This is a genomic window from Rhodococcus sp. Z6_132, assembly GCF_058133635.1.
The window spans coordinates 791939-903598 of record NZ_JBYUNP010000001.1 but is presented as its reverse complement, the minus strand read 5'-3'; the positions used below and the strand labels follow the sequence as shown (position 1 = coordinate 903598).

Below are 111660 nucleotides of genomic sequence, written 5' to 3'. Positions count from 1 at the left end.
CCGGGCGGTGGCCAGCGGCCCCAGGTTCACCCCGGCGGCGGTGCCCGGGCCCACGGTGAGCGCCCGGGCCGCGGCGGCGACCCGCTCGAGCAGCTCGTCGTGCACCGACTCGTGCACCAGCACGCGGCTGGTGCCGGTGCAGGCCTGACCGGCCAGGCCGAAGGCGCCCTTGACGATCAGGGCAGTGGCCCGGTCCAGGTCGGCGTCCTCGAGCACGACCACGGGGTTCTTGCCGCCCATCTCCAGCTGGGTGCGCCGGCTGGCGGGCACCGCGCGGTGGATGGCCTCGCCGACCGGGGTGGAGCCGGTGAAGGTCACCGCGCCCACCCGGTCGTCGGCCACCAGGGCCTGGCTGACCTCCGCGCCGCCGTGCAGCACGGCCAGCGCACCGCGGGGCACGCCGGCCTCCAGCAGCGCGTCCACCAGCCGCTGCCCGAGCAGCGGGGTGACCTCGCTGGGCTTGAACACCACGCCGTTGCCCGCGGCCAGGGCGGGACCGAGCTTGCGGGAGGGGATGTTCAGCGGGAAGTTCCACGGAGTGATCGCCGCGACCACGCCCAGCGGCGCGCGGGTGGTGAACACCCAGCTGCCTTCCGCCGAGGCCAGGGTGCGCCCGGAGGTGCGGACCGCCTCGCCGGCGTAAAAGCGCAGGTTCATCGGGGTGCGGCTGACCTCGAAGGCCGCCTCGGCCGCGGTCTTGCCCTCCTCGCGGACCAGGTCCTGCGCCAGGCTGTCGGCCTGTGCCTCGAGCAGGCCGGCGGCGCGCTCGAGCACCACCGCGCGGGCCTCGGGGGCGGTGTCGGCCCAGGTGCGCCAGCCGGCGGCGACGGCGCCCACGGCCGCGTCGGCGTCCTTGGCGCTGGACTCCGGGGCGGTGCTCACCAGCACCCGGGTGTCGGCGGGGTCGCGGCGCTCGAAGGACCGGCCGGTCACCGACTCCAGCCACTCGCCGTCGATCAGGTTGCGGACGGAGCTTGTCATCAGACCACCACTTCTTCGTCGTACATCGCGTCGGCCAGCGTCTCCACCAGCTCGTCCAGGTCGGTCGTGTCGTCGCGGAGCTGCTCGGGGTCCACCGGCGCGGCCAGGTCGATCAGCTCGCGGGCGGCCATCACGTCCTCGCCGCGGTCGATGGCGGCGGCGGCCACCACCACGCCGTGGCGGAGCCAGAACAGCGATCCGTCCAGGCCCGCCACGTCGCCGCGGGTGACCACGACGTCGCTGGGCCGGATGTCGCTGAGGCCCAGACCCTGCAGGTTGACGTCGTACTGGTCGGTCCAGAACCAGTGCGGGCCGTCGAAGGTGGTGGGTCGGCCGGCGATGGTGGCGGCGATGGCGGCGGCCTGCTGCTGGGCGACGTCGACGTGCTCCACCCGCACCCGGCCGTAGCGCGGGTGGTCGTGGGCGGCCACGTCGCCGGCGGCGAACACGGTGGGCAGGGAGGTGCGGCCCTGGGCGTCGACGTCGATGCCGTTGCTCACCCGCAGGCCCGAGCGCAGCGCCACCGCCATGTCCGGCTCGATGCCGATGCATACCACCAGGTCGTCGACCACCTCGGTGGTGGCGCCCACGCTCAGGTGCACGCCGTCGGGGCCGACGCGGACGTCCTGCACCGGCTGGCCCAGCGCCAGCTCCACGCCGTTGTCGCGGTGCAGGCCCATCACGGCGGCACCGATGTCGGCGCCGAGCACGCGGGAGAGCAGCACCGGGTCGCGGTCGACCACCACCACGTCGGCGTCCCGGCTGCGGGCGGCCGCGGCCACCTCGGTGCCCAGGAAGCCCCCGCCCAGGACACCGATGCGCCGGCCGGGCTGCAGTCGCTCGCGCAGCCGGTCGGTGTCGGCGAGGGTGCGCACGTGGTGCACCCGAGCACCGCCGACGCCGGGCAGCTGCCGGGCCTGGCCGCCGGTGGCCACCAGCACCAGGTCGGCGCGCACCGCGGAACCGTCGAACAGCAGCACCTCGCCGGTGTCGGCGGCGATCCGCTCCACCCGGCTGTCGGTGCGCACCTCGACGTCGTTGGCGGCGCACCACGGGGCGTCGAGCAGCCAGAGGCCGTCCTCGGTGGCCGACGTCAGGCGCTCCTTGGACAGCATCGGCCGCTGGTAGGGGCCGGTCGGCTCGTCACCGAGCACGATGACGCGCCCGTCGAAGCCACGGCGACGCAGCCCGCGGGCGGCGGCAGCGGCCACGTGCCCGGCACCGACGACGACCAGGGTGGGGCGTGCAGTCATGGGGACACCTCGCTCGCTTCGTGGGGGGCTTCGGGGACGGCGACGGTGCCCCGGGGAGTGCTCACCCGGGGCACCGGGTCTAGGAGGATGCGGCCGTCGTCGGTCACCTGGACGGCGAAGACGGGCTGGCACAGGGCCTGGTCCTCGGCCTGGCCGGTGCGGGGGTCGAACTTCCACTGGTGGCCGGGGCAGATCACCTGCCCGTCCAGCACGGTGCCCTTGACCAGCGAGCGCTGCTTGTGGCCGCAGACGTCGTCGATGGCGTGCACCTCGTCGTCGAGGAGGAACAGGGCGATCGCCCGGCCCTCCACGACCACCAGCTTCTTCTTGCGTCGACTGAGCTCGCGGAGCTCGGCCACGTGCACCCAGCTGGTCACGCTGACCTCCGGTGTTGGGGGGCGGTGAAGGGGCCGGGGCGCCAGGCAGCTGCCCAGCGCCCCGGTCGATCCCGGTTGAGCGGAGTGGCTCAGGCGGTGACGAGGTCGGGCGCCACGTAGCTGTCGAACAGCGACTTGGTGTAGGAGTAGCGCATCTCCGCGCCCCACCGGACGAACTGCAGGCAGCGCTGCTGCAGCTCCACCGTGTTGGCGTGCTCCAGCACGATCTGGAAGCCGCGCTCGCCGTGCACCACGTCGGAGGTGATGTGCAGCTCGAAGAACTCGATCTCGTCCTCGGTGAAGCCGTACACGCCGCGCAGCGGGACGATCTGCTTCTTGTAGATGTCGGGCACCTGCGACTCCAGGCCGACGACCAGGGCCGCGGTGGCGACGACGAAGTGCTCGCGCATGGCCACGGCGTAGCACCAGGCCTGCAGGCCGCGGGTGACGGCGTTGGCGTTGTTCGGGTCCTCGATGCGCTCCTTGGTGGTGCCGCAGACCTCGCCGAAGCGGATGAGCAGGTCGGTGTGCCGGATGTCGGCCAGCTCCTCCTCGTACATGTTCTGCAGCAGGAAGTCCTTGGCGTCCACGCAGGTGTCCGGGGTGTTGCAGTAGATGTAGCCCAGGTAGTCGGCGAAGGGGCCGACGTACTGGTAGTGGTTCTCCGCCCAGCGGGCGAAGTGGTGGCGCTGCAGCTCGCCGTCGGCCCAGGCCTTGCTGAAGGAGGCGTTCTTCGCCTCGCGGCCCTTGATCGCGTCCTTGAGGGCGGCCCGGAAGTCTTCCTGGTTGAGAAGCTCGGTCATGTCATGCCTTCCGTTCTCGGGTGGCTCGCGTGCTGATGGCAGTAGTCAAGCGGCCAGCGAGCAGCCCGAGGACGGTCAAGTGGCACAGGGGTTTGCCCTGTTCCTGTGCACGGTGCCCAAGCTAGAGGCGGGTCGCCGTCCGGACGAGGTCGGCGACTACCCGGGAGCGGCTGTGCGTCGGCCACGCGATGACGGTGGTGACCGCGGGTGCGTCGACCACCGGGACGGTGGTGTGGCCCTCGCGCAGCTGGGCGCGGACCGATTCCGGCAGGATCGCTGACGCCCGACCCAGGGCGATCATCTGCAGCACCTGGGTGTGGTCGTGGGCCTGCGGGCCAGGACCGTCGGGGTACGTGCCGTCGACGCGGGGCCAGCGGGGCAGCGGCAGTCCGGGCAGCGCGGACACCTCGGCGGTGGTGACGTGCTGGCGGCCGGAGAACGGGTGCCCGGCCGGCAGCACCGCCACCTGCCCCTCGGTGCACAGCTCCTCGGTGTCGAACCCGGCGGTGGCGTCGAAGGGCTGGTGCAGCAGGGCGACGTCGGCGCGGCCGTCGGCCAGCAGCTGCGCCTGCTCACCGATTCCACAGAGGACCACGTCGACCGTGGCCGAGCCGGGCTCGGCGGCGTAGGCGTGGAGCAGCTTGGCCAGCAGCTCGCTGGACGCGCCCGCCTTGGTGGCGAGCACGACGGCGGGCTCACCGGCTGCGGCCAGGGCGGTGCGGCGGGTGCGACGCTCGGCAGCCGCCACCGCGGCCAGCGCCGCTCGCCCCTCCTCCAGCAGCACCGACCCGGCCTCGGTGAGGGTGACCGCGCGGCGGCTGCGCTCCAGCAGCGTCGCGCCCAGGCGGCGCTCGAGCTGGCTGATGGCGCGCGACAACGGGGGCTGCGCCATCCCGAGCCGCTCTGCGGCCCGGCCGAAGTGCAGCTCCTCGGCGACGGCCACGAAGTACCTCAGCTCTCGGGTTTCCACCCCGCAACGATACCCAGACCCTCCCTGTATCGATACCCGTGCGGTATCACGGCTCACCCGATCGGTCTTGGACGCTGCCACCCTGGGCCGGGCACAGTTGCCGGCATGAGCGAACAGAGAACAGCGCTGGTGACCGGCGCGAACAAGGGCATCGGGTACGAGATCGCGGCCGGCCTCGGCCGCCTGGGGTGGAGCGTGGGGGTGGGCGCCCGGGACGACCAGCGCCGCGATGCCGCGGTGGCCACGCTGCGGGCGGACGGGATCGACGCGTTCGGGGTTCCGCTGGACGTCACCGACGACGCCAGCGTGGCGGCAGCAGCCGAGCTGCTCGCCGAGCGCGGCGGCCTGGACGTGCTGGTGAACAACGCCGGGATCACCGGCAGCGCGGAGCAGCGGCCCACCTTGGTCGACCCCGCCACGGTGCGCGCGGCCGTGGAGACCAACGTCATCGGCGTCATCCGGGTGACCAACGCGGTGCTGCCGCTGCTGCGCCGCTCGGCCGCGCCGCGCATCGTGAACATGTCCAGCAGCGTGGGGTCGCTGACCCTGCAGAGCGCTCCCGGCTCGGACACCGGTCCCATTTCGGCCGCGTACTCGCCGTCGAAGACGTTTCTCAACGGCATCACCGTGCAGTACGCCAAGGAGCTGCAGGACACGAACATCCTGATCAACGCCGCCTGCCCCGGCTTCGTCGCCACCGACCTCAACGGCTTCCGCGGCACCCGCACCCCGGAGCAGGGCGCTCAGGTGGCGCTGCAGCTGGCGACGTTGCCCGACGGCGGGCCCACCGGCGGGTACTTCAACGAGGATGGGCCGCTGCCCTGGTGACCGTCGCCGCCAGGTCGATCGCGCGGGCCGGCCACGCGCCCTCTTTGGGTGCGGCTAGCGCAGCGGGTCCAGCTGACTGAGCACGTCCGGCACCGGATGCCCGGTGATCGCGTCCGCCAGCAGCCGCCCGCTGGCTGGACCCAGCGCCACGCCCCACATGCCGTGCCCACCGGCCACGTGCACCCGGGGTGAGCGGGTGCGGCCCAGCAGCGGCAGCCCGTCGGTGGTGCACGGCCGCGAGCCCACCCACTCCTGGGTGCGGGCGGCCCAGTCCACCCCGCGCAGCATCGGCCGGGTCGCCGCCACGATCGCCTGCACCCGGCGCGGGTCCAGCGGGGCGTCCGGGCGGCGCAGCTCCATCATCCCGGCCACCCGCAGCTGATCCCCGCCCAGCGGCGTGCAGGCCACCCGCTGGGTGGGGAAGTACACCGGGTCGTCCACCGGCGCCTCGGTGCGCACGGTGAAGCTGTACCCGCGCCCGGCCTGCACCAGCGCCCGCACCCCGAACGGCCGGGCCAGGGTGTTCAGCCGGGCACCGGTGGCCAGCACCACCGCGTCGGTACTCACCTGCTCACCCGCCGGGCCGAGCACCTGCACCCCGCTCGCCGTCTCCCGCACCTGCCGCACCGGCCAGCCCGCCGACACCTCCCCGCCGCGGGCGCGCACCGAGTCGGCCAGCGCCGCGAGGAAGCGCGGAGGGTGCAGGAACCGCTGCCCGTGCAGCCGCAGCCCGGCCACCACGCCCTCGCCCAGCGGCAGCCCCAGCGCGTGCGTCTGCTCCCGGTCCAGCAGGTCGTAGGCCACCTTGCCGCCCAGCTCCTGCACCGCCTGCAGCTCACCCACCAGCACCTCCCGCTCCGCGACGTCGGCGAAGGCGGCCACGAAGGGATCGGCGACGTGGGTGGGCTCGGGCACCGGGTGCGGGCCCTCAGCCAGGGCGTCGTAGGCCTCCAGGGCCAGCGGGGTGAGCTGCTGGTACACCGCCAGCGCGCGGCGCCACCGGGACTCGGTGCAGTGTCGGGCGAAGCCCACCAGGAACCGCAGCAGCCGCGGGTCGGCGGTCAGCGGCACGTACACCGGCGAGGACGGCCGCAGCATCGCCCGCAGCCCGTAGCGCAGCACCGCCGGCTCGGGCAGCGGCAGGGTGAGCGCCGGCGTCAGCCAGCCCGCGTTGCCCCACGAGGCGTCCGCGGCCACCCCGGTCGCGTCCAGCACCGTGACCCGCACGCCGCGCTCCTGCAGGAACCATGCCGCGCTCAGCCCCACCATGCCGGCGCCCACCACGACGACGTGCTCCGGTCGCGCTCCTGCACTCGCCACGTGACGCCTCCCGCCGCTTCGCACCAGCCCGCGTCGACTCAGTGTGGACCGCGACGCACCGGCGCGACAGGGTGGCGCCGGTCACCCACCCCGGGCCGCCATACTGGCGCGGTGATCATGGTCAGCACGGACGGCTCCTGCCTGCGCAACCCCGGGGGAGCCATCGGCTGGGCCTGGGTGAACCACGAGGGCACGTCCGCCTCGGGCGGCGCGGCGGTGGGCACCAACCAGATCGCTGAGCTGCAGGCGGTGCTGGAGGCCATCCGTGCGCACCCGGGCAGCGACGAGCTCTACATCGAGTCCGACTCCCAGTACGCCATCAAGTGCGCCTCGGTGTGGGTGCAGGGCTGGAAGCGCAAGGGCTGGAAGACCGCCTCCGGTGGGCCGGTGAAGAACCTGGAGCTGGTCAAGGCCATCGAGGCGGCCATTGCCAGCCGCGCCGGCACGGTGCGCTTCCAGTGGGTGAAGGGCCACCAGGGCAACCACTTCAACGAGAAGGCCGACGTGCTCGCCGGCCAGGCCGCCCTGCTGGCCGCGGCCGGCAAGCTCCCCGTGGCCGCCGCCACGCCGGCACCGCCGGAAGACCTCTCGCTCTTCTAGCCCCGGGATGGTCCTGGCGGTGCGCCGGTGGCCCCGGGCGCCCCGCCGCGACGGGCGACCTCCTGGGCGGCGCGGTCGATCGAGCCGTGCTCCAGCGCCGCCAGCGCCGACTCCCCCTCCCACACCAGGCGTCCCCGGCGCTTCACCCGCACGCGCATCCGCCCGCCCAGGTGCTCGATGGCCCCGGGCACGTTGCGTCGCTCGGCCGGCAGCGGCACCGGCAGCACGTGCGCGGCGTGCAGCGGGGAGCTGGCGTCCACGTCGACGCTCCAGCCGAGGCTGCGCCCGTGCAGCAGCCACCGCTCGTCGCTCACCTCCGCCCGCACCGGGGAGACCACCGGGTCGCCCAGGCGCACCAGCGTGCCGTCGGGCAGCAGCACCACCAGCGCGGTCACCTCGGTGTGCAGCGGACCCGCGGTGACCTGCCCGCCGGCGAAGGCCACGCACACCTGCGGCTCGGTGAAGGCCTGCGCCTGCCCCCACCACCAGGAGTCGGGGAATCCCCCACGGCCCCAGTTCTTCTCCGCGTACACCTGCGCGCCGTCGAGGTCCCACCGCTCGCCGCCCAGCACGGCGCTGCCCTGCGCGCGACCGCCCAGCAGCCACGGGTGCCAGTACTGGTTCAGCGCCGGCACCGACTGGAACACGCTGGAGCCGCCCCAGCGCCGCCGCGGCCAGGGCACCGGGTTGGTGATCCGCACGTCCAGGCGCGCGTCCGGACCCAGGTCCACGGTCAGCCGGTCGCCCTCCCCGCGGAAGGCTGACCCGGCGTGGGCGCCGATGCCCACCGGGGCGGCCGCGCCCTCGCCGTGGACGGTGGTGCGCAGGAAGCCGTTGGGGTGGCTGGCCAGCCCGAGCGTGGCCCAGTGCCCGTCCTCGGCCCGGTTGACGCCGTTGAGGGCGAGCACCACCCGGCCGGTGTCGGGCTGGGTGAACCGCCAGAAGTAGCCCTCCATGGCCACGCCGTGCGCGTCGCGGGGGTCGCCGAAGGGCAGGTCGGCGCCGGTGGCCCGGTAGGCCTGCAGCAGCCGGCCCGGCAGGGTGCGTGCGGTGGCCGGCGTGGTGGGTGCGGTCATCGAGGGATCATCCCAGCAGCGGGAACGAGCGGTGCCCGGCCTGCAGGGTCATCGACTCCTGCAGCGCGTCGACCACCTCCTGGTACTTGGCCTGCACGAAGTCCGGGTCCTCGGCCATCTCCGGGTCGTCCCCGACGTCCACCACGGGCAGGAACTCGGTGCGGATCTTGGCCGGCAGCGGCACCTGCGGGATCACGCCCGGGGCCAGCCCGAACGGGAAGCCCAGGGCGATGGGGAACGACTTGGCCCGGGCCAGCTTGTCCAGGCGCAGCAGCCGGGCCAGGGTGCGGCCCTCGGTGAGCATGAACAAGGTGTCCGACCCGCCGACGCTGGCGACCGGCACGATGGGCACCCCCAGCCGGGTCGCGAGCTTCACGAAGCCCATCCGGTCGTCCAGGATGGCCTGGTCGCGCTGGGTCCACGGTCGCAGCGCGTCCACGTCACCGCCGGGCCACAGGATGACGTCGTGACCGGCCTCGAGCGCCTCGGTGATCGCTGACTTGCTGGCGGGGACGGTGCCGATCTTGCGGAGGAACTGGCCCCAGCCGGGCAGGGACATGAGCACGTCGTGCGCGGTCCCGTGCAGCGGACGGTCGGCACCAAATCGGCGATACCACTGAAAGCCAGTCAAGTACGCCTCCACCGGCAGCAAACCGCTGGCGTGCACTCCGATCAGCAGGGCGGGCGATTTCGGAAGTCGTTCCCACCCTTTGATTTCCATCCGAAAGTACCAATCAAGCACCGGCTGTGAAGCCCAGACGAGAAACTGCTGAAAACGTTCGCCGGCACTGTCCAGGGAGTACTCGTTTGCCCGACGATCGATCAATCCCCGAAGTCCCCCAGCGGATTTCTCGTCCGACATACCTCTCCTCCCGTGGTTGTGACACGGATCGTGGTGCCTGCCAGACTCTATGGGGTGGGTCCGCAGTTCGCTCGCCGACTTCGGTGGGCGGCTTTGCGCCTGGGTGGATTTGTGCTGGATAACGGCATGGGCGCAATACCGCATCGGGTCCGACGGAAATGGCGCGTCGTGCCCTACCCTCCGATGGTGGAGATGCGTTCAGCACTCCGACGGATGAAGGAGCCCAAAGACGTGCTCAGTGACCTGCCGTTGAGTGGTGTGCGCCGCCTCGTTCCGCTGCCCGAGCTGGTGGGTCGGCACGTCGGGCAGGTGGTCGACCTCCCCGGCCGCGGCCAGACCTACGTCACCGACATCGGCCGCCGTGAGGGGCCCACCCTGGTGATGCTGCACGCGCTCGCCTGCACCGCGATGCTCACCTGGTACCCGGTGCTGGAGGAGCTGAGCAAGCGCTACCGGGTGGTGCTGCTCGACCAGCGCTGGCACGGCCAGGGCATCCGGGCCGCGGGGTCCTCGCTGGACGACGCGGCGAGCGACGTGGTGGCGGTGGCCGACGCGCTCGGCATCGACCAGTTCGTCCCGGTGGGGTACTCGATGGGTTCGCTGGTGGCCCAGCTGACCTGGCGCCAGCACCCCTCGCGGGTGGCGGGCCTGGTGCTGTGTGCCACCAGCAGCTCCTTCAAGCGCAACAGCCGGGACCGCCTTGCCATGCGGTTGACCGAGATGGCGGTGTCCACCACGCGTCGTCGCGCCGAGCACCTGGCCACGCTGGCCCCGCACCCGTACCTGCCTGCGGAGGAGACCTACCGGTGGGTGCTGGGCGAGTTCCGTTCCACCAGCCCGCTGGCGCTGGGGCAGTCGGTGTCGGCGATCAGCCGGTTCAACTCCTCGGAGTGGATCGGTGACGTCGACGTCCCCACGTCGGTGGTGATCACCGGGCGTGACCGCATCATCCCGCCGGGGCGCCAGCGCTGGATCGCCAACCAGATCTACGGCTCCACCAGCTACGAGATCCCGGCGGGGCACGCCTCCTGCGTGTTGAACGCGGAGAAGTTCAAGCCAGCGCTACTGGCTGCCTGTGCCTCCGTCGCCGGTCGGTTGGCTCCCGCCTGACGCTGCGGAGCTGGTCGAGCCGGTAGCCGTGCTGGGACCGGTGGCCTTGGCCGCCGTCTTGCGCGGTGCGGTCTTGCGCGGTGCGGTCTTGCGTGGTGCCGCCGCCTTCTTCGTAGCGGTGGACTTGGCGGCGGTCGTCGCAGCTGCGGCCTTGCTGGCACTGGTCTTCGTGGCAGGGGTCTTGGTCGCTGTCGTCTTGGTCGCTGTCGTCTTGGTCGCTGCCGTCCTGGGTGCTGTCGTCTTGGTCGCTGTCGCCTTGCTTGCAGCCGCCTTGGTGGCGCCAGCTTTGGAGGCGGTCTTGGTGGCAGCGCTGGTGGCCTTCTTCGCCGGCGCCTTGCGCATCGCCTTCTTGGTGGAGACTGCCTTCTTGGCCGGGACCGCCTTCTTGGCCGGGGCTGCCTTGGGGGCAGTGGGGGCTGCCTTGGGAGCGGTGGGGGCCTCCTTGCCGGTGCGCTTGCGCGCCGCGGCCACCAGCAGCTCGATCTGGCGCGGGACCTCGTCGGCGATCGCCCACGGGTTGGGCACCTGCTCGAGGCACGCGATGATGCCCACGTCCAGCTTTCCGTTGTTGGACAGCACCGTGACATTGAGCCCCGCACCGTGGAACACCGGGCCCAGCGGGTACAGCCCCAGCACCTCAGCGCCCAGGAAGTACATCGGGATGGGTGGCCCGGGCACGTTGGAGATCACCAGGTTGTAGACCACGGGGTGCCGCTCGGCCAGGCGCAGGCTGGAGTACGCCCGCACGGCCAGCCCGAACGTGGTGGGTGCCGCAAACTCCGCCCAGTCCTGCAGCATGGCGGCACTGATCGTCTGGTGGTGCTCCTTGGTGACCGCGTTGTCCGTGGCGATCGTCTCCAGCCGCTTGACCGGGTCGGCGATGTCGGTGGGCAACGACGAGAACAGGCCGGAGACCTTGTTGCGACTGCTCCCGCTGGCGGCGTTCTCGTCCTCGCGCACCGAGACCGGCACCATCGCCAGCAGCGGGCTCTCGGGCAGCTCGCCCCGAGACTCCAGGTAGCTGCGCAGGGCGCCGGCGCACACGGCCAGCACCACGTCGTTCACCGTGGTGCCGAAGGCGCGCTTGATCTCCTTGACGTCGTCGAGGTTGGCAGCGGTGAAGGCCACGCTGCGGTGGCCGGTGATGGTGCCGTTGAACGAGGTGCGGGGCGCGGAGAACGGCGGCGGCATGGAGTCTCCGCGCTGGTGGCGGACTATCCAGTCGCCGGCCAGTGCCACCGTCTCCGGCAGCAGCTTCACGATGTCCAGGGGGCGCAGCGCCAGGTGGGTGATCCCGTCGATCGCCAGGCGCAGGGCACTGGGCTTGCGGGCCGGACGATAGCTGGGGTCGGGCTCCGGGCGCGGGGCGTCCGGCTCGATGCCGCAGAGCGCGCCCAGCAGGTTGGCCCCGCTCACGCCGTCCACGCTGGCGTGGTGCATCTTGGTCATCACGGCGATCTTGCCGTCGGCCAGCCCCTCGATCACCCAGAACTCCCAGAGGGGGCGCTGGCGGTCCATCGGTATCCCGGCGATGTGCGCGCAGGCCTCGGCCAGCTGCTCACGCCCGCCCGGGGCCGGGATCGCGGTGCGGTGCAGGTGCCGGTCGATGTCGAAGTCGGCGTCGTCGATCCACACCGGGTGGTCGACATTCAGCGGCGAATCGTAAAGCTTTCGTCGAAACGCCGGAATTGCGCGGGTGCGCAGAAAGATCTCATGCTTTAGCTTGTCAAACGAATATCCGTCGGGAACGGTCTCCGGGTCAAGCTCCAGCAGCCCGCACACGTGCAAGAGCTGGGTCGGGGTCTCTAGGTAGAGAAAGCTGGCGTCAAGGCCGCTGAGGCGTTCCATTCCCGGGATGGTAGCCGCAAGATAGAACCAGTTCTAGGCAAAAGATAGGATTGCGCAATGGGTCTCGGACATGTGGGTAGGCAGGCGCTCCAGCTGGCGGCGATCGGAAATGCCGTACGGCCGTACGGCAAGTCCTGGTCGGTGATTCCTGCCTTCTTCTCCGGGTGGCTCACCACCGAGCTGGCGCCGCACCTGCTGGCGCTCAACGCGGCCGGTGCAGCGCTGCACGTCCGCAGGCACGGCACCCGCGGGTGGGACGACCGGCTGGCGCTGGCGCTGCAGGCGGTGTCCGCCGCGGGCTACGTCAAGCTGATCCGTGACTCCCAGCTGGCCAAGGGCGAGATCGAGGACGCGCTGCGGGAGGCGCTCGGCGACGACTACGCCTCCGGCCTGGAGCGGGAGCCGGACGCCGACGACCTGGCCACCCCCTGGGGCCAGCTGGCGATGCCCTTCCGGATGGCCAACGACGAGGTGGTCCGCGAGTCCAACATCGCCTACGCCGAGGGCGGGAAGCGCTACCGGCTGGACGTCTACCACGGCCGGGAGCCCCAGCAGGGCCGGCCGGTGCTGCTGCAGGTGCACGGCGGCGGCTGGGTGATCGGCCACAAGGCGCAGCAGGGCGTGCCGCTGATGCAGCACATGGCCGAGCGAGGCTGGATCTGCGTGGCACCCAACTACCCGCTCAGCCCCAGGGCGAAGTGGCCCGAGCACGTGGTGGCCCTCAAGCGGGCCATCGCCTGGGTGCGGGAGAACATCGCCGACTACGGCGGAGATCCCTCCTTCCTCGCCGTCACCGGCGGGTCGGCCGGCGGGCACCTGGCCGCGCTCTTGGCGCTGACCTCCGACGACAAGAGCTGGCAGCCCGGCTTCGAGGACGCCGACACGTCGGTGCAGGCCTGCGTGCCGCACTACGGCGTGTACGACTTCGCCGGCCAGACCAACACGGCCGCCGCGGTGCAGCGGCGCGAGGAGGTGCTGGGCCGGGTGGTGATGCCCGCGCGCTACGAGGTGGACCCGCAGTCCTACCTGCAAGCCTCACCCCTGGAGCGGATCACCGAGGACGCACCGCCCTTCCTGGTCATCCACGGGCGGCTGGACTCGCTGGTGCCGGTGGCCGAGGCGCGGGAGTTCGTCCAGCGGCTGCGGGAGATCTCCCCCCACCCGGTGGCCTACGCCGAGATCAGCGGGGCACAGCACGCCTTCGACATCTTCCCGTCCATCCGCAGCGCCCACGTGGTGCGCGGCGCCGAGCGCTTCCTGAGCTGGACCTACCGGCAGGCCACGGCGCAGCAGCCGCCCACGCCGACCGACCCGGACGAGAGCGCACCGACGGAGGTCGCCGCGCCGCAGGGCTAGCCCCGAGCAAGCCGCGGCAGGGCCGCGGGTGCCGGGTTGCTAGTGCAGCGCCGGCTCGGGGACGTCGGCCAGCACGCACCGGGTGCCGGTGTAGATGGTGGGCATGCACTTGTTGCAGTGCACGCACAGGCCGGTGGTGCGGCCCTTGGACTGGTACTGGTTGATCAGGTCCGGCTCGCGCAGCAGGGCCCGGGCCATCGCCACGAACTGGAAGCCCTCGTCCAGGCCGAGCTGGATGGTGTCCAGCTCGTTGATGCCGCCGAGCAGGATCAGCGGCATGTCCAGCGCCGCCCGGAACTGGCGGGCGAAGGGCAGGAAGAACGCCTCCTCGAAGGGGTACTCCGGGAACAGCATCTTCTTGCCGAACGCGCGCAGGCCCCACCCGACCACCGTCGCCTGGGTGGCGGCGAGCTCGCGCAGCGGCACCTCGCCGCGGAAGAAGTACATGCCGTTGAGCAGCGAGCTGCCACCGGTGAGCTGCATCGCGTCGAGGTGCCCGTCGTCCTGCAGCAGCCGGGCGAACTGCAGGCTCTCCTCCAGCCACAGCCCCTGGGGGACGCCGTCGGCCATGTTCAGCTTGGCGGTGACGGCGACGCCGGAGCCCACCACCTCGCGCACGGCGGCAACCACCTCTCGCGGGAAGCGCGAGCGGTTCTCGATGCTGCCGCCCAGGTGGTCCTTGCGGCGGTTGAGGTTGGGACTGAGGAAGGAGCTGAGCAGGTAGTTGTGCCCGAGGTGGATCTCGATGGCGTCGAATCCGGTGTCCACCGCGACCTGCGCGGCTCGGCGGAAGTCGCCCAGCACCCGCTCGAGCTGGGCCGGGGTGGCCGCCTTGACCAGGCCCATGCCCGGCGCGCTGAGGCGGGTGGACGGCCCCATGCTGGGCATCCGGTTGGACCGCTGGTCAGCGACGTAGCCGGCGTGGCCCAGCTGGGCAGCGACCAGCGCGCCCTCGGCGTGCACCGCGTCCGTGAGCCGGCGCAGCTCGGCGTCCTGCTTGCCGTCCATCACCAGGGTGTTGCGGTGCACCCGCCCGTCCGCGGAGACCGCGCAGTAGGCCACGGTGGTGAGCGCTGCCCCACCACGGGCGACCCGGGCGTGGAAGTCGATGAGGTCCTGGGTGATCGTGCCGCGCGGCATGACGCCCTCGAAGGTCGCGGCCTTGATGATGCGGTTGCGCAGGGTCAGCGGTCCCAGCCTGGCCTGCTCGAAGGGCACGGCACCGGTGGGCGCTCCCACGCCGGGCGTGCCCAGCGAGGCGCGGGTGGTGCTGGGCGTGCCGGGCTCGGGCGTGGTCATTGCTGGTCCCTCTCGGTGGGGTTGGCGAGGGCGCCTGCCGGTGCGGTCTGGCGCATGGTGTCCATCAGGGCCTGCCGGATCGGGCGCCAGGTCAGGCCGAGCTCGGAGCGGGTGCGGGAGTCGTCCATGGGGGTGGCCGCGGTGAGCAGCCAGGCCGCCTCGTAGCTGATGCCTGCCGACATCGGCAGGAATCGTCCGACGAGGTCGCTGATCCGGCCCAGCGTCCGGATGGCGCCCTGGCTCATCGGGATGCGCCGGATCTTGCGTCCGGAGAACTCCTCCAGCAGGTCCACCATGGTCCCGAAGGGCACCATCTCGCCGCCGCAGACGTAGCGGCGCGGCCCGCGGCCTGGCTCCATCAGCGCCGTGTGGACGGCGGCCACGTCGCGCACGTCGATCATGGCCATGCCGCCGTCGAAGACGGGTGCCACGCCCAGCTGCAGCATGGCGGCCCAGCCCATCGCGGTGATGCCCCGCTGGGTGCCCGCGGCCGGGCCCACCACCGAGGAGGGATAGGTGATGACCACGGGAGCGCCGCCGGCCTGCAGCCCACGGGCGATGCGGTCGGCGGCGGACTTGGTGCGCCCGTACGCGCTGCGCCCGTCAGCGGTCTCGCTGTCCGGGCCGATCACCGGGTCCTTGCAGGGGAACAGCGCGCTGTAGCTGGCCACGTGCACGATCGGGTCGAGCCCCAGGCCGACCGCGCGGGTGAGCAGGGTGGCCGTCGCCTGGGTGTTGACCTGCCACATCAGCTTCTCGCGGCTGTCGTCCACCCCGACGATGCCCGCGGCGTGCAGCACCGCGTCGCAACCGATGAGCAGCTCGGTGATGACGTCACCGTCGCGGACGTCCCCGACCACGGTCTCCAGCGCGGTGACGTCCACGCCGAGTGCACCCAGGGAATCCTGCGGCGAGTCGTCGGGATGGATCAGCAGGCGCACCTGGTGGCCGGCGTCGAGCAGCGCCTTGGTGGTGTGGGCACCCAGGTACCCGGTTCCGCCGGTGACCGCGATCTTCATCCGTGTCCTCTGCTCGGAGTGCGCCCCCGCGGGCCAGCCACATCCTTGTTACGGTACCACTGGCCCCGAAAAAGGGGAATGGTTCTTCACCAGCTGTCGGGAGCTTTCATGAGTTCACCAGCCGCAGGACGTCCGCGCGACCCGCGCATCGACACCGCCGCGCTCGCCGCCACCCGGGAGCTCCTGCTGGAGGTGGGCTGGGAGGAGATGAGCATGCGCTCCATCGCCGCCCGCGCCGGGGTGGGCCGCTCGGCGCTGACCCGGCGGTGGCCGTCCAAGGCGCACCTGGTGCTGGACGCGCTGCTCGGCGAGGCGCCGGACCTCACCCCGTTCGCGGGCACCGACCGGCGCGGCTGGGTGCAGTGGGTCGTCGACGGCGCCAGCGAGCTGTTCTCCCGCCCGGAGGTGCGTGCTGCCGTGCCCGGGCTGCTGGCGGCGCTGCGCGACCGCGAGGACCTGCGCACCGAGCTGTGGCAGGGCTTCTCCGTCCCGGCCACCGCGATGTTCGCCGGTGCCGACGACGAGGGACAGGCCCTGCGGAGCGCCCGTGCCGCCCTGGTGCTCGCCGGCGGGGCCGCCCTCCTGCTCAGCCTGGTGGCCACGGAGGACGACACCCCGCAGGTGCACGAGGAGATCGTTCGGCTGCTGGCGCCGATCGCCGACTAGACCAGCCCCTGGGCGTGCATCGCCTTGGCGACCCGCAGGAACCCGGCGGCGTTGGCGCCGAGCACCAGGTTGCCGGGCTCGCCGTACTCCTCGGCCGTCTCGAAGCAGTCGGCGTGGATGCGCTGCATGATCTCGGCCAGCCGCTGCTCGGTGTAGGCGAAGCTCCAGCTGTCCCGCGAGGCGTTCTGCTGCATCTCCAGCGCCGAGGTGGCCACCCCGCCGGCGTTGGCCGCCTTGGCGGGGCCGAAGGCCACACCCGCGTCCTGCAGCACCGCGAGGGCGTCCGGGGTGGTCGGCATGTTGGCGCCCTCGGCCACGGCCACGCACCCGTTGCGCACCAGGCGGACCGCGGCGTCCTCGTCCAGCTCGTTCTCGGTCGCCGAGGGCAGCGCCACCGTGCACGGGACGTCCCACACCGACCCGTCCTTGACGAAGCTGGCGCCGGGCGTGCGGTCGGCGTAGTCGCTGATGCGGCCGCGCTCGACCTCCTTGATCTGCTTGAGCAGGTCGAGGTCGATGCCGTCCTCGTGCACCACGTAGCCACCGGAGTCGGAGCAGGCGATGACCTTGCCGCCCATCTGGTTGACCTTCTCGATGGCGTAGGTCGCCACGTTGCCCGAGCCGGACACCACCACGGTCTGGCCCTCCAGCGAGCTGCCGCGCGCGGTGAGCATCTCGGAGACGAAGAAGGCCAGGCCGTAGCCGGTGGCCTCGGTGCGCACGCGCGCCCCGCCCCAGCCCAGGCCCTTGCCGGTGAGCACGCCCGACTCGTGCCGGTTGGTGATGCGCTTGTACTGGCCGAACATGAAGCCGATCTCGCGCGCGCCCACGCCGATGTCGCCGGCGGGGACATCGGTGTACTCACCGATGTGGCGGTAGAGCTCGGTCATGAAGGACTGACAGAACCGCATGATCTCGCTGTCGGAGCGGCCCTTGGGGTCGAAGTCCGACCCGCCCTTGCCGCCGCCGATCGGCATGCCCGTCAGCGCGTTCTTGAACACCTGCTCGAAGCCCAGGAACTTCACGATGCCCAGGTACAGCGAGGGGTGGAAGCGCAGGCCGCCCTTGTAGGGGCCCAGCGCAGAGTTGAACTCCACCCGGAAGCCGCGGTTGATCTGCGGGTTGCCGGCGTCGTCCTGCCACGGCACCCGGAAGATGATCTGGCGCTCGGGCTCGCAGATGCGCTCGATCATGTTGAAGGTCGTGTACTCCGGGTGGCGCTCGAGCACCGGTGCCAGGGAGTCGACCACCTCGCGAACCGCCTGGTGGAACTCGCTCTCACCGGGATTTCGGCGCAGCACTCCCTCGTAGATGTGCTCGATCGTCGCTCGGATGTCCGACATGACGCCTGGGTCCTCTCCTCGGTGTCTGCGCGGCAGCGGGGGTGTGCACCGCGCACGGCGGACCGCGATGACCTGTCCGGGTCCGCGCGCTCCCCCTACAGGCTGGCACGAAGCCGGGAGCGGTCTTCGTCCACTACCGTCTTGCTGTGCTTCTCGCGGACCCCACCACCACCACCCGGGCGTGGCTGCGATCGCACCTGCGGGTGCTGCTGGGAGTGCTCGCCGGTCTGGTGCTGCTCGGTCTGGTGGAGGCACTCTGCGCGAGCCAGCAGCTCACCGGCCCGACCCTGGCGCTGCTCAGCGTGTACGTCACCGAGCAGCCCTCCGCGCCGGGCATCTACTGCGGCCTGCTCATCGCGCTGGTGCTCGCGCCCCGGCGGCTGTGGTGGCCCACGCTCGGCGCTGCGCTCGCGGTGGATGCGGTGCTGTCGCTGGCTCGGCTGGTGGTCAACGGCGAGGTTCGCTCGGTGGGCGCCGGCGCGCTGGTCGCCCTCACCGGCCTCGCGGTGCACGCCACGACTCGACTGCACGGCGCCGAGCGGCTCGCCGCCCTGCGGGGGCTGGGCTGTGGCGCGGCCCTGGTGGCGGCCACCGCGCTGGGCAACGTCTGGCTGGAGCTGACGGCGGCGCTGCGCCCGGAGGTGCTGGACGAGTACCTGGCGGTCGCCGACCACGCGCTGCTCTCCCCGGCGTGGCTGGTGGGCCGGCTCTTCGACCACCTGGGCGTGGTGGGCCACTACTTCTTCCTCACCGTGTACTCGATGCTGCCGCTGATGGCGGTGTTCGCCGCCGGGGTGCAGCTGTGGCGGGGCTGGCAGCGGCACAACATCATGCTGACCTTCGTGGCGGTGGGGCTGCTGGGACCGGCGCTCTACCTGTTGTTCCCGGTGGTGGGGCCGATGTTCGCCTTCGGTGCCGACGGTGGGGAGTTCGCCTACTCCACGCAGTGGCCTGACGTGGTACCCGTGGTCGCGGCACCCGAGCCCCTGCTGTTCAACGACTTCACCCCCCGCAACTGCATGCCCAGCCTGCACACCGCGTGGGCGGTGGTGATCTTCGTGCACACCCGGCCGATGGGGCGGGCGATGCGCGCGGTGGGCACGTTCTGGCTGGTCGGCACCCTGGCCGCCACCCTGGGCTTCGGCTACCACTACGGCGTGGACCTGGTGGTGGGCGCGGTCTTCGCCCTCACCATCGAGGCCGCCCTGCGCTCCCGCGTGCACGGCTGGTCGGCGGGACGGGTGTGGCTGGTGGCCGGTGGCAGCGCGGTGGTGGCCCTGCTGCTGCTCAGCTTTCGGTACGCCGCGTCGCTCTACGCCGACCGGCCGGCCGTGCTCGGAGTGCTGGTGCTGGCCGCGCTGGGGCTGGTCTGCGTCGGCTACGGCCGGCTGCCCGGACGCCAGATCGCGACGCCCCGCACGGGCCAGGCAGCAGGGGGCACGGCCCCGTCCAGCTGAGCTGGGACACCGCACCGGCTCTGGGTGCTCCGACCGGGGCAAATTTGCTGTTTGCGCGATCTTTCGATACGCGCCGCGGAGTGTCTACTGTGATCCCGCGCACCTATTTGGCGCTGCCGACGTTGAGTACTCGGGGTCGGTGGCCAGGTCCGTTACCAGGATTTGACACCGCAGAGCTGTAACGTGTTCTAGTTAGTATGGTTCTTGTCACACTCAGAACCCGGCGGGCGTCACGTCTGCCGGTCGGCGAGGCGGAGAGGGGGCGGGCGCGACGATGGCGGTTCCTGCGCTGATCGACACGCCGTTGCGCAACCTCGGCAGCTTCTTCGCGATGACCCTGGACGTGCTCCGGTTCTCGTGGCGCCGTCCCTACCAGTGGGGCGAGTTCGTCGACCAGTGCTGGTTCATCGCGCGGGTCTCCATGCTGCCCACCGTCCTGGTGGCGCTGCCGTTCACCGTGCTGGTCAGCTTCACCCTGAACATCCTGCTCAAGGAGATCGGCGCGGCCGACCTCAGCGGTGCCGGCGCCGCGCTCGGCGCGGTCACCCAGGTCGGCCCGATCGTCACCGTGCTCATCGTGGCCGGTGCCGGTGCCACCGCCATCTGCGCCGACCTGGGCGCCCGCACCATCCGCGAGGAGATCGACGCGATGGAGGTGCTGGGCATCGACCCCATCCGTCGCCTGGTGGTCCCGCGGGTGCTGGCCTCGACCTTCGTGGCGCTGCTGCTCAACGGGCTGGTGGTGTCCATCGGCCTGCTCGGCGGCTTCTTCTTCTCGGTCTTCCTGCAGGACGTCAACCCCGGGGCCTTCGTCTCCGGGCTCACCCTGCTCACCCACCTGCCCGAGGTCGTGATCTCCGAGGTCAAGGCGGGTCTGTTCGGCCTGATCGCCGGGCTCGTGGCCTGCTACCGCGGGCTGTCGGTCAAGGGCGGTCCCAAGAGCGTCGGTGACGCGGTCAACGAGACGGTGGTCTACTCCTTCATGGGTCTGTTCGTCATCAACGTGATCGTCACCGCGGTCGGCATCAAGGCAACGGCGGGCTGAGTCGATGGCTATCGCGATGACCGGAAAGTTCCCCCGCACGCGGCGCGTGGGCCAGCGCTTCTCCGGGTCCACGGACAGCTTCGGCGAGCAGGCTGTCTTCTACTGGACCGCGCTGCGCTGGTCCTGGCGGGCGGTCACCCACTACAAGAAGGAGACCCTGCGGCTGATCGCCGAGATCAGCATGGGCTCGGGAGCGCTCGCCGTGATCGGCGGCACCGTGGTCATCGTGGGGTTCCTGACGCTGGCCTCGGGCGCGACCATCGCGGTGCAGGGCTACAGCTCGCTGGGCAACATCGGCGTGGAGGCGCTCACCGGGTTCTTCGCCGCGTTCATCAACGTGCGCATCGCCTCGCCGGTCATCGCCGGAATCGGCCTGGCCGCCACCATCGGTGCCGGCTCCACCGCCCAGCTCGGCGCCATGCGGATCAGCGAGGAGATCGACGCCCTGGAGGTCATGGGCATCCCCTCCATGCCCTACCTGGTCACCACCCGAGTGGTGGCCGGGCTCATCGCCATCATCCCGCTGTACTCGCTGGCCGTGATCATGTCCTTCCTGGCCAGCCGGTTCGCCACGGTGGTGATCTACGGGCAGTCAGGCGGGGTCTACGACCACTACTTCACGACGTTCCTGATACCTACCGACATCTTGTGGTCGTTCCTGCAAGCCATCTTGATGGCCGTGGTCATCATGCTGATCCACACGTACTACGGCTACACCGCCAGCGGGGGTCCCGCCGGCGTGGGTGAGGCCGTCGGCAACGCGGTGCGCGCCTCGCTCATCGCCGTGGTGGTGGTGACCCTGCTCGTCTCCCTCGCCATCTACGGCGGCACCGGCAACTTCAACCTGTCGGGATGAGGGGCTAGCCATGGTGCGACACCACTACAAGCTCGCAGCGCTGGCACTGGTCGTCGCGCTGCTGGCCATCGTCGTCGTGGCGCTGGGGATGTTCCGGGGCAGCTTCACCAGCACGGTGCCGGTCACCATCTCCACCGCCCGCACCGGCCTGGTGATGGATCCCGGCGCCAAGGTGAAGGTGCGTGGCGTCGAGGTGGGCCGGGTGTCGGAGGTGCGCGTCAGCGGTGACGACGCCGAGATCACCCTCGCGCTGCAGCCGGACATGCTGCGGCTCATCCCCGCCAACTCCGGGGTGGACATCAAGTCCACCACGGTCTTCGGTGCCAAGTTCGTCAACTTCCTGCCACCCGAGCAGCCCTCCGCCACGCCCATCGCCGCGGGTGCCCGGATCGCCTCGCAGAACGTGACGGTGGAGTTCAACACCGTCTTCCAGAACCTCAACCGGCTCCTGGAGGCCACCCAGCCGCAGAAGCTCAACGCCACCCTGGGCGCGATCGCCGAGGCTCTGCGCGGCCGGGGCACCCAGCTCGGCGAGACGCTGGACCAGGCCAACAACGTCCTCACCCAGCTCAACCCCAGCATCCCGGCCCTGCAGAACGACCTGCAGAAGGGGGCCATCGTGGCCGACGTCTACGCCGACTCGGCCAACGGGCTGCTGCGCACGCTGGAGAACCTCACGACCACCAGCAACACCGTGGTGGACCAGCAGGGCAACCTCGACCAGCTGCTGCTGGGGCTCACCGGGCTGGGCACGGTGGGCACCCAGGTGCTCAACACCAACCAGGCAGGCCTGGCCGACGTGGTCAGCCTGCTGCGCCCGACCACCGCGCTGCTCTACGAGTACTCCCCGGAGTTCACCTGCTTCTTCAAGGGTCTGAACACCGCCCGCGGGCTCGGTGAGGAGATCGCCGGCGGCATCAACCCCTGGATCGGCGTGGACACCTCGTTCATCGCCGGCGGCGACATCTACCAGTACCCGCAGAGCCTGCCCGTGATCGGCGCCTCCGGCGGCCCGCGGTGCAACGGCCTGCCGAACCTGACCCTGGACCAGCTGCCGGGGAAGTACCTGGTCACCAACACCGGCAGCAACCCCAACAAGCCGGGCACCAACGTCCAGACCCCGCGGGTGCCCGACATCATCGACTACCTGCAGGGCGAGCAAGCCGGAGGAGGCTCATGACCTCGGCCCGTTCCACCCTGGTCAAGCTGGGTGTCTTCACCACCGTGATGGTGCTGATCCTGGCCGGGCTGGTGGTCATCTTCGGCCAGATCCGATTCACGCCGACCACCTCCTACCAGGCGTTGTTCACCAACGCCTCCGGCATCAAGACCGGCGAGCGGGTGCGCATCGCGGGCGTGCCGGTGGGCACCGTCAACGGGGTGAAGGTCACCGCGGACAACACGGCGCAGGTGGACTTCGAGGTGGACACCAAGTACCGCCTCGCCGCCAGCACCAAGGCCGTGGTCCGCTACGAGAACCTCACCGGCGACCGGTACCTGGAGCTGCTGGAGGGCTCGGGCAACCCGCTGCCGCTGGAGGACGGTGACTCGATCCCCGCCTCCCAGACCACGCCCGCCCTCGACCTCGACGAGCTGCTCAACGGGTTCAAGCCGCTGTTCCGCGCCCTCGACCCGGCCCAGGTCAACCAGCTGTCCTCGGAGATCATCATGGTGCTGCAGGGCCAGGGCGGCACCGTGCAGTCGGTGCTGGCCCGCACCGGCTCGCTGACCAACACCCTCGCCAACCGGGACCAGCTCATCGGTCAGGTGGTCACCAACCTCAACACCGTGCTCGACACCGTCGCCACCCGCAGCACCCAGTTCGACACCACGGTCACCCAGCTCCAGCAGCTGGTCAGCGGGCTCTCCGGAGACCGGGCGGTGATCGGTGACGCCCTGAACAGCGTCAACACCGGGACCAACCAGCTGACCTCGCTGCTGCTGGACGGCCGCGAGCCGCTGCAGGGCGCGATCAACCAGGGCAACCGGCTGGCCACCGTGCTGGACGAGGGCAAGGGCGAGATCGACAGCGTGGTGTCGCGGCTGCCCGAGACCTACGCGGCCCTGGTGCGCACCGGCGTCTACGGCAGCTTCTTCCAGTTCTACCTGTGCCAGATCGTGCTGAAGCTGACCGGCCCGGACGGCAAGCCCACCACGGTCACGCTGAACGACCAGAAGACGGGCAGGTGCGCGGCGTGAGGCGCTTTCGCGAGATGAACCCGGTGCCGATCGGGGCGGTCGGCATCGTGGTGACCGCGGGGCTGGTGATGACGGCGCTGAACTACGACAAGCTGCCGATCTTCGCCAGCGGCACGGAGTACCAGGCCCTGTTCCCCGAGGCTGCCGGGATCAACCCGGGCGACGACGTCCGCGTGGCCGGCGTGAACGTCGGCAAGGTCGAGAGCGTCAAGCTGAGCGGGCCGCAGGTGCTGGTGACCTTCACCGTCGGCGACAGCATCACCCTGGGGCAGGACACCGGCGTGGACATCGAGACCAGCACCATCCTGGGCCGCAAGGCGCTGGGGGTCCGGCCCGCCGGGCCGGGGGAGCTGCCGACCGACACCCCCATCCCCCAGGGCCGCAACACCTCCCCGTACTCCCTGACCGGTGCGCTGGGCGACCTCACCGACACGGTGGACGCCCTGGACACCAACCAGCTGAGCGAGTCGATGAAGACGCTGGCGGCCACCCTGCAGAACACCCCACCAGACCTGCGGAACGCGCTCACCGGGCTGACCAACCTCTCCGCCAGCATCAGCTCGCGCGACGCCCTGCTGCAGGACCTGCTGCGCAACGCGGAGAGCGTGACCACGGTGCTCTCCCAGCGCAGCACCCAGCTGAACACCCTGGTGCTGGACGGGAACACCCTGCTGGGTGAGCTGGACAACCGCAGGCGGGTGATCGGCGAGCTGTTCACCAACGTGCAGGCCGTCGCCAACCAGCTGCGTGGGCTGGTGGCTGACAACGAGGCCCAGCTCGGCCCCACCCTCACCCGGCTGAACTCGGTGCTGGACGTGCTGCAGAAGAACCGGGACAACCTCACCGCCGGCCTCGAGGGGTTGTCGAAGTACCAGATCACCCTGGGTGAGGCCGTCTCCAGCGGGCCGTTCTTCAACGCCTACGTGCAGAACCTGATCCCCGGCGACAACGTCAAGCCCCTGGTGGACGCTGCGCTGCAGCCCTACCTCAACCAGGCGCAGGCCGGCCAGCCACCGGCACCGGCTGCCCCTGCTGCCCCCGCACCGGGAGGTGGCCGATGAGCACCAGGTCGATGGTGGTCCGCGGCGCGATCATCGCGCTGGTCGTCGCGGTGCTCGCCGCCGCCACCTACGTGCTGCTGCCGGGCACCAAGCAGCACACCGTCGTCGCCTACTTCACCTCCACCACGAGCATCTACGAGGGCGACGACGTCCGCGTGCTCGGCGTGAAGGTGGGCACCATCGACTCCATCGAGCCGGAGGGCGACCGCGCCAAGGTGACGATGTCGGTGGATGCCGACCAGCCGGTGCCGGCGGACGCCAAGGCCCTCATCGTCGCCCAGAGCCTGGTCTCCTCCCGCTTCGTCCAGCTGGCCCCGGTCTACGACGGTGGGCCGGTGATGGCCGACAACGCGGTGCTCAACGAGGACCGCACCGCAGTGCCGGTGGAGTGGGACGAGATCAAGGACCAGCTGGGAACCCTGGCCACTGCGCTGGGCCCCAACGAGTTCAGCACCACCGGGGCGCTCGGGGAGACCGTGAACTCCGCCGCCGCCGCGCTGGACGGCAACGGGCAGTCGCTGCGGCAGACGCTGAACCAGCTCTCGCTGGCCATGAAGACGCTCTCCGACGGCCGGGACGACCTCTTCTCGATCGTGCGCAACCTGCAGGTCTTCGTCAGTGCGCTGGCGGCCAGCGACCGGCAGATCGTGGAGTTCGGCGGCCGCCTGGCCAGCGTCTCGGACGTGCTGGCCAAGAACACCACCGCACTGGGTGGGGCGCTGGCCGACCTGAACATCGCGGTCGGCGACGTGGAGCGCTTCGTGCGGAGCAACCGGACCGGGCTGTCCGAGGCGGTGAGCAGCCTCGCCGACGTCACCCAGGTGCTGGCCGACAAGCGCCCGGAGGTGGAGCGGATCCTGCACTCCGGACCCAACTCGCTGGCCAACTTCTTCAACATCTACCAGCCCGGGCACAACTCCCTGGTCGGCAACCTGGCCATCTCCAACTTCCAGAACCCGGTGAACTTCATCTGCGGTGGCATCGCTGGGCTCGCCACCGCCGCCGCGGACCAGAGCGCGAAGCTGTGCGTGCAGTACCTCGCGCCGTACCTGAACACGCTGAACTTCAACTACCCGGCGCTGGGCCTCAACCCGGTCAACGGCTACCGGGCCGAGCCGACCGACCTCCAGCTCAGCGAGCCCGGGCTGGACGTCGCCACCGGCACGCTGCCCGCGGCCGACAAGCCCGGCGCCCCCGGCTACACCGGGGTCAAGTGGCCGACCGTCGCCGAGCCCAAGGTCCCCGGCCTGACGGGTCTGCTGATGCCGGAGGGAGGACGTTGATGAGCAGGTCACGACGTGCGGCCGGGATCGGCGCGGCGGTGCTGGTCTCGTCGGTGGTGCTCGGCGGGTGTGAGTTCAAGGGACTGAACTCGCTGCCGCTGCCGGGCACGGAGGGCTCCGGGGGCGGAGCGTGGACGGTGCAGGTGGAGATGCCCAACGTCACCACCATCGACCAGAACTCCCCGGTGCGGGTGGACGACGTCATCGTCGGCAAGGTCAGCGGCATCGAGCTGGACGGCTGGCACGCCAAGGTCACGCTGTCGCTGAACGAGGACGTCCAGCTGCCCGCCAACGCCACCGCGATGATCGGCCAGACGTCGCTGCTGGGTTCCAACCACGTCGAGCTGAACCCGCCGGTCTCCGAGGCGCCGGTCGGCCAGCTGCAGCCCGGGGCCACCATCCCGCTCAGCCAGGCCGGTGCCTACCCGACGACGGAGCAGACGCTGTCGTCGCTGTCGGTGGTGCTCAACGGCGGCGGGCTGTCGCAGATCCAGGAGATCGCCTCCGAGCTGAACAACGCGCTCAAGGGCCGCGAGGACTCGGTGCGCAGCCTGTTCACCCAGCTGAACACCCTGCTGACCGGGCTGGACACCCAGAAGCAGGACATCATCCGGGCGATGGAGGGCCTCAACCGGCTCGCCGGCCAGGTGGCCCAGCAGAACCAGGTGCTCGGCGGGGCGCTGGACTCCATCCCGCCGGCGCTGGCCGTGCTCAACCAGCAGCGCGCCGACCTCACCACCACGCTCGCGTCCCTGGGCAACCTCGGGTACGCCGCCACCCGGGTGGTCACCAGCTCCAAGGACGACCTCATCGCCAACCTGCAGTACCTCTCACCCAGCCTCGCCGCGCTCGCCGACGCGGGCAAGGACCTCCCCGAGAGCCTCAGCGTGCTCGGCACGTTCCCGTTCCCGATGAACTCCTTCAAGAACGCCTTCCACGGCGACTACGCCAACCTGGGCATCACCATCGACCTGACCCTGGCCCGCACCGACAGCGCCCTGCTCAAGGGAACGCCGTTCTATGGGGTGCTCACCCAGCTGCAGAACGTGCTCCAGCAGAACGCCGGGCAGGGCACCACCGCGGCCGACCCGCTGCAGGCGCCGCTGAACACCCCGCCGCAGCAGCAACCACCCAGCCAGGCGCTGCCCGGCCAGCCAGCAGGAACGGGGACCGGCCAGTGATCCTCTCCCGCTTCGTCCGCATGCAGCTCGCCATCTTCGCGGTGCTCACCGTCGTCGGCGTGACGGTGATGGGGCTGTACTACATCCAGCTGCCCGCGCTGGTCGGTGTCGGCCGGCACACCGTGACGGTGCAGCTGCCCGCCGCCGGTGGTCTCTACCCGTTCGCGAACGTCACCTACCGCGGCAACACCATCGGCAAGGTCTCGGCCGTTCGGCTCACCGACACCGGGGTGGAGGCGGAGCTGTCCGTCGACTCCGGCGCCGAGGTGCCCAGCGACCTCGACGTGGCCGTGAAGAGCGTCTCGGCCATCGGTGAGCAGTACGTGGACCTGATGCCGCGCACCGCCAGCGGGCCGTTCCTGCAGGACGGCGACGTGGTGCCCCTCGGCCGGGCCACCGTGCCCTCGGAGGTGGGGCCGCTGCTCGACCAGGCCAACGCGCTGGTGGCGAGCATCCCGCCCGGCAACTTCCGCAAGGTGGTGGACGAGTCCTTCAACGCCTTCAGCGGCTCCGGCCCCGACCTGCAGCGCCTGCTGGACAGCACCCGGCTGTTCCTGCAGGAGGCGCAGAACAACATCGGGCCCACCCGGACGCTGCTCGAGGAGCTCGGCCCGCTGCTGGACACCCAGGTGGTCACCAGTGACGCCATCCGGGCGTGGACCAGCAACCTGGCCACGTTCACCGACCAGGTCCGCAGCAGCGACTCCGACGTGCGTGCGCTGCTGGTGAAGGGGCAGCCCTTCTCCCGCGAGGCGACGGCGCTGTTCCAGGACCTGCAGCCCACGCTGCCGATCCTGCTGGCCAACCTGACCAGCGTCGGGCAGGTGGCGGTCACCTACAACGCTGCGCTGGAACAGGTGCTGGTGATCTACCCACCGCTGGCCGCCGCGCTGGTGTCGGTGGTGCTCCCCTCGGCCGGCACCGGCCGAGCCAACCTGGACTTCGTCTACGCCCTCAACACGCCACCGCCGTGCACCACCGGCTACCTGCCCGCCTCGGAGCGGCGGCTGGCCACCGAGGTGGACGTGCCCTTCACCCCGGACGGGTTGTACTGCAAGATCCCGCAGGACGCGGCCAACGGGGTGGCTGTGCGCGGCGTGCGCAACCTGCCCTGCGCCGAGGTGCCCGGCAAGCGGGCGCCGACGCCCGAGCTGTGCCGCGACCCGGAGGGTTACGTCCCCGTGGGAACAAACCCCGGCGTGACGACGCCGTCGCAGCCGGTGACGGCCCAGTCGGCAGCGGCGCCGGAGGTGCAGCCCACGCCTCAATCCGTCACGGCCACGGCACCTTACGACCCCGTTACCGGCAAGTATGTTGGATCGGACGGCAAGACCTACGCCCAGGCCGACCTCGCCATGGGCAGCACGTACCGACCCGGCATGACCTGGCAGCAGCTGTTGACAGCACCGACGGGATCAGAGCAGTAGTGACACGAAGTGAGCTGGTAGTGCAGCAACGTTCACGCAGGAGAGCCACCAGGGCCCAGGGCCCGGCGGCCGGTGAAGTCGGCTCCACCGCCCCGCAGCAGACCGAGACGGCGGAGGAGCCGCAGTCCACGGCCGCACCGACTGCATCTCCGGCGCCGACCGCAGCACCGGCGCCGGCTCCCGTCGACGAGACCACGAAGATCGAGCGTCCGTCGCTGGTCAAGGCGGACACCGCCGCCACCGGGTCCACCGCCGCCACCGGGTCCACCACCGCTGACTCCACCACCGCTGACTCGGCCACGGCTGCCCCGGCCGGCGCAGGGCCCGACCTGCGCCCGTCGCGACCCCGGGTGCGCACCCTGGTGGGGGCGGCCGGTGCGCTGCTGCTGGTGCTCGCGCTGGCCGCGGCCACGGTGCTGCTGCTGCGTGCCACCACCTCCGCCGAGGACGACGCCCGGCGCGAGGCGTTCGTGCAGACCGCGCGGCAGGGCGTGCTCAACCTGACGAACATCCGGCACCAGACCGCGGCCGAGGACGTGCAGAACCTGCTGGACGGGTCCAGCGGGACCTTCGCCGAGGAGTTCGGCGCCGGCAAGGACTCCTACATCCAGGTGGTGCAGCAGGCGCAAGTCGACTCCGCCGGCACCATCGAGGCCTCCGCCCTGGAGCGGCTCGACGACAACACCGGGGTGGTGCTGGTCGCCTCCAGCGCCAAGGTCTCCAACTCGTCGTCCCCGCAGCCGGAGGACCGCAGCTACCGACTACGAGTGACCGTGGTCGACGATGGAGGCCGCATGACGGTCTCGAAGGTGGACTTCGTACCGTGAAGCTGATGCGCAGGGGCCGCGATGAGCAGCTGCCCAACACCGAGGACGGGGAGCCGGCCGAGACGTCGGAGACCGCGTCGGTCAGAACAGAGACGGCCAAGACCGAGACGGCCAAGACCGAGACGGCCAAGACCGAGACGGCCAAGACCGGGTCGGCTGAGGCCGAGGCTGCCGAGACCGGGTCGGCTGAGGCCGGGACCGAGACGGCCGCGACTGCCGGAGCCAAGACTGGGTCCGCGACGGCGAAGCCGGCCGCCACGAGGGGGGCCACCACCGCCTCGCCGCTGGCCGACGGTGTGCAGCGCCGGGCGCTGCTCGGCGCCGGTGCCGTGGTGGTCGTGGCCCTGGCGGTGGTGGTCGGAGTGCTCCTGACCCAGCGCACCACCGGCTGGCCGCTGCACCCGCAGCTGAAGACCACGGCGCTGGAGCAGGCGCGCACGGAGGCCGTGCAGGCTGCCTCGGACAGTGCCGTCGCGCTGCTGTCCTACGACCACACCACCGTGGACGACGAGCTGCGCAACGCAGCGGAGCGCACCACGGGCTCGTTCCGCGACGACTACACCAAGGTCACCACCGCCACGGTCGTTCCGGCGGCCAAGCAGAAGGCCGTGACCACCCGCGCCACCGTGGTGGGAGCGGCAGCCTCCACCGCGAGCCCGGACAAGGTGGACGCGCTGGTCTACCTCAACCAGTCCACCACCACCCAGGACGCGCCGGACCCGTCGATGTCGGGCAGCCGGCTGGTGCTGACCATGGAGAAGGTCGACGGCCGCTGGCTGGTCGCGGCCATGACCCCGGTCTAGCGCCCCTGGTCGTCCAGCTCCGCCAAGCGGTTCCACTCCTTCTTCTCCGCCCGCCACACCTCGTCGGTGCGGCCGCGCTTCCAGTAGCCCGACGCCGACAGCGCCGCCACCGGGATGCCCACCTCGGTGCGCAGGTAGCGCCGCACCGAGCGGACGGCGGCTGCCTCGCCGTGCACGAAGGCCTGTGCACCGGGGGACACGGTGAGCTCGCGCACGGCCGCCAGCAGCAGGTCGGGATCGGTGCTGTCACCACGGTGCAACCACCGCACCCGCACGTCGGCCGCGCTGGGCAGCTCCTGCTCGTCCGCGGGGCCGTCCACCTCCACCACCACCTGCGCGCGGGCACCTGCCGGCAGCTGCTCCAGCGCCACGGCGATGGCGGGCAGCGCGGTGGCGTCGCCCACCAGCAGCTGCTCCTCGGCGTCCGGGTCGATCGCGTAGCCACCACCGGGGCCCATCAGCGAGATCTGGTCGCCCGGCTGGGCGTGCAGCGCCCACGCACCGGCCAGCCCGGTGTCGCCGTGCACCACGAAGTCCAGGGTCAGCGTCGTGGCCGCGGGGTCGAAGGCGCGCACCGTGAACGTCCGGGTGCACGGCCACTGGTCCTTGGGCAGCTGCTCGCGCACCTGCTCCACGTCGAAGGGCATGCCATAGCTGGCGCCGGCGGGCGGGAACAGCAGCTTCACGTAGTGGTCGGTGCAGCTGCCCACCGGGAAGTCGCGCAAGCCCGGGCCGGTCAGCACCACGCGCACCATGTGCGGGCTCAGCCGCGTGCTGGAGAGCACCTCGGTGGCGATGGGCGCGCGCTTGGGCTTGGTGGCTGGCTGCGTCACCGCGGCCTCCTCAGGTTGGGTGGTCGGGCACGAGGGGAGAGGCATATGCTTGTTGGCAAGTAAGTGTAAGGGGAACCTGAGGTGAGCATGACACCGGTGAACACGGAGGACGTGGCGCGGCTGCGCTCGGCGCTGGGGCGCACCTCCCGGTGGCTGGACCGTAGCTCCCGGGGTGGTGACCTCAGCCGCTCGCAGATGTCCATCCTCGGCACGGTGGTCCGCCGGGGTCCGCTGGGCATCGGCGAGCTCGCCGACATCGAGGGGGTCAACCCCACGATGCTCTCCCGGGTGGTGGCCAAGCTGGACGAGCAGGGGCTGGTGGAGCGCCGGGTGCACCCGCAGGACCGCCGCGCGGCCACCGTGGAGGTGACCGAGCCCGGCCGCGAGCTGTTCCTGCGCATCCGGGCCGAGGGGACCCGGTTGCTGGCCGCGAGCCTGGAGGCGCTTCCCGAGGACCAGCGCGAGACGCTGCTCTCCTCGGCGGCAGCGCTGGAGACCCTCCTGGGCGTGGTCGAGGGCGGGCCCCGATGACCGGGGCCGCTCGCTCGCTCGGCCGGGAGACCTTCTCCTCGCTGGCCAACCCCAACTACCGCAGGTACTTCTTCGGCCAGGCCGTCTCGCTCATCGGCACCTGGATGCAGGTCGTCGCCCAGTCGTGGCTCGTGCTGGAGCTCACCGGCTCGGGCACGGCCCTGGGCACGGTGGTGGCGCTGCAGACGCTGCCCATCCTGCTGCTGGGGCCCTACGGCGGCGTCATCGCCGACCGGGTGGACAAGCGGCGGCTGATGATCGGCCTGCAGTCGATGATGGGCGTGCTGGCTCTGGTCCTGGGCCTGCTCATCTACACCGACACGGTGCAGCTGTGGCAGGTGTACGTCCTGGCCGCCCTGCTCGGGCTGAACAACACCTTCGAGAACCCGGCGCGCCAGGCGTTCGTGCTGGAGATGGTGGGCCCGGAGCACCTGCGCAACGCCATCAGCCTGAACTCGGTGCTGGTGAACTCCGCCCGGGCGATCGGGCCCGCGGCCGCCGGCCTCATCATCGCCACCGGCGGGCTGGCGGTTTGCTACTTCATCAACGCCGTCAGCTTCATCGCGGTGGTGCTCTCGCTGCTCGCCCTGGACGTGTCCCGGCTGCAGCCGTCCCCGCCGGCGACCCGGGGCAAGGGTCAGCTGCGCGAGGGCTTCGCCTACGTGCGGCGCACCCCGACGCTGGCCATCCCGCTGCTGATGATGGCCCTGGTGGGCTGCCTGGCCTACGAGTTCCAGGTGGTGCTGCCCATCCTGGCCGACACCACGTTCCACGGCGGACCGGAGGCCTACGGGTTCATGACCGGTGCGATGGGGCTGGGTGCGGTGGTGGGCGGCCTGTACGTGGCCGCCCGCGGGCGCACCGGGCTGGGCACGCTGGTGACCAGCACCGTGGTGTTTGGGCTGACCATCCTGCTGACGGCGCTGGCCCCCAACCTGGTGACGGCGCTGCTGTGCCTGGGCCTGGTCGGCGCCGCCAGCGTGGCGGTGATGTCGAAGGGCAACTCCACGCTGCAGCTGGAAGCCGCCCCGCACATGCGCGGGCGGGTGATGGCGCTGTGGACCGTGGCGTTCCTGGGCTCCACCCCCATCGGCGGGCCCATCGCCGGCTGGGTGAGCGAGGAGCTGGGCGGGCGGGCCGGGCTGCTGCTCGGCGCCACTGCCTGCCTGGTGGCGGCCGGGCTGGGTGCGATGGCGGTGCACCGCCTGGGGGAGGTCACCGTGCGCGAGCGGGTGGACGCCGTGCGAGCCGGCCTCAGCCGCCGGCTGGTTCGCGTCCGGTGATGCCCAGCAGCCGGTCGTGCAGCGGCGCACCGGCCGGCACCGGCACCTCGGGCCCCAGCACGCCGGCGGCGCGCCACTGCGCGACGCGGGGGCTGAGCGCCTCCCACAGCGCCCGCACCAGGCTGGGCGACAGGACGCTGTCCACGTCGATGACCCTGGCGACGTCGTGCGCCCGGATGCCCCGGAAGTAGCTGGTCTGCCAGAAGTACTCGCGCGCGGAGACGTCGCCGAAGCTGCAGTGCACCACCCGGTCGTAGTCGTCGACCGCACACGCCGCCGCGCAGGCCCGCTCCACCAGGGCCGCAAAGGCGCGCTGGGGGGAGTCGCCGAGCAGGTCCCCGTCGTAGCGGCCCGGGCCGACGTCCTTCATGGTGCGCCCGGCCAGCATGTCCGGCACCCAGGCGTCGTCGTAGGCGTGGTACCCGATCACCTGCCACAGGCTCAGCGGCGCGGCCGGCCGCGTGGTGAGCGCCGGCGGGAACGAGAGCGTCCAGTGCTCCTCCCGCAGCTGCTGCACCACGTCGTTGAGGGCGTTGTCGGCGAGCACGAACACGTCGGCGGCATCCATGGCCTGCCTCCCTTCGGTGACGTCGCCGCTCCCGGGCGACGGCGTCGGTGGGCCTCCCTCACCGACGGTAGGAGCAACCGGGACTGATTCCCACCACTGGCTGCGGTTGACACTTCGCAGGGCCTGCCGAAAGGTCACGACGGTGGATGCGAGCAGAGACATGAGCAGTGCCGGGGCCGGCAGCGTGACGACGGCGGGCCGCGGTACCACGGCAGAGCGACCGAAGCCCGGTCGCAGCACTCGCCGGGTGGTCTCCACCGACGGCGTCGGCCTGGCCGTGCACGTGCACGAGGTGCGGGACCCCGCGGGGCAGGGCACCGACCCGGACGTGCCCACGGTGGTCTGCGTGCACGGCTACCCGGACAACAGCTCGGTGTGGGACGGGGTGGTCGCCGAGCTGCGCCAGCGCTACCGGGTGGTCACCTACGACGTCCGCGGCGCCGGCGACTCCGACAAGCCCCGCGGCCGCAGCGCCTACCGGATGGAGCAGCTGGCCGCCGACCTGGCCGCCGTGGTGGACGCCGTCTCCCCGGAGCGACCGGTGCACCTGCTGGCCCACGACTGGGGCTCCATCCAGACCTGGCACTCGGTGACCGGGACGCGCCTGGCCGGGCGCATCGCCTCCTTCACCTCCGTCTCCGGGCCCAGCCTGGACCACGTGGGCGCCTGGATGCGCGACCAGCTGCGGCCCAGCCCGCGCGCACTGAAGGCACTGGTGCGCCAGGTGCTGCACTCCACCTACATCGGCTTCTTCCAGCTGCCGCTGCTGCCGGAGCTGGCGTGCCGCGCCGGTGTGCTCGACCAGATGGTGGAGCTCGACATCCGCAGGCACCAGAGCCCGGGCGGGCGGCACGTGCGCCCGCACCGGTCCACCGCGGACAAGATCAACGGGCTGCAGCTCTACCGCGCCAACATGGGCTCGCGCATCGGCGGGCCCACGGAGCAGCGCACCGACGTGCCGGTGCAGGTGCTCGCCCCCAGCGGGGACAGCTACGTCACTGCCGCGATGCAGACCGAGGCGCCCGCACCGTGGGTGTCCGACCTGCGCACCCGCACGATCGCCGGCGGGCACTGGGTGGTCAGCAGCCGCCCCGACGTCATCGCCCGCTGCACCAGCGAGCTGGTGGAGCACGTCGAGCACGGCACGCAGACTCGTGACCTGGCGGTGGCGCACGCGTCAGCGCTGGAGGGCCGGCGCTTCGCCGGTCAGCTGGTGGTGGTCACCGGCGGTGGCCGCGGCATGGGCCGGGAGACGGCGCTGACCTTCGCCCGCCAGGGCGCCGACGTGGTGGTGGCCGACCTCGACGACGACGCGGCCGCCGAGACCGTGGACCAGGCCCGTCGGCACGGGGTGAGTGCGGCGGCCTACCACCTGGACGTGGCTGACGGCGAGGCCTTCGCCAGCTTCGCCGAGCAGGTGCGCACCGAGCACGGTGTGCCGGACGTGGTGGTGAACAACGCGGGCATCGGCATGGCCGGCCCGTTCCTGGCCACCACCGACGCCGACTGGCAGCGCATCGTGGACATCAACCTGTGGGGCGTCATTCACGGGTCCCGGCTGTTCGGGGCGCAGATGGTGCAGCGCGGGCAGGGCGGACGCATCGTGAACATCGCGTCGGCGGCGGCCTACGCACCCTCGCGCACCTACCCTGCCTACGCCACCACCAAGGCCGCCGTGCTCATGCTCACCCAGTGCCTGCGGGCCGAGCTGGGCCCGGACGGGGTCGGGGCGGTGGCGATCTGCCCGGGTTTCATCGACACCGACATCTCCCGCAGCACCGAGCACGTGGGACTGAGCCCGGCCGCGCAGGAGAAGCGGCGCGAGCACGCGGTGCAGTCCTACGGCCGGCGCAACTACACCCCGGAGCGGGCGGCGCGGCACATCGTGGAGGCGACCTACCGCAACACCCCCGTCGCCACCATCACCGCGGAGTCCAAGGTGTTCCTGGCCATGTCGCGGCTCACCCCGGCGCTGGCGCGCCAGGTGGCCAAGGTCGACCTGAACAACCTCTAGGCCGTCAGGGGTGGGCGCCGTCCTCGTGGTCGGCGTGCCCGGCCGGCTCCAGCTGGAAGGTGGAGTGCTCCACGTCGAAGTGCCCGCGCAGGCAGGCCTGCAGCTGGTCCAGGATCTGTGGGCAGTGTCCGCTGTCGAAGCAGCCGTCGGCCACCACCACGTGCGCGCTCAGCGCGGGCAGGTCGGAGGTGACGCTCCAGGCGTGCAGGTCGTGCACGTCGGTGACGTGCTCGATCTCCAGCAGGTGGCTGCGCAGCGCGGGCAGGTCCACCTGCTCTGGTGCCGCCTCCAGCAGGATGCGCCCCGAGGCTCGCAGCAGGCTGTAGGCCGCCCGCAGCATCAGGGCCACCACCACCAGCGAGGCGATGGCGTCGGCGCGGGTGAAGCCGGTGGCCATGATGACCGCGGCGGCCACCGCGGTGGCGAGGAACGCGTAGAGGTCGGTCAGCACGTGCTGGAACGCGCCCTCCACGTTGAGGCTGGTGCGGTTGGCGCGGCCGAGCACCCAGGTGGCGGCCAGGTTCACCACGACGCCGACGATCGCCACCACCAGCACCAGGCCGCCCTCCACCTCCGGTGGGTGGATCAGCCGGTCCACCGACTCCACGGCCACCAGCAGCCCCACCACCAGCAAGGTGATGCCGTTGACGGCCGCGGAGAGGATCTCGGCGCGCTTGAAGCCGAACGTCCACACCCCACGGGCGGGCCTGGCGGCCAGGTTCAGCGCCCAGATGGACGCCGCGATCGCGCCGGCGTCGGTGAGCATGTGGCCGGCGTCGGCGAGCAGGGCCAGCGAGCCGGACACCAGCGCCACCACGACCTCGACGGCCATGAAGCCCAGCAGCAGCACCAGCGCGATGGCCAGGTACCGGCGGTCGGCGTTGGCCGCCACGCCGTGGCTGTGCCCCTGGTGACTGCGCCCCTCGTGCTTGCGGCCCCCGCGACGGGGCTCTGCGTGCGTCTCACCCATGGCTCGCCACGGTCCCCGCCGCGAGACCGGACTGGCAAGGTGATGCATTCATGCGCATGTATGCATACGCTACCGGGGCGTGACCGGGATGGGTAGCCCTCGTCGGCACCGCGGTGGGCGCGATGCTTGACGCTGTCGGTGCACCTCTGTGCAATGAGTGCTGTCGGTCACGACGACGTGGCCGACACGTCATCACCAGAGGAGCTCGTAATGGACGATTTTCAGGGTCGCGTGGCGCTCGTGACCGGAGCCGCCCGCGGGCAGGGCCGGGCCCACGCCCTGGCCTACGCCGAGCGCGGTGCCGACCTGGTCATCTGTGACCGCTGCGAGGACAGCCCTGCCGTCCGCTACCCCTTGGCCACCGAGGCCGAGCTCGCCGAGACCGAGAAGATGGTGACCGACCTGGGTCGCCGGTGCATCTCGCAGAAGCTGGACACCGCCGACCGGCCCGCGCTGGAGGCGCTGGTGGCCCGGGCGGAGTCCGAGCTGGGCAAGATCGACATCGCCGTGGCCAACGCCGGCGTCTCGGTGATGGGCGGGGTACAGACCCTCACCAGCGAGCAGTGGGACGAGGTGATCGGCTCCAACCTCACCGGCGTCTTCAACACCATCACCGCGGTGGCGCCGGGAATGATCGAGCGCGGCTACGGCCGGATCGTCACGGTCTCGTCCATGCTCGGCCGCCAGGGCGGACCCGGGATGATCGGCTACTCCGCATCCAAGTGGGGCGTCATCGGCATCACCAAGTCGGCCGCTCAGGACCTGGCCTACAACGGCATCACCGTGAACGCGGTGGCCCCGGGCAACATCTCCACCCCGATGATCCACAACGACACCATGTACCACCTCATGCGCGGTGACCTGGAGAACCCGACCTGGGACGACGTCGCGCCGGTGTTCGCGTCGTTGCACGTGCAGCCGGTCCCCGCGATCGAGTCCGAGGAGGTCAGCCGGGTGGTGCTGTTCCTCACCGCGGAGGCCAGTGCCCACCTCACCGGCATCGTGGTGCCGGTGGACGCCGGCGTCGCGGCGAGGGTGACCGCCTAGCTAGCGGACGCGGGCGAGGCGCTCCCGCCGGAGCTCGTCGATGTTCGGCATCGGCAGCGGCTCCAGCGGGGCGCCCACCGCCCACTCCAGCAGCCGGTCGGCCAGGTGTGGGTTGCGGGCCAGCACCGGCCCGTGCAGGTAGGTGGCGATGATGTGGCCGGCGCAGGCGCCCTCCACGGGCTCGCCGGCACCGTTGCCCACGCCGTGCACCACACGGCCCAGCGGGCGTGCGTCGGGCCCGATGGCGGTGGAGCCGCGGTGGTTCTCGAAGCCGGAGATCAGCTCGGTGGACCAGTCGCCGTCCGGGCGCACCGCGATCTCGCCGATGGTGCGGGTGGGCGCGGTGATGGTGGTGGTGACGTCCAGCAGGCCGAGGCCGCGGTAGCCGCCCTCCAGCTCGCCGACGTGGTGGCCCATCAGCTGCATGCCCGCGCACACCGCGAGCACCGGGCGACCCGCCTGCACCGCGCGGCTGAACGCCGGCTGCTGGGCCAGCAGGGCGGCGGCGGTGCGGCCGGGGCCGTCCTCGCCCCCGCCGAGCAGGTAGATGTCGGCACTCTCCGGGATGTCGGCGTCGAGGTCGACGTCGAGCACCCGGGCGCTGATGCCGCGCCACTCCAGCCGGCGCAGCAGCACCTGGGCGTTGCCGCGGTCACCGTAGGTGCTCAGCAGGCTCGGGTAGAGCATCGCGATGGTGATCTCGGAGTCAGGCACTGGGAGTCACCTCCGCGATCAGCTCTCGGAAGGCGGTGTAGTTCGCGAACACGTCCACGGTCCCCTCTGGTGCGTGCAGCAAGGCCTGCCGCGGCACCGGCACGGTCTCGTGCTGCACACCGGCGTAGCTCAGCCGCACGGACAGGTCCTGGCACCGCTCGCCGGTGGCGATCACGGTGCGGCCGGTGAGCTCCTCGAACGGCACGTCCCACAGCCACGAGAGGTCCCGGCCGTCGGCCTCGCGGCCGTTGATGGCGACCACCACGGGGGTGTCGGTGGCGCTGAGCATGTGCAGCGTCTCGGTGGCGCCCGCCGGGTTCTTGGACAGCAGGAACCGCAGCTCACGGCCCTGCAGGGTGACGGTGCTGTAGCGGCCGCTGACCGCGCCCATCTGCCCCATCAGCGCGACGGCGGCGTCCAGGTCGGCGCCCAGGGTGTTGGCCGCGGCGATGGCGGTGACCGCGTTGAACCGGTTGAACCGGCCCGGCAGCGACACCGACAGCGGCAGGACGGCGCCCCCGCGCAGCAGCTCGGTGTCGGTCACCGTCCAGCCGGCCTCGGGGCGGCGCAGCCCGCACTCGCAGGCCCAGTGCCGGCCGTCGCGCACGAGCACCCGGGCGCAGCGCGGGCAGGTGGTGGAGTCGTGCAGCCACAGCGCGTCGCCGCTGACCCACTCCGCCGGGTTGGCGCTGCCGGCGGAGGACACCACCACCGGGTCGTCGGCGTTGGCCACCACGGTGCAAGCGGGGTGGCGGCCCAGTGCCTCTCTCAGCCTGGCGTCGAGGTGGCTGACCTCGCCCACCCGGTCGAGCTGGTCCCGGCTGAAGTTCAGCAGCACCAGCACGGCGGGGTCGGTGGCGTCGATGACGGCGGGCACGTAGGGCTCGTCCACCTCCAGCACCGCGAACGGCGCGCGCGGGGCCGCGCACAGTGCGGCCACCAGCCCGTCGGGCATGTTCGCGCCGTCGTCGTTGGTGGCGACGTCGGCCAGCTGGCGCAGCACCGAGGCGGTCATGGCCGTGGTGGTGGTCTTGCCGTTGGTGCCGGTGACCAGCACGACCTGGCGCCCGGCCGTGAGCTTGCGCAGCGCGTCCGGCTCCAGGGCGAGGGTGACGCGCCCGCCGATGATGCGCCCGGCGCCGCGGCCGGTGCGGCGGGACAGCCAGGCGGTGGCCCGGCCTGCGCGCACCGCGAGCGCCGTGCGCAGGGGCAGGCGCGGTGCGCTGGGCGCAGCAGCGAGGGGCCCCACGGGCGGCTGCAGGGGGGCGTCGGGAAGCGGAGCAGTAGTCATCGCTACTCATTATGCGGGGCGGGCAGAGCGGATCTAGCCGGGGCAAAAGCGACACGCCACGGTGCGTGCGTCACAGGGGCGTGTCCGCACACCAGGACGCGAGGACGCGCAGTGGCCGGACTCACGGTAATCACAGGTGAACCACGAGATACTCAGGACTACTCCCTGTGCGGAAGGCATGCCATTGGACGATCGCCCGGCCCCGCAGCAGAGCGGCCGTCACCGCCTCCGGGCCGCCCGCCGCAGCCGGGCCGCGTCGCTGCTGCTGCAGTCGGTGGCCCTGCTCTGCTCGCTGGCGGTGGTGGCCTGCACCGGGGTGGGCTGGTACGTGCTGCGCGACGTCACGCAGGGCATGACCACCTCGGACGCGCTGGCTGGCGGGGTCAGCGGCGAGGGCGTGGCGCCGTCCACCGACGGAGCGGTGAACGTGCTGCTGATCGGGCTGGACTCCCGCAAGGACCAGAACGGCGAGCAGCTGCCTGCGGAGGTGCTCGAGCAGCTGCACGCCGGCGACGGCACCGAGGGCGGCTACAACACCAACACGCTCATCGTCATGCACATCCCCCGGGACGGGAGCACGGTCGCGGCGTTCTCCATCCCGCGCGACGACTACGTGCCGGTGCGCGGGATCCCCGGGCGCGACCACGTCAAGATCAAGGAGGCCTACGGCCGCGCCAAGGTCGCTGCCGAGGACGAGCTGGCCCGCACCGGCGTCTCCGACCGGCGCACCCTGGAGAGCGCCGGGCGCGAGGCAGGCAGGCGGTCCACCGTGCAGACCGTGCAGGACTTCCTGGGTGTCACCATCGACCACTTCGCCGAGGTGAACCTGGCTGGGTTCTACGACATGGCCACCGCCCTCAACGGGGTGGAGGTGTGCCTGAACAACCCGGTGCGCGACCTCTACTACTCCGGGGCGGACTTCGTGGCCGGGCGCCAGACGCTCAACGGTGCCCAGGCGCTGGCCTTCGTGCGGCAGCGCCACGGGCTGGCCAACGGCGACCTGGACCGCACCCGCCGCCAGCAGGCCTTCCTGGCCTCGGTCACCCACAAGCTGAGCAGGGCCGGGACCTTCACCAACTTCTCCCAGCTGCAGAGCCTGATCGAGGTGGTCAAGCAGGACGTGGTGCTCTCCGCCGGGTGGGACATCCCCACGTTCGTCCAGCAGGCCACCAACCTCACCGGGGGCAACGTCGAGTTCGCCACCCTGCCAGTGGAGCGCTTCGACACCGTGGACGGGCAGGCGGTGAACATCGTGGACTCCGCCGCCGTGCGCAAGCAGGTGCGCATCGCCTTCGGGATGCAGGACCCGGATCCGCCAGTGCCTGCCTTCGCCGGCCCGTACACGGTGGACGTGCACAGCGCCGCCGGCTCGGGGGCGGCCAGCACGGTGTCCAGGGCACTGGTGGCCGCCGGGATGCTGGCCGGCACCCAGGAGGTGACCGCCGCCGAGGCCACCGCGGTGACCTTCGGCGAGGGAGCGCGCGACACTGCCGACGTGGTGTCCGGGCTGCTGGGTGCCCAGGCGGCCACCCCCGACCCGGCACTGCCGATCGGCCGGGTGAAGGTGGTGCTGGGCAAGGGCTTCCGCGTCCCCACCGCACTGGCGCAGGACGCCAGGACCCGGCTGGCGCCCCCGTCGGCGCCGGCTGGTGAGGCGCCAGCCGGTGCGGCGCCGGCAGTCACCCCGAGCGGACCCCAGGCGCTGCCGGCGGACAGCTCCGGGATCCCCTGCGTGGACTGACCCCGCGGCACCTCGGTGCCGGTTCTGTCAGCCGGCGGGCTCGGCCTCCAGCAGCCGGCGCACCTCGGCGTTGAAGGCGTCCACGTTCTCCACGCTGGACATGTGCCCCACGCCGGGCAGCTGCACCAGCAGGTCGAGGTGGCCGTCGCGCTTGAGTGCCTCGGCCAGCCGCTTGGCGTGGCTGGGCGGGGTGAGCCGGTCGGCGGTGCCCACCAGCACGGTGGTGGGCACGGTGAGGTGGGTGAGCGACTCGCGCAGGTCCAGGCGGGCCAGCGCTGAGCCCCACTTGGCGCGGTCGCGGGTGCGGCTGCTGAGCACGATCTCCTCGCAGAAGGCCACCTGGGCCGGGCTGGCGCTGGGCGAGAGCGCGACGTACTTGACCGCGCGGTAGGCCAGCGGCGACGGCGGGCCGAAGGGCGTGGGGATGCCCACCGCGCCGCGGCCGATCGCCTCGGCGAGGCGGGGGAAGCGGCTGGGCAGGCGCACCACGGCGGTCTCGGTGAGCAGCGAGTCCAGCGCGGTGCTGGCCAGCAGCACCCGCCGGACGCGGCGGGAGACCTGGTCGGGCTGCTGCCCGGCCCACGCCACGATGCTCATCGCGCCCATGCTGTGCCCCACCAGCACCGCCTGCTCCTCCGGCGCCAGCACGTTCTCGAGCACGGCCTCGAGGTCGGCGGCCAGCAGCTCGGGGGTGAACCGGCCACGGCTGCTCCCGCTGGCACCGTGCCCGCGCTGGTCGTAGGTGACCACCCGGTAGGTGTCGGCGAGCGCTCGCACCTGGGGGATCCAGTACCGGGTGGAGCAGGTCCAGCCGTGGGCGAAGACCACCACCGGTGCGCCCTCCGGTCCGTGCAGCTCGACGTTGAGCCGGGTGCCGTCGGTGGAGGTGACCCAGCGCTGCTCCCCGGGCACGTCGAGGTCGTCGAGCAGCGGGGCCTGCGGGTCGGACCGCACCGCCTCGGCGTCGGCGTGGGCCTGGGTCCGCCACAGGCCGGCGCCGGCGGCCAGCGCGGCACCGGCAATCACCATCGTCTTGCGCAACACGGGCTCTCCTCGTCTCGACCGGCTCCGCGTCGCCGGGCGGGGGTGCGGAGCCCGCACCCATCCCCGGCGTGGCGCGGACGATGGTGACATCGTGCATGGTCACACTGGGTGTTGGGTGCCTCGGGTGGCCCGAGGACCTCGGGCGGCTCGATCGCGCGGCTCGAGACCCACCGACAAGCAGGAGGAGACGCAGATGCTGGGTGACGTGGGCGGGCTTGGCCACCTCAAGAGTGGGATCGACGAGATGAAGGGCGCGCTGAACCACACCAACGAGCTGCTCGAGGCCGTGCTGGTGGAGCTGCGGCAGCTCAACGGCGAGCGGATGGCCGGCATGGTGGACCAGCTGCAGGTGATGAACGACCAGCTGGGCGGGGCGGCGGAGCGCTCGACCGACTGACCCAGGGCTCAGTCGCTGCTGGGGGTCTCGCGCTCGTCCCGCTGCTCCTCGGCGGCGGGGCCCTCGGTGAGCCGGGAGGCGGCCGCGTCGAACGCGGCGGCGGTGGCCTCCTTCATCGCACGGCCGAAGGTGGCGTCCACGGCCTGCGCGGCGTGCGGGCGCAGCTGGTGGATGAGGGCCGCGATCTCGTTGAGCTGCTCGGTGCTGGAGGCCAGTGGCCGCCCGTCGTCGGGCAGCACGTGCCCAGCCAGCAGGTCGACGAAGCGCTCCGCCACGCGCGCCATGTCGTGCTGCAGCGCCTCGGCCAGGTCCAGCACCGCGTCGATGGGGATGCCGGCGGTGACCAGGTCCCGGCCGGCGGCGAGCAGCCGCGGGCTGTTGACCAGGTAGCCAGTGCCCTGCCGGGTGAGCAGGCCGATCTCGCAGCCCCGCTGCAGCACCGCGCGGGACGCCTCCTTGCCGAACATCCGCCGCAGCTCCAGGGCGGACATCCGTCGCGGCCGCTCGTCGGTCCAGGGCTCGGCCAGCTCCTGCTCGATGTCCAGCAGGTCCTCCACCCGCCACCCCTGGGCCACAGCCGTGAGCAGCTCGTTGATGGTGGCGAAGGTGTAGCCGCGGTCCAGCAGCCGGCCGATCAGCCGCAACCGAGCCAGGTGGGAGTCGGAGTACCAGCCGGTGCGCCCCTGCTTGCGCGGTGGCGGGAGCAGTCCGCGGTCCTGGTACACCCGCACGTTGCGCACTGTCGTGCCACCCAGGCGGGCCAGCTCGTCAATGCGGTGCTCGGTCACCTGGACGACTATATCGACCGCCGGCGCGCCGCTCGGCGAGCGCGAACGCTGCGGCGCTCGTCGTCGGGCACCTCATCGGCTAGGTTCCGAGTGTGCAACGTTCACCCGGCCGCGCCCGCAGTGCCGCGACCCGGGTGGTGGGGCACGTGCGGGAGCTCGACCGCCACCCCCGCGCCGTGGAGGTGCTCCGGCGCCTGCGGCACTCCATGCCGGGTGATCCTGGCCTCGGCGACCCGTTGTCGGTGGCCGGCACCAGCGGCATCTCCACCGTGGTGCGGGTGGCTGACCGGCTCTTCGACGAGAGTCCCCGCGCCTCCCGCGAGGCCGGCCTGGGCGTGCTGCAGCTGTACCAGTCGCTGGCGGAGCGCTTCGGCAAGGGCCAGGGCAGCAGCGAGGTGACGCTGCTGTTCACCGACCTGGTGGGCTTCTCCTCGTGGGCGCTGCGCGCCGGCGACGACGAGGCGCTGCGCGTGCTGCGCGCGGTCTCCGCGGCCATCGAGCCGCCGATGCTGCAGCGCCGTGGACAAGTGGTCAAGCGGCTGGGCGACGGCGTCATGGCGGTGTTCCCGTCCGCCCAGCTCGCCTTCGACGCGGCGGTCGCGGCCCGCGAGCAGCTGGCCGAGGTCGCCACCGACGGGTTCACGCTGCGGCTGCGTGCCGGGGTGCACACCGGTTGTCCCCGGGCCATCGGGGGCGACTACCTGGGGGTGGACGTCAACGTCGCGGCCCGGCTGGTGGAGAAGGCCTCGGCCGGAGAGATCCTGGTGTCGGAGCCCACGCTGGCCGGCCTGGACGCAGAGGCGATCAGCAGCCGGCCCAAGAAGACCTTCCGGTTCGCCAGGGTCAAGGGCGTCCCCGACGACCTCAAGGTCTACGTGGTCGAACCACAGGGCCGCTGATCTCGCACCCGCGGCAGGCCGCGACTGGCTGCCAAAGCCGCTGTGCAGCAACAAGGTCAGGGATCTCATGGGCCGCGGAAAACTAACCGTCCGCTAGGACTGTTTTCCGGGTAGGTTCGTGGCGGAGTAACCCACGCCACACTTGAGGGAGCCATGCCCACCCTGCCCCAGCGCGTCCTGCACGAGCTCAGCAAGGTCACCGACCCGGTGCACAACATCGCCGTGATGCAACGGGCCGGGCTGGTGAACCTGACGCGGCCCGACCACACCTTGGCCTCGATGGTGGCCTTCCGGCGGTTGGGGCCGGTGGCCGGCGCCGCCGTCGCGGCGGCCGCACGGGTGCCCGATGCGGTGGCGCTGGTGGACGAGCGACGCTCGCTGACCTACCGCGAGCTGGACCTGCGCACCAACGCCCTCGCCCGCGCGTGGGGCACCCAGGGGATCACCGCGGGATCGGTGGTCGCCGTGCTCTGCCGCGACCACGCAGGGCTGGTGGAGGCGATGATCGCGACGGCCAAGATTGGTGCGCGCCTGCTGCTGATGAACACCGGCTTCAGCGCCCCGCAGCTGGTGGACGTGGCCCAGCGCGAGGGGGTCACCGCGATCGTGTGCGACCAGGAGTTCGCCGGGTTGCTGGCGGAGCTGCCGGAGTCGGTGCTGCGCTTCCTGGCCTGGACCGACGAGGCGCACTCCGAGCTGTCCACGGTGGAGGAGCTGATCAGCTCCACCGACAGCGGACCGGTGCCGCGCCCCGCGCAGGTCGGTGGGCTGGTGCTGCTGACCAGCGGCACCACCGGCACCCCGAAGGGCGCTCCCCGGCAGGTGCGCTCCCCGCTGGCGTCGGCGCACTTCCTCGAGCGCATCCCGCTGCGCCGCGGCGAGGCCACCTTTCTGGCCGCCCCGATCTTCCACGGGACCGGCCTGTCGCAGTTCCTCATCATGATGGGGCTGGGCTCCACCACCGTCGTGCGCCGGCGCTTTGATGCCGAGGCCACCCTGGCCGCCGTGGCCCGGCACCGCTGCACCGCGCTGGTCCTGGTGCCCACCATGCTGCAGCGCATCCTCGACCTCGGCCCGGAGGTGCTGGCCCGTCACGACACCTCCTGCCTGCGCATCATCTTCACCGCCGGCTCCGCGCTGTCGCCGGCGCTGGGCGAGCGCGCCACGGCGGAGTTCGGCGAGGTGATCCACAACCTCTACGGCTCCACCGAGGTGGCCGTGGCGACCGTGGCCACGCCGGCGGACTGGCGGGCAGCGCCGGGCACCGTGGGCAGGCCGCCGCACGGCTGCACGGTCAAGCTGTTCGACGCGGAGGGTCACGAGGTGACTGCCCCGCACACCCAGGGCCGGATCTTCGCCGGCAGCGGGCTCGCCTTCGGCGGCTACACCGGTGGCGGGCACAAGGAGCTGATCGACGGCCTGCTCTCCAGCGGCGACGTCGGGCACTTCGACGAGGAGGGCCGGCTGTTCGTGGACGGCCGCGACGACGACATGATCGTCTCCGGCGGGGAGAACGTCTTCCCCCTGGAGATCGAGAACCTGCTGGTCCAGCTGCCCGGCGTGGTCGATGCCGCCGTGGTGGCGGTGGGCGACGTGGAGTTCGGTCAGCGGTTGCGGGCGTTCGTGGTCCGGGCAGAGGACAGCAGCCTGGACGAGGACCAGGTGCGCGCCCACGTGAAGAGCAACCTGGCTCGCTACAAGGTGCCCCGCGACGTGGTGTTCCTTGACGAGCTGCCCCGCAACCCCACCGGGAAGCTGCTGCGGCGCGCGCTGGCCGAGATGCCCGCCTAGACCAGGTGGGCGCGCTGCAGCAGCACCCGTGAGGGGCCGCCGACCAGCCCCACGTCGTCCAGGAAGGACAGCGTCCGGGACGCGCCGTGCCGCAGCTGGGCGTGGTAGTGCTGGTTGTTCCGCACGGCCCGGCGCGCCTCCCGCACGTCCAGCCCCGCAGCCGCGTAGACGTCCGGGTGCACCAGGCTCTCCACCACGGTGAGGGCGGTGGCGGCCAGCACGACACGCACCCGGGCCCGCTGCAGGGGGGTGATGTCCTGCACGCGGCGGACGATCTCCTCCCGGGCGAAGCGGATGTGGCGGGCCTCCTCCAGCACGTGGATCTTGCTGATGGTGCGGCTGATCGGCTGCACCCGCTCGTCCTTCATGAAGTCGCGCTGCATCACGTCCAGCAGCTCCTCGACGAACAGCGTGCCGCCGTAGGCGACGGCACCGGTGGCGGTGGCGGCGAAGCCGCGTCCCAGCTCGAGGACCAGGCGCTGGGGTCGGTAGGAGGGGCAGCCGAAGGCGGCAGCACCGCGGGCGAACATCACCGAGTGGCGGCACTCGTCGGCGATCTCGGTGAGGGCGAACTGGAAGTGCGGCTCGGTGGCGTCGCGGCCGTACATGTCCCGCACCAGCATCTGCATGAGGATCATCTCGAACCAGATTCCGGCCCCGCTGATGCTGGCGACCTCGTGCTTGGTGAGCGTGACCCGTTGCTGGTGGGTCATCCGGTCCCACAGCGACGTCCCGTACAGCGACGACCACTCCGGGCTCAGGCCGTAGAGGTCGTCCGGCACCTCAGCGGCCCAGTCCACGTCCACGGCAGGGTCGTAGGACTTCTTGGCCGAGGAGGCGAGCAGCCGGGTGGCGGTCTGCCCGCGGTCGGTGACCGGCCAGGCTCGGCTCCTGGTGCTGGCCGCGGATCTGGCGGCGGAGGTGGTCGAGGTGCTCATGGTCGCTCCCGGTGAGGCGGCTGCTGTGGCCTGAGTCACCACCTTAACGTGACAATGCTCATTGGGACAATGCCGAACGTGCGCGCAGGTCGAGGTCAGCGGCCCGGTGACCAGCAGGGTTGCCGACATATCTGTCAATCAATAGGGTCAGCGGCCGCGGTGCATCCGGTTCGTACCGCTCCGGGTGGGCCCGTTCGGGTCTGTCCGACATTGACAAAGGAGAGTCATGATCACCCTTGGCGTCATCCTTCTGGTTATCGGCCTGCTGGTCAGCGTGCCTGTTCTCACCACCATCGGTGCCGTGCTCCTGGTCGTCGGCATCGTGCTCTTCGCCCTCGGTGCCGCGGGCCGCGCGGTCGGTGGCCGCAAGCACTACTACTGACCTGACTCAGACGCAGAACGGCCCCCGTCCACGGACGGGGGCCGTTCTGCGTACTTCGCCGACGGCTCAGTCCTTGAAGACGTCCTTGACCTTCTCGCCGGCCTGCTTCAGGTTGCCCTTGGCCTGGTCGCCCTTGCCCTCGGCCTGCAGGTCCTTGTCGTCGGTCGCCTTGCCGGCGCCCTCCTTGGCCTTGCCGCCGAGCTCCTCGGCCTTGTTCTGTGCCTTGTCCGCAAGTCCCATGACAGGTCTCCTTCACGTCGCTGTGCCGGAAGCGCGCCCGATGTGCCGGACGTGCAGTACGTCCCACCGTAGCCCGCCAGCTGTTGTCCTGCAGCAGTGCTGGCCACGGGTGGCACCACGCGTCAGCCGCGCTCGCGGATCCCGTCGGTCGCCATGCTCAGGTCCCCGCAGGTGACGCCACTGGCGGTGTCGGCCGCGCCGGATCCCGGCAGGGCCGCCACGGTGTCGCTGGCTCCGTTGCGGGCCGAGGTGCCCTCGATCAACACCTGGGTACGGGTGACGTCCACCGACTGCCCGGAGTCGTCCAGGCGCTGGTTGAGCCCCACCAGGGTGCGGCCGCTGCTGCCCTGCACCTGCGAGCAGCCCACCCCGGTGCCGTTGCCACGCAGGCCCAGGTCGAACCGGTAGGTCTCGCCCTGGGCGTTGTGGGCGGGGAACAGCCCGCAGTTGCGCACCACGAACAGCTCCACGGTCCGGCCGTCACTGACCAGGGCCGCGATGGTGCTGCCGCGGCCGTCGGGGTCGGCCACCAGCGCAGAGCGGGACCCGCCACCGGCCAGGTCGACGGGCAGGCTGAAGGTGGCCCCGGAGGCGGTGGTGATGCCGAGGGTGGTGCCGCGGTCGAGCCACCCGGTGTCGCGACGGCCGTCCCCGTCCACGTCGATCACCTCACGGGTGCTGGCGGTGACGGGTGCGCCGCCGCCGGTCGGGGCGCAGCCGGAGGCGGCCGGCTTCACCGGGGTGGCGGAGGTGGAGCCGGTGGTGACCGGTGGTGGCGCGGGCGTGGTCGCCGAGGGGGTGCTGCTGGGCGCCCCCACAGTGCTGGTTGCCGCGGCCGAGGGCACGGCGGCGCTGCTGGGCGCCGGCGCGGGGGAGGCGGAGGTGTCGTCGCTGGAGGAGCAGGCGCTGAGCGCCAGTCCGCCCGCCAGCACCAGGGCTGTGGTCGCGCTCCGTGCTCTCATCGCGTTCTCCATCCGTGCAGCGCTCGAGAAGTGCTCCGAATGGCGATCATACGACTACTGAAAGTGATGTCAGATCACTATTCGATCGCATCCTCCGGCCGCACGGACGGCTGGACCCGATGCAGCACAGGCGATTCGCGGAGGGTGGCGACGCAGCTCGGCCAGAGTCCGATCAGGACCGCAGCGTCGCCTGCACCCGGCCGCCCACCACCTGGGTGTCGAACACCGGCTGGTCTGCCGTCGCCGGCCCGCGCCGCACGGCACCGTCGGCGAGGGCGAAGACGCTGCCGTGCCACGGGCACTCCACGCACAGCTCGCCCGCGGCGTCACGGCTCACGGTGCCCTGGTGCAGCGGCCCGTCGGCGTGCGAGCACTGGTCGGCCAGCACGTGCACGGCGTCGTCCTGGCGCAGCACCATCACCGGCACCGGGCCGATCATCCGGCGGACCGCCTCGCCCTCGGGCAGCTCGGTGAGCGGACCCAGGTCGGTGCTGCCGCTGGGCACGACGTCCGGCACGCCCTCCGCCCGGTTGGCGCCCATGGCCATGCTGAAGCTCAGGTGCCCTCCCAGCGAGGCGGCGATCCCGGACACCGCGAAGCCCGCCAGCGCGGTCAGCCGACCCGCGGTGCGACGTCCTCGACGACGCTGCGCCAGCGAGCCCAGGTACAGCAGGCTGGCGACGCCGTTGGCGGCGGCGTGCACCAGGCCCACCCGCTGCTGGTCGGGCTGGCCCTGGCTGTAGTCGGCGGCGCCGGTCACCGCGGCGGGGACGCTGGCCAGCAGCCCCACCGCGAGCAGGGTGTCGGCGTCGCGTCGGTCGCCAGGCAGCCAGTCCAGGATCACGGCGCTGGCGAACGCGCCGACCGGGAGCTGTACCAGTGCTGGGTGCAGCGGGTGCCCCAGCCACACCCCGTGCAGCGCGTCGCGCACCGGTCCGCGGGGCAGCAGCTTCTCGATGGCGGCCGCGTAGAGCCCCGCCGGCTGGTCCAGGCTGGCCTGCTTCTCCAGCGCGTGCGCCGGCTCGTCCACCCGCAGCCTCATGCCGTGACCTCGTGAACGCCCTCGGCGAACTCCTCGATGATCTTCGCGCAGAACGCGTCCAGGTCACCGGGGTTGCGACTGGTGACCAGGCCGTTGTCGGTGACCACCTCCTCGTCCACCACGGTGGCGCCCGCGTTGCGCAGGTCGGTGCGCAGGCTCGGGTAGGAGGTCAGCGTGCGGCCCTGAGCCACCCCGGCGTCGATCAGCGTCCACGGCCCGTGGCAGATGGCGCCGATGGGCTTGCCGGCCGCGGCCATGTCGCGCACCAGGCGGACCGCGTCCTCGTCCATGCGCAGCTTGTCGGGGTTGACCGTGCCGCCGGGCAGGATCAGGCCGTCGAAATCCTCGGCGGAGACGTCCGCGGTGACCGCGCCCACCGCGAAGCTGTCCGCAGGGTGGATGTCGGAGTTCATCGCCTGGATCTTGCCTGCGCTGGGAGAGACCAGCGTGACCTGGGCTCCGGCGGCCGCCACGGCGTCGCGCGGCTGCACCAGCTCCACCTGCTCGACACCGTCGGCGGCCAGGATGGCGATCCGCTTTCCGTCCAGCTCGTTGCTCATCGGCTCTCCTGTCGTCCTCGCGTGGGTGGGGGCGCCCGGTTGCTGGCAGCGCCTCGCCGTGGAAACCAGCCGCCGGTGCGAACCTGACGGCCGTCCCGAAAGTAGCGCTGCCCATGGGCACTCGCAGGACGAGACCGCGATGCGGGGGAGGTGTCCGGCGTGTACTCAGCGGCGGAGCGCGCGACCGGCGCCTTCCCCCAGCGGTGGCGGGCCGTGAACCGTAACCTCAGGGACTGCCCGTCAGCGTGCGCGCAGGCGGGCAGCAGCCCGTGCCTCAGCAGTGACGCTGGCGCCGCACCGACTAAGGAGATCGCACGATGACCGAAACCCAGGGCGTCAGCACCAGCAAGGACGTCAGCTCCCGCGAGTCCTCGTCGCCACTCGCGACCTCGACCGGCAAGACCACCATCGCCGACACCGTGGTCTCCAAGATCGCCGGGATCGCCACCCGCGAGGTTGCCGGGGTGCACGCGGTGGGCGGCGGCGCGTCCCGCGCAGTGGGGGCGCTGCGCGAGCGGATCCCCGGAGCGCGCATCAACCACGCCCAGGGCGTGGCCGTGGAGGTCGGCGAGCGCCAGGCCGCCATCGACATCGACATCGTGGCCGACTACGGCGTGGGCATCGCCGAGCTGGCCGCAGGCATCCGTCGCAACGTCATCGGCGCGGTCGAGCGGATGACGGGGCTCGAGGTCACTGAGGTCAACATCGACGTCCACGACGTGTACCTCAACGACGGGCAGGACGACAACGGCGAGGACACGCCGTCCCGGGTGCAGTGACCGCACCACGGGCGGACGGATCCCCGGCGGGCAAGGCTGCCGCCGGCGAGTCCGCTCCGCCACCGCCCGACCGCGCCGACCAGCTGGCTGCGGCGGTGCTCGCGGTGCCGGGGGTGGCGGGCCTGCACGGCGGCATGTTCGGTGAGGCCGCCACCTACCTGCCCGGGCGCAAGGTGGCCGGGATCCGGCTTGCCGACACCGGCACCACCACGGTGCACGTCACGGTCGTCTACGGCCGGGACATCGACGAGGTCGCCGCGGCGGTGCGCCGCGCCGCTGCCGCGCTCATCGACGGACCGGTCGACGTGGTCGTCGAGGACGTGGCGGTGCCCGGGGCCGACCCGCTCACCGAGATCGCTCGACCGAGCTCACCCCAACCTTGGAGCACAGCATGAACGTCACCACCACTGGCCTGTACGCGGGACTGCTGCTCGGAATCGCCGCGGCTGCGGGCGGCTTCAGCGGCTTCCTCATCGCCATCGTGCTGGGGATCCTCGGTGTCGCCGTCGGCGCGCACTACGACGGGAAGCTCGACCTGGGTGAGCTCTTCCGCGGGCGCAACCGTGGCTGAGCACCCGGTCACGGACCGCTCCTCGACCGCCACCGCCGAACCTGGGGAGCGCGGCTCGCTGACCGTGCACGACCGGGCGGTGAACCGGGTGGCGGAGTACGCCGCCCTGCACACCGAGGGCGTGGTCCGCCAGTCCAGCGGGCTGGGCTGGATGACCGGGCGCGGACTGCCCAAGGTGGACAGCAACGTCAGCGGCGGCCACGTCCGGGTGAAGGTCAACATCGCCACCGAGTGGCCGCGGTCGGTGGCGGCCGTGACCGCTGCCGTGCGCGACCAGGTCGCCGACCAGCTCGGCGAGTACACCGGCCTCACCGTGGACCGCGTCGACGTCCGGGTGGACGACGTGGTGCACACCGACCTCGCCGAGGCACCGAGGACGGTCCAGTGACCGCCGCGGCCGCGCAGGGCGGCACCGGCGCAGAAGTTGCTGCCGGCGCCGACCAGGAGGAGCGCACCGGGCGGCACCGCAGCGAGGCGGCAAGTCCGGGGCTGGCCGGGCGGACCCCGGTGGCCGCTCCTGGCGCAGCGTCGGTGGGCATCTTCCTGGCCGGCGTCGTCATCGTCATCGGACTGGTGGGCATCCGTGAGGCCGTGCTCGGCAGCGACGCGCTCGACGGTGAGTCGTGGGTGGCCGAGCTCGGCGACTGGGTTGACGGTCTGACCCCGCAGACCTGGATGGTTCCGGTCGGCGTGGTGGCCATCCTGGTGGGCCTCTGGTGGCTCTACCTGGCCCTCAAGCCCCGCCGGCGGACCGAGCTGAAGATCACCAGCGACGGCAGCCTGTGGATGCGGCCCCGGGACGTCTCCCGCATCGCCGCGGCCACCGCGGACGACGTCGCCGGCACCACCACCGCCCGCGCCACCACCGGCCGACGGCGGGTGACGGTGACCATCACGGCCGCCCGCAAGGAGGCGGACGCGCTGCGGGAGTCGGTGGCCGAGGCGGTCAGCACGCGCCTGCAGGCGCTGGACCGCCGACCGAGCGTGAAGGTGCGCACCAAGATCAGCCACGACGGGGGTGCCTCGTGAGCAGGGTGACGGTCGGCATCGACCGGTTCTTCGCGTTCGTCATCGGCGCTGCGCTGGTGGCGCTCGGCGTGCTGGGCATCCTGTGGCAGGCCGACGAGCTGCCCTGGGCGCAGGACGCCCTGCAGGCCTCGTGGATCGTCACCGCCACCGAGCAGGGCTGGTGGCCGTGGGCGGCCGGCGCCGCCGGCGTGGTGCTCGTGCTGCTGGGCCTGTGGTGGCTGGCGGCGCACGTGCCGCGCGCCCGCCTCACCGAGATCCGGCTGCCCGGCAGCGGGACCCGAGGCATCCTGCGCGCCGACGTCGGGGCGGTGGCCAACGCCGCCGCCAGCTCGCTCGGCGCCACCCACGGGGTGCGCTCCGCGACCGGCCGGGCCAGCCTCGACCGGGGCCGGCCGACCATCGTGCTCACGGCGACGGTCGACCCCAGCGCTGACCTGGCCACCGTGCGCGACGCCGCGGAGCGGGTGCGCGAGGAGGTGGATTCGGCGCTGGACGGCTCCGAGCTGGCGACTCGGCTGCACGTCCGCGTCGCCCGCAGCTGAGACACCACAGCTGAGACACCACAGCGGCGAGAGACCGCCCCCCGCGCGTGCTGCGCGGGGGGCGGTCCTTCGTCCGGGGTGCGTTCGGTCAGCGGGTGCTGACCACGCCGGTCGCCGCGTCCCAGAACAGCGAGCCCCCCTGGAAGTCGCTCTGGCGGCCGCCGGGCACGGCGCGCTCACCACTGGTGGGATAGCCCAGCGCGCCACGCTCCCAGCCCTGCGCCGACCACGCCTGCTTGATCGCCCCGCGCACCTCGTGCGCACCGGTGGTCGGCGTCCAGTAGATCGACCCGCCCTGCAGGTGGTTGTACCGCCCGCGCCCGTCGGGAGTGCCCAGCTCGTCGGTGGTGGGGTAGCCCAGCACACCGGCCTCCCACGAGAGCGCGGCCCACTTCTGCTTGATGTCACCCCGGATCGACTGGGCCCCGGTGGTGGCCGTCCAGTAGATCGAGCCCTGCTGGAAGTGGTTGTAGCGGCCCTTGCCGTCGGGCGTGCCCAGCTCGTTGGTCACCGGGTAGCCGTGCGGGCCCGCCTCCCACGTGAGTGCGCCCCACTTCTTGTCGATGTCGCCGCGCACCTCGCGCGCGCCGGTCTTCGGCGACCAGTACAGGGCCCCACCACTGGCGAAGTTGTTGTACCGACCGGCGCCGTCGGCCGTGGACAGCTCGTCGGTGACGGGCAGGCCGAGCGGCGAGGACGGGCCCCCGAGGGCCAGGTACTGCTCCAGGATCGCGCCGCGCACCGCGCGGGCGCCGGTGGCTGCCGACCAGTAGACGACGCCGCCGGCGAAGTTCTGCGCCCGCCCGCCCGGCACCGCGTACTCGCTGCTGGTCGTCGCGCCCAGGTAGGAGCGGGTGCCGCCGAGGGCCTGGTGGTGGGCGAGGATGGCCGAGGGGGCTCCGACGGACTGCTTGCCGCCGACGCCGCCGTTGGACAGCGAGGCCAGGGTGCCGGAGTCGCAACAGAAGTGGGAGATGTCCACCCCGGTGCTCACGCCGGGGATGGTGCCGCGGTCGGTGTACTGCCAGAACGTCCAGCTCGTCCAGCCGCCGGGCAACGGGGTCTTGGGGGCGGAGGCGCCGTTGTAGTCGGCGATCCACAGCGGGTACTTGGTGAACGCGGTGCTGTTGGCCATCGCCGAGCGCCAGAAGTACGGGTAGGTGTAGATGATCGGCGTCCGACCGGTCAGCGAGGTGATGGTCTCCAGCCAGGTGCGGGCCCAGGCCACCAGCTCGGGGGGCGTGAGACCACCGGAGTCCTCGAGGTCGAGCACCGGAGCCAGCTCGCCGGCGCCCTGCATGGTGCCGGCCACCGAGACCATGTAGCGGGCCTGCGCCGCCGCCGATCCGGGCACCCGGTCCGGGCGGGCGTAGTGGTAGGTGCCGCGCACCATCCCGTTGGCCTTGATGGCCGCCCAGTCCTTGGTGAAGTAGGGGTTGGTGTAGCCCACACCCTCGGTGGACTTCACGAACGCGAACTCGCGCCCGTTGGTCTTCACCTTGGCCCAGTCCACGCTCGCCCCGTTGGGGTGCTGGTGGCTGGACACGTCGGGTCCGCTGATGGCTGCGGTGGCCACTCCGGCGGCGACGAGGACCATCAGGCCGGCCAGGAGCGTGGCCACGGTGGCTCGGGGGCGGCGCCGCGCCGCGCGGAGCGAGATCTGCATGAACGTGACACTAGAGGTACCAAAGTGACAACGGGGAAAATTGTTACCAAAGGGATTACTTTGCGTCCCTTGGCTATTGCGGCTGACGGGGCCGGTCCGCCCAGGTCCGCCCCGGTCAGGGCTTCGGTCCCGGACGCTGCTGCGGTTTCTCCCCGGTCTTCGGCTCCGACCGCGCTGGGGGCTGCTGGAAGGTCACCGTCACGTCCTCGAAGCCCTTGTGCCGGGTGGCCTCCGCCCGCGTGGTGTACACCCGGCGGTCCCCGGCGGTGAGGTCGACGTTGTCGGTGAAGGGCGTGAGCAGTGCCCGCGGGTAGAGGTGGTCCACCCGCACCACGTTGGCCTCCGCGCACAGCACCACGACCAGTGCCGCGATGTAGAGGAAGGCGATCAGCCCGAGCACCAGGGCGAAGACACCGTTGATGGCGCTGGCCCGGGCGATCACCCGCTGGACGAAGGTGGCCCCGAACACCTGCAACAGCTGCCAGGCCACGGCGGCAGCCACCGCCCCGGGCAGGACGTTGCGCAGCGTGAGCTTGCGGGTGCTGGCCAGCCGGAAGGTCAGCGAGAAGATCCAGCTGTTCAGCACCACGGTGGTCAGCATCAGCAAGGTGCCCACCCCGGGCCCGCGGATGCCGAAGCCGTCGGCGTAGCGGGCGAAGATGGACAGCGCGGTGATGCCCAGCACGGCCAGGCCCACGGTGGCGATGAGCAGGACGCTGCGCCCGCGAGCGGCGAAGGGGTTGGGCCGGTTGTTGCGCGGCACCCCCCAGGCGGTGTTCATCGCGTGCTGGGTGGCTTGGGCGACCCCGGAGGCGCCGTAGAGGGAGCCGAGCACGCCGATGCTGACGGGGACGAACCCGCCGGTCATCCGGTCGGGGTGCTGCAGCTGGTCGCCGATCACCGGAAACTGCCCCACCGCGGAGTCGATCAGCTGCTGCTGCAGCTGGACGTCATCGGAGAGGACGTAGCCGAGCACCGTGGAGGACAGGTAGAGCAGCGGGAACAGCGAGACGAAGGCGTAGTAGGCGATGAGTGCGGCGAGGTAGTTGCCCTGGTCGTCGAAGAACTTGTAGACCACGGCCAGCGGGTACCCGGCCCACCGGTGCCGCCGCTGGAAACCGTCCACCCGCTCGGTGAAGGTGCCCTTCATCGTGGCGCCCCTACCACCGGCAGCAGGTCACTGCTCGACGCCGTCAACGGTGGTGGTGACGCCGGCACCGGCGAAGCAGCGCAGCCCGGCCACCGCGGCGGCCTCGGCGTGCGGCTCCGGGTAGCTCCAGCAGACGTCCTCGACGTCGCCATCGGGGCCGGTGAGGCTCCAGTAGGACGCAGTGCCCTTGTAGGGGCAGACGGTGGAGGTGTCGCTCTCCCGCAGCGTGGCGCGCACGTCGGCCTCGGGCAGGTAGAAGCGGGCGGGGAAGCCGGTCTCGAACAGCGCCACCGGGTGCCGGCTCTCGGCCAGCACGGTCTCACCGTGGCGCACCACCACGTGCCGGCTGGACGGGCGCGCGTCCACCCGGTGGAAGGGGTCGGTCGGGGGGCCGAAGACCTGCTGGTCCTCCTCGTACCACTCGTCCACGGCGTCCGTCCGCAGCGAGCACATCCCCGCCACGGCGGCGGCACCGGGCAGCGGGTCGGCGTAGAACCAGGCGGCGTCAGGGACCAGCCGCCCACCCACCCGCAGGTTGTAGTAGCCGGCGTCGCCCTTGAACGGGCAGTGCGTACGGGTGTCGCTGCGCTCCAGCACGCCGATGCTGAAGTCGTCCACGGGCAGGTACCAGACCGGCGGCAGGCCCGTCTCGTGCAGCATGACGGCGCGGTCGGTGCTCAGCACCGTGGTGCCGTCCAGCACGGCGGTGACCCGGCGCGGCTCGGGGTGCGCGTAGAGCGCGTGCGCGGGCAGTGCCGACCAGATGTCGCCGTTGAGGCGGCCCTGGGCGGGACGTGCGAGCGGGCCGAGGCCACGGGTCAAGGACATGGCGCGAGCCTAGTGGTGGGCTCCGCGCGGTGCCGCGCAGCACGAAGCCGCCCGCACCCAACGACGGTGGGGGCGGGCGGCTTCGGAGCGCGGCGGACGGCGCTGGGCGTCCGCAGTGGTCAGGCCTGCGGGCCGGCCTCGATCTCGATGGTGATCTTCACCTTGTCACCGAGCACGACACCGCCGCCCTCCAGGGGCATCTCCATGTCGATGCCGAAGGCGCTGCGGCTGATCTCCGTGCTGGCCTCGAAGCCGGCGACGGGGCCGTTGCCCATGCCCGGGCTGACGCCGTTGAACTCCACGGCGAGCTCGACCGACTTGGTCACGCCGTGGATGGTGAGGTCGCCGACGAGGGTGAACTCGGAGCCGGAGCCCTGCACCCCGGTGGAGCGGAAGGTGATGGTCGGGTACTTGTCCACCTCCATGAAGTCCGCGGAGCGGACGTGGCCGTCGCGCTGGGCGTTGCCGGTGTCGAAGGAGTCGACGGCGATCTCGGCGCTCACGGTCGGGGTGCCCTCGGCGGGGACCTCGATGGTGCCGCTGAAGGTGTGGAAGGAGCCCCGCACCTTGCTCACCATGAGGTGGCGCACGCTGAACGAGACGCTCGAGTGGGTGGGGTCGATGGTCCAGGTGCCGACGGACAGGTCGGGCAGGGCGAGGGTGGACGTCATGAGTGCCTCCAGGTGCGTGGTTGAACTTTCAACAATACTAACAGGCCGGCGCTCCGACTTGTTCCCACGGCACCGACTGGCTGCTGGTGGCCCCGCTGTTCGCCATCGTCAGTGCGGGCCGTCGCCCTCGGGGTCCTCGTCGTCCGGATCGAGGTTGGTGGAGCGGAAGAGCACCGCGAAGACCAGCCAGCCTGCGGCCGCCACCAGGGGGAAGCTGATGAGCCGGTAGACGACCACGGCGGGCAGCGCCGTGACAGCGGGCAGTCCCGCAGCGACGAGGGTGGCGGTGAGCGTGCCGTCGACGATGCCCAGCCCGCCCGGGAGCAGTGGCACGCTGGAGACGATCTTGCCGGCGGTGAAGGCGATGAGCACCCCGCCCACGCTGGGGTTGGCCCCGGCGGCCAGGCAGGCCGCCCACAGGCACGCGACGTCGGCGATCCAGTTGGCCAGGGCCCACCAGGAGGCCCGCAGCAGATCGGGGACGCGCAGCTGCACCGCCTCCAGCTGCGACAGGATCTCCCCGACGCGCTCCATGCCCTTGTCGGCGGGCTGTCCGCGCACGGCGTTCCAGCCGTGGAACAGCGGGCGCGCCATGGTGACCAGGAGGCTGGGCCGGGTGACGAGGAGGCGGACACCGAGGATGAGGACCAGGGCGAGGACGATGGCGGTGACCAGGCCGGCGATGTTGGAGGCGCTGCCCGCCAGCAGGCCGCCGGTGACGGCCACCAGGGCAAGGGTCCCGGTGGCGAGGACCCCGCTCATGGCCAGCTGCCACGAGGCCACCACGCGACTCGCCCCCCACTTGCGGGTCTGCCGGAAGGTGAAGGTGGTGGAGAACAGCGGCCCACCGGGCAGGCTGACGCTCAACGCGTTGGCGGCGTAGACCACGGCGGTGGAGTCACGCTGGCGCACCGGGACCTTGGCGGCGGTCAGCAGGGTGCGCTGCAACCGGCCGAACGCGCTCATGGACAGTGCCTGTGCCGTGATCGACGCGGCCACCCACCACCAGCTGACGTCGCCGAGGCGCTGCCAGGCGTCGCGCAACGACGGTGCCAGCAGCACCACCTCGACGGCGAGCACCACGACGAGGGCGGTGCCGGCGACCCAGCGCAGCACCCGCATCCAGCGCTGGCGCTGCGCTGACGGGGAAACGCCTTGGTCGCCTGGCACCACTGGAGGGTAACGATGATGGCTGCGCTTGTGGCGCACGCCCGCCGCCACGGGTCGACGTCGCTCCACCAGCGTCGATTCGCGCTGCTTGTCCGGATGCGCGGAGCCGCTCGACGCCGGTCGTGGCAGGGTGCGTGCGTGGGTGGCGAGCCGCCGAGGCGTGCCGTCACCGGAGACAACCGCTACCCGGAGGTGTGAGTCAGTGCAGGATCTGGTCGCGGTGATCGGCGGGAGCGGGTTCTACTCGTTCTTCGACGACGCCGACACGGTCACCCTGGAGACCCCGTACGGGGCTCCGAGCGGACCCATCACCATCGGTGAAGTGGCGGGCAGACAGGTCGCGTTCCTGCCGCGCCACGGCGTTGACCACGAGTACCCGCCGCACAAGGTGAACCACCGGGCCAACCTCTGGGCGCTGCGCAGCGTCGGGGTGCGGCAGGTGTTCGCCCCGTGCGCGGTGGGCAGCCTGCAGCCGGAGCTGCCCGCGGGCTCGGTGGTGGTGCCCAACCAGCTCGTGGACCGCACGTCTGGGCGCGCGCACACCTACTTCGACGGCGGCGGCGTGCACGTGGAGTTCGCCGACCCGTACTGCCCCGACCTGCAGGCAGCGGCCCTGCAGCCGGGCGTGCTCCCCGGCGGGGCGATGGTGGTGGTGGAGGGCCCGCGCTTCTCCACCCGGGCGGAGAGCCAGTGGTTCGCCGCGCAGGGATGGAGCCTGGTGAACATGACCGGGCACCCCGAGGCGGTGCTGGCTCGGGAGCTGGCCCTCTGCTACACCCCGATCGCGCTGGTCACCGACCTGGACGCCGGCATCACCGCCGGGTCCGGCGTGCGGGCGGTGGACGTGTTCGCCGAGTTCGGCCGCAACATCGGCCGGCTCAAGGACCTGGTGCGTGCGGCGATCGCGGCCGCACCCACGAAGCGGGACTGCCCGTGCGTGCGGGTGCACGACGGCATCACCCTGCCCATCACGCTGCCGTAGCCGCCGCACGCTGGTTGGTTAGCTGGCGAGCGAGGTGGGGGTGTGGCTGGCGATCTCGACGCGGTCGCGGCCCGCCCGCTTGGCTGCGTAGAGCGAGGTGTCGGCCACCTCGAGCAGCTGCTCGACGGTGACCCCGTGGGGGCGCGGGCAGAAGGCCACCCCTACCGAGGCGGTCACCGGGGTGCCGGCGATGCTGCTCGCAGGGATGCACGCCCGGATGCGCTCGGCGATCTCGGTGGCCTGGCGCAGCGTGGGTCCCTCGAGGAGCACCACGAACTCCTCCCCGCCGAATCGGCCCAGGAGGTCGTGGCCGCGCAGCTCCACGCGCAGCACTCCGGCGACCTCGCGGATCACCCGGTCGCCCACCAGGTGGCCGTGGTTGTCGTTGACCAGCTTGAAGTGGTCGAGGTCGATGAGGATGACGCTGACCGGCACCCGGGCGCGGGCGGCGCGGCTGAGGCCCTCCCGAGAGCGCTCCTGCCACGCGGTGAAGTTGAGCAGCCCGGTCTTGGAGTCGGTGCTGGCTGCGACCTGCAGCTCCTTCACCAACGAGCTGCGGTGGAGTCCAGTCAGCAGGCCGAGCACCAACGGGGTGAGCCAGGGCATGTGCAGCACGAACAGCGCGGTGACCAGGCCCAGCCCCAGCGTCATCATCTCGAAGCCCACGCTCTCCCGGTCCGGGAGCAGGGTGCGCAGTCGGGTGGGTTTGCTGGCCAGGCCCATGCCCGCCATCAGCACGCCCAGGTTGACCACGGGGAAGACCGCGAGGGCACCCAACGTGGTGACGGCAGAGAGGAGTCCGCCGTTGAAGAGGCTGCCGCCAGCGAGGTTGAGCACCCCCGACGCCGCGAGGGTGGCCAGGACCATCGTGGCCGTGGTGAACATGAGGCGGTGCGGCCGGGCAGAACGGTGTCGGTGGCACAGCAGGAGATGGTGGCCGTACACCAGCATCAGCAGAATGGCTGCGTACCCGGCCGGCAGGCTCAGTGCGCCGGCGAACGCCCAGACCGACTTGTGGTTGGACCAGATGCGGTCGCTGCCGAGGTAGCGCTTGAACCGCTCGATCCGATCGGCGGCCTCGCCGTAGAGAATGCCCATGCTGGCCAGCAGCAGGAAGTGTGACGGCACCCCGGAGCGCTGCTCGCTGTCGACGGTGATGAACACGGTCAACCCGACAGTGAACATCTCCACGCCGACGATGAACCAGCGCGCGCTACGCGGCAGGGTCCACAGCTGCCACTCGCGAAACCACGTGATCAACGACCGGGGCGCGGAATCGCCGATGCCGGACTGAGTGATCACGAGCGACCGCCCCCAGTCCGGCGCACCTTCGTGGCTGCCACTGGATGTGAGCAGTTCCCCCTGCGCCCGGCTGACGATACAGCAGCAGGGCTGAGCCAGGTGGGTGAAGTTCCCGTCTGGGCAGGAGCGTCAGCAGGGCTTGGCCGCCAGCGGGATTCGGCTTTGCCGGAGGCGCGGTCCCTGGCGGTGGCGGTGGCGCTGGCAGGGCACCGACACGCGCGAGTCGACCAATCCAGCACCTCCACCACATCGGCGAAAAAAGTCGCACAATTGGGCCGGAAGGTGACTGGATGCGCCATTGTTCAATGGCGGCTGACAGTGCACTGAGTGCTGCCCTGATTGGAGAGCGAGGTGACCTTGATGCGCGGTTTCGAGTGGGGCTGACGAGTGAGCTGGCGCGTCCCGAGGCGTCCTGGGTGCACGGCCACGGCGTGAGTGGCTGCTTCCGTACCGCCTGGTGAGCGACGTGGGGGCGTGTCCCGTGTCCAGTCCGAGCTGTGGCTCGGCGAGGAAGCTGAGGAGGTGAGTGCGATGCGTGGCTTCGAGTGGGGCTGACAAGAATTGTCCAGCAAAGGCGTGCAGCAGTGCGGAAGGGGGTGCCGGCAATGCGTGGATTCGAGTGGGGCTGATGGGCGGAGTGATGTTTGTGCGAGCGGATCAGACAGGAAGGTGATGCGAGTGCGCGGATTCGAGTGGGACTGAGGCACGACGGCGGGGCCCCGGTGATCTCGCCGGGGCACGCCGTCGTCTCAGTGGCCAGCGCGTCTTGGTGGGCAGCGCGTCTCAGCCGGGCTGTTCCGTCACCGCAGGGCCACGAGGTGGGGACGCCACGGACGGCGCCTCGGCCACCACGTCGGTGGACCGTGCCCGGCGCAGCGCCAGCGGGGCGGCCAGGGCGACCCCGAGAGCGCCTGCGGCGGCAACAGCGACGGAGACGTTCCACAGCTCGGCGGCCAGACCCCCGACCAGCAGACCGACACCCTGCGCGGCGAGCAGGCCGGCCGACGCGATGCCGATGGCCTGGCCCCGCTGCGGGCGGGGCACCGCCAGCACGTACTCCACGACGATCTGCACCTGGTAGGCCGAGCAGAGGCCAGACACGGCCCACAGCAGCAGGGTGACCTCCAGGCCTGGTTGCAGGCCGCAGAACAGCAGCGGCACGCCCGCGGCCACGGCCAACGGTCCCACCAGGGCGGTGCGCAGCCGGTGCGGCAGCAGGCGCACGAACAACAGCGATCCCAGCAGGACGCCAGCGGGGCCCGCGGCCAGCAGCAAACCCACGGTGCGGGCGCCGCCGCCGAGGGACTCCGCGTACGGGGCCGCCAGCCCTTCGGGAACGACGAACACACCAGCCAGCCACGCGAGCCCCACCAGGGACCGCAGCCGGCGAGTCCGGAACACCAGGGTGAGACCGTCGACCCAGCCGTGGCTCCCGGCGGGCACGCCGTGCCGGGCCGCCGGCCTGGCCTGCACGTGCAACCGGATCAGCACGGCAGACACCACGAAGGTTGCGGCGTTCACCGCCAGGGTGGTGTGCGCCCCCACGGCGGCCACTGCCGCGCCGCCGACCGCGAACCCGAGGAGCTGGCTGCCCTGGGTGGTGGCGATCCGAAGACTGGTACCGAGGACGAACCCTTCTCCGTCGAGGACCTCCGCCACCAGTGCGGTCTCGGCGGCTCGCCACGGGGTGCCCACGAGGACGGACACCACCAGCAGGGCTGCCACCACTGCCAGCGGCATGCTGGGCAGGGCCATCAGCGCCAGCAGGCCTGCGCGCAGCAGGTCGCCGCCAACGAGCAGGCGGCGGACGGGCAGGCGGTCGGCGAGCGTGCCCAGCAGGATGCTGCCGAGCAGCGCCGGCAGGTAGGTGAGGGCGTAGACGCCGGCGGTGAGGATTCCTGACCCGGTCTCGCTGAACACCAGCACCGACAGCGCCACGCGAGCGAGCTGGTCGCCAAACATGGACTGGATGTCGGCGAACCACAGCCAGCGAAACTCCCGCACCCGGAGCACGTCGCCGAACGTCGGCGGACTGGTGGCCGAGCGGGCGCCGTCGGCCTCCTGGCGTGCTCCCACGGGCTCCCGCCTCCCTGCTGCGACTCACCTGAGCGCGAGGAAGAAGCACTGCTCCGCAGGACGTTCCGCCCCCAGGTCGCTCGGGGGCACTCTAGGCGGTCTGCCGGTCGGGGGCGGGCGACTCGCGTGGATCCGCCACCGGGCTCTCCTTCGACGCTGAACGCACCCATTCGCCCGGTCAGCGCAGGTCAACGCTGTTTCTGTCCAGCACCACGGCACGTGGGATGCGCCACTTCGTCGCGCGGAGGCGCGACAACACTGCAAATGTACGAACAGGAGTTCAGTCGAGAGCCCGTCCGTCCCCACCCTTTGGATTGCTGAAGAGAGGAACGACCAACGTGTCCGACAATGACACCGGCAAGATCATCACCCAGCTCCGCATGCTGCTGCAGCTGACCAACACCGAGGCCCAGATCGCCCAGGCTCGGCAGGCCCAGGCGCGCACCGATGCGGTGCGCCGCGAGCTGGCAGAGAACGAGAAGAACTCCCGTACCCGCGCCCTGCAGATCGAGCGTGTGCTCCGCGACGTGGGCGGCGTGCCCGACGTGGTGTCCCCGCTGCTTGGCCGGCTGGCGGCCATGGTCAAGACCGTCGTCGAGCAGGCGGAGCCGCTGGACGGCGCCCTGCTGGAGGACCTGTCCCTGGAGCACCAGCTCTTCGACCGCGCCCGCTACCTGAAGGTGCTGGCCACCAGCGCCGACATGGCGCGCGTGCGCACCCTGGCCGAGCGCCTCGAGGTGGCCCACCAGGCCACCATCGACTGGCTGAGCACGGTGCTGGCCGAGGAGGCGCTGGGTGGGCCGACCGCGCTGCGTCCCACGCCGCTGCAGGCGGTCGCCGGCACGGCCACCCGCATCGTCAACAGCCCGGCGCGCTGGTCCGCCGATGGCCTCAACCGCGCCGTGGCCACGGTCAAGCAGACCCGCAGCAAGGCCGAGGACTTCGCTGACGACGTGGCCGATCGCGCCAGCGACGTCGCGGACAAGGCCGGCGACGTCACCGACGCTGCCCGCGAGGCGGTGGCTGCCGGCCGAGACGCCAGCATGCGCCAGGCCGAGAAGGTGGCCCGTCGCGACGGCAACTCCAACGCTGCCGAGGCGGTGCACGACAGCCGCAAGAGCAGTGGTCAGCTGAGCGCGTCGGAGCTGCCGATCAAGGGCTACGACTCGATGACCATCACCAAGGCCGTGGCCGCGATCAAGAAGCTGAGCGACCCGGACGACGTCCGGACGATCATCGCCTACGAGGAGGCCCACAAGAACCGCAGTGGCGTCGTCTCCGCGAGCCAGACGCAGCTGGCCTCGATCGCCAAGGATGTCGCCGGGATCGGTTGATCTCTCGGCTGCACCAGCTGAGCACCGCCCCAGCCGAACGGCCAGGACCCCGCACCGGGGACCTGGCCGTTCGGCCGTGCCGGCCACGCCGAACCGCCTGGTCGCGGAGAACTGCCTAGCCTCAGCCCATGCGGGTACTGCTGACCGGCGCAGCCGGCTTCATCGGGGGACACGTCTGGGACGCGCTGGCGGCAGGCGGGCACGAGGTGGTGGCGGTCGACGCGATGCTGCCGCTCGCCCACGGCGAGCAGGCGCCCACGCCGGACGGGGTGCGGCGCCTGGACGTGCGGGACGCCGGGGCGCTGGCGGCGGCGCTGCACGGGGTGGACGTGGTGTGCCACCAGGCGGCCATGGTCGGCGCCGGGGTCGATGCCGCCGACGCACCGATGTTCGCCGACCACAACGACCTGGGCACCGCCGTGCTGCTCGCCGCGATGGCGCGGGCCGGGTGTGTGCGGCTGGTGCTGGCCTCGTCCATGGTGGTCTACGGCGCGGGGCGCTACACCTGCCCGGTGCACGGCGAGGTCGAGCCGTCGCCGCGCACCACGGCCGACCTCGACGCCGGCCGCTTCGACAGTGCCTGTCCTCGCTGCGCCGAGCGGGTGGACTGGGCGCCGGTGGACGAGGACGCCCCGCTGCGCCCGCGCAGCACCTACGCCGCCAGCAAGCTCGCCCAGGAGCACTACGCACTGGCCTGGAGCCTGGCCACCACCGGGGCGGTCACCGCCCTGCGCTACCACAACGTCTACGGCGAGCGGATGCCGCGCGACACTCCCTACTCCGGGGTCGCAGCACTGTTCCGCTCGGCGCTGGAGTCCGGGGAGGCGCCCCGGGTGTTCGAGGACGGCCACCAAGCACGCGACTTCGTGCACGTGCACGACGTGGCCCAGGCGAACCGCCTCGCGGTGGAGGCGGCGCTCGCCGGCTTCCAGCCGTTCAACGTCTGCTCCGGGACACCGGTGACCATCGGCGAGGTGGCCGCCACGCTCTCCCGTGCGCACGGCGGGCCGGCGCCGGTCACCACCGGCCAGTACCGCCCCGGCGACGTGCGGCACGTGGTGGCCAGCCCGGAGCGGGCGGCCCGCGTCCTCGGCTTCCGGGCGTCGGTGCAGCCCGAGCCAGGCATCAGCGCCTTCGCCACGGCCCCGCTGCGACCGCAGCCCGGCAGCGGTTGAGGCACTTCCCCCTGGTGGCGAGCACGCTGACACTGGAGGGGTGACCGATCCGGAGCTCGCCTTCCCCGCCCGCCTGTGGCGTGGGCTGGCACGTCACCGGCCCCCGGGGCTGGGCCGCACCCGTGCGTGGCGCTCGCCGCTGCGCGGTCCGTGGCTGACGTCGGTGCTCGGGCTGGTGCTGCTGGTGGGACTGCCGGTCGTCGCCGTCACCGGGCTGCTGTCCTACGTCGCCTACGGTCCGCAGCTCAACCAGGCCATCCCCGCCGACGTGGGGTGGCTGCACCTGCCGTTCTTCGAGTGGCCCACCCGACCGGTGTGGCTCTACCGGCTGAACCAGGGGCTGCACGTGGGCCTGGGTCTGGTGCTGGTGCCGGTGGTGCTGGCCAAGCTGTGGTCGGTGGTGCCCACGCTGTTCGACTGGCCGCCGGCCCGCTCCCTGGCGCAGGTGCTGGAGCGGCTGTCGCTGCTCGCGCTGGTCGGTGGCATCCTCTTCGAGCTGGTCACCGGTGTGCTGAACATCCAGTACGACTACGTGTTCGGGTTCAGCTTCTACACCGCCCACTACTTCGGCGCCTGGGTGTTCCTCGCCGGTTTCGTGGTGCACGTGGGGCTCAAGCTGCCGCGCCTGGTGACGGCGCTGCGCTCGGTGTCGCTGCGCGAGGTGCTGCGGACCTCTCGCGCCGACACCCGCCCGGAGCCGCCCGACCCGGACGGGCTGGTGGCCCTCGACCCCGCCCCGGCCACGCTCAGCCGGCGCGGGGCGCTGGGCCTGGTGGGCGGGGGTGCGGCGCTGGTGGCGGTGGTGTCGGTGGGGCAGACGGTGGACGCGCTGCGCCCGCTGGCCTTCCTGCTGCCCCGCGGCCGCGACCTGGGCGACGGCCCCAACGACTTCCCGGTCAACCGCACCGCCACCGCCGCGGGCATCAGCACGGACCAGGCCGGACCGTCCTGGCGGCTGGAGCTGAGCGGGGCGGGCACCCGAACGCTGGACCGGGCCCAGCTGCTGGCCCTGCCCCAGCACACCGCGGTGCTGCCCATCGCCTGCGTGGAGGGCTGGTCGACCACCCAGCGCTGGAGCGGCGTGCGGCTGCGGGACCTGGCGGCGCTGGCCGGGGTGGCGGACCCGGCATCGGCGCTGGTGCAGTCGCTGGAGACCAGCGGTCCGTTCAGCCAGGCGGCGCTGCAGGCCAACCAGGTGCTCGACCCGGACTCCCTGCTGGCCCTGCGGGTCAACGGGGTGGAGCTGTCCGCCGACCACGGCTACCCCGCGCGGGTGATCGTGCCGGCCCTGCCGGGGGTGCACAACACCAAGTGGGTGCGGGCCCTCGAGTTCCGGGCGGCCTGAGGTGCTTGCCAGGTTCCGGGCCTTCTACGGCGCGCACCCGCTGCACCTGCTGGCGATGCTGGCCAGCTTCGCACTGGTCGGCTACGTGATCACGGTGCTCACCCCGGAGGCGCTGTGGAACCGGGAGACGTGGTGGCAGTCCGTCCTGGTGTGGTTCCTCGGCGCGGTAGTGCTGCACGACCTGCTGCTCTTCCCGCTCTACGCCCTGGCCGACCGGTCCCTGGTCGCCGGGCTGAGGGCGGTTCGTGGGCACTGGCCGGTCCGACCGCTGCGGGTGCCGGTGGTGAACTACGTGCGGGTGCCGGTGCTGGTCAGCGGGCTGGCGTTCCTGCTGTTCTTCCCCGGCATCGCGGAGCAGGGGGCACAGACCTACCTCGCGGCCACCGGCCAGACCCAGCAGCCGTTCCTGCGGCGCTGGCTGCTGGCGACGGCCGTGGTGTTCGGTCTCAGCGCGCTGGCCTACGCGGGGCGGGTTGGGCTGGCCCGCTCCGACGAGGAGCCGGGTCGCTAGCCCTCACCCTCGCCGAGCTTGCGGTACAGCGTGCCGATCACCGGGGCGGACAGGGCCCGGGGGGCGTAGCCGCCGGCCACCGACATCACCTTGCCCACGATGCCTGGCACCACACGCATCTTGTTGCGAGCCAGTGCGTCGATCGACTCCTTGGCCACCGACTCGCTGGTCACCCACACCGAGTCGGGCAGCACCTTGTCCACGATGGACGCCTCAGCCGGGTCGGGCGTCTCGGTGCGCACCGGACCGGGGGCCAGCAGCGTCACGTGCACGCCGGTGCCCTTGAGCTCGTGGCGCAGCGACTCGGTGAAGGTGTTGGCGAAGGCCTTGGTGGCGGCGTAGGTGGCGTTGTTGGGCACCGGCAGGTTGCCGGCGGCGGAGCCGGTGACCAAGATGGCGCCGCTGCGGCGGGCCAGCATGCCGGGCAGCACCGCCAGGGTCAGGTCGTGCACTGCCACTGCGTTCAGCTGCACCAGGTCGCGCTCGAACCCGGCGTCCAGCTGGGCCACCGGGCCGAAGGTGGCCACCCCGGCGTTGTTGCACAGCACGGTGATCTCCCGCTCCGCCAGCTCGCCGGCGAGCTTCTCCCGGGCCACCGGGTCGCTGAGGTCGACCGCGCGGACCTCCACCTGCACGCCGTGGCTGCTGGTCAGCCGCTCGGCCAGCGCGGTGAGCAGCTCGGTGCGCCGGGCCACCAGGATCAGCGAGTACCCGCGCCCGGCGAGCTCGGTGGCCAGCGCGGTGCCGATGCCCGAGGAGGCACCCGTCACCACGGCACGGCTGTCGGCGGTGGGGACGGGCAGGCTCATCAGGGTGCTCCTTGGGGCGAGGGCGGGCAGGCGGCGGCCGGCCCACGGTAGCGAGGCCGGATCAGCCCTGCCTCTGGGAGGTGACGGTGCCGATGGTGCAGGCCTTGCCCTCCGTGCCGCGGGTGGTCACCCGAGCAATGCTCACGGACCGGCCGCGGTGCACGATCTCCACGGAGAAGGTCAGCTCGGCGTCCATCGGCGCCGGACGCAGGTAGTTCATCCGCACCGAGCTGGTGATGCCCTCCGGCATGATCTCGGCGATGGCGTGGTGCGCGGCGATCTCCGTGCCGCCCAGCAGCACCCCGCCGTGGGTCATGCTCAGCGGGTTGGTCAGGTCCAGCGAGGGCGCGAGGACCAGGTCGGTGCCGTGTTCGGTGGGCTGCAGCCGCGCACCCAGCGTCCCAAACAGGTCGCGGTCGCCGGAGGGCTCGGTGAGCGGCCAGTCGTCGGTCTTGGTGGGCATGGTGACGCCCTCGGGCAGCGGGATGTAGCGGCACCAGGTGGTGGCCACGGCGATCAGCCGGTCCTGGTCGTCGAGCACGCGGCACTCGGCCACGCCGCCGTCGCGGTGGGCGTGCAGCATGCGGGACTCTGCCCGCAGGTCCGGTGAGCTGGTGCGCTCGTCGGTGCCGCGCGGGTCGACGTCGGGCATCCGCACGATGTCCATGGACAGCTCGGAGGTGACCGAGGCCTTGTCGGCCGGGCGCTGCGTGAAGATGCGGTGGCCCACCGAGTCGTCCACCAGCACGCCGATGGCGCCGGCCGCCGGCTGCCCGTCCGGGCCGATCATCCAGGCGCCGGTGCGCATCCGGGTGATGCTGACGTCGCCGAGGTCGTCGGGCGGGCCCACTCGGAACAACGACTCGGGAGTGTGGGTCCGGGTGGTCGCAGAGCTCTCGACGGGCATTGGCTGAGCCTAGTCACGCCGCCGTTCACCGCCTCCACCTGCGCGTGTCGTGGTCGAGCGCTAGCCCCTGCGGAGCGCGTGGCCCAGACTGTGTCCACATCGGAGCAGGACGGGAAGAGGCAGGGCATGGGCACTGGGGCACGCAGGTTCACCGGCAGGCTGGCTCGTCGACCGGGGGCGGTGCTGCTGAGCGCGGTGCTCGCCGTGACGGTGCTGGACGGCGCCCTGGCGGCGGCTCCGGCGCAGGCGGCCCCAACCCCCAGCGCCGAGGACGCCCAGCCCTACCTGGTGGGGCGCGGCATCGGCGACGTCACCGGGGAGGCGGCCGACGCCGGCATGCTCGGCTACGCCGACCTCGAGCAGACCACCGCGGGCATCCACCAGCGGCTGCGAGCCCGCACGTTCATCGTGGTCGACCGCGCCAGCAACAAGCGGCTGCTGCACTCCACCGTCGAGGCAGGGCTGATGTTCCAGAGCGTGCGCGAGGAGGTGCTGCGCCGACTGGGTGAGCGCTTCCCCGGGGAGTTCGGCGAGGACAACGTGCTGCTCACCGTCACCCACACGCACTCCGCCGGTGGTGGCACCGCCGGGCACGGCCTCTACAACGTCACCACCCTGGGATACCGCCCCAAGACCTTCGAGGCGCAGGTCGCGGGCATCGTGGACTCCGCGGTGAAGGCGCACGACGACCTGCGTCCGGCGCAGCTGAGCCTGTCCCGGGACGAGCTGACCGGCACCAGCGCCAACCGCACCAAGGTCGCCTTCGACCGCAACCCGGCCGAGGACAAGGCGCACTTCCCCGACGGCATCGACCCCACCTCGACCACGCTGCAGGTGACCAGGGACGGCCGGGTGGACGGCGCCATCAACTGGTTCCCGGTGCACGGCACCAGCATGTCCACCCAGAACAGGCTGATCAGCCCGGACAACAAGGGCTACGCGGCCTACCAGTACGAGCACGACCACGCCGGGGTGGACTACCTCGGCGACGACGACCCCGCCTTCGTCGCGGCCTTCGCCCAGAGCAACTCCGGGGACATGTCGCCCAACCTGGACCTGCACGAGGCTGAGGGCGAGCAGCAGTTCACCAACTCCCAGGCCGTCGGAGCCCGGCAGTCCGCCTCCGCCCAGGCCCAGGTCGCGTCGAGCGCGTCGGCCACGCCGCTGTCCGGCGGCCTGGACACCCGCACGGTCTACGTGGACCTCAGCAACGTGGAGGTGCGGCCGGAGTTCACCGGCGACGGCGCCACCCACCGCACCTGCAGCCCGATCCTGGGGGCGGCGTTCGCCGCCGGCAGCACCGAGGACGGCGGCGGCGGGGTCGCGCTGTTCAAGGAGGGCCAGTACGGCGGCAACCCGGTGCCGGCGGCGCTGAGCACGGTGCTCTACAACCTCGACCCGGCACTCGGGGACTGCCAGGGCCCCAAGGAGCTGCTGCTGCCGGTGGGCCTGGTGGACAACGCCGTGCAGACGGTGCTGCCGGTGCAGCTGGTGCGCATTGGTGACTTCTACCTGGTGGCCATGCCCACCGAGGTCACCGTGGTGGCGGGCCTGCGGCTGCGCCAGCAGGTGGCCGCCGCGGTGGGCACCTCGCTGGACAACGTGCTGGTGCAGGGCTACTCCAACGCCTACGCCCACTACCTGACCACGCCGGAGGAGTACGACACCCAGAACTACGAGGGCGCCTCCACCATGTTCGGCCGCTGGCAGCTGCCTGCCCTCGAGCAGACGGTGTCCGGGCTGGCCACCGCGATGGCCGCCGGGGAGCCGGTGAGCACCGGGGCCCCCAAGCCCGACCTGGGCGCGAACCAGCTGGTCAGCCCGGCGGGCCAGGTGCTCTTCGACACCACCGCAGTCGGTTTTGGCACGGTGCTCACCCAGCCGGCCGCCAGCTACGCCCCAGGCGAGCGCGCCACCACGGTGTTCTCCGGGGCCGACCCGAACAACAACCTCCGGCGGGGCGGCACCTTCCTCACCGTGGAGCGCCAGGACGGCGACGGCTGGACCCGGGTGGCCGACGACGGCGACTGGTCTACCCGCTTCGGCTACGCCCACGACGGGCTGACCGGCTCCGTGGTCACCATCACCTGGGACGTCCCGGCCGCAGCGGCGCCGGGCACCTACCGCATCACCTACTCCGGTGACGCCAAGAACCCGTGGGGTGCCATCACGCCGTTCACCGGCACCTCGCGCCCGTTCACCGTCACGGGGTAGCCCGCACACAACGGACGGGAGGCGGGACCGAGTGCTCGGTCCCGCCTCCCGCCTGGTGTGGAGCGGCTGTGAACCAGCGACTACTTCGGCTGCAGGCGCGCGCCACCGTCGACGCGGACGACCTCGCCGTTGGCGTAGGTGTTGGTGATGAGCTCCAGCACCATGGAGGCCAGCTCGTCGGCGGTGCCCAGGCGCTTGGGGAACAGCACGTCGCGCTTGAGCTTGTCCTTGAACGCCTCGGAGCCCTCACCCTCGCCGTAGATGGGGGTGTCGATCAGGCCGGGGGCGACGCAGTTGACCCGGACGCCGATGGCGGCGAGGTCGCGGGCCACGGGCAGGGTCATGCCGACGATGCCGCCCTTGGAGGAGGAGTACGCGGCCTGGCCGATCTGGCCGTCGAACGCGGCGACGGAGGCCAGGGTGACGATGGCACCGCGGGAGCCGTCGGCGTCCACGGGCTCGGTGCGGCCCATGGCGGTGGCGGCCAGGCGCACGCAGTTGAACGTGCCGATCAGGTTGATGGTGAGGACCTTGGTGTAGAGCTCCAGGTCGTGGGCGGAGGAGAACTGGCCGTCCTTGCCCACGGTGCGGGAGGCCCAGCCGACACCGGCGGCGGCCACCAGGCTGCGCAGCGGGCCGAGCTTCTCGGCGGCCTCGACGGCGGCGATGACCTGGTCGGGGTCGGAGACGTCGGCGCGGACGTACTCGCCGCCGATGGACTCGGCGACGGCCTTGCCCTTGTCGTCCTGCAGGTCGAGGATGACGACCTTGGCGCCACGGGCGGCAAGCTGGCGGGCGCTGGCCTCCCCGAGGCCGGAGGCGCCACCGGTGACGATGGACGAGGTTGCGGTGAGGTCAAGCACTGTTGCAGCTCCTGTACAGATCGGCCGCGGTGCGGCGACGGCTCGTCCTGGCGGGGCGCAGGCCGAGGGGGTCCTCGTGGGACTCGACGGGCCTGAGCCTATCGCGGTGACCCGGCCCGGCGGTGCCCGTCGCGCCAGGGTGTTCAGCTCACCGCGCGGTCGGGGTTAAAACCGGCTAGGGTCCTCCGCCCGCCATTTGAGCTGAGGCCATTTCGGCGCCTTGTCTGCACCACTCAGTTTTGATGTTTCTACATTTAGTGACTAGGTTGATGCAGTACGCATTCTGAAGCAGTCGGGATCTACATGAATTCGCCGCAGTTCCACTAGGCGGTGACTCCGGTGGTCCAGCCCTCAAGCGGCTGACCATCCTGATCCCAAGGAGCAACATGAGCAGCAACCAAGGACCCGCAGTGCGCACCGATGGCGGCCACGCGCAGGTGGACAACCGCACCCCTCGCCGCAGCACCGAGACCAAGATGGCCACCAAGACCACCGAGCTGATCGTGTACGTCGTCGCGGTTCTCGCGGTCGCCATCACTGCGCTCATGGTCAGCGGCAACGACGAGGGCACCCAGGACCCGTTCGGTGCCGCTGAGGCGCTGCGCTACATCACCTGGCTGAGCATCGGCTACATGATCGCCCGTGGCCTGGCGAAGTCCGGCAGCCGCGAGAGCTACAACGGCTCCTGACCGGCCGCCGCGCTCCGCGCGGCAGCACGAGACGATGTCCCCTCTCCGCAGTCGCGGAGAGGGGACATTTTCCTGCACTGCACTCCGTGCGCCGGCGACAAGGGTGGAGCGCCATTTCCGGATCGGCGGTCGCGGACTCTCGACGCCACCCTTGAGCCATTTGTGACGTGTGCCGCAGGAAAAGGCGGTTGGGTCGGGGCGGCCTCAGCTCAGAGCAGGCGAGGGATGTTGCGCCGTCGAGGACCGTCTTTGCTGGCTGGTCGGTCACGGTGGGCATGGTGTCTCCTCGCTGACCCGGTTGGGGGATCAGGCGGGTGCTGCGCCAGACGGGTGGTGCTGAGTCAGGTGGCGGGGTAGCGCACCGGCATCCGCTTGATCCCGTTGATGAACATCGACCGCAGCGCCCGGGGGGGCTCGGTGGGGGTGATGTCCGGGATGCGGTCGGCCAGCACGTCGAACATGATCCGGACCTCCGCCCGCGCCAGGTTGGCGCCCAGGCAGAAGTGCGGGCCGCCACCGCCGAAGGCAACGTGCGGGTTGGCCTCGCGGCGCACGTCAAAGGTGTCCGGCTCGGCGATGGCGGCGCCGTCCCGGTTGGCTGCCGTGTACATCAGCAGCACTCGCTCGCCGCTGCTCACCTGCTGGCCGCCCAGCACGTAGTCGCGCATGGCGGTCCGCTGGAAGTGCATCACCGGGGTGGCCCAGCGGATGATCTCCTCCGCCGCGGTGTCCAGCGGCCGCTCGGTCTTGAAGATCTCCCACTGCTCGGGGTTGTCGAAGAACGCCTGCATCCCGTGCGAGATCGCGTTGCGGGTGGTCTCGTTGCCGGCGACCGCCAGCAGCAGGAAGAAGACGTCGAACTGCTCGGAGGTGAGGTTGTCGCCGTCGATCTCGGCCCGCAGCAGCCGGGAGATGATGTCGTCCTTGGGGTTCGCCCGGTGCTCGGCGGCGAGCTCGTCGGCGTAGACGTACATCTCCATGGACGCGACCTGACCGTCCGCCGGGGAGGTCTGGTACTCCGGGTCGTCGAAGCCCACCATGCGGTTGGACAGCTCGAAGATCTTGGCGCGGTCGGCGTTGGGGATGCCCATCAGCTCGCACAGGGCCAGCAGCGGCATCTCCGAGGCGATGTCCTCCACGAAGTCGCCCGCACCCTGGGCCAGGGCTCGGTCGACGATCTGGTGGGCGAACTCGGTGAGCTGCGGCTCGAGGCTGCGGATGGTGCGGGGAGTGAAGGCCCGCTGCACGATGTTGCGCAGGTGGCTGTGCTCCGGGGGATCGATGTTGAGCATGAGCAGCCGCATGGTCTGCAGCTGCTCCTCGGGCTGGCCGAAGGTGTCGGCGCTGATGATGGTGCCGCGCTCGTAGGAGGAGAAGACGTCGGGCTGGCGGGACACCTCCTCGATGTCCGCCCGGGTGGTCACCAGCCAGAAGCCGTCCCCGGAGGTGCCCGGTGCCGGGTACCAGGACACGGGGGCCTCTTCGCGGATGGTGGCGAACTCGCCCAGGGGCTGGCCGGCGGCGAACGTGTCCGGATTCATCAGGTCGACGTTCACCGGACAACCGCGCTTGGTGGGGGTGTGGCCTTGCTCAGACGCTGTCATCGGACGATCCTCCGATCAAGTGCGCTGCGTCACACGACCAGAACCACGGTAACCAGCGCAGATGGGCCGGTCAAGAACATGTTCTACCGAGGAGGGATCCATGGCTCGTTCGTTGAACGTCGAGGTTGACGCCACCTGCATCGGCTCGGCGTACTGCCGCGGCAGCGCCCCGGAGGTGTTCCTGGAGGGACCGGAGCGGCAGACGGTGGTAGCCACCAACCCCGTCCAGGACTCCCCGGAGGTGCAGGAGGCGATGGAGAGCTGCCCGGTGGAGGCCATCTCCGCCACCGACGCGCAGACCGGCGACGAGGTGTTCCCGTGAGGGCTTCCGGCCAGCGCCGGCCGGTGGTGGAGGAGCTCCGTCCGATCCTGCGCGGTCTGCTGGGCGAGGACTTCCCGCTGCGGCTGCGTGCCTGGGACGGCTCCGAGGCCGGACCACCCGACTCCCCGGCAACTCTGGTGATTCGCACGCCGCGGGCGATGCGGCGCTTCCTGTGGAGCCCGGACGAGCTGGGCCTGGGCCGCGCCTACGTCAGTGGTGACCTGGACATCGAGGGTGACCTGTACGCCGCGCTGTCGCTGCCGGACCTGCTCGCCGCCGAGGAGCGCCCCGACCTGTCGCTGAGCTGGCCGGACCGGCTCGGTGCGGTGCGCACCGCGCTGCGGCTGCGGGCGGTGGGGCTGCCGCCGCCGCCACCACCGGAGGAGTCCCGGCTGCGGGGCCGCCGGCATGCGCTGCGCCGGGACGCTGACGCCATCGCGCACCACTATGACGTCGGCAACGAGTTCTACCGCCTGGTGCTGGGCGAGACGATGACCTACTCCTGCGGCTACTGGCCGACCCCGGAGTCCACCCTGGACCAGGCGCAGGAGGCCAAGTACGCGCTCATCGCCACCAAGCTGGGCCTGCGCCCGGGCATGCGGCTGCTGGACATCGGCTGCGGCTGGGGCGGGATGGTGCTGCACGCCGCCCGTGAGCACGGCGTGCACGCGGTGGGGGTCACCATCTCCACCGCCCAGGCCGAGCTGGCCCGCAAGCGGGTGGCCGAGGCCGGGCTCAGCGACCTGGTGGAGATCCGGCTGCAGGACTACCGCGAGGTGTCCGACGGGCCCTACGACGCCATCTCCAGCATCGGCATGGCCGAGCACGTCGGGCAGGAGCAGCTGCAGGTCTACGCCAACCAGGTGCACGGGCTGCTGGCCCCGGGTGGGCGGCTGCTCAACCACGCCATCTCCCGGCGGCCCGGCCCGGTGATGGACCCGCGACGCAGCTTCCTGGTGCGCTACGTGTTCCCCGACGGCGAGCTGCACCCGCTGGCCACCACTGTGGACACCCTGGAGCAGGCGGGGCTGGAGGTGCGCGACGTGGAGTCGCTGCGCGAGCACTACGCGCGCACCTGCCGGGCCTGGGTGCAGCGGCTGGACGATCGGTGGGAGGAGGCGGTGGAGCTGGGCGGTCCGGGCCGGGCGCGGGTGTGGCGGCTGTACCTGGCGGCGTCGGCGCTGGCCTTCGAGCAGCTGCGCACCGGCCTCAACCAGGTGCTGGCGGTGCGTCCGGACGCCCAGCTGCGCAGCGGCCTGCCGCCCACCCGCGGGGAGTGGCTGGGCTAGCGGCTGCGCCGTGGCCCGGCGAGCACCCGGGCCACGGTGCGTGGGCTGACCCGGCCGAACGCCAGTCCCACCTCCACCAGGTCGTCGAACACCACCTGGTCGGCGGCCGCGGCCCGGATGCCCGCGCGCACCAGCAACCCGCTGGAGGACAGCCGGGCCACCGCCGCGGTGTGCCGCTGGTGCGAGCCGAGCCGGGCACGCAGCGCCGTCCGGTAGCGCCCGCCCGCCAGGTGGCCCAGCCCCTGCCCGATGGCGGTGGCCGCGGTGCGGCCGGCGACGATGCCGCTGGTCACCGCGTGGTAGATGCCCTCCCCGGTCATCGGGTTGACCAGCCCGGCCGCGTCGCCGACCAGCAGCACCCGGCCCTGCGGGTGCGGCCACCGCCACGACGACAGCGGCAGCAGGTGGCCCTTGACCTCGGCCACGCCGTCGGTGGCGCCGGGCAGCAGCTCGGCCAGCCGCCGCAGCAGTAGCGCACGGGAGGGCGGTGCCCCCGCCGGGTGCAGCAGCTCCCCGTAGCCCACGTTGGCGTAGCCGTCGCCCCGGTCGAACGACCACGCGTAGGCGGGCTGGGGCCCGTGGCCGTAGGCAATCACCTGCTGGGCGGCGCGGGCGTCGGGGGTGGGGGCGTAGCCGCGCAGCGCCAGGGCTCGGCGCCGCACCGGGGCGAGGCCGCCGCAGCGGCGCACCAGCGACTGCGCCCCGTCCGCCCCGATGAGCACCGTGGCGGTGCAGGCGTCGTCCACCAGCACCCGGTCTCCGTCCGGTCGCACCGCGCGCACCCGGTGCTGGGCCAGCTCGGCACCGGCCGCGGTGGCTGCCGCCACCAGCCGGGCGTCCAGGACGGCACGCGGCACCACCCAGGTCTGGCGCGCCAGTGGCCGGCAGACGCTGTCGGCGCCCAGGTCCAGCCGCAGCTGCGGAACGGGGGTGCGGTCGTCGAGCAGGCCGTGCACCCCCACCTCGGCCAGGGCGTCCAGGACGTGCGGGGTCACGCCGTCACCGCAGGTCTTGTCGCGGGGAAAGGCGTCGCGGTCCAGCAGCAGCACCCGCAGGTTCGGGTCGACCGACAGCGCGCCGAGTGCGGTGGCAGAGCCGGCGGGCCCGGCGCCCACGACCACCAGGTCCCAGTGCGCGGTCCGTGCTGGTTCGGCCGTCATCGCCACCCCCTCGCCCCGCCGGCAAGGCTACGGCCGAGCCGCGGGCAGCGCTGGGAGCATCAGCACGCCCCCAGGCGGTGCTGCTGCCGGTTAGGGTGACCAGGACACGTGAGACCGTGTGGCGCAGAAAGCGTTTGCGGACGGGACGAGGTTCGGGGGAGGCCCCAGATGACGTTGACGACCGTGCCGGACCTGATCCGCGCAGCATCAGCGGCGGCGAAGGACCTGGCTGAGCAGGTGGGCGCGGTGAAGCTGCCCGTGGTGGCCGACACCGTGGAGACCGCGCTGCCGGCGTCGCAGAGCGCCTCGGCAGCGGCGACGCTGGGCATCGCGTGGAAGGCGCGGGTGGACAGCCTGGCCAGCCAGGTCGACACCCACGCCACCGGGCTCAAGACCGCCGCCGAGGCGTACTCCAGCCAGGACGGTGCCCTCGCGCGCGACTTCCGGGCCGTGCCGTGAGCCTCACCATCGGGGACGTGCGCCGCTGGTCGTTCGGCGGGGTCGACTCGGCGGCGACGGCCGCGCTGGGGCACCGCGGCACGCTCGTGGGACTGCAGGACGAGCTCGACGCCGCCGCCCGACCGGCCGGCTGGACAGGTGGTGGCGCCACCGCTGCGGCCACTCGCCACGGCGAGATCTCCGAGGCGCTGCGCCGCACCGCCGCGCAGGCCGGCGCCGTGGCCAGGGCGCTGGACCAGGCTGGTGCCACCGTCACCACGCTGCAGCAGATGCTCTCCGAGGCGGACACCCTCGCCTCCCAGAACGGCTTCAGCCTCGGTGACGACGGCGTGGTCCGGGACGTCTCGGACATGTGCCTGACCGAGGCGGCGATGGCCGACCGGGTGCGGTTGCGCGACGAGCTGGTGACCCGCCTCGAGCGGGTGCTGGCCACCGCCACGGACATGGACGCCGACCTGGCCAAGGTGCTGCTGGCCGCGGCACACGACGAGATCGACGACGGTGAGGGGACGAGCCTGTACGGCGCGGGCGCCACCGGCAGCGACTCCGGCCGCCTCAGCGCGCTGCCCCCGCCGGAGGACGGCTCCCCTGCGGAGAACGCCTCCTGGTGGGACAGCCTGACGCCCGCCCAGCAGCAGGACTACCTGAGCAACCACCCAGACGTGGTCGGCCACATGGACGGCGTGCCTGCCGACGTGCGCGACCAGGCCAACCGCTCGCGCCTGGACGACGAGCGGGCCGCGCTGGAGGCTGAGGCCGAGCGGCTGCAGAAGAACCTGGACGACAACCGCTTCGGCGGCTGGTTCACCTTCGACGACGGGCGGCTGGACGACGTCAAGAACAAGCTCAAGGACCTGGACGCCATCGAGGACACCCTCAAGGGCGACGACAAGCAGCTGCTGCTGCTGGACACCTCCGGAGAGATGGTGAAGACCGCGATCGCCACCGGCGACGTGGACACCGCCGACCACGTCTCGGTGTTCACCTCCGGATTCGAGTCCAACACCCACGACAGCCTGGAGGGCTACGACCGCGCCCAGGCGGCGCTGCGGCAGGAGTCGCTCAACCAGCTCAAGCTGGAGGGCCGTGGGGACGAGACCGTCGCCAGCATCACCTGGATGGGGTACGAGGCGCCCTCGTGGGGCAGCTTCGTCGACGACTTCGACAACACCGACCTGGTGACCAACGACGGGGCCGCCCAGAAGGGCGCTCCCAGGCTCAACGACTTCCTCAACGGCATCGACGCCTCGCGGCCGACCGACCCGCACCTGACGGCGCTGGGGCACTCCTACGGCTCGCTGACCACCGGGCTGGCGCTGCAGCAGGGCACCGGCGTGGACGAGGCCGTGCTCTACGGCTCGCCCGGGCTGGGCACCGACGACGTCAAGGACCTGAAGGTGCCGGAGGGCCACGTCTACGTGGCGGAGGCCAAGAAAGACTACGTCGCCGACGCCGGGGGCCTCGGGCTGATGGGCTACGACCCCAACCAGCTGAACGGGGTGAACACGCTGTCCACCGAAGCGGGAGACACCCCGAGCGGGGACCACCGCACCGGATCGGAGGGGCACAGCGAGTACGTGCACGACGGCACCATGTCCCAGTACGGCATGGGTGCCGTGATCGCCGGCATCCCGGACAACATCGTTGCCGGTGACCACTTCGGCTTCGGTGACGCGCTCGGCTGGAACCCCTTCTTGTGACGGTCGTCCGGCGCACCGCCGTGGCCACCGTCCTCGCCACCGCTGCCCTGCTCGCCGGGTGCAGCACAACCACGGGAGAAACCATGGATGCCGACGAGGCCCGCTCGGTGCTGCAGTCGCGGCCCAGCTCTGCGGAGGCGGTCGCCACGGTGGTGGCGCTGCGCGACGCCATCGCGGCAGCGGTCAGCCAGGCTGCCGGGTCGTTGGCGTGGGAGCCCGCGGGAGAGCAGAGCCGCGCAGGCTGCGGCGCCCCCTTCAGCGGTCAGGACGCGGCGACGGTGTTCGTCGGTGACCTGCTGGCCAAGCAGGCTATCCACGCGCAGTGGCCCGCAGCGCAGGAGGCGGCGCAACGCCTCGCCGCCGCCGCGGGATTCACCCAGGTGGTGGTCAAGGTGGACCGCCCGGACAACCACCAGGTCCGCTTCGTGGCCGAGGACGGGGCCTACATCGACCTCGGCACCAAGGTCACCACGCTGGTGAGCGGCGCGACGGGCTGCCACCTGCCCTGACCTGGCCGGGTGCGGGTGGGGGTGGGGCCGATCGTGGCCCTGCCGCCTGGGGGCCCGATCGGCGTATGACTGGGGGGAGGGTCTTTCGCGGTGATCGACGCGCGTGGGCCGCGCAGGCCTGCCGAGAGGACGCCCCGATGTCGCACCCAGCCACCGCTGATCCGTCTCTCGAAGAGCTCTACAAGGACCTGCACCGCCACCCCGAGCTCGGCTACCAGGAGCACCGCACGGCCGGAATCATCGCGGATCGGCTTGCCGCGCTGGGCTTCACCGTCACCACCGGGGTGGGCAAGACCGGCGTGGTGGCGGTCCTGCAGCGCGGCAGCGGGCCGGTGGCCCTGCTGCGGGCGGACATGGACGCCCTGCCGGTGAAGGAGGAGACCGGACTGGACTACACGAGCACCGCAACCGCCGTGGACGAGGCAGGCAACACCGTGCCGGTGGCGCACGCCTGCGGCCACGACCTGCACATCACCTGCCTGCTGGGCGCCGCGGAGACCCTCGCCGCCGACGGCGCGGGCTGGGCAGGCACGCTCGTCCTGGTCTTCCAGCCGGCGGAGGAGCTGGGGTCCGGTGCGCAGGCGATGGTGGACGACGGGCTGTTCGAGCGGTTCCCCCGGCCCGACGTCGTGCTCGGTCAACACGTGGCCCCGCTGCCCGCCGGGAAGATCGCCGCGCACCCGGGCCCGGCCTATGCAGGTTCGGACTCGCTCAGCGTGCGAATGATCGGCAAGGGCGCCCACGGCTCCATGCCGCAGAGCTCCATCGATCCCGTCGTCATGGCGGCGGCCACGGTGCTGCGGCTGCAGACCATCGTCTCCCGAGAGGTTCCGAGCACCGACGTCGCAGTCCTCACCGTCGGCGCGCTGCGCGCCGGCGACGCGGCCAACGTCATTCCGGGGGAGGCCGAGCTGAGGCTGAACCTCCGCAGCTACACCGAAGCGGTTCGCCAGCAGATGCTCACGAGCGTGGAGCGCATCGCAAGGGCCGAGGCGGCCGCCGCGGGGGCTCCGGAGCAACCCGTGATCACCGAGACGGAGCGCTTCCCCATCGTGGTGAACGACCCGACCGCGCTGTCGAGGACGCTGGAGGCGTTCGCCCAGTGGCTGGGCGCGGGCAACATCATGGACCCGGGCGCCGGGGCCGGCAGCGAGGACGTCGGAAACCTCGCGACCGCGGCCAACGCCCCGCTGTCCTACTGGCTGCTGGGGGGAACCGATCCCGCCCTGTTCACCACCGGCGACCTGACCGATCCCGCCATGGCGAGCATCCCGTCCAACCACTCGCCCCGGTACGCCCCCGCCATCGAGCCGACCCTGAGCATCGGCGTGAGCGCGCTGGTGACGGCGGTCAGGACGTGGCTGCCGGCCTCGTGAGCCTGGGGGTGGCTGGGTGCCGTTGCATCCGCGCCCTGACCTGCGCCGACGGGGCAGATGGAATGCACGGCGGGGAGTGGTCGCTGCACCTGGGGAGAAGCGAGCACCGACTCGCGGCCACTCGATCGCAAGGAGAACCACATGTCTTCCGTGCTCATCGTCGTCACCGGCGCCAACCACTGGACCCTGTCCGACGGCACCCAGCACCCCACCGGCTTCTGGGCCGAGGAGCTGCTCAGCCCGGTCTCGGTGTTCCGCAAGGCCGGTGTCGACGTGACCTTCGCCACCCCCAACGGGGTCCGGCCCACCGTGGACGAGGGCAGCCTCGCCCCCGACGCCGTGGGCGGGCAGGAGGCGTCGGACAAGCTCCGCGCCGAGCTGGACACCCTCGCGGACGTGCTGGCCAAGCCGGTGCCGCTGGAGGAGGTCTCTGCTGGTGACTACGACGCAGTGTTCATCCCCGGTGGGCACGGCCCGATGGAGGACCTTGCCGTCGACCCGCAGCTGGGCCGGCTGCTCATCGAGCTGCTCGACGCGGGCAAGGTCGTCTCCTCGGTGTGCCACGGACCGGCGGCCTTCCTCCCGGCTGTGCGCACCGACGGCAGCTGGGCCTTCACCGGTCGTGACCTGACCGCCTTCACCGACCAGGAGGAGACGCAGGCGGGGCTGGCTGACAAGGCGCCGTGGCTGCTGGAGGACCGGCTGCGCAAGGCGGGGGCGAAGTTCGAGCTGGGTGCGGCCTGGGAGCCGTACACCGTGGTTGACGGCACCGTGGTCACCGGCCAGAACCCGGCGTCGAGCACGCGGGTGGCCGAGCTGGTCGTGGAGCAGCTCAACGCTTCCTGATGCAGGAGGAGCTCAGCGAGCCTCGCGACACGCTCGTCCGCTACACCGCCCACCTGTGGTCCGCAGGGGCGACATCCACCGAAGGAGAACAGCCATGAAGACCCTGTACACCGCCGAGGCCCTCGCTACCGGAGCCGGCCGCAACGGCCACGCCCGCTCCTCCGACGGTCGCGTCGACTTCGACCTTGCCGCGCCCAAGGAGATGGGCGGGTCCGGGGAGGGCACCAACCCCGAGCAGCTCTTCGCCGCCGGCTACGCCGCCTGCTTCCACTCCGCGCTGCAGATGGTGGCCCGCGAGGCCAAGGTCGACATCGGCGACTCCAGCGTGGGCGCGCAGGTCAGCATCGGTCCGCGGGAGGAGGGCGGCTTCGGCCTGGCCGTCACCCTCGAGGTGACCCTGCCCAACACCGAGCACGCGCAGGCGACCGAGCTGGCGGAGAAGGCTCACCAGGTGTGCCCGTACTCCAACGCCACCCGCGGCAACATCGAGGTCACCCTCGTGGTCAGCGACGACTGACCGCTCAGTCGTCGACGCCGAGGCGGCGGGCCAGCTCAGCTCCACCGACCCTGTGGATCAGCTGCGGGTCGGCGCAGACGACGAGCTGGTCGCGCGCCCGGCTGAGCCCGACGTAGAGCCGCTCGCGGATGCGGGAGTGCTCGGCCAGGGAGTTCACCGCCAGGGCCACGGCTCGCCGCTCCAGCCCCTTGAAGCCCAGCACGTGGCCGTAGAACACCTGCTCGCTGTCCCAGAAGCTGTCCCAGTAGGCCTCGTGGCCCTGCTGCTGCCGCTCCTTCTGCTCGGGGTGCCGGCTGCCGGTGGTCAGCAGGGCCACGTCCTCCGGACGCCAGCCTGCCTCGAGCAGCGCCTCCACGGCGTCGTCGGCGCAGTCCACGGCGTCGTCGCTGCTGCAGGGCACGAAGCGGACGGCTGGGCCCTCGCCACCCTGCAGGCGCATGCGCTGCCCGGCGAGCGGGGTGAACGACTCCGCGATGGGCCGGGTGTTGCGCAGGTTGGCGTCCAGGATCAGCGGGACCAGGGGCACCGGCGGGCTGCCGTACCGCTCGAACACCCGCTGGCCCTCGTCGCTGAACACGTACAGCCCGCTGCGCTCGGGGTCCTTGAGCGCGGCCAGCACGGGGTACCACCACGAGTCGGCGAAGTCCTGCGCCTCGTCGACCACCACCGCGTCGAAGCGCTGACCGGGAGGGAGCGCCTCGGCCAGCTCCGTCATCTGCTGGGGCAGCCGCTGCTCGAAGAAGCGGGGCGCCTCGTCGGAGTTCTCCGGTGGCCCCTCGTCGGCACCCCACCGCATCCCCAGCTCGTGCAGCTCGCCCACGTAGGCCGGCCGCTGGTTGCGCGGCCACTCAGCGCACAACCGCCGCAGGTACGAGGCCAGCCCGTGCGAGTAGCACAGCAGCGCCACGCGTTGTCCTTCCCGCGTGAGCCGGCGGGCCTGCTCGCAGGCCAGGTAGGTCTTGCCGCTGCCGGCGCCGCCGCGCACCTCGATGCGGTGCAGCGCCCTCGTCGCGGACAGGATTGACGACTGGGCCTCGGTGAGCCGGTCCGCGGCGTCCTCGTGCTCCATGGCGCGAGCGACGACGTCGCGCTGCGGCAGCATGCGCCCACCCAGCACCTCCTGCACCACCTCGACGTCCTCGGGGTTGGCGCACCGGTTGGCGCTGGCCTGCTGGCGCAGCGCGTCGCGTGCCAGCTCGGCGATGCTGCCGAGCTGGGTGCGGTCCACCACCGACCACCGGGGACAGTCGGGCAGGGCGAAGTCCATCTCGACGGCCGCGTGCGGGAGCACCACCAGGTGCGCCCACCGCACCCGACCGCGGCGGCCCCAGCGGGGGTCGGACTCGAGGTAGCTGCGGAGCGCGTACTTGGCGCCGCGGACCTGTCCTACGGGGTCGATCGGTCCGTGCCGCTGCCGCCAGGACTGCCCGTCGTGCCAGACGTCGCCACCCTTGACCTCGATGGTGACGATGCCGGCCCCGTCCAGCACAGCGACCACGTCGATCTCGAAGTCCTTGGCATGGTTGGTGACCCGCTGGCCGGCGACGAGCAGGTCCTTGCTGCCGCACTGCTCGCGCAGCGCGTCCCACACGACCTGCTCGGCGCCGTTGGCCAGGCGCGGACTCTCCGGTAGCAGTGTTGGCACTGTCGCATCCCCCGATGTGTGTGGTGAGAACCACATCATGCCCAGGGGGTCCGACAGCTGTGCGCAGCGTCAGGCGCGGCGGCGCTTCTCCAGGGCGGCGAGCCCGGCGGCGACCCCTCCGGCGGCGGCCACCCACGGTCCGGCCACCAGGATCGGGTCGATCCAGGTGTGCGAGTTGTCCACCCGCTTGCGGCCGAACCGCGAGGTCAGGCCGTGCCCGGTCAGCTCGGCCCGGATGCCCGTCTCGGTGATCGGGTTGTCCGGGTGCAGGGTGAGCAGCGACCGCACGTGGCTGCCGACGGCGTCGACCCGGTCGGCGCCGAGCAGGATGAGCCAGTGCGCCGCCCGGGCCTCGCTGTACCGGCGGTAGGCCAGGCGCCGGATCGCTCCGGACACGCCGTGCAGCGGCGCCGACGTGCCGAACACTGGGGTGAGCATCGCGTGCTCGATGGAGCGCTCCCGGGGCTGGTGCTCGGGCTGGCGCTCCGGGAAGTCCCAGTGCGCGCCGGTCGCACCGGGGTCGAAGCGCAGCTTGGGCACCGAGGGACGGTCCTTGGGGTCGAGGTCAGCGCCCCACCCGGGGATGCGGGCACGCAGCTCGTCGGCGGACTCGGGTGGCTGGGGCCGGTCGGCGGTGTAGGTCATGTGGCGCTCCTTCCGAGCTAGCTGGCGTCCGGCACGATGATGGGCTTGATGACGTCGTCGAGCTTGGCCGAGAACAGGTGGTAGCCCTCGGCGATGTGCTCGAGCGGGATGCGGTGCGTGACCAGCTCGTTCGGCTTGATGTAGCCGTTGCGGATGTGCTCGAACAGGCGCGGCCACTGGCGCTTGGCCGGGCACTGGTTCATCCGCAGGGTCAGCCCCTTGTTCAGCGCGTCGCCGAACTTCACGGCGCTGAACATGGGGCCGTAGGCACCCATGACCGAGATGTTGCCGCCCTTGCGCACGGAGTCGATGGCCCAGTTGAGGGCAGTGGGTGAACCGCCCTGCAGCTTGAGCTTGGCTGAGGTCACCTGCTGGAGGAAGCTGCCGTCGGCCTCTGCGCCCACGCACTCGATCACCACGTCGGCGCCGAGGTAGTCGGTGGTCTTCTTCATCTCCACCACGATGTCGTCGTACTCGGCGAAGTTGCGGGTCTCGGCGTGGGCGAAGGTGCGCGCCTTCTCCAGCCGGTACTCCAGGTGGTCGACCACGATCACGCGGCCGGCGCCCATCAGCCAGGCGGACTTGGCGGCGTACAGCCCGACGGGGCCGGCGCCGAGGACGAGGACGGTGTCGCCCTCCACGATGTCACCCAGCTGGGCGCCGAAGTAGCCGGTGGCCAGGGCGTCGGTGCAGAGCAGGGCGTCCTCCTCGTCCATCCACTCCGGAATGATCGAGGGTCCGACGTCGGCGAAGGGCACGCGCACGAACTCGGCCTGGCCGCCGTCGTAGCCGCCACAGGTGTGCGAGTAGCCGTAGATCCCGCCGACCGCCGTGGCGTTGGGGTTGACGTTGTGGCAGTTGGAGTACAGCCCCCGCGCACAGAAGTAGCAGGAGCCGCAGTAGACGTTGAACGGCACCATCACGCGGTCGCCGCGCTGCAGGTTCTGCACCGAGGGGCCGACCTCCTCGACCACGCCGATGAACTCGTGGCCGAAGGTGTGCCCGATCCGGGTGTCGGGCATCATCCCGTGGTAGAGGTGCAGGTCAGAGCCGCAGATCGCCGCCTGCGTCACCCGGATGATCGCATCGTTGGGGTGCTCGATCTTGGGCATGTCCTTGTTCTCGACCCGGACCTTGTAGGGCCCGCGGTACACCATCGCTCGCATCAAGCCTCCAGGGCGCAACATCGTCTGGTGCAGGACCGCGCCGCGACGTGGCGGCGGGTGCTTCTAGATCCGATACGGACCGTCCTGCGGAGCGTGCCCCGAGTTTGCCACCCCGGACGGCCGGGCACTCGCTGAAACCTGGTGTGGCAGCAGGAGTGCCCGGCGGGGTGGGCGTGCGCGGTGGGTCAGCCGGTGGGGCCGGAGAGCTTGAAGACCATGCCCGTGGGGTCGGCGAGGGTGGCGAGCCGGCCGAAGGGCGTGTCCTCCGGCGGGTGGATCACGGTGGCGCCGAGCTCGCGGCCCTGCGCGACCGAGGCGTCGGTGTCCTCGGTGGTGAAGTAGATGCTCCAGCCGGTGTGGTGGTCGTCCGGGAACCTGCTGACGTCCATGATGCCGGCGCTCTGCGACGCACCCTCGCCCAGCGTGGTGTAGCGGAAGTCTTCCGCGTCGCTGGCGGTGTGTGCGTCCCAGCCGAAGGCGTCCCGGTAGAACTGCACGGTCTGGTCGTAGCCGCGGGTGTGCAGCTCGAACCACGCCGGAAAGCCCGGCTCGGCCAGCGCGCCGAAGCCAGGGTGGGTGCCGGGCTGCCAGGCGGAGATCGGGTGCTGGCCGGGGTCGGCGTAGACGGCCATGGTGCCCAGGTCCATCACCGGCATCGGGGGGACGAGCACCGCGCCGCCGTGGGCGGTCACCGACGCGGTGGTGCCCTCGACGTCGTCGGTGGACAGGTACACCGACCACGCGTCGGGGCCTCCGGAGGAGCCGTCGTTGGGCATCCCCCCGGCCGCCAGCTTGCCGTCCCGGCTGTACTGCACGTAGTTGCCGTACTCGGGCCCCATGTGCGCAGCGGACCAGCCGAGCAGCTCGCCGTAGAAGCGGTCGGCACGGTCGAGGTCGGAGCTGAACAGCTCGATCCAGACGGGTGCTCCGGCGAGCGCGGATGCGGTGGGCGTGCTGGCGGACTGGGTGGGCACAGGCTCGGTCATGACGTCTCCTTGGGGTGGGTGGTGCTGCCATCTCCCGGGTAGACGCGGCGCCGCGCGCCGATTCATCGCCGGACTGGCCGCTACCCCGCAGCCGGCGGCGCCTCGGCCGAGTGCAGCACCCCCAAGAAGGCGCCGAGGGCCCGCAGGCCGTCGGTGGAGGTGGGCGTGATGCGGCGCAGCAGCGGCGAGTGCACCAGGTAGGCGGTGTGCATCGCGCGGGACAGCGCCACGTTGAGCCGGTTGCGGTTGAGCAGGAACTCCACGCCGCGCGGCAGGTCGTCACCGCTGGAGGTGGTCATGCTGACGATCACCACCGCCGCCTCGCGGCCCTGGAACTTGTCCACCGTCCCCACCGCCACGTCCGGGTAGCCGGCGTGGTCCAGGCCGCGCCGCAGCGCCACCACCTGGCGGTTGAACGGGGCGACCACCAGCACGTCGGACTGGTCGAGCGGCCGGGGCGCGGCGTCGACGTCGGTCCACTCGGCACCGAGCAGGCCGCTGACCAGCTGCACCACTGCGGCCACCTCCTCGTCGCTGCGGGTGCGGTTGTCGTGGTGGTCGACGTCCACCAGGTGCACCCCCGGGGCGACGCCGGCCAGGGTGCGACGGACGCACTGCTCGTGGGAGTGCAGGGCGCCCTCGTACTGCAGCGCCGAGACCGGGGCACACACCTCCGGCCGCATCCGCCAGGTGACGTCGAGCAGGTAGCCGTGCGTGGCCGGGATGAGCGCGTGCTCGCCCAGCACGTGCCCGAGCGCGGAGACGTCCACCGGCTCGGGGTGCTGGCCCTGGCTCACCTGGGGCAGCTGCTGGGGATCGCCGAGCAGCAGGATGCGGCTGGCCGCGGAGCCGGTTACCAGGGCGTCGGGCAGGCTGAACTGGCCGGCCTCGTCCACCACCACCAGGTCGAGCGGGTGCTCGCGCACCGCCGGACGCGCGAAGGTCCACGCCGTGCCGCCCACCACGTAGCCGCCCTCCTGCGCGGCCATCCAGTCGGCCAGCTTCTTCGGGGTCTGCCACGTCTCGGTGCCGCGCGGGCCGCTGGCGGGGACTTCCTTGGCCACCGTGGCGCCGAGGGCCACCACCCGCTCCAGCAGGTTCTCCACCGTCTTGTGCCCCTGGGCGGTGACCCCGATGCGCCAGCCCCGCTGGGCCAGCGCCGCGATCACGTGGCTGCCGACGTAGGTCTTGCCGGTGCCTGGCGGTCCCTGCACGGCCAGCACCCCGTGGTCGAGGGCGGCGACCGCGGCGGTGATGTCGGCGACGTTGTCCTTGGTCCGCGGCAGCGGGGTCACCGGCGGGCAGGCGGTGAGCAGCGCGAACCAGGCCGCGCGCGGCGCGGGATCGTCGAGCAGGTGCTCGCCGAGGCCGCAGAGCACCGCCTCCAGGGCCGCGGTGTGCGGCGGAGCGGCGGGGGTGAGCGCCAGGGGCAGCTGCGTCCACCCCTCGCTGCCCTTGGGTGCGCGCTCGGTGAAGCTGACGGAGCCAACCGCGACCGTGAGGTCCTTGGCGCCGGTGTGGGTGGTGCGGTCGGAGTCGGCGCTGGGCTCCAGGTGCTCGGGCAGTGGCGAGCCATAGACCACGAACGGTTGCTGGCCGAGGCTGGCGACGTCCTCGGGGGTGGACACCGTCTCGGCGGTGACGGTGCGGGCCAGGTTGCTGCGGGGCGTGGGCTTGGCCCACTCGCTGCCCTCCGCGCACTCCAGCACCACCACCGCGTCGTCGTCCACCAGCTCGGTCAGCGGACGACGCAGCCGGTCGAAGTGCTCCCACCAGAACGTCTTCTGGTTGCGCCGGTGGTAGCCGAGCGCCGCGGCAACCAGCGCGGTGGCCTGCTGCTCGGGGGTGCGGTCGGCGTCGGGCACCCCGGCACGCAACCGCTCGGCGAGCAGCTCGGTCTCCGGCGTCTCCCGCTCCACCACCTCGGCCGGGGGCAGCGGGCCGGAGGTGGTAGTGGCCTGGAGCGACTGCAGCCACTGGTGCAACCGGTGGGTGCTGACGCAGTCGTACTCGTTGTAGTCGCGGATCGACTCCAGCAGCTCGTCGGCGGCGGCGTGGCGCCCGGCGCGGCGGTGCTCGACGGCCTGCTCGTACTGGACGATGGAGTCACCGGCGTTGGTCACGTCGCCGGTGCGCAGCTGCGCACCCATGTAGAGCGGCTCGAGCTTCTTGATGGAGTAGCTCTCGGTGGACACCCGCACGGCGCGGCGGACCACTCCGTAGAGGTCAACCAGCCGCCCGTCGCGGAGCAGCTGGTCCACCTGCTCCTCCCGGGTGGCGTGCCGGGCGGCCAGCGTGGTCAGGGCGGTCCGCTCGTAGGGCGCGTAGTGGTAGACGTGCATGCCCGGGTGGGCGGCGGCCGCGGCGGTGAGAGCGTCCACGAGCTGCTCGAAGGCCTGCTTCTCCTCGGGGCGGTCGTGCGCCCAGAACGCGGTGAACCGCTCGCTGGTGTCGACCAGGCCGTGCAGGTACTCCAGCCCCGCGCCGTCCTCGGCGAAGGGATCACCCTCGATGTCGTAGTACAGGTCGCCGGGGTCGGGGGCCGGCAGCAGCGCCAGGCCCGCGGGGGCAAACACCTCGTGCCGCGGCGGCAGCGCCCCGGCCCCCGCGACCTGCAGCGCCGCCTGGGCGCGCAGCCGGGTCCAGGTGTCGGTGCCCATGGTGGGCGGTCGCTGCCCGTCGGCGGCGGTGGCCAGCGCGTCCACGGTGGCAACGCCCTGCTCGCGCAGCCGGTGGATCTGGTCGCGCCGCATGCCCGCGACCAGGCTGAGGTCGCGGGCCTGCCGGCGTCCGTCGGCGCAGTGCTCCAGCCAGCCGCAGGTGCCGCAGGCGGGGCGGGCGTCGCCCCAGGACGGGGTGGGCACGGCCGGCTCGGCGGTGAGCTGGGCGAGGACCCGGCCGCGGTACTCCTGGGCCAGCGGCAGCACGTCGGCCGCGGGCACGGCTTGGCGCGAGCCGTCGCCCAGCCACAGGTGCACCTGGCGGGGCACCGGACGGCCGAGACGGACCAGGGCGTCGGCGTAGCAGGCCAGCTGCAGCAGAGCGGTGGGCTTGGCGTGGCGGGCGAGCTTGGTGTCCACCGGCTCGTAGCGCTGCCGCCCGTCGGCCTCCAGCAGGGGCTTGCCGGTGCCGAGGTCGACGCCGACCAGGAAGTCGGCGTAGCCGAGGAAGCCGTCCACCAGCAGCACCGCCTGGTAGATCACCGGGACACCGGCGTCCATGGCGTCGGTGGTGGCCTGGGCAGCGTCGACCAGGGCCGGGTCGTCGTGGCCGGGAACGTCGATGGTGCGGACCTCGGCCACGCGGCCCAGGGCAGCCAGCGCGTCGTGCTCGTGCCGCAGGCCGTGGCTCTTGACCAGCTCGAGCGTGGCGTCGGGGCCGCCGGCGGCGCGCGGCAGCAGGTGCTGCGCCGCGGCGTGCTCCAGCTGCAGGCGGTGCTCGCACTCCAGCACGGCCAGCACGTCCCGCGGCGAGTACAACCACGTCTGTCCGAACCGTCGCACGGCTACCTCCCCAGTCCTTGGTCAGGGTAGGGGCGGGGTCCGACAGGTCCGGAGGCTGGCTCGGCGACTACGCTGCGTGAGGATCCATGACGACGCGACGGCGATCCACGGTGTCTCCGGCCCTGTTAGCTCTAGCCGCGCGCGTCCGTGATCGGTGCGCGGCACCCGCAGAGCACGCCGCAGACCCGGCTGGGTGCGGGGGCGGTTCTGGGTGGGTGCCGCGGCATCCCGAGACCGGCCCGACGGGGCAGACAGCAGAGGAACGAAGTCGCGTGAGCTCAGTGAACAAGGCGTGGAGCGGACTCCGCAAACCCGTCTTTCTCCCCGCCTCGATCGTGATCGTGGCGATGATCGTGTTCTCGGTGGTCTTCGCGAGCACCGCCTCGGATGCCTTCGAGTCGCTGAACTCGACGATCACCGACGGGGTGGGCTGGTGGTACATCCTCAGCGTCACCGGCTTCGTGATCTTCGCGCTGTACTGCGGGGCCAGCCGCATCGGCAACATCCGCCTGGGCCGCGACGACGAGAAGCCCGAGTTCGGGGTGCTGTCCTGGTTCGCGATGCTGTTCTCGGCAGGAATAGGCATCGGCCTGGTGTTCTACGGCGTGGCCGAGCCGCTCTCGCACTACGTCACCCCACCCGAGGCCGGGGGCGTGGAGGCCTCCACCGACGCCGCCGCCAACCAGGCGATGGAGCTGACGCTGTTCCACTGGGGGCTGCACGCGTGGGCCGGCTACGTCCTCGTCGGGCTGGGCATGGCCTACATGACCTACCGCAAGGGACGGCCGCTGTCGGTGCGGTGGCTGCTGGAGCCGCTGTTGGGCCGCGCCCGTATCGAGGGCTTCGTCGGGCACGCCATCGACACCGTGGCCATCATCGGCACCCTCTTCGGCGTCGCCACCTCCCTGGGGTTCGGCGTGCAGCAGATCTCGGCCGGCCTGGAGTACCTCGGGTGGATCGAGACCAACAACTGGTTCACCGTCGCGCTCATCGCGGCGGTCACCGGGCTGGCGACGTTCTCCGTGGTCTCCGGGGTGACCAAGGGCCTCAAGTGGTTGTCCAACATCAACATGGTGCTGGCGGCGCTGCTGGCGCTGTTCGTGCTGCTGCTCGGCCCGACACTGTTCCTGCTGCAGTCCTGGGTGCAGAACCTCGGCGGCTACGTCCAGGCCCTGCCTGACCTGATGCTGCGCACGTCGCCGTTGGCCGACGACGGCTGGGCCGGGGCGTGGACCATCTTCTACTGGGGCTGGTGGATGAGCTGGGCGCCGTTCGTCGGCATGTTCATCGCCCGCATCTCCCGGGGCCGCACCATCCGCGAGTTCGTCTTCGGCGTGCTGCTCGCCCCCACCATGGTGGCCTCGCTGTGGTTCACCATCTTCGGCGGCGCCGGCATCCTGCGGCAGCGCAACGACAACGACATGCTCGGCAGCGACGGCTCGGTGGACACCAACACCACGCTGTTCCACCTGCTCGACGGCTTTCCGCTGGCCACCGTCACCAGCGTCCTGGCCATCGCCGTGGTGGTGTTCTTCTTCGTCACCTCCTCCGACTCCGGGTCGCTGGTGATCGACATCCTCGCCTTCGGTGGCGAGCTGGAGACGCCGAAAGTCACCCGGGTGTACTGGGCCCTGCTGCAGGGAGTGGCGGCTGCGGTGCTGCTGCTGGTCGGTGGAGCGGGATCGCTGACCGCTCTGCAGACCGCTTCGATCGCCACCGCGGCGCCGCTTTCCATCGTGCTGGTCCTGGCCTGCGTGTCCATGCTGAAGGCCTTCCGCTACGACGTGGCGAGCGCGCCGCGCTACGTGCGCATCGCTCGGGCGGACAACCACGCCGAGCCACCGGCCGCGACGCCGGAGCAGGGGCTGCGCCACGGTGGGGGCGGCGGGATCTCGGCCACCTTCGCCGGGCTCGCTCCCGCCCGCGAGGAGGCGGTGCCGGGGGAGGCGGACCACTTCCTGGTGGCGGTGCACCCGGTGACGGCGGGCGAGCTGGAGGTCAACAACGCGACCGGATCGGTGGAGTACTCCGCCGACAACAGTCCGCGTGACCCGCTGCGCGGCGAGTCGTTCGACACCCCGCACTTCGCGGACTCGGCCGAGGGTTGCTCGCAGGCTGCGGACAGCGCACAGGGTCGCTGACCCGGCTAAGCCCTCGGCGCCGCACGCCGAGGGCTTAACGACTGCTCTCCGCAGCGCGAGGCAACCCTTGACGTAGTAAGACAGTGACTTATAGCGTCCGGACATGGAGACACTCATCTTTCCCGGGCCCACCGACGTCCTCGCCGCGTACGGCCCGCTGATCGCTCCCCGCGTGCCGGAGGCCTTCGACGATCGGCCCTACGAGCGCTTCACCGTGCGCCCGATGACCCCCACCATCGGCGCCGAGATCGGTGGCGTCCGGCTCACCGGCGGCCTGGATGCGGAGCTGCTCGCCGAGCTGCGCCGTGCCCTGCTGGAGTGGAAGGTGCTGGTGTTCCGCGACCAGGACATCGACCGCGCCGACCACCGGGCCTTCGCCGAGCAGTGGGGCGAGCTGGAGCAGCACCCGTTCTTCAAGTACATCCAGCCCGGCCAGACCGACGTGGACGTGGTCACCCTGGCCAAGGACGCCGAGACCGCCGGCACCGAGAACAACTGGCACCACGACATCACCTGGCACGCCACGCCCTCCCTCGGCGCCGTGCTGCGCGCGGTGGAGGTGCCCCCCGTCGGCGGCGACACCCTGTGGGCCGACACCGGCGCCGCCTACGACCTGCTGCCCGCCGACCTCAAGGCCAGGATCGACCCCCTGGTGGCCGAGCACGACTGGATCAGCTCCTTCGGCCGCTCCATGCCGGCCGAGGCGGTGGAGGCGCTGCGGCCGCAATTCCCCGCGGTGCACCACCCCGTGGTCCGCGTGCACCCGGAGACCGGACGCAAGTGCCTGTTCGTCAACATGCTGTTCACCCAGCACATCGTGGGCATGGATCCGGCCGAGTCGAACGAGCTGCTCACGACGCTCTACCGCCACGTGCAGCGTCCGGAGCTGCAGTGCCGCCTGCGGTGGGAGTCCAACACCATCGCCTTCTGGGACAACCGGGCCTGCCAGCACTACGCCGCCAGCGACTACTTCCCGGCCCGCCGGGTGATGGAGCGGATCTCCATCATCGGCGACCGGCCCGTGGGCGTTGCCGGCTGAGGCTGGCCAGAGCCGGCCGTGCATGCTGCACGGATGAGCGAACCGGGCAGTGCAGGGGGCGCGCGGCAGCAGATGGTGGAGGCGGCCGAGCGGCTCTTCGCCGAGCGCGGGCTGCACGGAGTGTCCATGCGCGAGGTTGCCGCGGCGGCGGGCCAGCGCAACAACTCCGCGGTGCAGTACCACTTCGGCAGCCGCGAGGGCCTGGTGCACGCGGTGTTCGCCTACCGCATGCGCGACATCAACCTCGCCCGCCAGGAGGTGCTCGACGAGCTCGACCGGCAGGGCCAGGGCTCCGACGTCCGCGCCCTGGTGCGCGCCTACCTGGTGCCGCTGGCGGAGTTCCTGGAGTCCGCACCGGAAGGGCACTACGCACAGTTCATCGCCAGTGCCGCACCCGTCACCAACTTCACCGACGCGGACCTGCGGGAGGTGACCGACGCGCTCCTGGAGGTGGCCCGGCGCCTGGCCCTGAGCCTGCCCCAGCTGTCGCCGGAGGCGGCCCGGGCCCGTGTGTACCTGGTGCTCGGGATGCTGCCCAGCGCGCTGGCCGCCCACGAGCAGCGTCAGCTGGCCGGCCTGCCCCAGCTGCACGCCAGCTTCCAGCACCTGGTGGACGACCTGGTCGACACCGGCGTGGCTGCACTGCAGGCTGCGCCGGGGCAACAGAACTAGCATCGGTGCAATGCCTGAGCTGAGCCGCGGACGCCGGTTGCTGGTGCTGGCGATCTGCTGCATGAGCCTGCTGATCGTGGGCATGGACAACACCATCGTCAACGTGGCGCTGCCGTCCATCGGCGCCGACCTGGGCGCCTCGCTGTCCGGTCTGCAGTGGACCGTGGACGCCTACATCCTGGTGCTGGCCAGCCTGCTCATGCTGTCCGGCTCCATGGCCGACCGCTTCGGCCGCCGCCGCGTCTTCCAGCTGGGGCTGGTGCTGTTCACCGCCGGCTCGGCGCTCTGCAGCATCGCTCCGAGCCTGGGCTGGCTGGTGGCCTTCCGCATGGTGCAGGCCATCGGTGGATCGATGCTCAACCCGGTTGCCATGTCCATCATCACCAACGTCTTCACCGATCCGCGCGAGCGCGCGCAAGCCATCGGGGTGTGGGGCGGGGTGGTCGGCATCAGCCTGGGGGTGGGCCCGGTGCTCGGCGGCGTGCTCATCGAGACGGCAGGCTGGCCATCGATCTTCTGGGTGAACATCCCGCTGGGCATCCTCGCGCTCGGCCTGGCCTGGCGCTACGTCCCCGAGTCCAAGGCGCCCCGCCCGCGCCGGGCGGACCTGGTGGGGCAGGCACTGGTGATCGTGCTGCTGGCCAGCCTCACCTACGCCATCATCGAGGCGCCCCGCGTGGGGTGGGGCTCCTGGCGCACGCTGGTGCTGCTGGGCGTGGCGGTGGCGGCCCTGGTGGCGCTGCTGCGCTACGAGCCGCGGCGTGCCGATCCGCTGCTGGAGCTGCGCTTCTTCCGCAGCGCCCCGTTCTCGGGCGCCACCGTCATCGCGGTCAGCGCCTTCGGGGCGTTCGCCGGGCTGCTCTTCCTGGGCACCCTGTACCTGCAGGAGGCCCGCGGGCTCTCGGCGCTGCGAGCCGGGCTGTGCATCCTGCCGCTGGCGGTCATGACCTTCTTCCTGGCCCCGTTGTCGGGCCGCATCGTCGGCTCCCGCGGGCCACGGGTGCCGCTGCTGCTCGCCGGTGCGGCGATGTGCGCGGGCGGGCTGATGCTCGTCGACGTCGGCGCGGAGACCCCGATGGTGTGGGTGATCGCCAGCCTGGTGGTCTTCGGCGCCGGGTTCGGCCTGGTCAACGCCCCCATCACCAACACGGCCATGGCGGGCATGCCCCGAGCCCAGGCCGGGGTGGCCGCAGCGGTGGCCTCCACCAGTCGCCAGGTGGGGACCGCGCTGGGGGTGGCGGTGGTCGGGTCGCTGCTCAGCGCGGGACTGGCCGGGGCCGCGGTGGGCACCGGTTTTCCGGACGCCAGCCGCGCCGCCTGGTGGGTGGTGGTGGCCGGCGGCGCCGCGGTGTTCGTGGTGGGCGGGCTCAGCACCAACAAGTGGTCGCTGCGCACTGCGGCGCGCACCGCGGCGCTGCTTCGAGACGAGGAGCGCACCGCGGCCGCTCCCGCCTGAGGAGCGCCACGACTTCACCGCTCCCACGTCGTGAACACATGTCTGGACGGGAGTCCGACCGGCCCATAGTGTCCTGCGTCACACGGGCTGCTCGAGCCCGCAGACCGGGGGAGACGCTGTGCACAGATCCACCATCAAGCTGGGGGCAGCTGGTTTTGCACTCTTGATCGCCGTCGCGGGGTGTAGCAGCGACCGTGCCGAGGACTCAGCGGGCGCGGCCCCCAGCGCCAGCGCATCCGCAGGCGCGGCCACCAAGTTCGGCACCATGAGCTCGCCGTGCGGCAACGGTGACGCCAAGGGCTCCACCGACCAGGGCGTGACCGACAGCGCCATCAGCATCGGCTACGGCGACGACCGCGGCTTCGCCGGCAGCCCCGGGCTGAACAAGGACGTCGGCGACGGCGTCACCGCGATGATCAAGTGGTGCAACGACCAGGGCGGCATCAACGGCCGCCAGATCAAGGGCACCAACTACGACGCGGCGATCACCAAGGTCAACACGGTGATGCAGCAGGCGTGCAAGAGCGACTTCATGCTCGTCGGGGAGGGCTTCGCCGGCGACGACGGCGCGGAACAGACCCGCATCGGCTGCACGCTCCCCGCGGTGCCTGCCTTCGCCGTCGGGGCCAACTTCGCCAACGCCCCGATGATGTACCAGGCGCTGCCGAACCCGGTGGACCTGAACCCCGCCGCCATCTACAACCAGCTGGCCGCGCTCAAGCCCGACACCAAGAGTGCGTTCTCGGTGATGAACTCCAACAACCCGGCGGCAGCCACCAACGTCACCAAGAGCCTGCCGCTGATCAAGGAGGCCGGGTTCAACGTCATCGACTGCGGCGTCACGGTGAACATGCAGGGCGAGGCCAACTACGCGCCCTTCGCACAGAAGTTCAAGGACTGCGGTGCCAAGATGACCTGGATCTCCACCAGCCCGGACGTTCCCGTCTTCAACTTCCTCACGGCGATGAAGCAGGCCGGGGTGCAGACCGACTACATGATGGTGGCCAACGGCTACACCACCGAGTTCGCGAAGTGGAACGGCGCCAACGGCGGCATCGCCAACAACCTCTACGCGCCCAGCGCCTTCCAGCCCCTGGAGAACGCCTCGGCCGTGCCTGCGGTGCAGGACTACCTGGACATCATGAAGGCCGGCAACGCCGACCCGTCCCTGCTCAGCATGCAGGCCACCTCGTCGTTCCTGCTCTGGGCCAACGCGGCCAAGGAGTGCGGTTCCGACCTCACCCGGCAGTGCGTGATCAACAAGCTGGCCACGGTGCACGAGTGGACCGCCGGCGGGCTCAACGCTCCCACCGACCCGGGGGCCAACACCCCCACCAAGTGCGGTGTGCTGCTCAAGCTCGACGGGGCGTCCTGGAAGCAGGTGGTCCCCGCCAAGCTGGGCGAGTTCGAGTGCAAGGACTCCTACCTGGGCAAGGTCCCGGAGGCGGCCTGGGGCACCAAGCTCAACAACGAGCGCATCGCGACCACCTTCCTCACCCCCGACGTGATCAAGCCGCAAGGCTGATCGCGCAGGTGAGTGGGGCGGCGCCGGTGCCAGCGCCGCCCCACTCACCTGTCTCAGTGTTCGGGATCACACCCCGCTGCGGCTCGGCTGCGGGTTCTACTGCTGGCCATCACCCAGGGGCGCGCCAGGAGTGCACCCCGTGCTGTCCGGGAGGACCCGATGACCGACGCCCTGCGCTGGACCGACGCCCACGGCCAGGCTCAGCTGGTGGCCGACGGGGAGCTCACCCCGCTGGAGCTGGTGGACGCCGCCATCGAGCGCATCGAGCGCCTCGACCCGCAGGTGAACGCGGTGGTCTCCGAGCGCTTCGAGCGGGCCCGCGCGGAGGCCTCCGCCGACCTGCCCGACGGCCCGTTCCGCGGAGTTCCCCTGCTGCTCAAGGACATCGCCGCGCACTCCACCGGTGACCCGCTCTACGCCGGCACCAGCTTCCTGCGGGAGCGGGACTGGCGCAGCGACCACGACAGCGCCTTCGTCGCCCGGCTGAAGCGCGCCGGGTTCGTCATCCTGGGCAAGACCACCACCCCGGAGCTCGCCGGCGCCATCACCACCGAGCCGCTGGCCACCGGACCCACCCGCAACCCCTGGGACACCGCCCGCTCCACGGGCGGCTCCTCCGGCGGGGCGGCCGCGGTGGTCGCGGCGGGCATGGTGCCGGTGGCGCACGGCAGCGACGGCGGCGGCTCCATCCGGATCCCGGCCAGCGAGTGCGGCCTGGTCGGACTCAAGCCCACCCGCGCGCGAGTGAGCATGGCCCCCGACGCCGGGGAGGGCTGGATGGGGCTGTCCGCCCACGGCGTGCTCAGCCGCACGGTCCGTGACACCGCCGCGCTGCTGGACGTGATGTCCGGCGCCGAGCCGGGTGATCCGTACCCGGCGCCGCCGCTGGCCCGTCCGCTCGCCGCGGAGGTGGGCGCCGACCCGGGTCGGCTGCGCATCGGCGTGCTCGACCACCCCGCGATGGCCGGGGCGTCCGCTGACCCCGACGCCGCGGCCGCGGTGAACGCCACCGCGAAGCTGCTGGCCGAGCTGGGCCACCACGTCGAGGTGTCGCACCCGGCGGCGATGGGCGACACCGACCTGTGGGCGCACTACGGAGCCGTCGTCTCCAGCTCGATGGCGGCCGAGGCTGACCGGTGGGCGGAGGTGCTGGGCACCTCGGTGGACACCCTGCTAGAGCCGGTCACCGCGGGCAGCGTCACCGGTGGCCGGGCGATCACCGCCGCGCAGCTGCTGGCCACCACTCGGTGGATCAACCGCTACCAGCGCCGGATGGCCACCTGGTGGGCGGAGGACGGCTTCGACGTGCTGCTCAGCCCGGTGCTCAACGGTGTCCCGCCGGAGATCGGCTGGCTCACCCACCCGGAGCAGCGCCTCGAGCGCACGGTGCAGCTGCTGCAGTACACCCCGCAGCTCAACATCACCGGCCAGCCGGCCATCTCGCTGCCGCTGCACTGGACCGCGGGCGGACTGCCCGTCGGGGTGCAGCTGGCCGGTGCCTACGGGCGCGAGGACGTGCTGGTGCGCCTGGCCGCCCAGCTGGAGCAGGCCCAGCCGTGGGCTGACCGCCACCCGCCCCTGTAGTGCTGCGCCCCTGCGCTCCCCCCGAGCTCCGCTCACCCCTTCCGGAAGGTTCGTCCATGTCGCTCAACCTCGCCGACCTGCTCGAAGCCGTCACCGACGCCATCCCCGACCGGGTCCCGGTGATCTGCGGTGACGACCGGCTGACCTACCGCGAGCTGGAGCTGCGGGCCAACAAGCTGGCGCACTACCTGCAGTCGGTGGGCGTGCAGCCCGGCGACCACGTGGCCATCCACATGCGCAACAGCATCGAGTACGTCGAGACGCTGCTGGCCTGCCTGAAGATCCGCGCCGTGGCCATCAACGTGAACTTCCGCTACACCGACGCCGAGCTGGTGTACCTCTACAACAACTCCGACACCAAGGTGCTGGTGGTGCAGGGCGAGTTCACCGCCACGGTGGCCAGCGCGCTGCCGGAGTGCCCCACGGTGGAGACGGTGGTGGTGGTCGGCGACGAGGCCGCGGACACCACCTGGGGCGCCGTGCGGGTGGACGACTACGCCTCGAGCGTGGCGGCGCAGTCCGACGCCCGCGACTTCGCCCCCCGCAGCGAGGACGACCACTTCATCATCTACACCGGCGGCACCACCGGCATGCCCAAGGGCGTGGTGTGGCCGCACAAGGACTTCTACTACGCGGCGCTGTCCGGGGCGAACATCGACGGAGTCCCGCACGACACCGTCGAGCAGGTGGTGGCCGCTGCGGTGGCCAACACCCACCCGCGGGTGGCGCTGCTGACGCCGCCGCTGATGCACGGCGCGGCGGTCTACTCGGTGCTCACCGGCTTCCTGATGGCCGCACCCCGCGTGCTCATGACCAGCTTCGACCCGGTGGAGGCGCTGCGGTTGATCGAGCGGGAGAACGTGGTGGTGGTGACCGTGGTGGGCGACGCCATCGCCCGGCCCATCGCCGACGCCATCGCCGCCCACCCCGGCCAGTTCGACCTCAGCTCGCTGCGCGCGTTCGGGTCCGGTGGTGCGCTGTTCTCCCGCACCACCAAGGACCAGCTCGCCCAGCTGGTACCCGGACTGGTGGTCCGCGACGCGTTCGGGGCGTCCGAGACCGGCAGCCACGGCACGGTGGAGATCGGCGACGACGGCACCATGCGCATCCGGCGCAACGACAACATGCTGCTGCTGGACGACGACCTCAAGCCCATCGAGCCGGGCACGGACACCATCGGTCGGATCGCCCGCACCGGGCACGTGCCCGTCGCCTACTACAACGATCCGCAGAAGACCGCCGACACCTTCCCCGTGGTCGACGGCGTGCGGATGGCTGTCATGGGCGACATGGGCCGGATGGAGGCCGACGGCACCATCGTGCTGCTGGGCCGTGGGTCGGGCTGCATCAACACCGGTGGGGAGAAGGTGTTTCCCGAGGAGGTGGAGGAGGCGCTGAAGAACCACCCCGCGGTGATGGATGCGCTGGTCGCCGGTGCACCCGACGAGCGGTTCGGCGAGCGGGTGGCTGCCGTGGTGCAGCTGCGCGAGGGCGCCGAGGACACCGACCTCGACCAGCTCGTCGAGCACTGCCGCACGCTGGTGGCCGGGTACAAGATCCCGCGGTCCATCGTGGTGGTGCCGCAGATCCCCCGCTCGCCCAGCGGCAAGGCCGACTACCGGTGGGCCAAGGCGACGGTGTCGGCCCCGTAGCGTCCGAAAAGCAGGAGCGACACGCGAAATCGCTACGGAGAGTCATGAGAAGCGCGTGTTCGTCGGGGTGGCGTGTCAAGGTGGGAGGTGACTGCGCCTCGCAAGGAGAAGCCTGATGAGCACCCCCACGACGACCGTTGCCTCGCTGCACCGCTTCCCGGTGAAGTCGATGCTCGGGGAAGACCTCGACAGCTGCGTCATCGGTGACCGCGGAGTGGTGGGCGATCGTGCCTACGCCCTGCTCGACACCGAGGACGGCACCGTGGCCAGCGGCAAGAACCCCCGCAAGTGGGCCGCGCTGCTGCAGATGCGGGCGCGCTTCGTGGCCGAGCCGCACTCCGGCGAGGTGCCGCCGCCGGTGGAGATCACCTTCGCCGACGGCAGCGTCCTGCGCAGCGACGACCCCGGCGTGGACGAGGCGCTGTCGGCGGCGGTGGGCCGACCGGTGCGGCTGGTGTGCGAGCACCCGGGCGACGCGCGCTTCGAGGAGGTGTGGCCGGACATCGACGGCCTGGCGCCGCCGGAGGTGATCGCCTCGACCGCCTCGGGCACCGAGCCCACGGGGGAGACGGTCAGCACGATGCCGCTGGGGATGCTGGCGCCGGGCACCTTCTACGACCTGGCCCTGCTGCACGTGCTCAGCACCGCCACGCTGCAGCGGCTTGCCGAGCTCAACCCCGAGGCCGACTTCGACGTGAGGCGGTACCGGCCCAACCTGGTGCTCGACGGAGGTGCGCCAGGCTTCGTCGAGGACGGCTGGGTGGGGCAGACCGTCGCGATCGGCGAGCGCGCCCGCATCGGCGTCACCATGCTGACCATGCGCTGCGTGATGACCACCCTCGCCCAGCACGACCTGCCGGCCGACCCGGCCACGCTGCGCACCATCGCCAAGCACCACCGCAAGGAGATCCCCGGCCTGGGGGTGTGGGCCTGCGCGGGGGTGTACGCCGGGGTGGAGCAGGGCGGCGTGGTCCGGGTGGGCGACGAGGTGGTGCTCTGATGGCCGCGGTCACCCGGATCTCGGTGACGCCGGTGAAGGGCACCGCACTGCAGCACCCCGACTCGGTGCAGCTGGACGAGCACGGTTGTCGCCACAACCGGCTGTTCCACTTCATCGACCCCGAGGGCCGGCTGGTCAACGGCAAGCAGTGCGGACAGCTGGCCACAGTGCACTGTGCCGTGCAGGACGATCGGCCGGACAGCCCGGTGCTCAGCACGCGGCTGCCCGACGGCACCGTGCTCACCGAGCCGGTGCAGCTGACCGCGGAGCGGGTGCAGACCAGCTTCTACGGCCGCCCGGTGGCCGGCACGGTGGTGGGTGGGCCGGTTGCGGCCGCCATCAGCAAGGCCGTCGGCAAGGAGCTGCGCCTGGTGCAGGTGGACCAGCCCGGCGCGGGGGTGGACGTGCACCCGGTGACGCTGATCGGCACCGCCAGCATGGAGCAGCTGCGCGCGGACGTGGCCGCCCCGGCGAAGCAGTGGGCCGATCGCTTCCGGATGCTGCTGGAGCTGGACGGGCTGGCCCCGTACGAGGAGGAGGGCTGGGCCGGCGGGCAGGTGCGCATCGGCGAGGTGGTGCTGTCGGTGGGAGACCGGGTGCCGCGCTGCGTGGTGACCAAGCAGAACCCCGCTGACGGCAGCCGCGACTTCAACACCCTCGACGCGCTGCAGAGCCACCGCGAGGGCCTGCTGCTGGGCATGTACGCCACCGTCCTGCAGCCCGGCACGGTGCACCTCGGCGACGCGGTGACCACCCGGTAACCACGCCGTCAGACCGCGGCGCGGAACCGCTCGTAGCGGATCGCCAGCAGCTTCTGGCTGGGTTGCTCGGATCGCTTGGTGGGCACCGCCATGAGCGGTTGACCGTGCCGCTCCACCAGCCCGTGGCGCAGCATGGGGCCGTCCACCTCGTCGAGCAGGTCGGTGCGGATCTCGACCACGTTGTCCGGACGGATGCCGAGAATCTGCGTGTCGTACGCGGCGTGGTGGATCTTGCACAGCGCCAGGCCGTTGGTGACGACCGGAAGACCCTGCTCCTCGACGTCCGGGACGATGTGGGCGGCATCGAGCAGCTCACCGTGGCGCAGCGCGCACACCGCGCACCGGGTCTCGTAGGCCCGCATCACCGTGGCGCGGAACACCGGCTGGTGCAGCCGTCGCTTGGTCTCGGCCACCGCATACCGGCGCAGCAACGCATCGGCTGCGGTTTCCACTGGAGAGTCTGGTCGCAGCGCGTGTCCGGCCTCGGTGGCGATGGCGAACTGCTGGTGGTCGACCTCCTCGCCAATCAGGTACACGGGATAGACCGGCTGGTAGAGCGCCGGACCCACGCCGAAGAACCAGATCAGTGGCGCCTCCTGCTTCATGGCTTCCCGCAGCGCACGGTTCTCGGCGTGGTCGGGGTCGTTGCCACGCCACTTGTAGCGCAGGTGGCCGTCAGCACCGGTCGCGTCCTCGTACGGCCGGGTGACCCCTTCGGGGCGATAGACGGTCCGGATGGACAGGGCGGAGGTGAGCTGGCGGGGCTTGCGGATGCCGCGCTGGTTGTCCATCAGCCGAAAGGGCTCGCCGTCAAAGGTGAAGTCACGCAGCTCGGCGGAGGAGATGGGGTTCAGCCCGTCGTGAGTTCTGACGGCCAGCCACGCCATGGCCTCGAGCCGAAGCCGCGCGTCGTCGAATCCCATTGTCACGCAACGGAGCTAACCAGCTGAACCCCAGCCGTGGTGAACGTGCTCCACTGCCATGCTCGACGAGCACTGGTGGGCATTGGGGGCCCTAAGCCCTTGTCCGGCGTCCCTGAGGGCGACAAGGGCCCTCAATGCCCCCAGCGGAGTGGGAGGAGCCACCTGCCTCAGCCCGGCCAGCGGGATGCCCGCCACCGCCCCTGCCCGCCGGAAGTGGTCAACTAGCGGTACAACGGTTCGGACACCGCGAGCCCACGTCGATCGGAGTGCTGCTGATGTCACGACCACTGAAGCTCGGGTACAAGGCGTCGGCCGAGCAGTTCGGCCCCCGCGAGCTGGTGGAGCTGGGCGTGCTGGCCGAGGCCGCCGGCATGGACTCCGCCACGGTCAGTGACCACTTCCAGCCGTGGCGCCACGAGGGCGGGCACGCACCGTTCTCCATCGCCTGGATGACCGCCGTCGGCGAGCGCACCGAGCGCCTGCAGCTGGGCACCTCGGTAATGACTCCGACGTTCCGCTACAACCCCGCCGTGGTCGCGCAGATGTTCGCCACCATGGCCTGCCTGTACCCCGACCGCGTCTTCCTCGGTGTGGGCACCGGCGAGGCGCTCAACGAGATCGCCACCGGCTACCAGGGCGAGTGGCCGGAGTTCAAGGAGCGCTTCGCCCGCCTGCGCGAGTCCGTCACCCTCATGCGCGAGCTGTGGCTGGGCGACCGCGTCGACTTCGACGGCGAGTACTACCGCACCCGCGGCGCCTCCATCTACGACGTCCCCGAGGGCGGCGTCCCGGTGTACGTCGCCGCCGGCGGACCCGTGGTTGCCCGCTACGCCGGCCGCGCCGGCGACGGCTTCATCTGCACCTCGGGCAAGGGCATGGAGCTCTACACCGACAAGCTGCTGCCCGCCGTCGCCGAGGGCGCGGCCAAGGTCGAGCGCGACGTCGCCGAGATCGACAAGATGATCGAGATCAAGATCTCCTACGACACCGACCCGGACCTGGCGCTGGAGAACACCCGCTTCTGGGCGCCGCTGTCGCTCACCCCCGAGCAGAAGCACTCCATCGACGACCCCATCGAGATGGAGCGCGCGGCCGACGAGCTGCCCATCGAGCAGGTGGCCAAGCGCTGGATCGTGGCGTCCGACCCCGACGAGGCGGTGGCCAAGGTCAAGCCCTACGTCGACGCCGGGCTCAACCACCTGGTCTTCCACGCCCCCGGCCACGACCAGCGCCGCTTCCTCGACCTGTTCAAGGCCGACCTGGAGCCGCGGCTGCGCCAGCTCGCCTGACCCAGCCAGATGACTGACGCCGCCGCCCTGGCCGCCGCGCTGCGCGGTGCCGGCGTCTCCGACGTGCTCGACGACGGCACCACCCGCGCCGCCTACTCCTCGGACGCCTCGCTGTACCGGGTGCCGCCCCTGCTGGTGGTGCGGCCCCGGCACGTCGAGGAGGTGGCGGCAGTGCTGGCGGTGTGCCGCGAGTCGGGGGTGCCGCTGACCGCCCGTGGGGCGGGGACGTCGATCGCGGGCAACGCCGTCGGCGCCGGGGTGGTGCTGGACTTCAGCCGGCACCTGGGCGCGGTGCTCGACGTGGACGCCGAGGCCCGCACCGCGGTGGTGCAGCCCGGGGTGGTGCAGGCCGAGCTGCAGCGGGTCGTGGCGCCGCACGGGCTGCGCTTCGGCCCCGACCCGTCCAGCTCCACCCGCTGCACCCTGGGCGGGATGATCGGCAACAACGCCTGCGGCACCCGCGCCCTGGGCTACGGCCGCACCTCCGACAACGTGCTCGGCCTGCGGGTGCTCACCGGCACCGGCGAGGCGCTGACCCTGGCCATCGGCACCCGACCGTCCTCGCCCACCCTGGAGGCGCTGGAGGCGATCACCGCTGGCGGGCTGGCCACCATCCGCACCGAGCTGGGCACCTTCTCCCGGCAGGTCTCCGGCTACGCGCTGGAGCACCTGCTGCCGGAGAACGGCTTTGACGTGGCCCGGCTGCTGGTGGGCAGCGAGGGCACGTTGGGCGTCATCACCGAGGCCACGGTGCGCCTGGTCGCCGAGCCCGCCCACCGGGTGCTGGTGGCGCTGGGCTACCCCGACATCGCCGCCGCCGGCGACGCTGTCCCCGCGGTGCTGCCCTTCGCCCCTACTGCCTGCGAGGGGATGGACTCCCGCATCGTGGACGTGCTGCGCCAGCGCCGCGGGCCGCACGCGGTGCCCGAGCTGCCGGCCGGCGGGGCGTGGCTGTTCGTGGAGGTGGTGGGCGAGACCCTGGCCGCCACCCTGGACACCGCGCACGCCGTGGCCCGCAGCTGCGGGGCGCTGGACGCCCGGGTGGTCACCGACGCCGCGCAGGCCGCCCAGCTGTGGCGCATCCGGGCCGATGGCGCGGGCCTGTCCGGCCGCAGCCCCGCCGGGTTGCCCGCGCACGCCGGGTGGGAGGACGCCGCGGTGCCCCCGGCGCGGCTGGGTGACTACCTGCGCGACTTCGAGGCGCTGATGGCGCAGCTGGGCCTGAGCGGCCTGCCCTACGGACACTTCGGCGACGGCTGCCTGCACGTGCGGGTGGACGTGCCGCTGCACCGCCCCGACGGAACCGCGGTGTACCGCGCGTTCGTGGAGGCTGCCGCCGCGCTGGTGGCCGGCTACGGTGGGTCGTTCTCCGGCGAGCACGGCGACGGCCGCGCCCGCAGCGAGCTGCTGCCGGTGATGTACTCACCCGCCGCGCTGCAGCTGTTCAGCCAGGTCAAGCACGCCTTCGACCCGGACAACCTGCTCAACCCGGGGATCCTCGTCGACCCGGTGCCGCTGGACGCCGACCTGCGCATCCCCGCCGCGCCGGGCCTGCACCGGGACCTGGGCCTGCGCCGGGACCTGGGCCTGGCCTACGCCGGCGACGACGGTGACTTCAGCCAGGCGGTGCACCGCTGCACCGGGGTGGGCAAGTGCCGGGCGGACAACACCGCCACTGGCGGGGTGATGTGCCCGTCCTACCTGGCCACCCGCGAGGAGGCGCACTCCACCCGCGGCCGGGCCCGGGTGCTGCAGGAGATGCTCAACGGCACCGCCGTGACCGGTGGTTGGCGCGCCCCCGAGGTGCACTCCGCGCTCGATCTCTGCCTGTCCTGCAAGGGCTGCGCCTCCGACTGCCCCACCGGGGTGGACATGGCCGCCTACAAGGCCGAGGTGCTGCACCAGAGCTACCGGCGCCGCCTGCGCCCGGTGGCGCACTACTCGCTGGGTTGGCTGCCGCGGTGGGCGCGCCTGGCCAGCCACGCCCCACGGGTGGTCAACGCCGCGCTGCGCCTGCCTGGCGCCGGTCGAGCGGCGCTGTCGGCGGCCGGTGCCGACCCGCGCCGCGCGGTGCCGCCGTTCAGTCAGGAGACCTTCCGTGCCTGGTTCGCCCGCACCGCCGAGCAGCGCAGCGCCGACGGCGACCCGGTGGTGCTGTTCGTGGACACCTTCACCAACTACTTCGCCCCCGAGGTCGGCAAGGCCACGGTGGCGGTGCTGCAGTCCGCCGGCTACGCGCCGCGGCTCACCCCGCGCCGGCAGTGCTGCGGGCTCACCTGGATCAGCACCGGTCAGCTCACCGCCGCGCGCCGGATCCTGGGCCGCACCGTGGACGGGCTGGCGCCGGCGGTGCAGGCCGGCGTGCCAGTGGTGGGCATGGAGCCCTCCTGCACGGGGGTGCTGCGCGCGGAGACCGCCGAGCTGCTCGGCACGCCGGCGGCTGCGGCGGTCGCCGGCGCCACCCGCACCCTGGCCGAGCTGCTCACCGAGCGGGGGTGGCAGCCGCCGTCGCTGGCGGGGGAGCAGGTGGTGGCGCAGCCGCACTGCCACCACCACGCGGTGATGGGGTGGGGTGCCGACGCGGCCCTGCTGCACGGAGCCGGTGCGCAGGTACAGCGCCTGGGTGGCTGCTGCGGCCTGGCCGGCAACTTCGGCATGGAGAAGGGGCACTACGACGTGTCGGTGGCCGTCGCCGATCAGCAGCTCTTGCCCGCCGTGCGCGCGGCCGGCGCGAGCACCACCGTGCTCGCCGACGGGTTCTCCTGCCGCACCCAGCTGGCCGACCTCAGCGACCGGCCCGGTCAGCACCTCGCCCAGCTGCTCGCGTCCCGGCTGGACCGGCGCTGAGCAGGGACTCCGGCAGATACCGCTCACCGGGAGCGGCCGGCCACCGGCGGTCCCCGCGGTGTCTGCTGGCCTGCACCAGGTCGCAGAATCAGCAGGAGGTACGGATGGACGCCGTGATGTCGAGCTTCCGGATGGACGGCCGCGTGGCCCTGCTCTCCGGGGCGGGGCGCGGCATCGGCGCCCGCTCCGCGCTGGCCCTGGCCGAGGCCGGCGCCGACGTGGTGCTGCTCTCCCGCACCCAGTCCCAGCTCGACGGGGTGGCCGAGCAGGTGCGCGCCCTGGGCCGTCGCGCGCTGCCGCTGGCCACTGACGCCGCCGACCCCGACGCCGTCGCCGCTGCCGTGGAGCGCGCCGTCACCGACCTGGGCCGCCTGGACGTGGTGGTCAGCGTGACCGGCGGCAGCACCCCCAAGCCGTTCCTCAAGACCAGCGACCGCTCCCTGGCAGTGTCCTTCGAGACCAACGTGATCCAGGGGCTTCGCCTGGTGCGCAACGCCGTGCCGCACCTGCTCGGCTCCGACGCCGCGAGCATCGTGATGATCTCCAGCGCCATCGGCCACGTGGTGGGCCGGGGCTACGTGGGCTACGGCTCGGGCAAGGCCGCGCTGGATCACGCGGTGCGGCTGCTGGCCGCCGAGCTCAACCCCAAGATCCGGGTGAACGCGGTGGCGCCGGGGGCGATCCTCACCGAGTCCCTCGAGGTGGTGGCCGCCGACCCGGACATGAAGAAGGCGCTGGAGGACGCCACCCCGCTGCAGCGCATCGGCACCGTCGAGGACATCGCCGCCGCGGTGCTCTACCTCGCCAGCCCGGCGTCGTCCTACGTCACCGGTCAGGTGCTGGCGGTGGACGGCGGACTGGCCGTGACCAACATGGACATGCCCTTCCCCGACCTCTAGCCCCCGGCTACCGGAACACCAGCGCCGCGGCGGCACGGGCGCAGCCCCAGGACAGGCTGACCCCGCTGCCGCCGTGGCCGTAGCTGTGCACCACCCGGGTGCTGCCGATGGTCTCCGCCTCCAGCCGGATCGCCGGTCGCTCCGGGCGCAGGCCGGTGCGCACCGCGCTCACCTCGGCCTCGCCCAGCCGGGGCTCCACCGCGCGGCAGCGCTGCAGGATCCGTTCGGTCACCTGCGGGTCAGGGGTGCGGTCCTGGCGGCCGGGAATGCTCACGCCGCCACAGAGCACCCGGTCGGAGTGCGGGAAGATGCTGGTGGTCTCCGCGGCGCTGGCGAGCTCCAGGAACACCCGGTCCAGGCCGGGGTTGGTGAGCACCACCCACTGGCCGAACGACGGCTGGACGTCGGTGTCGCCCACCAGCTCCCGCGCCCCCAGGCCCGAGCAGTTGAGCACCACCTCCGCCGCCGCCACCGGCTCCGCCAGAGACACCACAGGCCGGATCTGCAGGCTGCCGCCGAGGTCGGCGAGCCGGTCGGTGAGGTAGTCGAGGTAGCGCGGCATGTCCACCAGCGGCATGGTCGCGGTGTAGCCCCTGCCGAAGCCGCGCGGCAGCTGCGACGCCGGGCACGGCCGCAGGTCGGGGATCAGCCGGGCCTGCGGCGGCAGCTCGTCGCTGGGCGGCAGCTCACCGACGGTCAGCGTGGGAGCCAGCCGCACCCCGGTGCGGTCGTCCTCGGCGAGCGAGCGGAAGTCGCGCAGGGACTGCTCCGTCCACTGCAGCGTCTTGGCCAGTGGCTCCTGGAAGGACGGACCCCACAGCGCACCGGCCACCGCCGACGTGGTGTCCTGCGGGGCCTCGGCGGCCCAGACCTGCACCGCACAGCCGGCCTCGGCCAGGCAGATGGCGGTGGTCAACCCCGTCACCCCTGCGCCGACCACCACCGCGGACGGGGACTTCTCAGCCATCACCCGAGACTCCCGACGTCGGCCGTCGGTGTCAACGGCTAGCGTCAGCGCCACCAGCACCAGCCGTGGTCACCACGCAGGAGGTTTCACCGTGAGCGAGCTTCTCGACCAACCGGTCACCACTCTGCAGGGCGAGCAGACCACCTTCGGTGCGCTGCTGGGCGGCCGTGCCGCGCTGGTGGTCAACGTGGCCAGCAAGTGCGGCCTCACCCCGCAGTACACCCAGCTGGAGCAGCTGCAGCAGGAGCTGGGCGGGGAGGCGTTCACCGTCATCGGCATGCCCTGCAACCAATTCGGTGGCCAGGAGCCGGGCTCGGCCGAGGACATCGACACCTTCTGCTCCACCACCTACGGCGTCACCTTCCCGATGACCGACAAGGTCGACGTCAACGGCGACTCCCGCGACCCCATCTACACCGCGCTGACGGCGGTGCCGGACCCCGACGGCACGGCCGGCGACGTGCAGTGGAACTTCGAGAAGTTCCTGGTGGCCGCGGACGGCACCGTGGTCAACCGCTTCCGCCCGATGACCACTCCGGACGCTCCCGAGGTGCGCGAGGCGATCAGCGCGGTGCTGTCCGGCTAGAGCCCCGCCGAGCTGAGCCAGTCCTGCAGCACCTCGACGGTGCGGGCGTTGGCCCGCTGCACGCTCTGCGGCACCTGGCCGAACAAGGCACGCGGCAGGGGGTCGGCGTCGAGCACCTCGGTCGCCTCGTGGCACCACGCCACCTGCGCCACCCAGGAGCACTCCGCCTCGTCGTGGCGCACGTCCAGCACCCGCGCCACCGCGTAGAGCACCTGCTGGCCGGCGGCGTAGAGCCACACCAGGTCGCCGGGGCGCATGGTGCGGTAGCCGGAGCTGAGCAGCCAGGTGGCGGTGCCGTCCTCGCCGACGCGCTCGCGGGAGCGCACGTTGCCCGGCGCCAGCACGTCCTGGGCGTCGCGGCCCACCCAGCACCGCCGTCCCGGGTTGGTCGGGTAGAGCCAGTGCACCCCGGTCCACTGCACCCCGGTCACGGCCGAAATCCCTTGTGGGAAGACCCACATCGGGAAGCACCGGCCTCGGCCGGTGGTTGTGCCCCCCATGACCGCTCTCGCATCTGACTCTCCCCTCCTGCAGCCGATCACCGTCGGCTCCCTGGTCGCGAACAACCGTCTGTTCATGGCACCGCTCACCCGCAGCCGCGCCACCGACGACGGGGTTCCCACCGACCTGCAGGTGGAGCACTACCGCCAGCGCGCGAGCGCCGGACTGATCATCGCCGAAGGCACCCAGCCCTCCGCCGGCGGCAAGGGTTACACCAACACTCCGGGCCTGCACACCGACGCCCAGCAGGCCGGCTGGGCGCGGGTGGCCGACGCCGTGCACGAGCAGGGCGGCACCATCGTGGTGCAGGTGATGCACGCCGGGCGGATGTCGCACCCGGACAACTCCGGCCACGAGTCGGTGGCACCCTCGGCCATCGCCCCTCCGGGGCAGACGTTTACCAAGTCCGGCATGCAGGACACCCCGACCCCGCGGGCGCTGGAGACCGACGAGCTGCCCGGGATCGTGGCGGACTTCGTCGCCGCGTGCACCCGCGCGGTGGACGCCGGCCTGGACGGGGTGGAGCTGCACGCCGCCAACGGCTACCTGCTGCACGAGTTCCTCTCCAACGGGGAGAACCTGCGCACCGACTCCTACGGCGGCAGCCCGGAGAACCGGGCCCGCCTGGTGGTGGAGGTGGCGCGCGCGGTGGCCGAGGCCATCGGCGCCGACAAGGTGGGCATCCGCATCTCACCCGGGCACGCGGCCAACGGCATCACCGAGACCGACAACTGGGACACCTACGCCGAGCTGCTGGCCCAGCTCGAGCCGCTGGACCTGGCCTACCTGCACGTGCTGATCGAGTCCGACGACCCGGTGCTGAGCAAGATCCGGGACGCCTGGAGCGGCGTGCTGGTGCTCAACACCGGCTTCGCCGTGCTCAGCGAGCGCGACGAGATGGAGCGGCTGCTCACCGACCGGGTGGCCGACGCGGTGTCGGTGGGCCGGCCGTTCATCGCCAACCCCGACCTGGTGGAGCGCTGGGCCCTGGGGGCGCCGCTCAACGAGCTGCAGCAGGAGACGCTCTACGGCGGCGGCGCGGAGGGCTACACCGACTACCCGCCGCTGGCCCGCCGCTAGCTAGCGGTCGAACGGCGAGCGCAGCAGCGGGCCGTCCGGTCCGTCGTCCTCGTCCTGCTCACCCGGGCCGGACCGGGCTGCGGCGGCCTGCCGCTCGCCCTCGGCCGCCAGCTCGGCCTTCTCCTCGTCGGTCAGCGCCTCCCAGCGCTGGGCGAAGGCGCGCACGTGCACGTTCATCACCCGGGCGTAGGCGGGGTCGGTGTGTGCCTCGCGCAGGGTGCGCCGCCCGGCCAGCACGTCCTCGACCAGGCGGCTGAAGTCACGGTCGTCGCTGCGCTGCGACAGTGTGCGCAGCGAGTCGGTGAGCTGGCGAGAGAGCACGGGGTCGCCGCCGGCCACGTCGAGCAGGCGCTCCTTCGGGACAGGCACGGTCAGACTCCCGGGTGGTCGTAGGCGGCGGACGGCAGGGCGTGCACGTCCAGGTCGTGCAGGCCGCCGAGGTAGCCGGCCATCACCCCGACCAGCCCCTGGCAGGCGATCCAGGCGGCGGAGTGCGCGTCGAGCACCGCGCGC

107 protein-coding genes (2 of these 107 only partly in view) are annotated in these 111660 nt (G+C 71.9%); 61 read left to right on the top strand and 46 right to left on the bottom strand.

The window, feature by feature from the left end:
- The 5 genes from AC3YO9_RS04245 to AC3YO9_RS04225 form a co-directional block, all read right to left on the bottom strand.
- Positions 1-981, bottom strand: partial view of an aldehyde dehydrogenase family protein gene (locus AC3YO9_RS04245; protein ID WP_489982245.1) — the 5' portion only. It extends 477 nt beyond the left edge of the window; 981 of the gene's 1458 nt are visible here — the first part of the coding sequence; its start codon is at positions 979-981; its stop codon lies off the left edge, out of view.
- On the bottom strand, positions 981-2234 hold the full coding sequence (locus AC3YO9_RS04240; RefSeq protein WP_489982244.1) for an NAD(P)/FAD-dependent oxidoreductase: 1254 nt from the start codon (positions 2232-2234) through the stop codon (positions 981-983). Before AC3YO9_RS04240 ends, AC3YO9_RS04245 begins: the two co-directional genes overlap by 1 nt.
- Complete coding sequence (locus tag AC3YO9_RS04235; RefSeq protein ID WP_127784465.1) at positions 2231-2611, bottom strand: Rieske (2Fe-2S) protein; 381 nt, start codon at positions 2609-2611, stop codon at positions 2231-2233. Before AC3YO9_RS04235 ends, AC3YO9_RS04240 begins: the two co-directional genes overlap by 4 nt.
- An 89-nt stretch (positions 2612-2700) precedes the next feature.
- Positions 2701-3414 carry an iron-containing redox enzyme family protein gene (locus tag AC3YO9_RS04230; RefSeq protein ID WP_127784464.1) on the bottom strand — a complete coding sequence of 238 codons (714 nt, stop codon included), beginning with the start codon at positions 3412-3414 and terminating at the stop codon, positions 2701-2703.
- A 121-nt stretch (positions 3415-3535) separates the two neighbouring features.
- Positions 3536-4384 (bottom strand): LysR family transcriptional regulator, encoded by an 849-nt coding sequence (locus tag AC3YO9_RS04225; protein WP_489982243.1) that lies wholly within the window; start codon positions 4382-4384, stop codon positions 3536-3538.
- A gap of 105 nt (positions 4385-4489) precedes the next feature.
- Here AC3YO9_RS04225 and AC3YO9_RS04220 point away from each other — a divergent pair, with 105 nt between their 5' ends.
- A complete protein-coding gene (locus AC3YO9_RS04220) occupies positions 4490-5212 on the top strand; it encodes an SDR family oxidoreductase (protein WP_489982242.1) in 723 nt (240 codons plus the stop codon).
- Positions 5213-5266: 54 nt separating this feature from the next.
- Here the strand turns inward: AC3YO9_RS04220 and AC3YO9_RS04215 are convergent, their stop codons facing one another.
- The gene (locus AC3YO9_RS04215; RefSeq protein WP_489982241.1) at positions 5267-6532 is read right to left on the bottom strand and encodes an NAD(P)/FAD-dependent oxidoreductase; all 1266 of its coding nucleotides are present in this window, start codon (positions 6530-6532) and stop codon (positions 5267-5269) included.
- A 111-nt stretch (positions 6533-6643) separates the two neighbouring features.
- On the opposite strand from AC3YO9_RS04215, the gene AC3YO9_RS04210 reads away from it, so the two are divergent.
- Complete coding sequence (locus tag AC3YO9_RS04210; protein WP_489982240.1) at positions 6644-7132, top strand: ribonuclease H family protein; 489 nt, start codon at positions 6644-6646, stop codon at positions 7130-7132.
- Here the strand turns inward: AC3YO9_RS04210 and AC3YO9_RS04205 are convergent.
- Positions 7129-8208, bottom strand: a complete 1080-nt coding sequence (locus tag AC3YO9_RS04205; RefSeq protein ID WP_489982239.1) for a tocopherol cyclase family protein — start codon at positions 8206-8208, stop codon at positions 7129-7131. The genes AC3YO9_RS04210 and AC3YO9_RS04205 overlap by 4 nt on opposite strands.
- 7 nt (positions 8209-8215) lie before the next feature.
- The gene (locus tag AC3YO9_RS04200) at positions 8216-8929 is read right to left on the bottom strand and encodes a lysophospholipid acyltransferase family protein (protein ID WP_489982238.1); all 714 of its coding nucleotides are present in this window, start codon (positions 8927-8929) and stop codon (positions 8216-8218) included.
- A 354-nt stretch (positions 8930-9283) separates the two neighbouring features.
- Here AC3YO9_RS04200 and AC3YO9_RS04195 point away from each other — a divergent pair, with 354 nt between their 5' ends.
- On the top strand, positions 9284-10180 hold the full coding sequence (locus tag AC3YO9_RS04195) for an alpha/beta fold hydrolase (protein WP_489982237.1): 897 nt from the start codon (positions 9284-9286) through the stop codon (positions 10178-10180).
- On the opposite strand, the gene AC3YO9_RS04190 is transcribed toward AC3YO9_RS04195, so the two are convergent.
- Entirely contained in the window at positions 10133-12028 is a 1896-nt protein-coding gene (locus AC3YO9_RS04190; protein WP_489982236.1) for a WS/DGAT/MGAT family O-acyltransferase, read from the bottom strand. The two genes, AC3YO9_RS04195 and AC3YO9_RS04190, sit on opposite strands and share 48 nt — an antisense overlap.
- Before the next feature lie 141 nt (positions 12029-12169).
- Between AC3YO9_RS04190 and AC3YO9_RS04185 the strand changes: the two genes are divergently transcribed.
- Positions 12170-13384, top strand: coding sequence for an alpha/beta hydrolase (locus AC3YO9_RS04185; protein WP_489982235.1), 1215 nt, complete (start codon positions 12170-12172; stop codon positions 13382-13384).
- A 39-nt stretch (positions 13385-13423) separates the two neighbouring features.
- Here the strand turns inward: AC3YO9_RS04185 and AC3YO9_RS04180 are convergent, their stop codons facing one another.
- Positions 13424-14683, bottom strand: a complete 1260-nt coding sequence (locus AC3YO9_RS04180) for an NADH:flavin oxidoreductase (RefSeq protein ID WP_489982234.1) — start codon at positions 14681-14683, stop codon at positions 13424-13426.
- Positions 14680-15702 carry an NAD-dependent epimerase/dehydratase family protein gene (locus AC3YO9_RS04175; protein WP_489982233.1) on the bottom strand — a complete coding sequence of 341 codons (1023 nt, stop codon included), beginning with the start codon at positions 15700-15702 and terminating at the stop codon, positions 14680-14682. Before AC3YO9_RS04175 ends, AC3YO9_RS04180 begins: the two co-directional genes overlap by 4 nt.
- Before the next feature lie 108 nt (positions 15703-15810).
- On the opposite strand from AC3YO9_RS04175, the gene AC3YO9_RS04170 reads away from it, so the two are divergent.
- Positions 15811-16368: a TetR/AcrR family transcriptional regulator gene (locus tag AC3YO9_RS04170; protein ID WP_127784454.1), complete on the top strand. Its 558-nt coding sequence runs from the start codon at positions 15811-15813 to the stop codon at positions 16366-16368.
- On the opposite strand, the gene gdhA is transcribed toward AC3YO9_RS04170, so the two are convergent.
- Positions 16365-17711 (bottom strand): NADP-specific glutamate dehydrogenase, encoded by a 1347-nt coding sequence (gdhA, locus tag AC3YO9_RS04165; RefSeq protein ID WP_127784453.1) that lies wholly within the window; start codon positions 17709-17711, stop codon positions 16365-16367. The genes AC3YO9_RS04170 and gdhA overlap by 4 nt on opposite strands.
- Before the next feature lie 146 nt (positions 17712-17857).
- Here gdhA and AC3YO9_RS04160 point away from each other — a divergent pair, with 146 nt between their 5' ends.
- From AC3YO9_RS04160 to AC3YO9_RS04110, 11 genes are all read left to right on the top strand, one after another.
- On the top strand, positions 17858-19168 hold the full coding sequence (locus AC3YO9_RS04160) for a phosphatase PAP2 family protein (protein ID WP_489982232.1): 1311 nt from the start codon (positions 17858-17860) through the stop codon (positions 19166-19168).
- 274 nt (positions 19169-19442) lie between these two features.
- Complete coding sequence (locus AC3YO9_RS04155) at positions 19443-20213, top strand: MlaE family ABC transporter permease (RefSeq protein WP_127784451.1); 771 nt, start codon at positions 19443-19445, stop codon at positions 20211-20213.
- A 4-nt stretch (positions 20214-20217) separates the two neighbouring features.
- Entirely contained in the window at positions 20218-21069 is an 852-nt protein-coding gene (locus tag AC3YO9_RS04150; RefSeq protein ID WP_127784450.1) for an MlaE family ABC transporter permease, read from the top strand.
- Between the two features lie 10 nt (positions 21070-21079).
- Positions 21080-22249 (top strand): MCE family protein, encoded by a 1170-nt coding sequence (locus tag AC3YO9_RS04145; RefSeq protein ID WP_127784449.1) that lies wholly within the window; start codon positions 21080-21082, stop codon positions 22247-22249.
- Positions 22246-23268, top strand: coding sequence for an MCE family protein (locus AC3YO9_RS04140; protein ID WP_127784448.1), 1023 nt, complete (start codon positions 22246-22248; stop codon positions 23266-23268). The genes AC3YO9_RS04145 and AC3YO9_RS04140 overlap by 4 nt, the downstream gene beginning before the upstream one ends.
- The gene (locus AC3YO9_RS04135) at positions 23265-24329 is read left to right on the top strand and encodes an MCE family protein (RefSeq protein WP_489982231.1); all 1065 of its coding nucleotides are present in this window, start codon (positions 23265-23267) and stop codon (positions 24327-24329) included. Before AC3YO9_RS04140 ends, AC3YO9_RS04135 begins: the two co-directional genes overlap by 4 nt.
- A complete protein-coding gene (locus AC3YO9_RS04130) occupies positions 24326-25612 on the top strand; it encodes an MCE family protein (RefSeq protein ID WP_489982230.1) in 1287 nt (428 codons plus the stop codon). The genes AC3YO9_RS04135 and AC3YO9_RS04130 overlap by 4 nt, the downstream gene beginning before the upstream one ends.
- Positions 25612-26793 (top strand): MCE family protein, encoded by a 1182-nt coding sequence (locus AC3YO9_RS04125; protein ID WP_489982229.1) that lies wholly within the window; start codon positions 25612-25614, stop codon positions 26791-26793. Before AC3YO9_RS04130 ends, AC3YO9_RS04125 begins: the two co-directional genes overlap by 1 nt.
- Positions 26790-28220 carry an MCE family protein gene (locus AC3YO9_RS04120; protein WP_127784444.1) on the top strand — a complete coding sequence of 477 codons (1431 nt, stop codon included), beginning with the start codon at positions 26790-26792 and terminating at the stop codon, positions 28218-28220. Before AC3YO9_RS04125 ends, AC3YO9_RS04120 begins: the two co-directional genes overlap by 4 nt.
- 20 nt (positions 28221-28240) lie before the next feature.
- A complete protein-coding gene (locus tag AC3YO9_RS04115; protein WP_489982228.1) occupies positions 28241-29047 on the top strand; it encodes an Rv1363c family protein in 807 nt (268 codons plus the stop codon).
- 5 nt (positions 29048-29052) lie between these two features.
- Positions 29053-29850 (top strand): hypothetical protein, encoded by a 798-nt coding sequence (locus tag AC3YO9_RS04110; protein WP_489982227.1) that lies wholly within the window; start codon positions 29053-29055, stop codon positions 29848-29850.
- On the opposite strand, the gene AC3YO9_RS04105 is transcribed toward AC3YO9_RS04110, so the two are convergent.
- On the bottom strand, positions 29847-30683 hold the full coding sequence (locus tag AC3YO9_RS04105) for a siderophore-interacting protein (RefSeq protein ID WP_489982226.1): 837 nt from the start codon (positions 30681-30683) through the stop codon (positions 29847-29849). The two genes, AC3YO9_RS04110 and AC3YO9_RS04105, sit on opposite strands and share 4 nt — an antisense overlap.
- A gap of 96 nt (positions 30684-30779) precedes the next feature.
- Here AC3YO9_RS04105 and AC3YO9_RS04100 point away from each other — a divergent pair, with 96 nt between their 5' ends.
- Positions 30780-31214 (top strand): MarR family winged helix-turn-helix transcriptional regulator, encoded by a 435-nt coding sequence (locus AC3YO9_RS04100; RefSeq protein ID WP_489982225.1) that lies wholly within the window; start codon positions 30780-30782, stop codon positions 31212-31214.
- The gene (locus AC3YO9_RS04095; protein ID WP_127784441.1) at positions 31211-32497 is read left to right on the top strand and encodes an MFS transporter; all 1287 of its coding nucleotides are present in this window, start codon (positions 31211-31213) and stop codon (positions 32495-32497) included. Before AC3YO9_RS04100 ends, AC3YO9_RS04095 begins: the two co-directional genes overlap by 4 nt.
- On the opposite strand, the gene AC3YO9_RS04090 is transcribed toward AC3YO9_RS04095, so the two are convergent.
- On the bottom strand, positions 32469-33065 hold the full coding sequence (locus tag AC3YO9_RS04090) for a DinB family protein (protein ID WP_127784440.1): 597 nt from the start codon (positions 33063-33065) through the stop codon (positions 32469-32471). The two genes, AC3YO9_RS04095 and AC3YO9_RS04090, sit on opposite strands and share 29 nt — an antisense overlap.
- A 160-nt stretch (positions 33066-33225) precedes the next feature.
- On the opposite strand from AC3YO9_RS04090, the gene AC3YO9_RS04085 reads away from it, so the two are divergent.
- The gene (locus tag AC3YO9_RS04085; RefSeq protein WP_489982224.1) at positions 33226-35079 is read left to right on the top strand and encodes an SDR family oxidoreductase; all 1854 of its coding nucleotides are present in this window, start codon (positions 33226-33228) and stop codon (positions 35077-35079) included.
- A 4-nt stretch (positions 35080-35083) separates the two neighbouring features.
- On the opposite strand, the gene AC3YO9_RS04080 is transcribed toward AC3YO9_RS04085, so the two are convergent.
- Positions 35084-36049: a cation diffusion facilitator family transporter gene (locus AC3YO9_RS04080; protein ID WP_489982223.1), complete on the bottom strand. Its 966-nt coding sequence runs from the start codon at positions 36047-36049 to the stop codon at positions 35084-35086.
- Between the two features lie 210 nt (positions 36050-36259).
- On the opposite strand from AC3YO9_RS04080, the gene AC3YO9_RS04075 reads away from it, so the two are divergent.
- Positions 36260-37096: a mycofactocin-coupled SDR family oxidoreductase gene (locus AC3YO9_RS04075; RefSeq protein ID WP_489982222.1), complete on the top strand. Its 837-nt coding sequence runs from the start codon at positions 36260-36262 to the stop codon at positions 37094-37096.
- Here AC3YO9_RS04075 and AC3YO9_RS04070 read toward each other — a convergent pair whose 3' ends face one another.
- On the bottom strand, positions 37097-37810 hold the full coding sequence (locus tag AC3YO9_RS04070) for a type 1 glutamine amidotransferase (RefSeq protein WP_127784436.1): 714 nt from the start codon (positions 37808-37810) through the stop codon (positions 37097-37099).
- A complete protein-coding gene (locus tag AC3YO9_RS04065; protein ID WP_206518055.1) occupies positions 37803-39101 on the bottom strand; it encodes a MurT ligase domain-containing protein in 1299 nt (432 codons plus the stop codon). The genes AC3YO9_RS04070 and AC3YO9_RS04065 overlap by 8 nt, the downstream gene beginning before the upstream one ends.
- Positions 39102-39279: 178 nt before the next feature.
- Between AC3YO9_RS04065 and AC3YO9_RS04060 the strand changes: the two genes are divergently transcribed.
- Positions 39280-40842 (top strand): LCP family protein, encoded by a 1563-nt coding sequence (locus AC3YO9_RS04060; protein WP_489982221.1) that lies wholly within the window; start codon positions 39280-39282, stop codon positions 40840-40842.
- 27 nt (positions 40843-40869) lie between these two features.
- Here AC3YO9_RS04060 and AC3YO9_RS04055 read toward each other — a convergent pair whose 3' ends face one another.
- On the bottom strand, positions 40870-41886 hold the full coding sequence (locus tag AC3YO9_RS04055; RefSeq protein ID WP_241249378.1) for an alpha/beta fold hydrolase: 1017 nt from the start codon (positions 41884-41886) through the stop codon (positions 40870-40872).
- Between the two features lie 193 nt (positions 41887-42079).
- Here AC3YO9_RS04055 and AC3YO9_RS04050 point away from each other — a divergent pair, with 193 nt between their 5' ends.
- The gene (locus AC3YO9_RS04050; RefSeq protein ID WP_127784433.1) at positions 42080-42283 is read left to right on the top strand and encodes a hypothetical protein; all 204 of its coding nucleotides are present in this window, start codon (positions 42080-42082) and stop codon (positions 42281-42283) included.
- Between the two features lie 8 nt (positions 42284-42291).
- Here AC3YO9_RS04050 and AC3YO9_RS04045 read toward each other — a convergent pair whose 3' ends face one another.
- Complete coding sequence (locus AC3YO9_RS04045; protein WP_127784432.1) at positions 42292-43071, bottom strand: MerR family transcriptional regulator; 780 nt, start codon at positions 43069-43071, stop codon at positions 42292-42294.
- 146 nt (positions 43072-43217) lie between these two features.
- On the opposite strand from AC3YO9_RS04045, the gene AC3YO9_RS04040 reads away from it, so the two are divergent.
- Complete coding sequence (locus AC3YO9_RS04040; protein ID WP_489982220.1) at positions 43218-43970, top strand: adenylate/guanylate cyclase domain-containing protein; 753 nt, start codon at positions 43218-43220, stop codon at positions 43968-43970.
- A 153-nt stretch (positions 43971-44123) separates the two neighbouring features.
- Entirely contained in the window at positions 44124-45761 is a 1638-nt protein-coding gene (locus AC3YO9_RS04035) for an acyl-CoA synthetase (protein WP_489982219.1), read from the top strand.
- Here AC3YO9_RS04035 and AC3YO9_RS04030 read toward each other — a convergent pair.
- On the bottom strand, positions 45758-46699 hold the full coding sequence (locus tag AC3YO9_RS04030; RefSeq protein ID WP_489982218.1) for an AurF N-oxygenase family protein: 942 nt from the start codon (positions 46697-46699) through the stop codon (positions 45758-45760). The genes AC3YO9_RS04035 and AC3YO9_RS04030 overlap by 4 nt on opposite strands.
- Before the next feature lie 226 nt (positions 46700-46925).
- Between AC3YO9_RS04030 and AC3YO9_RS04025 the strand changes: the two genes are divergently transcribed.
- Positions 46926-47081: a DUF6131 family protein gene (locus tag AC3YO9_RS04025; RefSeq protein WP_164860688.1), complete on the top strand. Its 156-nt coding sequence runs from the start codon at positions 46926-46928 to the stop codon at positions 47079-47081.
- Positions 47082-47147: 66 nt separating this feature from the next.
- Here the strand turns inward: AC3YO9_RS04025 and AC3YO9_RS04020 are convergent, their stop codons facing one another.
- Entirely contained in the window at positions 47148-47321 is a 174-nt protein-coding gene (locus AC3YO9_RS04020; RefSeq protein WP_127784429.1) for a CsbD family protein, read from the bottom strand.
- A 122-nt stretch (positions 47322-47443) separates the two neighbouring features.
- Positions 47444-47980 carry a hypothetical protein gene (locus AC3YO9_RS04015; protein WP_127784428.1) on the bottom strand — a complete coding sequence of 179 codons (537 nt, stop codon included), beginning with the start codon at positions 47978-47980 and terminating at the stop codon, positions 47444-47446.
- Between the two features lie 25 nt (positions 47981-48005).
- Here AC3YO9_RS04015 and AC3YO9_RS04010 point away from each other — a divergent pair, with 25 nt between their 5' ends.
- Positions 48006-48344, top strand: a complete 339-nt coding sequence (locus AC3YO9_RS04010) for a hypothetical protein (protein ID WP_489982217.1) — start codon at positions 48006-48008, stop codon at positions 48342-48344.
- A 111-nt stretch (positions 48345-48455) separates the two neighbouring features.
- Here the strand turns inward: AC3YO9_RS04010 and AC3YO9_RS04005 are convergent, their stop codons facing one another.
- Positions 48456-49325: a Rieske (2Fe-2S) protein gene (locus AC3YO9_RS04005; RefSeq protein ID WP_489982216.1), complete on the bottom strand. Its 870-nt coding sequence runs from the start codon at positions 49323-49325 to the stop codon at positions 48456-48458.
- Positions 49322-49885: a type 1 glutamine amidotransferase domain-containing protein gene (locus AC3YO9_RS04000; RefSeq protein WP_489982215.1), complete on the bottom strand. Its 564-nt coding sequence runs from the start codon at positions 49883-49885 to the stop codon at positions 49322-49324. The genes AC3YO9_RS04005 and AC3YO9_RS04000 overlap by 4 nt, the downstream gene beginning before the upstream one ends.
- A 317-nt stretch (positions 49886-50202) precedes the next feature.
- Between AC3YO9_RS04000 and AC3YO9_RS03995 the strand changes: the two genes are divergently transcribed.
- From AC3YO9_RS03995 to AC3YO9_RS03970, 6 genes are read left to right on the top strand one after another with little or no spacing between them, the layout of a single operon-like run.
- Positions 50203-50664: an Asp23/Gls24 family envelope stress response protein gene (locus AC3YO9_RS03995; protein WP_127784424.1), complete on the top strand. Its 462-nt coding sequence runs from the start codon at positions 50203-50205 to the stop codon at positions 50662-50664.
- Positions 50661-51059 (top strand): hypothetical protein, encoded by a 399-nt coding sequence (locus AC3YO9_RS03990; RefSeq protein ID WP_346773858.1) that lies wholly within the window; start codon positions 50661-50663, stop codon positions 51057-51059. Before AC3YO9_RS03995 ends, AC3YO9_RS03990 begins: the two co-directional genes overlap by 4 nt.
- Positions 51056-51235, top strand: coding sequence for a hypothetical protein (locus AC3YO9_RS03985; RefSeq protein WP_164860687.1), 180 nt, complete (start codon positions 51056-51058; stop codon positions 51233-51235). Before AC3YO9_RS03990 ends, AC3YO9_RS03985 begins: the two co-directional genes overlap by 4 nt.
- The gene (locus AC3YO9_RS03980) at positions 51228-51623 is read left to right on the top strand and encodes an Asp23/Gls24 family envelope stress response protein (protein WP_489982214.1); all 396 of its coding nucleotides are present in this window, start codon (positions 51228-51230) and stop codon (positions 51621-51623) included. The genes AC3YO9_RS03985 and AC3YO9_RS03980 overlap by 8 nt, the downstream gene beginning before the upstream one ends.
- On the top strand, positions 51620-52264 hold the full coding sequence (locus AC3YO9_RS03975; RefSeq protein WP_489982213.1) for a DUF6286 domain-containing protein: 645 nt from the start codon (positions 51620-51622) through the stop codon (positions 52262-52264). The genes AC3YO9_RS03980 and AC3YO9_RS03975 overlap by 4 nt, the downstream gene beginning before the upstream one ends.
- On the top strand, positions 52261-52806 hold the full coding sequence (locus AC3YO9_RS03970) for an Asp23/Gls24 family envelope stress response protein (protein WP_127784421.1): 546 nt from the start codon (positions 52261-52263) through the stop codon (positions 52804-52806). The genes AC3YO9_RS03975 and AC3YO9_RS03970 overlap by 4 nt, the downstream gene beginning before the upstream one ends.
- Before the next feature lie 88 nt (positions 52807-52894).
- On the opposite strand, the gene AC3YO9_RS03965 is transcribed toward AC3YO9_RS03970, so the two are convergent.
- The 5 genes from AC3YO9_RS03965 to AC3YO9_RS03945 form a co-directional block, all read right to left on the bottom strand.
- Complete coding sequence (locus AC3YO9_RS03965; RefSeq protein WP_489982212.1) at positions 52895-54472, bottom strand: GH25 family lysozyme; 1578 nt, start codon at positions 54470-54472, stop codon at positions 52895-52897.
- A gap of 115 nt (positions 54473-54587) precedes the next feature.
- On the bottom strand, positions 54588-55622 hold the full coding sequence (locus AC3YO9_RS03960; RefSeq protein ID WP_489982211.1) for a YihY/virulence factor BrkB family protein: 1035 nt from the start codon (positions 55620-55622) through the stop codon (positions 54588-54590).
- 27 nt (positions 55623-55649) lie between these two features.
- Entirely contained in the window at positions 55650-56450 is an 801-nt protein-coding gene (locus tag AC3YO9_RS03955) for a DUF427 domain-containing protein (protein ID WP_489982210.1), read from the bottom strand.
- A gap of 119 nt (positions 56451-56569) precedes the next feature.
- The gene (locus tag AC3YO9_RS03950) at positions 56570-57121 is read right to left on the bottom strand and encodes a YceI family protein (protein WP_127784419.1); all 552 of its coding nucleotides are present in this window, start codon (positions 57119-57121) and stop codon (positions 56570-56572) included.
- A gap of 108 nt (positions 57122-57229) precedes the next feature.
- Positions 57230-58291: a lysylphosphatidylglycerol synthase transmembrane domain-containing protein gene (locus AC3YO9_RS03945; protein WP_127784418.1), complete on the bottom strand. Its 1062-nt coding sequence runs from the start codon at positions 58289-58291 to the stop codon at positions 57230-57232.
- 211 nt (positions 58292-58502) lie between these two features.
- On the opposite strand from AC3YO9_RS03945, the gene AC3YO9_RS03940 reads away from it, so the two are divergent.
- A complete protein-coding gene (locus tag AC3YO9_RS03940) occupies positions 58503-59273 on the top strand; it encodes an S-methyl-5'-thioadenosine phosphorylase (RefSeq protein ID WP_489982571.1) in 771 nt (256 codons plus the stop codon).
- An 18-nt stretch (positions 59274-59291) separates the two neighbouring features.
- Here AC3YO9_RS03940 and AC3YO9_RS03935 read toward each other — a convergent pair whose 3' ends face one another.
- Together AC3YO9_RS03935 and AC3YO9_RS03930 are read right to left on the bottom strand one after the other, a co-directional pair.
- Positions 59292-60458, bottom strand: coding sequence for a GGDEF domain-containing protein (locus AC3YO9_RS03935; protein ID WP_489982570.1), 1167 nt, complete (start codon positions 60456-60458; stop codon positions 59292-59294).
- A gap of 900 nt (positions 60459-61358) precedes the next feature.
- The gene (locus AC3YO9_RS03930; RefSeq protein WP_489982209.1) at positions 61359-62651 is read right to left on the bottom strand and encodes an MFS transporter; all 1293 of its coding nucleotides are present in this window, start codon (positions 62649-62651) and stop codon (positions 61359-61361) included.
- A gap of 338 nt (positions 62652-62989) precedes the next feature.
- Between AC3YO9_RS03930 and AC3YO9_RS03925 the strand changes: the two genes are divergently transcribed.
- The 4 genes from AC3YO9_RS03925 to AC3YO9_RS03910 all read left to right on the top strand — a co-directional run bounded on the left by AC3YO9_RS03925 (position 62990) and on the right by AC3YO9_RS03910 (position 67016).
- Positions 62990-63985, top strand: a complete 996-nt coding sequence (locus AC3YO9_RS03925; protein WP_489982208.1) for a ferritin-like domain-containing protein — start codon at positions 62990-62992, stop codon at positions 63983-63985.
- Positions 63986-64113: 128 nt separating this feature from the next.
- Positions 64114-65160, top strand: coding sequence for an NAD-dependent epimerase/dehydratase family protein (locus tag AC3YO9_RS03920; RefSeq protein WP_489982207.1), 1047 nt, complete (start codon positions 64114-64116; stop codon positions 65158-65160).
- 73 nt (positions 65161-65233) lie between these two features.
- Positions 65234-66505: a molybdopterin-dependent oxidoreductase gene (locus tag AC3YO9_RS03915; RefSeq protein WP_489982569.1), complete on the top strand. Its 1272-nt coding sequence runs from the start codon at positions 65234-65236 to the stop codon at positions 66503-66505.
- 55 nt (positions 66506-66560) lie between these two features.
- Positions 66561-67016: a hypothetical protein gene (locus AC3YO9_RS03910; protein ID WP_489982568.1), complete on the top strand. Its 456-nt coding sequence runs from the start codon at positions 66561-66563 to the stop codon at positions 67014-67016.
- Here the strand turns inward: AC3YO9_RS03910 and cmrA are convergent.
- Positions 67013-67825, bottom strand: a complete 813-nt coding sequence (gene cmrA, locus AC3YO9_RS03905) for a mycolate reductase (protein ID WP_489982206.1) — start codon at positions 67823-67825, stop codon at positions 67013-67015. The genes AC3YO9_RS03910 and cmrA overlap by 4 nt on opposite strands.
- Before the next feature lie 61 nt (positions 67826-67886).
- Positions 67887-68732, bottom strand: a complete 846-nt coding sequence (locus AC3YO9_RS03900; protein WP_127784410.1) for a PaaI family thioesterase — start codon at positions 68730-68732, stop codon at positions 67887-67889.
- Between the two features lie 126 nt (positions 68733-68858).
- Here AC3YO9_RS03900 and AC3YO9_RS03895 point away from each other — a divergent pair, with 126 nt between their 5' ends.
- Entirely contained in the window at positions 68859-70946 is a 2088-nt protein-coding gene (locus tag AC3YO9_RS03895) for a neutral/alkaline ceramidase (protein ID WP_489982205.1), read from the top strand.
- A gap of 80 nt (positions 70947-71026) precedes the next feature.
- Here AC3YO9_RS03895 and AC3YO9_RS03890 read toward each other — a convergent pair whose 3' ends face one another.
- Complete coding sequence (locus AC3YO9_RS03890) at positions 71027-71809, bottom strand: SDR family NAD(P)-dependent oxidoreductase (protein WP_164860684.1); 783 nt, start codon at positions 71807-71809, stop codon at positions 71027-71029.
- Positions 71810-72195: 386 nt separating this feature from the next.
- Between AC3YO9_RS03890 and AC3YO9_RS03885 the strand changes: the two genes are divergently transcribed.
- Entirely contained in the window at positions 72196-72498 is a 303-nt protein-coding gene (locus AC3YO9_RS03885; RefSeq protein ID WP_127784407.1) for a hypothetical protein, read from the top strand.
- 341 nt (positions 72499-72839) lie between these two features.
- Here the strand turns inward: AC3YO9_RS03885 and AC3YO9_RS03880 are convergent, their stop codons facing one another.
- Complete coding sequence (locus tag AC3YO9_RS03880) at positions 72840-74102, bottom strand: cytochrome P450 (protein WP_489982204.1); 1263 nt, start codon at positions 74100-74102, stop codon at positions 72840-72842.
- A gap of 100 nt (positions 74103-74202) precedes the next feature.
- Here AC3YO9_RS03880 and AC3YO9_RS03875 point away from each other — a divergent pair, with 100 nt between their 5' ends.
- Positions 74203-74424 carry a ferredoxin gene (locus AC3YO9_RS03875; RefSeq protein ID WP_127784406.1) on the top strand — a complete coding sequence of 74 codons (222 nt, stop codon included), beginning with the start codon at positions 74203-74205 and terminating at the stop codon, positions 74422-74424.
- On the top strand, positions 74421-75713 hold the full coding sequence (locus tag AC3YO9_RS03870) for a class I SAM-dependent methyltransferase (protein WP_489982203.1): 1293 nt from the start codon (positions 74421-74423) through the stop codon (positions 75711-75713). The genes AC3YO9_RS03875 and AC3YO9_RS03870 overlap by 4 nt, the downstream gene beginning before the upstream one ends.
- Here the strand turns inward: AC3YO9_RS03870 and AC3YO9_RS03865 are convergent.
- The gene (locus AC3YO9_RS03865; RefSeq protein ID WP_489982202.1) at positions 75710-76873 is read right to left on the bottom strand and encodes an NAD(P)/FAD-dependent oxidoreductase; all 1164 of its coding nucleotides are present in this window, start codon (positions 76871-76873) and stop codon (positions 75710-75712) included. The genes AC3YO9_RS03870 and AC3YO9_RS03865 overlap by 4 nt on opposite strands.
- 168 nt (positions 76874-77041) lie before the next feature.
- On the opposite strand from AC3YO9_RS03865, the gene AC3YO9_RS03860 reads away from it, so the two are divergent.
- The 6 genes from AC3YO9_RS03860 to AC3YO9_RS03835 all read left to right on the top strand — a co-directional run bounded on the left by AC3YO9_RS03860 (position 77042) and on the right by AC3YO9_RS03835 (position 82280).
- Positions 77042-77332, top strand: a complete 291-nt coding sequence (locus tag AC3YO9_RS03860; protein WP_489982201.1) for a hypothetical protein — start codon at positions 77042-77044, stop codon at positions 77330-77332.
- Positions 77329-79032, top strand: a complete 1704-nt coding sequence (locus AC3YO9_RS03855) for an alpha/beta hydrolase (RefSeq protein WP_489982200.1) — start codon at positions 77329-77331, stop codon at positions 79030-79032. The genes AC3YO9_RS03860 and AC3YO9_RS03855 overlap by 4 nt, the downstream gene beginning before the upstream one ends.
- Positions 79033-79115: 83 nt before the next feature.
- A complete protein-coding gene (locus AC3YO9_RS03850; RefSeq protein WP_489982199.1) occupies positions 79116-79541 on the top strand; it encodes an LppA family lipoprotein in 426 nt (141 codons plus the stop codon).
- A gap of 137 nt (positions 79542-79678) precedes the next feature.
- Positions 79679-80917: an amidohydrolase gene (locus AC3YO9_RS03845; RefSeq protein ID WP_489982198.1), complete on the top strand. Its 1239-nt coding sequence runs from the start codon at positions 79679-79681 to the stop codon at positions 80915-80917.
- A gap of 141 nt (positions 80918-81058) precedes the next feature.
- The gene (locus AC3YO9_RS03840) at positions 81059-81763 is read left to right on the top strand and encodes a type 1 glutamine amidotransferase domain-containing protein (protein WP_489982197.1); all 705 of its coding nucleotides are present in this window, start codon (positions 81059-81061) and stop codon (positions 81761-81763) included.
- A gap of 94 nt (positions 81764-81857) precedes the next feature.
- Entirely contained in the window at positions 81858-82280 is a 423-nt protein-coding gene (locus tag AC3YO9_RS03835; protein WP_127784399.1) for an organic hydroperoxide resistance protein, read from the top strand.
- Between the two features lie 4 nt (positions 82281-82284).
- On the opposite strand, the gene AC3YO9_RS03830 is transcribed toward AC3YO9_RS03835, so the two are convergent.
- The 5 genes from AC3YO9_RS03830 to AC3YO9_RS03810 form a co-directional block, all read right to left on the bottom strand.
- Positions 82285-83925 (bottom strand): nuclease-related domain-containing DEAD/DEAH box helicase, encoded by a 1641-nt coding sequence (locus AC3YO9_RS03830; RefSeq protein ID WP_489982196.1) that lies wholly within the window; start codon positions 83923-83925, stop codon positions 82285-82287.
- A 69-nt stretch (positions 83926-83994) separates the two neighbouring features.
- A complete protein-coding gene (locus AC3YO9_RS03825; RefSeq protein WP_489982195.1) occupies positions 83995-84570 on the bottom strand; it encodes a hypothetical protein in 576 nt (191 codons plus the stop codon).
- A 17-nt stretch (positions 84571-84587) separates the two neighbouring features.
- Positions 84588-85736, bottom strand: a complete 1149-nt coding sequence (locus AC3YO9_RS03820; protein WP_489982194.1) for a zinc-dependent alcohol dehydrogenase — start codon at positions 85734-85736, stop codon at positions 84588-84590.
- 185 nt (positions 85737-85921) lie between these two features.
- Positions 85922-86722, bottom strand: a complete 801-nt coding sequence (locus AC3YO9_RS03815; RefSeq protein ID WP_489982193.1) for a VOC family protein — start codon at positions 86720-86722, stop codon at positions 85922-85924.
- Positions 86723-86802: 80 nt separating this feature from the next.
- Positions 86803-90225 carry a TM0106 family RecB-like putative nuclease gene (locus tag AC3YO9_RS03810; RefSeq protein WP_489982192.1) on the bottom strand — a complete coding sequence of 1141 codons (3423 nt, stop codon included), beginning with the start codon at positions 90223-90225 and terminating at the stop codon, positions 86803-86805.
- 347 nt (positions 90226-90572) lie between these two features.
- Here AC3YO9_RS03810 and AC3YO9_RS03805 point away from each other — a divergent pair, with 347 nt between their 5' ends.
- The 9 genes from AC3YO9_RS03805 (at position 90573) to AC3YO9_RS03765 (ending at position 102055) form a co-directional block, all read left to right on the top strand.
- Positions 90573-92366: a BCCT family transporter gene (locus AC3YO9_RS03805; RefSeq protein WP_489982567.1), complete on the top strand. Its 1794-nt coding sequence runs from the start codon at positions 90573-90575 to the stop codon at positions 92364-92366.
- Between the two features lie 103 nt (positions 92367-92469).
- Positions 92470-93405 (top strand): TauD/TfdA dioxygenase family protein, encoded by a 936-nt coding sequence (locus tag AC3YO9_RS03800; RefSeq protein ID WP_489982191.1) that lies wholly within the window; start codon positions 92470-92472, stop codon positions 93403-93405.
- Positions 93406-93438: 33 nt separating this feature from the next.
- Positions 93439-94077, top strand: a complete 639-nt coding sequence (locus AC3YO9_RS03795) for a TetR/AcrR family transcriptional regulator (protein ID WP_489982190.1) — start codon at positions 93439-93441, stop codon at positions 94075-94077.
- A 10-nt stretch (positions 94078-94087) separates the two neighbouring features.
- Positions 94088-95533 carry an MFS transporter gene (locus tag AC3YO9_RS03790; protein WP_489982189.1) on the top strand — a complete coding sequence of 482 codons (1446 nt, stop codon included), beginning with the start codon at positions 94088-94090 and terminating at the stop codon, positions 95531-95533.
- Between the two features lie 265 nt (positions 95534-95798).
- Positions 95799-97058: an ABC transporter substrate-binding protein gene (locus tag AC3YO9_RS03785; RefSeq protein WP_489982188.1), complete on the top strand. Its 1260-nt coding sequence runs from the start codon at positions 95799-95801 to the stop codon at positions 97056-97058.
- A 159-nt stretch (positions 97059-97217) separates the two neighbouring features.
- Positions 97218-98642: an amidase gene (locus tag AC3YO9_RS03780; RefSeq protein ID WP_489982187.1), complete on the top strand. Its 1425-nt coding sequence runs from the start codon at positions 97218-97220 to the stop codon at positions 98640-98642.
- 56 nt (positions 98643-98698) lie between these two features.
- A complete protein-coding gene (locus AC3YO9_RS03775; RefSeq protein ID WP_127784384.1) occupies positions 98699-100294 on the top strand; it encodes an acyl-CoA synthetase in 1596 nt (531 codons plus the stop codon).
- A 115-nt stretch (positions 100295-100409) separates the two neighbouring features.
- Positions 100410-101294, top strand: a complete 885-nt coding sequence (locus AC3YO9_RS03770; protein WP_127784383.1) for an MOSC domain-containing protein — start codon at positions 100410-100412, stop codon at positions 101292-101294.
- Positions 101294-102055 (top strand): MOSC domain-containing protein, encoded by a 762-nt coding sequence (locus AC3YO9_RS03765; RefSeq protein WP_489982186.1) that lies wholly within the window; start codon positions 101294-101296, stop codon positions 102053-102055. The genes AC3YO9_RS03770 and AC3YO9_RS03765 overlap by 1 nt, the downstream gene beginning before the upstream one ends.
- Before the next feature lie 8 nt (positions 102056-102063).
- Here the strand turns inward: AC3YO9_RS03765 and AC3YO9_RS03760 are convergent, their stop codons facing one another.
- Positions 102064-102978, bottom strand: a complete 915-nt coding sequence (locus tag AC3YO9_RS03760) for an HNH endonuclease (RefSeq protein WP_489982185.1) — start codon at positions 102976-102978, stop codon at positions 102064-102066.
- A 275-nt stretch (positions 102979-103253) separates the two neighbouring features.
- Here AC3YO9_RS03760 and fgd point away from each other — a divergent pair, with 275 nt between their 5' ends.
- The 3 genes from fgd (at position 103254) to AC3YO9_RS03745 (ending at position 108013) form a co-directional block, all read left to right on the top strand.
- A complete protein-coding gene (gene fgd / locus AC3YO9_RS03755) occupies positions 103254-104267 on the top strand; it encodes a glucose-6-phosphate dehydrogenase (coenzyme-F420) (RefSeq protein ID WP_489982184.1) in 1014 nt (337 codons plus the stop codon).
- A gap of 9 nt (positions 104268-104276) precedes the next feature.
- Positions 104277-107114, top strand: coding sequence for an FAD-binding and (Fe-S)-binding domain-containing protein (locus tag AC3YO9_RS03750; protein WP_489982183.1), 2838 nt, complete (start codon positions 104277-104279; stop codon positions 107112-107114).
- Positions 107115-107218: 104 nt separating this feature from the next.
- Positions 107219-108013 (top strand): SDR family oxidoreductase, encoded by a 795-nt coding sequence (locus AC3YO9_RS03745; RefSeq protein ID WP_489982182.1) that lies wholly within the window; start codon positions 107219-107221, stop codon positions 108011-108013.
- 7 nt (positions 108014-108020) lie between these two features.
- On the opposite strand, the gene AC3YO9_RS03740 is transcribed toward AC3YO9_RS03745, so the two are convergent.
- The gene (locus tag AC3YO9_RS03740) at positions 108021-108980 is read right to left on the bottom strand and encodes an FAD-dependent oxidoreductase (protein ID WP_489982181.1); all 960 of its coding nucleotides are present in this window, start codon (positions 108978-108980) and stop codon (positions 108021-108023) included.
- Positions 108981-109071: 91 nt separating this feature from the next.
- Here AC3YO9_RS03740 and AC3YO9_RS03735 point away from each other — a divergent pair, with 91 nt between their 5' ends.
- Entirely contained in the window at positions 109072-109566 is a 495-nt protein-coding gene (locus tag AC3YO9_RS03735) for a glutathione peroxidase (protein ID WP_489982180.1), read from the top strand.
- Here AC3YO9_RS03735 and AC3YO9_RS03730 read toward each other — a convergent pair.
- Positions 109563-109997, bottom strand: a complete 435-nt coding sequence (locus AC3YO9_RS03730) for a hypothetical protein (protein WP_489982179.1) — start codon at positions 109995-109997, stop codon at positions 109563-109565. The two genes, AC3YO9_RS03735 and AC3YO9_RS03730, sit on opposite strands and share 4 nt — an antisense overlap.
- A gap of 67 nt (positions 109998-110064) precedes the next feature.
- Between AC3YO9_RS03730 and AC3YO9_RS03725 the strand changes: the two genes are divergently transcribed.
- Complete coding sequence (locus AC3YO9_RS03725) at positions 110065-111147, top strand: alkene reductase (protein WP_489982178.1); 1083 nt, start codon at positions 110065-110067, stop codon at positions 111145-111147.
- Here AC3YO9_RS03725 and AC3YO9_RS03720 read toward each other — a convergent pair whose 3' ends face one another.
- Together AC3YO9_RS03720 and AC3YO9_RS03715 are read right to left on the bottom strand one after the other, a co-directional pair.
- Positions 111148-111516: a hypothetical protein gene (locus AC3YO9_RS03720; RefSeq protein ID WP_127784374.1), complete on the bottom strand. Its 369-nt coding sequence runs from the start codon at positions 111514-111516 to the stop codon at positions 111148-111150.
- A 2-nt stretch (positions 111517-111518) separates the two neighbouring features.
- A protein-coding gene (locus tag AC3YO9_RS03715) for a hypothetical protein (RefSeq protein ID WP_489982177.1) crosses the window boundary here: on the bottom strand, positions 111519-111660 show its 3' end. 578 nt of this gene lie beyond the right edge of the window; the window shows 142 of its 720 coding nt (coding positions 579-720); the start codon falls outside the window, past its right edge — the gene reads right to left on this strand; it ends in the stop codon at positions 111519-111521.

Coding starts and splice junctions, on each gene's coding strand:
- AC3YO9_RS04080 (WP_489982223.1), bottom strand. CDS start 36,049: ATGGGTGAGACGCACGCAGAGCCCCGTCGCGGGGGCCGCAAGCACGAG.
- cmrA (WP_489982206.1), bottom strand. CDS start 67,825: ATGAGCCTGCCCGTCCCCACCGCCGACAGCCGTGCCGTGGTGACGGGT.
- AC3YO9_RS03815 (WP_489982193.1), bottom strand. CDS start 86,722: ATGACCGAGCCTGTGCCCACCCAGTCCGCCAGCACGCCCACCGCATCC.
- AC3YO9_RS03865 (WP_489982202.1), bottom strand. CDS start 76,873: ATGACGGCCGAACCAGCACGGACCGCGCACTGGGACCTGGTGGTCGTG.
- fgd (WP_489982184.1), top strand. CDS start 103,254: ATGTCACGACCACTGAAGCTCGGGTACAAGGCGTCGGCCGAGCAGTTC.
- AC3YO9_RS04125 (WP_489982229.1), top strand. CDS start 25,612: ATGAGCAGGTCACGACGTGCGGCCGGGATCGGCGCGGCGGTGCTGGTC.
- AC3YO9_RS04150 (WP_127784450.1), top strand. CDS start 20,218: ATGGCTATCGCGATGACCGGAAAGTTCCCCCGCACGCGGCGCGTGGGC.
- AC3YO9_RS03780 (WP_489982187.1), top strand. CDS start 97,218: ATGACCGACGCCCTGCGCTGGACCGACGCCCACGGCCAGGCTCAGCTG.
- AC3YO9_RS04095 (WP_127784441.1), top strand. CDS start 31,211: ATGACCGGGGCCGCTCGCTCGCTCGGCCGGGAGACCTTCTCCTCGCTG.
- AC3YO9_RS03985 (WP_164860687.1), top strand. CDS start 51,056: ATGAACGTCACCACCACTGGCCTGTACGCGGGACTGCTGCTCGGAATC.
- AC3YO9_RS03820 (WP_489982194.1), bottom strand. CDS start 85,736: ATGCGAGCGATGGTGTACCGCGGGCCCTACAAGGTCCGGGTCGAGAAC.
- AC3YO9_RS03840 (WP_489982197.1), top strand. CDS start 81,059: ATGTCTTCCGTGCTCATCGTCGTCACCGGCGCCAACCACTGGACCCTG.
- AC3YO9_RS03760 (WP_489982185.1), bottom strand. CDS start 102,978: ATGGGATTCGACGACGCGCGGCTTCGGCTCGAGGCCATGGCGTGGCTG.
- AC3YO9_RS03740 (WP_489982181.1), bottom strand. CDS start 108,980: ATGGCTGAGAAGTCCCCGTCCGCGGTGGTGGTCGGCGCAGGGGTGACG.
- AC3YO9_RS04145 (WP_127784449.1), top strand. CDS start 21,080: ATGGTGCGACACCACTACAAGCTCGCAGCGCTGGCACTGGTCGTCGCG.
- AC3YO9_RS03935 (WP_489982570.1), bottom strand. CDS start 60,458: ATGTTCACTGTCGGGTTGACCGTGTTCATCACCGTCGACAGCGAGCAG.
- AC3YO9_RS03875 (WP_127784406.1), top strand. CDS start 74,203: ATGGCTCGTTCGTTGAACGTCGAGGTTGACGCCACCTGCATCGGCTCG.
- AC3YO9_RS03960 (WP_489982211.1), bottom strand. CDS start 55,622: ATGAAGGGCACCTTCACCGAGCGGGTGGACGGTTTCCAGCGGCGGCAC.
- AC3YO9_RS04220 (WP_489982242.1), top strand. CDS start 4,490: ATGAGCGAACAGAGAACAGCGCTGGTGACCGGCGCGAACAAGGGCATC.
- AC3YO9_RS04155 (WP_127784451.1), top strand. CDS start 19,443: ATGGCGGTTCCTGCGCTGATCGACACGCCGTTGCGCAACCTCGGCAGC.
- AC3YO9_RS03850 (WP_489982199.1), top strand. CDS start 79,116: ATGGATGCCGACGAGGCCCGCTCGGTGCTGCAGTCGCGGCCCAGCTCT.
- AC3YO9_RS03745 (WP_489982182.1), top strand. CDS start 107,219: ATGGACGCCGTGATGTCGAGCTTCCGGATGGACGGCCGCGTGGCCCTG.
- AC3YO9_RS03955 (WP_489982210.1), bottom strand. CDS start 56,450: ATGTCCTTGACCCGTGGCCTCGGCCCGCTCGCACGTCCCGCCCAGGGC.
- AC3YO9_RS04020 (WP_127784429.1), bottom strand. CDS start 47,321: ATGGGACTTGCGGACAAGGCACAGAACAAGGCCGAGGAGCTCGGCGGC.
- AC3YO9_RS04175 (WP_489982233.1), bottom strand. CDS start 15,702: ATGAAGATCGCGGTCACCGGCGGAACCGGGTACCTGGGTGCCCACACC.
- AC3YO9_RS04140 (WP_127784448.1), top strand. CDS start 22,246: ATGACCTCGGCCCGTTCCACCCTGGTCAAGCTGGGTGTCTTCACCACC.
- AC3YO9_RS04075 (WP_489982222.1), top strand. CDS start 36,260: ATGGACGATTTTCAGGGTCGCGTGGCGCTCGTGACCGGAGCCGCCCGC.
- AC3YO9_RS04110 (WP_489982227.1), top strand. CDS start 29,053: ATGCGCAGGGGCCGCGATGAGCAGCTGCCCAACACCGAGGACGGGGAG.
- AC3YO9_RS03950 (WP_127784419.1), bottom strand. CDS start 57,121: ATGACGTCCACCCTCGCCCTGCCCGACCTGTCCGTCGGCACCTGGACC.
- AC3YO9_RS03795 (WP_489982190.1), top strand. CDS start 93,439: ATGAGCGAACCGGGCAGTGCAGGGGGCGCGCGGCAGCAGATGGTGGAG.
- AC3YO9_RS04130 (WP_489982230.1), top strand. CDS start 24,326: ATGAGCACCAGGTCGATGGTGGTCCGCGGCGCGATCATCGCGCTGGTC.
- AC3YO9_RS03835 (WP_127784399.1), top strand. CDS start 81,858: ATGAAGACCCTGTACACCGCCGAGGCCCTCGCTACCGGAGCCGGCCGC.
- AC3YO9_RS03785 (WP_489982188.1), top strand. CDS start 95,799: ATGAGCTCGCCGTGCGGCAACGGTGACGCCAAGGGCTCCACCGACCAG.
- AC3YO9_RS03860 (WP_489982201.1), top strand. CDS start 77,042: ATGACGTTGACGACCGTGCCGGACCTGATCCGCGCAGCATCAGCGGCG.
- AC3YO9_RS03770 (WP_127784383.1), top strand. CDS start 100,410: ATGAGCACCCCCACGACGACCGTTGCCTCGCTGCACCGCTTCCCGGTG.
- AC3YO9_RS04030 (WP_489982218.1), bottom strand. CDS start 46,699: ATGAGCACCTCGACCACCTCCGCCGCCAGATCCGCGGCCAGCACCAGG.
- AC3YO9_RS04050 (WP_127784433.1), top strand. CDS start 42,080: ATGCTGGGTGACGTGGGCGGGCTTGGCCACCTCAAGAGTGGGATCGAC.
- AC3YO9_RS04000 (WP_489982215.1), bottom strand. CDS start 49,885: ATGAGCAACGAGCTGGACGGAAAGCGGATCGCCATCCTGGCCGCCGAC.
- AC3YO9_RS04180 (WP_489982234.1), bottom strand. CDS start 14,683: ATGACCACGCCCGAGCCCGGCACGCCCAGCACCACCCGCGCCTCGCTG.
- AC3YO9_RS04195 (WP_489982237.1), top strand. CDS start 9,284: ATGAAGGAGCCCAAAGACGTGCTCAGTGACCTGCCGTTGAGTGGTGTG.
- AC3YO9_RS03910 (WP_489982568.1), top strand. CDS start 66,561: ATGCTGGCCAGCTTCGCACTGGTCGGCTACGTGATCACGGTGCTCACC.
- AC3YO9_RS03800 (WP_489982191.1), top strand. CDS start 92,470: ATGGAGACACTCATCTTTCCCGGGCCCACCGACGTCCTCGCCGCGTAC.
- AC3YO9_RS03725 (WP_489982178.1), top strand. CDS start 110,065: ATGACCGCTCTCGCATCTGACTCTCCCCTCCTGCAGCCGATCACCGTC.
- AC3YO9_RS04060 (WP_489982221.1), top strand. CDS start 39,280: ATGCCATTGGACGATCGCCCGGCCCCGCAGCAGAGCGGCCGTCACCGC.
- AC3YO9_RS04005 (WP_489982216.1), bottom strand. CDS start 49,325: ATGAGGCTGCGGGTGGACGAGCCGGCGCACGCGCTGGAGAAGCAGGCC.
- AC3YO9_RS04230 (WP_127784464.1), bottom strand. CDS start 3,414: ATGACCGAGCTTCTCAACCAGGAAGACTTCCGGGCCGCCCTCAAGGAC.
- AC3YO9_RS03880 (WP_489982204.1), bottom strand. CDS start 74,102: ATGACAGCGTCTGAGCAAGGCCACACCCCCACCAAGCGCGGTTGTCCG.
- AC3YO9_RS03775 (WP_127784384.1), top strand. CDS start 98,699: ATGTCGCTCAACCTCGCCGACCTGCTCGAAGCCGTCACCGACGCCATC.
- AC3YO9_RS04085 (WP_489982224.1), top strand. CDS start 33,226: ATGAGCAGTGCCGGGGCCGGCAGCGTGACGACGGCGGGCCGCGGTACC.
- gdhA (WP_127784453.1), bottom strand. CDS start 17,711: ATGTCGGACATCCGAGCGACGATCGAGCACATCTACGAGGGAGTGCTG.
- AC3YO9_RS04035 (WP_489982219.1), top strand. CDS start 44,124: ATGCCCACCCTGCCCCAGCGCGTCCTGCACGAGCTCAGCAAGGTCACC.
- AC3YO9_RS03965 (WP_489982212.1), bottom strand. CDS start 54,472: ATGCAGATCTCGCTCCGCGCGGCGCGGCGCCGCCCCCGAGCCACCGTG.
- AC3YO9_RS03920 (WP_489982207.1), top strand. CDS start 64,114: ATGCGGGTACTGCTGACCGGCGCAGCCGGCTTCATCGGGGGACACGTC.
- AC3YO9_RS03750 (WP_489982183.1), top strand. CDS start 104,277: ATGACTGACGCCGCCGCCCTGGCCGCCGCGCTGCGCGGTGCCGGCGTC.
- AC3YO9_RS04065 (WP_206518055.1), bottom strand. CDS start 39,101: ATGACTACTGCTCCGCTTCCCGACGCCCCCCTGCAGCCGCCCGTGGGG.
- AC3YO9_RS04170 (WP_127784454.1), top strand. CDS start 15,811: ATGAGTTCACCAGCCGCAGGACGTCCGCGCGACCCGCGCATCGACACC.
- AC3YO9_RS03765 (WP_489982186.1), top strand. CDS start 101,294: ATGGCCGCGGTCACCCGGATCTCGGTGACGCCGGTGAAGGGCACCGCA.
- AC3YO9_RS03825 (WP_489982195.1), bottom strand. CDS start 84,570: ATGACCTACACCGCCGACCGGCCCCAGCCACCCGAGTCCGCCGACGAG.
- AC3YO9_RS03885 (WP_127784407.1), top strand. CDS start 72,196: ATGAGCAGCAACCAAGGACCCGCAGTGCGCACCGATGGCGGCCACGCG.
- AC3YO9_RS03805 (WP_489982567.1), top strand. CDS start 90,573: ATGATCGTGTTCTCGGTGGTCTTCGCGAGCACCGCCTCGGATGCCTTC.
- AC3YO9_RS03790 (WP_489982189.1), top strand. CDS start 94,088: ATGCCTGAGCTGAGCCGCGGACGCCGGTTGCTGGTGCTGGCGATCTGC.
- AC3YO9_RS03895 (WP_489982205.1), top strand. CDS start 68,859: ATGGGCACTGGGGCACGCAGGTTCACCGGCAGGCTGGCTCGTCGACCG.
- AC3YO9_RS04025 (WP_164860688.1), top strand. CDS start 46,926: ATGATCACCCTTGGCGTCATCCTTCTGGTTATCGGCCTGCTGGTCAGC.
- AC3YO9_RS04090 (WP_127784440.1), bottom strand. CDS start 33,065: ATGGATGCCGCCGACGTGTTCGTGCTCGCCGACAACGCCCTCAACGAC.
- AC3YO9_RS04205 (WP_489982239.1), bottom strand. CDS start 8,208: ATGACCGCACCCACCACGCCGGCCACCGCACGCACCCTGCCGGGCCGG.
- AC3YO9_RS04200 (WP_489982238.1), bottom strand. CDS start 8,929: ATGGAAATCAAAGGGTGGGAACGACTTCCGAAATCGCCCGCCCTGCTG.
- AC3YO9_RS04190 (WP_489982236.1), bottom strand. CDS start 12,028: ATGGAACGCCTCAGCGGCCTTGACGCCAGCTTTCTCTACCTAGAGACC.
- AC3YO9_RS04240 (WP_489982244.1), bottom strand. CDS start 2,234: ATGACTGCACGCCCCACCCTGGTCGTCGTCGGTGCCGGGCACGTGGCC.
- AC3YO9_RS03900 (WP_127784410.1), bottom strand. CDS start 68,732: ATGCCCGTCGAGAGCTCTGCGACCACCCGGACCCACACTCCCGAGTCG.
- AC3YO9_RS03995 (WP_127784424.1), top strand. CDS start 50,203: ATGACCGAAACCCAGGGCGTCAGCACCAGCAAGGACGTCAGCTCCCGC.
- AC3YO9_RS03845 (WP_489982198.1), top strand. CDS start 79,679: ATGTCGCACCCAGCCACCGCTGATCCGTCTCTCGAAGAGCTCTACAAG.